Origin of the sequence: Lutimaribacter marinistellae, assembly GCF_042648365.1 — a bacterium.
Taxonomy (GTDB): Bacteria; Pseudomonadota; Alphaproteobacteria; order Rhodobacterales; family Rhodobacteraceae; genus Lutimaribacter_A; species Lutimaribacter_A marinistellae.
In genome coordinates this window covers 1-112,189 of record NZ_JBHRXI010000048.1, presented here as the reverse complement: position 1 = coordinate 112,189, position 112,189 = coordinate 1, and the positions used below count along the sequence as shown (strand labels likewise).

Annotated in this window: 106 protein-coding genes and 1 tRNA gene (1 of these 107 cut by a window edge); 54 read left to right on the top strand and 53 right to left on the bottom strand. The window is 63.6% G+C overall.

What is annotated here, in order from left to right; translation table 11 throughout:
* A protein-coding gene (locus ACFORG_RS21295) for an acetolactate synthase large subunit (protein WP_386737593.1) crosses the window boundary here: on the bottom strand, positions 1-1,119 show its 5' portion. 432 nt of this gene lie to the left of the window's left edge; 1,119 of the gene's 1,551 nt are visible here — the first part of the coding sequence; the start codon lies at positions 1,117-1,119; its stop codon lies off the left edge, out of view.
* 308 nt (positions 1,120-1,427) lie between these two features.
* Between ACFORG_RS21295 and ACFORG_RS21290 the strand changes: the two genes are divergently transcribed.
* From ACFORG_RS21290 to selD, 7 genes are read left to right on the top strand one after another with little or no spacing between them, the layout of a single operon-like run.
* The gene (locus ACFORG_RS21290; RefSeq protein WP_386737592.1) at positions 1,428-4,304 is read left to right on the top strand and encodes a monovalent cation/H+ antiporter subunit A; all 2,877 of its coding nucleotides are present in this window, start codon (positions 1,428-1,430) and stop codon (positions 4,302-4,304) included.
* A 1-nt stretch (position 4,305) separates the two neighbouring features.
* Positions 4,306-4,656: a Na+/H+ antiporter subunit C gene (locus tag ACFORG_RS21285; protein ID WP_386737591.1), complete on the top strand. Its 351-nt coding sequence runs from the start codon at positions 4,306-4,308 to the stop codon at positions 4,654-4,656.
* Positions 4,653-6,200: a monovalent cation/H+ antiporter subunit D gene (locus tag ACFORG_RS21280; RefSeq protein ID WP_386737590.1), complete on the top strand. Its 1,548-nt coding sequence runs from the start codon at positions 4,653-4,655 to the stop codon at positions 6,198-6,200. The genes ACFORG_RS21285 and ACFORG_RS21280 overlap by 4 nt, the downstream gene beginning before the upstream one ends.
* Positions 6,197-6,694, top strand: a complete 498-nt coding sequence (locus tag ACFORG_RS21275; RefSeq protein WP_386737589.1) for a Na+/H+ antiporter subunit E — start codon at positions 6,197-6,199, stop codon at positions 6,692-6,694. Before ACFORG_RS21280 ends, ACFORG_RS21275 begins: the two co-directional genes overlap by 4 nt.
* Positions 6,691-6,960 carry a K+/H+ antiporter subunit F gene (locus ACFORG_RS21270; RefSeq protein ID WP_386737588.1) on the top strand — a complete coding sequence of 90 codons (270 nt, stop codon included), beginning with the start codon at positions 6,691-6,693 and terminating at the stop codon, positions 6,958-6,960. Before ACFORG_RS21275 ends, ACFORG_RS21270 begins: the two co-directional genes overlap by 4 nt.
* Before the next feature lie 7 nt (positions 6,961-6,967).
* Entirely contained in the window at positions 6,968-7,354 is a 387-nt protein-coding gene (locus ACFORG_RS21265) for a Na+/H+ antiporter subunit G (RefSeq protein ID WP_386737587.1), read from the top strand.
* 8 nt (positions 7,355-7,362) lie between these two features.
* Complete coding sequence (selD, locus tag ACFORG_RS21260; RefSeq protein WP_386737586.1) at positions 7,363-9,519, top strand: selenide, water dikinase SelD; 2,157 nt, start codon at positions 7,363-7,365, stop codon at positions 9,517-9,519.
* Here the strand turns inward: selD and mnmH are convergent.
* From mnmH to ACFORG_RS21245, 3 genes are read right to left on the bottom strand one after another with little or no spacing between them, the layout of a single operon-like run.
* A complete protein-coding gene (gene mnmH / locus ACFORG_RS21255) occupies positions 9,516-10,568 on the bottom strand; it encodes a tRNA 2-selenouridine(34) synthase MnmH (protein WP_386737585.1) in 1,053 nt (350 codons plus the stop codon). The two genes, selD and mnmH, sit on opposite strands and share 4 nt — an antisense overlap.
* A 47-nt stretch (positions 10,569-10,615) precedes the next feature.
* Entirely contained in the window at positions 10,616-11,281 is a 666-nt protein-coding gene (locus tag ACFORG_RS21250) for an SOS response-associated peptidase (protein WP_386737584.1), read from the bottom strand.
* A gap of 52 nt (positions 11,282-11,333) precedes the next feature.
* Positions 11,334-12,911: a bifunctional metallophosphatase/5'-nucleotidase gene (locus ACFORG_RS21245; protein WP_386737583.1), complete on the bottom strand. Its 1,578-nt coding sequence runs from the start codon at positions 12,909-12,911 to the stop codon at positions 11,334-11,336.
* A gap of 116 nt (positions 12,912-13,027) precedes the next feature.
* Here ACFORG_RS21245 and ACFORG_RS21240 point away from each other — a divergent pair, with 116 nt between their 5' ends.
* The 3 genes from ACFORG_RS21240 to ACFORG_RS21230 are packed head-to-tail and all read left to right on the top strand — an operon-like array spanning position 13,028 to position 14,849.
* Positions 13,028-13,366 (top strand): DUF952 domain-containing protein, encoded by a 339-nt coding sequence (locus ACFORG_RS21240; protein ID WP_386737582.1) that lies wholly within the window; start codon positions 13,028-13,030, stop codon positions 13,364-13,366.
* On the top strand, positions 13,363-13,794 hold the full coding sequence (locus tag ACFORG_RS21235; RefSeq protein ID WP_386737580.1) for a DUF1330 domain-containing protein: 432 nt from the start codon (positions 13,363-13,365) through the stop codon (positions 13,792-13,794). Before ACFORG_RS21240 ends, ACFORG_RS21235 begins: the two co-directional genes overlap by 4 nt.
* On the top strand, positions 13,791-14,849 hold the full coding sequence (locus ACFORG_RS21230; RefSeq protein WP_386737579.1) for a quinone-dependent dihydroorotate dehydrogenase: 1,059 nt from the start codon (positions 13,791-13,793) through the stop codon (positions 14,847-14,849). Before ACFORG_RS21235 ends, ACFORG_RS21230 begins: the two co-directional genes overlap by 4 nt.
* Here the strand turns inward: ACFORG_RS21230 and ACFORG_RS21225 are convergent.
* Genes ACFORG_RS21225 through ACFORG_RS21215 form a run of 3 tightly spaced genes read right to left on the bottom strand, consistent with a single transcriptional unit; the run spans position 14,846 to position 17,108 of the window.
* The gene (locus ACFORG_RS21225; protein WP_386737578.1) at positions 14,846-16,168 is read right to left on the bottom strand and encodes an MATE family efflux transporter; all 1,323 of its coding nucleotides are present in this window, start codon (positions 16,166-16,168) and stop codon (positions 14,846-14,848) included. The two genes, ACFORG_RS21230 and ACFORG_RS21225, sit on opposite strands and share 4 nt — an antisense overlap.
* Positions 16,165-16,689 (bottom strand): PaaI family thioesterase, encoded by a 525-nt coding sequence (locus ACFORG_RS21220; RefSeq protein ID WP_386737577.1) that lies wholly within the window; start codon positions 16,687-16,689, stop codon positions 16,165-16,167. Before ACFORG_RS21220 ends, ACFORG_RS21225 begins: the two co-directional genes overlap by 4 nt.
* Positions 16,689-17,108 (bottom strand): PaaI family thioesterase, encoded by a 420-nt coding sequence (locus ACFORG_RS21215; RefSeq protein WP_386737576.1) that lies wholly within the window; start codon positions 17,106-17,108, stop codon positions 16,689-16,691. The genes ACFORG_RS21220 and ACFORG_RS21215 overlap by 1 nt, the downstream gene beginning before the upstream one ends.
* Positions 17,109-17,227: 119 nt before the next feature.
* On the opposite strand from ACFORG_RS21215, the gene ACFORG_RS21210 reads away from it, so the two are divergent.
* The 8 genes from ACFORG_RS21210 (at position 17,228) to ACFORG_RS21175 (ending at position 24,920) form a co-directional block, all read left to right on the top strand.
* The gene (locus ACFORG_RS21210; RefSeq protein ID WP_386737575.1) at positions 17,228-17,596 is read left to right on the top strand and encodes a MerR family transcriptional regulator; all 369 of its coding nucleotides are present in this window, start codon (positions 17,228-17,230) and stop codon (positions 17,594-17,596) included.
* A gap of 87 nt (positions 17,597-17,683) precedes the next feature.
* Entirely contained in the window at positions 17,684-17,875 is a 192-nt protein-coding gene (locus tag ACFORG_RS21205; protein WP_386737574.1) for a hypothetical protein, read from the top strand.
* Between the two features lie 162 nt (positions 17,876-18,037).
* Positions 18,038-18,439 carry a MerR family transcriptional regulator gene (locus ACFORG_RS21200; RefSeq protein WP_386737573.1) on the top strand — a complete coding sequence of 134 codons (402 nt, stop codon included), beginning with the start codon at positions 18,038-18,040 and terminating at the stop codon, positions 18,437-18,439.
* A 48-nt stretch (positions 18,440-18,487) separates the two neighbouring features.
* Positions 18,488-20,269 carry an acyl-CoA dehydrogenase C-terminal domain-containing protein gene (locus tag ACFORG_RS21195; protein WP_386737572.1) on the top strand — a complete coding sequence of 594 codons (1,782 nt, stop codon included), beginning with the start codon at positions 18,488-18,490 and terminating at the stop codon, positions 20,267-20,269.
* Positions 20,270-20,322: 53 nt separating this feature from the next.
* On the top strand, positions 20,323-20,535 hold the full coding sequence (locus ACFORG_RS21190; protein ID WP_386737571.1) for a hypothetical protein: 213 nt from the start codon (positions 20,323-20,325) through the stop codon (positions 20,533-20,535).
* A gap of 302 nt (positions 20,536-20,837) precedes the next feature.
* Complete coding sequence (locus ACFORG_RS21185; protein ID WP_386737570.1) at positions 20,838-21,473, top strand: glutathione S-transferase family protein; 636 nt, start codon at positions 20,838-20,840, stop codon at positions 21,471-21,473.
* A 10-nt stretch (positions 21,474-21,483) separates the two neighbouring features.
* Positions 21,484-22,695, top strand: coding sequence for an acetyl-CoA C-acetyltransferase (locus ACFORG_RS21180; RefSeq protein ID WP_386737569.1), 1,212 nt, complete (start codon positions 21,484-21,486; stop codon positions 22,693-22,695).
* 23 nt (positions 22,696-22,718) lie between these two features.
* Complete coding sequence (locus ACFORG_RS21175; RefSeq protein ID WP_386737568.1) at positions 22,719-24,920, top strand: 3-hydroxyacyl-CoA dehydrogenase NAD-binding domain-containing protein; 2,202 nt, start codon at positions 22,719-22,721, stop codon at positions 24,918-24,920.
* A 51-nt stretch (positions 24,921-24,971) separates the two neighbouring features.
* Here ACFORG_RS21175 and ACFORG_RS21170 read toward each other — a convergent pair whose 3' ends face one another.
* Together ACFORG_RS21170 and ACFORG_RS21165 are read right to left on the bottom strand one after the other, a co-directional pair.
* Positions 24,972-25,535, bottom strand: a complete 564-nt coding sequence (locus tag ACFORG_RS21170; protein WP_386737567.1) for a tetratricopeptide repeat protein — start codon at positions 25,533-25,535, stop codon at positions 24,972-24,974.
* Between the two features lie 42 nt (positions 25,536-25,577).
* The gene (locus ACFORG_RS21165; protein ID WP_386737566.1) at positions 25,578-26,066 is read right to left on the bottom strand and encodes an Lrp/AsnC family transcriptional regulator; all 489 of its coding nucleotides are present in this window, start codon (positions 26,064-26,066) and stop codon (positions 25,578-25,580) included.
* A 110-nt stretch (positions 26,067-26,176) separates the two neighbouring features.
* On the opposite strand from ACFORG_RS21165, the gene putA reads away from it, so the two are divergent.
* Positions 26,177-29,590, top strand: a complete 3,414-nt coding sequence (gene putA, locus ACFORG_RS21160) for a bifunctional proline dehydrogenase/L-glutamate gamma-semialdehyde dehydrogenase PutA (RefSeq protein ID WP_386737565.1) — start codon at positions 26,177-26,179, stop codon at positions 29,588-29,590.
* 136 nt (positions 29,591-29,726) lie between these two features.
* Positions 29,727-30,488 carry a rhomboid family intramembrane serine protease gene (locus ACFORG_RS21155; RefSeq protein WP_386737605.1) on the top strand — a complete coding sequence of 254 codons (762 nt, stop codon included), beginning with the start codon at positions 29,727-29,729 and terminating at the stop codon, positions 30,486-30,488.
* Between the two features lies 1 nt (position 30,489).
* Here the strand turns inward: ACFORG_RS21155 and ACFORG_RS21150 are convergent, their stop codons facing one another.
* A complete protein-coding gene (locus tag ACFORG_RS21150; protein WP_386737604.1) occupies positions 30,490-31,275 on the bottom strand; it encodes an inositol monophosphatase family protein in 786 nt (261 codons plus the stop codon).
* A 169-nt stretch (positions 31,276-31,444) separates the two neighbouring features.
* Between ACFORG_RS21150 and ACFORG_RS21145 the strand changes: the two genes are divergently transcribed.
* Positions 31,445-32,485 carry an NADP-dependent oxidoreductase gene (locus ACFORG_RS21145; RefSeq protein ID WP_386737564.1) on the top strand — a complete coding sequence of 347 codons (1,041 nt, stop codon included), beginning with the start codon at positions 31,445-31,447 and terminating at the stop codon, positions 32,483-32,485.
* A gap of 77 nt (positions 32,486-32,562) precedes the next feature.
* On the opposite strand, the gene ACFORG_RS21140 is transcribed toward ACFORG_RS21145, so the two are convergent.
* Entirely contained in the window at positions 32,563-33,468 is a 906-nt protein-coding gene (locus tag ACFORG_RS21140) for a LysR family transcriptional regulator (RefSeq protein ID WP_386737563.1), read from the bottom strand.
* Between the two features lie 96 nt (positions 33,469-33,564).
* Between ACFORG_RS21140 and metF the strand changes: the two genes are divergently transcribed.
* Positions 33,565-34,431, top strand: coding sequence for a methylenetetrahydrofolate reductase [NAD(P)H] (gene metF / locus ACFORG_RS21135; RefSeq protein WP_386737562.1), 867 nt, complete (start codon positions 33,565-33,567; stop codon positions 34,429-34,431).
* Positions 34,432-34,486: 55 nt separating this feature from the next.
* Entirely contained in the window at positions 34,487-34,960 is a 474-nt protein-coding gene (locus tag ACFORG_RS21130) for a PaaI family thioesterase (protein WP_386737561.1), read from the top strand.
* A gap of 7 nt (positions 34,961-34,967) precedes the next feature.
* Here ACFORG_RS21130 and ACFORG_RS21125 read toward each other — a convergent pair whose 3' ends face one another.
* From ACFORG_RS21125 to ACFORG_RS21110, 4 genes are all read right to left on the bottom strand, one after another.
* A complete protein-coding gene (locus ACFORG_RS21125) occupies positions 34,968-36,059 on the bottom strand; it encodes a DUF2235 domain-containing protein (RefSeq protein WP_386737560.1) in 1,092 nt (363 codons plus the stop codon).
* Positions 36,037-38,334, bottom strand: a complete 2,298-nt coding sequence (locus ACFORG_RS21120; RefSeq protein WP_386737559.1) for a xanthine dehydrogenase family protein molybdopterin-binding subunit — start codon at positions 38,332-38,334, stop codon at positions 36,037-36,039. The genes ACFORG_RS21125 and ACFORG_RS21120 overlap by 23 nt, the downstream gene beginning before the upstream one ends.
* Before the next feature lie 81 nt (positions 38,335-38,415).
* Positions 38,416-38,742, bottom strand: a complete 327-nt coding sequence (locus tag ACFORG_RS21115) for a DnaJ family domain-containing protein (RefSeq protein WP_386737558.1) — start codon at positions 38,740-38,742, stop codon at positions 38,416-38,418.
* 80 nt (positions 38,743-38,822) lie between these two features.
* Positions 38,823-41,984 (bottom strand): valine--tRNA ligase, encoded by a 3,162-nt coding sequence (locus ACFORG_RS21110; RefSeq protein WP_386737557.1) that lies wholly within the window; start codon positions 41,982-41,984, stop codon positions 38,823-38,825.
* Positions 41,985-42,097: 113 nt separating this feature from the next.
* On the opposite strand from ACFORG_RS21110, the gene ACFORG_RS21105 reads away from it, so the two are divergent.
* Both ACFORG_RS21105 and ACFORG_RS21100 read left to right on the top strand, forming a co-directional pair.
* Positions 42,098-43,333 (top strand): putative DNA modification/repair radical SAM protein, encoded by a 1,236-nt coding sequence (locus ACFORG_RS21105; protein ID WP_386737556.1) that lies wholly within the window; start codon positions 42,098-42,100, stop codon positions 43,331-43,333.
* Entirely contained in the window at positions 43,333-44,763 is a 1,431-nt protein-coding gene (locus ACFORG_RS21100) for a UdgX family uracil-DNA binding protein (RefSeq protein ID WP_386737555.1), read from the top strand. The genes ACFORG_RS21105 and ACFORG_RS21100 overlap by 1 nt, the downstream gene beginning before the upstream one ends.
* Here ACFORG_RS21100 and ACFORG_RS21095 read toward each other — a convergent pair.
* Both ACFORG_RS21095 and ACFORG_RS21090 read right to left on the bottom strand, forming a co-directional pair.
* Entirely contained in the window at positions 44,748-45,506 is a 759-nt protein-coding gene (locus tag ACFORG_RS21095) for a dienelactone hydrolase family protein (protein ID WP_386737553.1), read from the bottom strand. The two genes, ACFORG_RS21100 and ACFORG_RS21095, sit on opposite strands and share 16 nt — an antisense overlap.
* A gap of 82 nt (positions 45,507-45,588) precedes the next feature.
* Positions 45,589-46,371 carry a crotonase/enoyl-CoA hydratase family protein gene (locus ACFORG_RS21090; RefSeq protein ID WP_386737552.1) on the bottom strand — a complete coding sequence of 261 codons (783 nt, stop codon included), beginning with the start codon at positions 46,369-46,371 and terminating at the stop codon, positions 45,589-45,591.
* A 133-nt stretch (positions 46,372-46,504) separates the two neighbouring features.
* On the opposite strand from ACFORG_RS21090, the gene ACFORG_RS21085 reads away from it, so the two are divergent.
* Both ACFORG_RS21085 and ACFORG_RS21080 read left to right on the top strand, forming a co-directional pair.
* Positions 46,505-47,623, top strand: coding sequence for a pyridoxal phosphate-dependent aminotransferase (locus ACFORG_RS21085; protein ID WP_386737551.1), 1,119 nt, complete (start codon positions 46,505-46,507; stop codon positions 47,621-47,623).
* A 75-nt stretch (positions 47,624-47,698) separates the two neighbouring features.
* Positions 47,699-47,881, top strand: coding sequence for a histidinol phosphate aminotransferase (locus ACFORG_RS21080; RefSeq protein ID WP_386737550.1), 183 nt, complete (start codon positions 47,699-47,701; stop codon positions 47,879-47,881).
* Here ACFORG_RS21080 and ACFORG_RS21075 read toward each other — a convergent pair.
* Entirely contained in the window at positions 47,869-49,089 is a 1,221-nt protein-coding gene (locus ACFORG_RS21075; RefSeq protein WP_386737549.1) for a pyridoxal-phosphate-dependent aminotransferase family protein, read from the bottom strand. The two genes, ACFORG_RS21080 and ACFORG_RS21075, sit on opposite strands and share 13 nt — an antisense overlap.
* A gap of 152 nt (positions 49,090-49,241) precedes the next feature.
* Between ACFORG_RS21075 and ACFORG_RS21070 the strand changes: the two genes are divergently transcribed.
* Positions 49,242-51,107 carry an ABC transporter ATP-binding protein gene (locus ACFORG_RS21070; protein WP_386737548.1) on the top strand — a complete coding sequence of 622 codons (1,866 nt, stop codon included), beginning with the start codon at positions 49,242-49,244 and terminating at the stop codon, positions 51,105-51,107.
* Between the two features lie 82 nt (positions 51,108-51,189).
* Here ACFORG_RS21070 and eda read toward each other — a convergent pair whose 3' ends face one another.
* From eda to ACFORG_RS21045, 5 genes are all read right to left on the bottom strand, one after another.
* On the bottom strand, positions 51,190-51,822 hold the full coding sequence (eda, locus tag ACFORG_RS21065; protein WP_386737547.1) for a bifunctional 4-hydroxy-2-oxoglutarate aldolase/2-dehydro-3-deoxy-phosphogluconate aldolase: 633 nt from the start codon (positions 51,820-51,822) through the stop codon (positions 51,190-51,192).
* Positions 51,819-53,630 (bottom strand): phosphogluconate dehydratase, encoded by a 1,812-nt coding sequence (gene edd / locus ACFORG_RS21060; RefSeq protein ID WP_386737546.1) that lies wholly within the window; start codon positions 53,628-53,630, stop codon positions 51,819-51,821. Before edd ends, eda begins: the two co-directional genes overlap by 4 nt.
* Before the next feature lies 1 nt (position 53,631).
* Positions 53,632-55,083: a glucose-6-phosphate dehydrogenase gene (gene zwf / locus ACFORG_RS21055; protein WP_386737545.1), complete on the bottom strand. Its 1,452-nt coding sequence runs from the start codon at positions 55,081-55,083 to the stop codon at positions 53,632-53,634.
* A gap of 434 nt (positions 55,084-55,517) precedes the next feature.
* The gene (ptsP, locus tag ACFORG_RS21050) at positions 55,518-57,761 is read right to left on the bottom strand and encodes a phosphoenolpyruvate--protein phosphotransferase (protein WP_386737544.1); all 2,244 of its coding nucleotides are present in this window, start codon (positions 57,759-57,761) and stop codon (positions 55,518-55,520) included.
* Between the two features lie 45 nt (positions 57,762-57,806).
* A complete protein-coding gene (locus ACFORG_RS21045) occupies positions 57,807-59,045 on the bottom strand; it encodes an aspartate kinase (RefSeq protein ID WP_386737543.1) in 1,239 nt (412 codons plus the stop codon).
* Positions 59,046-59,198: 153 nt separating this feature from the next.
* Here ACFORG_RS21045 and ACFORG_RS21040 point away from each other — a divergent pair, with 153 nt between their 5' ends.
* Entirely contained in the window at positions 59,199-59,552 is a 354-nt protein-coding gene (locus ACFORG_RS21040; RefSeq protein ID WP_386737542.1) for a hypothetical protein, read from the top strand.
* On the opposite strand, the gene ACFORG_RS21035 is transcribed toward ACFORG_RS21040, so the two are convergent.
* The 4 genes from ACFORG_RS21035 to ACFORG_RS21020 all read right to left on the bottom strand — a co-directional run bounded on the left by ACFORG_RS21035 (position 59,549) and on the right by ACFORG_RS21020 (position 62,031).
* Positions 59,549-60,187: an SDR family NAD(P)-dependent oxidoreductase gene (locus tag ACFORG_RS21035; protein ID WP_386737541.1), complete on the bottom strand. Its 639-nt coding sequence runs from the start codon at positions 60,185-60,187 to the stop codon at positions 59,549-59,551. The two genes, ACFORG_RS21040 and ACFORG_RS21035, sit on opposite strands and share 4 nt — an antisense overlap.
* On the bottom strand, positions 60,187-60,636 hold the full coding sequence (locus ACFORG_RS21030) for a DUF1178 family protein (protein WP_386737540.1): 450 nt from the start codon (positions 60,634-60,636) through the stop codon (positions 60,187-60,189). The genes ACFORG_RS21035 and ACFORG_RS21030 overlap by 1 nt, the downstream gene beginning before the upstream one ends.
* A 63-nt stretch (positions 60,637-60,699) precedes the next feature.
* The gene (locus ACFORG_RS21025) at positions 60,700-61,476 is read right to left on the bottom strand and encodes an EcsC family protein (RefSeq protein ID WP_386737539.1); all 777 of its coding nucleotides are present in this window, start codon (positions 61,474-61,476) and stop codon (positions 60,700-60,702) included.
* 63 nt (positions 61,477-61,539) lie between these two features.
* Positions 61,540-62,031: a GNAT family N-acetyltransferase gene (locus ACFORG_RS21020; protein ID WP_386737538.1), complete on the bottom strand. Its 492-nt coding sequence runs from the start codon at positions 62,029-62,031 to the stop codon at positions 61,540-61,542.
* A gap of 94 nt (positions 62,032-62,125) precedes the next feature.
* Here ACFORG_RS21020 and ACFORG_RS21015 point away from each other — a divergent pair, with 94 nt between their 5' ends.
* Together ACFORG_RS21015 and ACFORG_RS21010 are read left to right on the top strand one after the other, a co-directional pair.
* The gene (locus ACFORG_RS21015) at positions 62,126-62,731 is read left to right on the top strand and encodes a flavin reductase family protein (RefSeq protein ID WP_386737537.1); all 606 of its coding nucleotides are present in this window, start codon (positions 62,126-62,128) and stop codon (positions 62,729-62,731) included.
* Entirely contained in the window at positions 62,731-63,351 is a 621-nt protein-coding gene (locus tag ACFORG_RS21010; RefSeq protein ID WP_386737536.1) for a CatB-related O-acetyltransferase, read from the top strand. The genes ACFORG_RS21015 and ACFORG_RS21010 overlap by 1 nt, the downstream gene beginning before the upstream one ends.
* Before the next feature lie 3 nt (positions 63,352-63,354).
* On the opposite strand, the gene ACFORG_RS21005 is transcribed toward ACFORG_RS21010, so the two are convergent.
* Positions 63,355-64,167, bottom strand: coding sequence for an alpha/beta fold hydrolase (locus ACFORG_RS21005; protein ID WP_386737535.1), 813 nt, complete (start codon positions 64,165-64,167; stop codon positions 63,355-63,357).
* Positions 64,164-64,766, bottom strand: coding sequence for a 2-hydroxychromene-2-carboxylate isomerase (locus ACFORG_RS21000; RefSeq protein WP_386737533.1), 603 nt, complete (start codon positions 64,764-64,766; stop codon positions 64,164-64,166). Before ACFORG_RS21000 ends, ACFORG_RS21005 begins: the two co-directional genes overlap by 4 nt.
* Before the next feature lie 104 nt (positions 64,767-64,870).
* On the opposite strand from ACFORG_RS21000, the gene ACFORG_RS20995 reads away from it, so the two are divergent.
* On the top strand, positions 64,871-65,890 hold the full coding sequence (locus ACFORG_RS20995; RefSeq protein WP_386737532.1) for a ribose-phosphate pyrophosphokinase: 1,020 nt from the start codon (positions 64,871-64,873) through the stop codon (positions 65,888-65,890).
* Here the strand turns inward: ACFORG_RS20995 and ACFORG_RS20990 are convergent.
* On the bottom strand, positions 65,878-66,441 hold the full coding sequence (locus ACFORG_RS20990) for a TetR/AcrR family transcriptional regulator (protein WP_386737531.1): 564 nt from the start codon (positions 66,439-66,441) through the stop codon (positions 65,878-65,880). The two genes, ACFORG_RS20995 and ACFORG_RS20990, sit on opposite strands and share 13 nt — an antisense overlap.
* 198 nt (positions 66,442-66,639) lie before the next feature.
* Here ACFORG_RS20990 and ACFORG_RS20985 point away from each other — a divergent pair, with 198 nt between their 5' ends.
* The gene (locus tag ACFORG_RS20985; RefSeq protein ID WP_386737530.1) at positions 66,640-67,203 is read left to right on the top strand and encodes a carboxymuconolactone decarboxylase family protein; all 564 of its coding nucleotides are present in this window, start codon (positions 66,640-66,642) and stop codon (positions 67,201-67,203) included.
* An 81-nt stretch (positions 67,204-67,284) separates the two neighbouring features.
* Here ACFORG_RS20985 and ACFORG_RS20980 read toward each other — a convergent pair whose 3' ends face one another.
* Positions 67,285-67,635, bottom strand: coding sequence for an H-type lectin domain-containing protein (locus tag ACFORG_RS20980; RefSeq protein WP_386737529.1), 351 nt, complete (start codon positions 67,633-67,635; stop codon positions 67,285-67,287).
* A gap of 916 nt (positions 67,636-68,551) precedes the next feature.
* Here ACFORG_RS20980 and ACFORG_RS20975 point away from each other — a divergent pair.
* A complete protein-coding gene (locus ACFORG_RS20975; protein ID WP_386737528.1) occupies positions 68,552-70,630 on the top strand; it encodes a hypothetical protein in 2,079 nt (692 codons plus the stop codon).
* Between the two features lie 372 nt (positions 70,631-71,002).
* Here the strand turns inward: ACFORG_RS20975 and ACFORG_RS20970 are convergent, their stop codons facing one another.
* The gene (locus ACFORG_RS20970) at positions 71,003-71,992 is read right to left on the bottom strand and encodes a helix-turn-helix domain-containing protein (protein WP_386737527.1); all 990 of its coding nucleotides are present in this window, start codon (positions 71,990-71,992) and stop codon (positions 71,003-71,005) included.
* 259 nt (positions 71,993-72,251) lie between these two features.
* Between ACFORG_RS20970 and ACFORG_RS20965 the strand changes: the two genes are divergently transcribed.
* The 3 genes from ACFORG_RS20965 to ACFORG_RS20955 all read left to right on the top strand — a co-directional run bounded on the left by ACFORG_RS20965 (position 72,252) and on the right by ACFORG_RS20955 (position 76,199).
* Positions 72,252-73,964, top strand: coding sequence for a sulfatase-like hydrolase/transferase (locus ACFORG_RS20965; RefSeq protein WP_386737526.1), 1,713 nt, complete (start codon positions 72,252-72,254; stop codon positions 73,962-73,964).
* Positions 73,965-74,114: 150 nt separating this feature from the next.
* The gene (locus tag ACFORG_RS20960) at positions 74,115-75,197 is read left to right on the top strand and encodes an HlyD family secretion protein (protein ID WP_386737525.1); all 1,083 of its coding nucleotides are present in this window, start codon (positions 74,115-74,117) and stop codon (positions 75,195-75,197) included.
* A gap of 264 nt (positions 75,198-75,461) precedes the next feature.
* Positions 75,462-76,199, top strand: coding sequence for an outer membrane beta-barrel protein (locus ACFORG_RS20955; protein WP_386737524.1), 738 nt, complete (start codon positions 75,462-75,464; stop codon positions 76,197-76,199).
* 472 nt (positions 76,200-76,671) lie between these two features.
* On the opposite strand, the gene ACFORG_RS20950 is transcribed toward ACFORG_RS20955, so the two are convergent.
* The 7 genes from ACFORG_RS20950 to ACFORG_RS20920 all read right to left on the bottom strand — a co-directional run bounded on the left by ACFORG_RS20950 (position 76,672) and on the right by ACFORG_RS20920 (position 83,470).
* Positions 76,672-77,109 (bottom strand): F0F1 ATP synthase subunit epsilon, encoded by a 438-nt coding sequence (locus ACFORG_RS20950; protein ID WP_386737523.1) that lies wholly within the window; start codon positions 77,107-77,109, stop codon positions 76,672-76,674.
* Between the two features lie 12 nt (positions 77,110-77,121).
* The gene (gene atpD / locus ACFORG_RS20945) at positions 77,122-78,546 is read right to left on the bottom strand and encodes a F0F1 ATP synthase subunit beta (protein ID WP_386737522.1); all 1,425 of its coding nucleotides are present in this window, start codon (positions 78,544-78,546) and stop codon (positions 77,122-77,124) included.
* 54 nt (positions 78,547-78,600) lie between these two features.
* Positions 78,601-79,413 (bottom strand): hypothetical protein, encoded by an 813-nt coding sequence (locus ACFORG_RS20940; RefSeq protein WP_386737521.1) that lies wholly within the window; start codon positions 79,411-79,413, stop codon positions 78,601-78,603.
* Positions 79,414-79,440: 27 nt separating this feature from the next.
* On the bottom strand, positions 79,441-80,322 hold the full coding sequence (locus ACFORG_RS20935) for a F0F1 ATP synthase subunit gamma (protein ID WP_386737520.1): 882 nt from the start codon (positions 80,320-80,322) through the stop codon (positions 79,441-79,443).
* Between the two features lie 12 nt (positions 80,323-80,334).
* The gene (gene atpA / locus ACFORG_RS20930) at positions 80,335-81,873 is read right to left on the bottom strand and encodes a F0F1 ATP synthase subunit alpha (protein WP_386737519.1); all 1,539 of its coding nucleotides are present in this window, start codon (positions 81,871-81,873) and stop codon (positions 80,335-80,337) included.
* Positions 81,874-82,434 carry a F0F1 ATP synthase subunit delta gene (locus ACFORG_RS20925; protein WP_386737518.1) on the bottom strand — a complete coding sequence of 187 codons (561 nt, stop codon included), beginning with the start codon at positions 82,432-82,434 and terminating at the stop codon, positions 81,874-81,876. It lies immediately after the preceding gene.
* Positions 82,435-82,723: 289 nt separating this feature from the next.
* Positions 82,724-83,470: a class I SAM-dependent methyltransferase gene (locus ACFORG_RS20920; RefSeq protein ID WP_386737517.1), complete on the bottom strand. Its 747-nt coding sequence runs from the start codon at positions 83,468-83,470 to the stop codon at positions 82,724-82,726.
* Positions 83,471-83,533: 63 nt separating this feature from the next.
* Between ACFORG_RS20920 and gloB the strand changes: the two genes are divergently transcribed.
* From gloB to ACFORG_RS20905, 3 genes are all read left to right on the top strand, one after another.
* Positions 83,534-84,301, top strand: coding sequence for a hydroxyacylglutathione hydrolase (gene gloB / locus ACFORG_RS20915; RefSeq protein WP_386737516.1), 768 nt, complete (start codon positions 83,534-83,536; stop codon positions 84,299-84,301).
* Between the two features lie 177 nt (positions 84,302-84,478).
* Entirely contained in the window at positions 84,479-86,809 is a 2,331-nt protein-coding gene (gene clpA / locus ACFORG_RS20910) for an ATP-dependent Clp protease ATP-binding subunit ClpA (protein ID WP_386737515.1), read from the top strand.
* Positions 86,809-87,768, top strand: a complete 960-nt coding sequence (locus ACFORG_RS20905) for a M23 family metallopeptidase (RefSeq protein ID WP_386737514.1) — start codon at positions 86,809-86,811, stop codon at positions 87,766-87,768. The genes clpA and ACFORG_RS20905 overlap by 1 nt, the downstream gene beginning before the upstream one ends.
* Positions 87,769-87,770: 2 nt before the next feature.
* Here the strand turns inward: ACFORG_RS20905 and ACFORG_RS20900 are convergent, their stop codons facing one another.
* The 3 genes from ACFORG_RS20900 to ACFORG_RS20890 all read right to left on the bottom strand — a co-directional run bounded on the left by ACFORG_RS20900 (position 87,771) and on the right by ACFORG_RS20890 (position 91,912).
* Positions 87,771-90,125, bottom strand: coding sequence for a peptidoglycan -binding protein (locus ACFORG_RS20900; protein ID WP_386737513.1), 2,355 nt, complete (start codon positions 90,123-90,125; stop codon positions 87,771-87,773).
* A gap of 3 nt (positions 90,126-90,128) precedes the next feature.
* Positions 90,129-91,313: a biopolymer transporter ExbB gene (locus ACFORG_RS20895; RefSeq protein WP_386737512.1), complete on the bottom strand. Its 1,185-nt coding sequence runs from the start codon at positions 91,311-91,313 to the stop codon at positions 90,129-90,131.
* A gap of 68 nt (positions 91,314-91,381) precedes the next feature.
* Positions 91,382-91,912, bottom strand: coding sequence for a gamma-glutamylcyclotransferase (locus ACFORG_RS20890; RefSeq protein ID WP_386737511.1), 531 nt, complete (start codon positions 91,910-91,912; stop codon positions 91,382-91,384).
* Positions 91,913-91,979: 67 nt separating this feature from the next.
* On the opposite strand from ACFORG_RS20890, the gene ACFORG_RS20885 reads away from it, so the two are divergent.
* Positions 91,980-92,981, top strand: a complete 1,002-nt coding sequence (locus tag ACFORG_RS20885) for a DUF2125 domain-containing protein (RefSeq protein ID WP_386737510.1) — start codon at positions 91,980-91,982, stop codon at positions 92,979-92,981.
* Between the two features lie 3 nt (positions 92,982-92,984).
* Here ACFORG_RS20885 and ACFORG_RS20880 read toward each other — a convergent pair whose 3' ends face one another.
* The 4 genes from ACFORG_RS20880 to ACFORG_RS20865 form a co-directional block, all read right to left on the bottom strand.
* Positions 92,985-93,842 carry an extensin-like domain-containing protein gene (locus ACFORG_RS20880; protein ID WP_386737509.1) on the bottom strand — a complete coding sequence of 286 codons (858 nt, stop codon included), beginning with the start codon at positions 93,840-93,842 and terminating at the stop codon, positions 92,985-92,987.
* A complete protein-coding gene (locus tag ACFORG_RS20875) occupies positions 93,839-94,759 on the bottom strand; it encodes a prephenate/arogenate dehydrogenase family protein (RefSeq protein ID WP_386737508.1) in 921 nt (306 codons plus the stop codon). Before ACFORG_RS20875 ends, ACFORG_RS20880 begins: the two co-directional genes overlap by 4 nt.
* A complete protein-coding gene (gene hisC / locus ACFORG_RS20870) occupies positions 94,756-95,841 on the bottom strand; it encodes a histidinol-phosphate transaminase (RefSeq protein ID WP_386737507.1) in 1,086 nt (361 codons plus the stop codon). Before hisC ends, ACFORG_RS20875 begins: the two co-directional genes overlap by 4 nt.
* A gap of 63 nt (positions 95,842-95,904) precedes the next feature.
* The gene (locus ACFORG_RS20865; protein ID WP_386737506.1) at positions 95,905-97,320 is read right to left on the bottom strand and encodes an aminotransferase class V-fold PLP-dependent enzyme; all 1,416 of its coding nucleotides are present in this window, start codon (positions 97,318-97,320) and stop codon (positions 95,905-95,907) included.
* Between the two features lie 117 nt (positions 97,321-97,437).
* On the opposite strand from ACFORG_RS20865, the gene ACFORG_RS20860 reads away from it, so the two are divergent.
* Positions 97,438-97,887 carry an Lrp/AsnC family transcriptional regulator gene (locus ACFORG_RS20860; RefSeq protein WP_386737505.1) on the top strand — a complete coding sequence of 150 codons (450 nt, stop codon included), beginning with the start codon at positions 97,438-97,440 and terminating at the stop codon, positions 97,885-97,887.
* 77 nt (positions 97,888-97,964) lie between these two features.
* On the opposite strand, the gene rpsD is transcribed toward ACFORG_RS20860, so the two are convergent.
* Positions 97,965-98,585, bottom strand: coding sequence for a 30S ribosomal protein S4 (gene rpsD, locus ACFORG_RS20855; RefSeq protein ID WP_386737504.1), 621 nt, complete (start codon positions 98,583-98,585; stop codon positions 97,965-97,967).
* A 150-nt stretch (positions 98,586-98,735) separates the two neighbouring features.
* Positions 98,736-99,803, bottom strand: a complete 1,068-nt coding sequence (locus ACFORG_RS20850) for a Hint domain-containing protein (RefSeq protein WP_386737503.1) — start codon at positions 99,801-99,803, stop codon at positions 98,736-98,738.
* Between the two features lie 522 nt (positions 99,804-100,325).
* Between ACFORG_RS20850 and ACFORG_RS20845 the strand changes: the two genes are divergently transcribed.
* From ACFORG_RS20845 to ureG, 11 genes are all read left to right on the top strand, one after another.
* Positions 100,326-101,024, top strand: coding sequence for an urease accessory protein UreD (locus tag ACFORG_RS20845; RefSeq protein WP_386737502.1), 699 nt, complete (start codon positions 100,326-100,328; stop codon positions 101,022-101,024).
* Between the two features lies 1 nt (position 101,025).
* Entirely contained in the window at positions 101,026-101,328 is a 303-nt protein-coding gene (locus ACFORG_RS20840; RefSeq protein ID WP_386737501.1) for an urease subunit gamma, read from the top strand.
* A 93-nt stretch (positions 101,329-101,421) separates the two neighbouring features.
* On the top strand, positions 101,422-101,580 hold the full coding sequence (locus ACFORG_RS20835; protein ID WP_386737500.1) for a hypothetical protein: 159 nt from the start codon (positions 101,422-101,424) through the stop codon (positions 101,578-101,580).
* Positions 101,577-101,885: an urease subunit beta gene (locus ACFORG_RS20830; protein ID WP_386737499.1), complete on the top strand. Its 309-nt coding sequence runs from the start codon at positions 101,577-101,579 to the stop codon at positions 101,883-101,885. The genes ACFORG_RS20835 and ACFORG_RS20830 overlap by 4 nt, the downstream gene beginning before the upstream one ends.
* A complete protein-coding gene (locus ACFORG_RS20825; protein WP_386737498.1) occupies positions 101,882-102,205 on the top strand; it encodes an antifreeze protein in 324 nt (107 codons plus the stop codon). Before ACFORG_RS20830 ends, ACFORG_RS20825 begins: the two co-directional genes overlap by 4 nt.
* Positions 102,206-102,287: 82 nt before the next feature.
* Positions 102,288-102,686 carry a lysozyme inhibitor LprI family protein gene (locus ACFORG_RS20820; RefSeq protein WP_386737497.1) on the top strand — a complete coding sequence of 133 codons (399 nt, stop codon included), beginning with the start codon at positions 102,288-102,290 and terminating at the stop codon, positions 102,684-102,686.
* A 145-nt stretch (positions 102,687-102,831) separates the two neighbouring features.
* Positions 102,832-104,544: an urease subunit alpha gene (ureC, locus tag ACFORG_RS20815; RefSeq protein WP_386737496.1), complete on the top strand. Its 1,713-nt coding sequence runs from the start codon at positions 102,832-102,834 to the stop codon at positions 104,542-104,544.
* 141 nt (positions 104,545-104,685) lie between these two features.
* Complete coding sequence (locus ACFORG_RS20810; RefSeq protein WP_386737495.1) at positions 104,686-104,910, top strand: DUF1127 domain-containing protein; 225 nt, start codon at positions 104,686-104,688, stop codon at positions 104,908-104,910.
* Positions 104,911-104,929: 19 nt separating this feature from the next.
* Positions 104,930-105,385 (top strand): urease accessory protein UreE, encoded by a 456-nt coding sequence (locus tag ACFORG_RS20805; RefSeq protein ID WP_386737603.1) that lies wholly within the window; start codon positions 104,930-104,932, stop codon positions 105,383-105,385.
* A complete protein-coding gene (locus ACFORG_RS20800) occupies positions 105,369-106,016 on the top strand; it encodes an urease accessory protein UreF (RefSeq protein ID WP_386737494.1) in 648 nt (215 codons plus the stop codon). The genes ACFORG_RS20805 and ACFORG_RS20800 overlap by 17 nt, the downstream gene beginning before the upstream one ends.
* On the top strand, positions 106,013-106,648 hold the full coding sequence (gene ureG, locus ACFORG_RS20795; protein WP_386737493.1) for an urease accessory protein UreG: 636 nt from the start codon (positions 106,013-106,015) through the stop codon (positions 106,646-106,648). Before ACFORG_RS20800 ends, ureG begins: the two co-directional genes overlap by 4 nt.
* Before the next feature lie 33 nt (positions 106,649-106,681).
* On the opposite strand, the gene ACFORG_RS20790 is transcribed toward ureG, so the two are convergent.
* Positions 106,682-108,322: an ABC transporter substrate-binding protein gene (locus ACFORG_RS20790; protein WP_386737492.1), complete on the bottom strand. Its 1,641-nt coding sequence runs from the start codon at positions 108,320-108,322 to the stop codon at positions 106,682-106,684.
* Positions 108,323-108,538: 216 nt separating this feature from the next.
* Positions 108,539-108,614, bottom strand: a tRNA-Trp gene (locus ACFORG_RS20785).
* Positions 108,615-108,748: 134 nt separating this feature from the next.
* Here ACFORG_RS20785 and ACFORG_RS20780 point away from each other — a divergent pair.
* A complete protein-coding gene (locus tag ACFORG_RS20780) occupies positions 108,749-109,450 on the top strand; it encodes a lysophospholipid acyltransferase family protein (RefSeq protein WP_386737491.1) in 702 nt (233 codons plus the stop codon).
* On the opposite strand, the gene ACFORG_RS20775 is transcribed toward ACFORG_RS20780, so the two are convergent.
* From ACFORG_RS20775 to ACFORG_RS20765, 3 genes are all read right to left on the bottom strand, one after another.
* Positions 109,451-110,689 carry a CoA transferase gene (locus tag ACFORG_RS20775; RefSeq protein ID WP_386737490.1) on the bottom strand — a complete coding sequence of 413 codons (1,239 nt, stop codon included), beginning with the start codon at positions 110,687-110,689 and terminating at the stop codon, positions 109,451-109,453.
* Positions 110,686-111,519, bottom strand: a complete 834-nt coding sequence (locus ACFORG_RS20770; protein WP_386737489.1) for an FAS1-like dehydratase domain-containing protein — start codon at positions 111,517-111,519, stop codon at positions 110,686-110,688. Before ACFORG_RS20770 ends, ACFORG_RS20775 begins: the two co-directional genes overlap by 4 nt.
* Positions 111,520-111,982: 463 nt before the next feature.
* Positions 111,983-112,189: EF-Tu C-terminal domain-related protein (locus ACFORG_RS20765; RefSeq protein WP_449284305.1), on the bottom strand; the 207-nt coding region annotated here is incomplete at its 5' end.

Sequence of the window (112,189 nt, the reverse complement as noted above, 5' to 3'; positions counted from 1 at the left end):
CGTGGCGGGATGAAAACCGCGCCCCGTGGTGATGGATTCGTCAACGACGATCGCGCCTTCGGGGATGGATTGCCCAAGTACCGCGGCAAGCGTCTCCGGCGTCGCGGGGCCCGACACCGTTTCGGCCGCAAGCGGGGGCGCCAACGATGGTTGCTCACCGCTCGCCCCGAGCGCATCGACCAGCGCGGAAAGTGCTCCATCGAGGTCCGCGCAGGCATCGGCGAGAGTGATTATCTCGGCCCCTTCGCGCGTCAGGATGGCGGGTTTGCCGGGATAGGCGAAAAAGCCGATCGGCGGTTTCGACCCGACCAGAACCACGTTCCGGAATGGTGCGAGCGTTTCGAGCGCCTGATCGATCGGATAAGGAACCCGCGCGACCGGCACGCGCCCCGCCCCACGCTCAACCCGCGCGTTGGACCATTCGGACAAAAGCGCACATCCCGTCCGCGCAGCAATACGGCTGGCTTTTTCAAGGTTCTCCGCCGTCAGCGCCTCCCCTCCCAGCAACAAGAGGCTCTCCGGCCCGTCAAGCGCGCGCGCAGCCTGTTCCAGCAGGTCGTCTGAGATCTGCGTCCGCGCCGGAAAGGCGACAGGTTCGGCAACTCGCCCGCCGGACGTCCACGCCGTATCGGACGGCAGGATGAGGGTCGCAACCTGTCCGGGCGCGGCTTGCGCGGCGGCCACCGCCTCGGCCCCGTCGCGGCCCAGATCGGCTGCATGTTCCGATGTCCTGACCCAATGGGAAACCGGGCGCGCGAGCCCCTCGATATCTGCGGCAAGCGGAGCATCCAGCGCGCGGTGCGTCGCGGCGTGTTCGCCGACAATGTTCACCACGCCAGAGCCCGCCTTCTTGGCATTGTGCAGGTTGGAGATGCCGTTCGCGAGGCCCGGCCCCAGGTGCAGCAATGTCGAGGCCGGTCGTCGTGCCATGCGATAATACCCGTCGGCCGCGCCTGTCGCCACGCCTTCGAACAGGGCGAGCACCGGGCGCATTCCGGCGATGCGGTCGAGCGCGGCGACGAAATGCATCTCGGACGTGCCGGGATTGGTGAAACAGACCTCCACCTCGCTTGCGATCAAGGTTTCCACCAGGCTTTCGGCGCCGTTCATTTCGTTCATCCGCGACACTCCTTCCGCATAACGCTTTGGCGGCGACGTTAGAGCGACGACGCCGCAGGGTAAACCTTTGCCATTCGAAGTGTCGTGACGCACCATGAACGCCATTCGCCAGACGTTACTTGGCCCGTTCCCAGCCGGTTTTTTGTCAAACACGAGCCGCTTGATGCCTTACCAGGGCGCCGTTTTGACGGTTTCGCGGCCGGGGCGTTCGATTCCGGCCGGTCGACCCTTGCAATGGAGGAACGGGTCCTAAAATACTTATTGCCAATGCGTTTTGGATTAATCCCACCAACGGACGGAGTTCGCCGGTGTCCTTGTTTCTGATTGCGGCCCTGCCTTTCCTCGGGGCCGTATTCCCTGCCTTGCTGGTTCGGGCAGGCCGCGACGCGGCCGCCTCGGCAGCGGGGCTGACGACTCTCCTCGCTCTTGTCGGCCTTCTGATCAACGCTCCAGCAGTCATGCGGGGCGAAGTGGTTACAGCCCGGTTCGACTGGATTCCTGCCCTTGGGCTGAATGCTAATTTCTTCCTCGACGGGCTGGGCCTGCTTTTTGCGGGCCTGATCCTGGGGATCGGATTGCTGATCATTCTCTACGCCCGGTTCTACCTGTCGCGCGAGGATCCTGTCGGCCAGTTCTACACCTACCTGCTGCTGTTCCAAGGCGCGATGGTCGGCATCGTTCTAAGCGATAACATATTACTTTTGCTCATTTTCTGGGAACTGACCTCGCTGTCTTCCTTCCTGCTGATCGGCTATTGGAAGCATTTGCCCGAAGGTCGCCAAGGCGCGCGAATGGCATTGGCTGTGACCGGGTCGGGCGGGCTGGCGATGATTGCCGGGATGCTGATCCTCGGAAACATCGCGGGCTCCTACGATCTGAGCGTGATCCTGACGCAGAAAGAGGTGATCCAGGCCTCGCCTTATTACCTGCCCGCGCTGATCCTGATCCTATTGGGATGCTTCACCAAATCGGCGCAATTCCCCTTCCATTTCTGGCTTCCGCACGCGATGGCGGCCCCCACGCCCGTCTCCGCATACCTGCATTCGGCAACGATGGTGAAGGCCGGGCTGTTCCTGATGGCGCGGATGTGGCCGGTTCTGGCGGGGACGCAGGAATGGTTCTACATCGTTGCGACCACTGGTCTTGTGACAATGCTGCTGGGCGCGGTGATCGCGCTGTTCAAGGACGACCTCAAGGCGCTACTTGCCTTTTCGACAGTTTCGCATCTGGGCCTGATCACGATGCTTCTGGGCTTTGGCACGAAATTCGCGGCGGTCGTCGCGGTGTTCCACATCATCAACCACGCCACGTTCAAGGCCGCCCTGTTCATGAGCGCGGGCATCGTCGACCACGAGGCGGGCACCCGCGATATCAAGCGGCTGGGCGGTTTGCGGCACCTCATGCCGCTGACCTTCACCATCGCAACGGTAGCGGCGCTTTCCATGGCGGGAATTCCACCGTTCAACGGTTTCATCTCGAAGGAAATGATGCTGGATGCAGCGGTTCAAACGTCTTGGTTCAACTCCGATCTGATCGTACCTGTCTTGGTAACGGTGGCGGCGCTGTTCTCGGCGGCCTATTCGTTCCGCTTCGTCGCGCATGTCTTTATGGGCGACCAGCGCGACGATTATCCCCACCCGCCGCATGATCCGGGTCCGGGCCTGTGGCTGGCACCCGCCTTCCTTGTGCTGCTTGTCGTTTTGATCGGCCTGTTTTCCAAAGCCGTGGCCGGTCCCCTCGTTGCGGTGGCTGCATCGGCGGTGATTGGCGGGGCGGAACTGCCCTATTACTCGCTGAAACTGTGGCACGGGTTCACGCCTGCGCTTTACATGTCGATCGTTGCGGTTCTTGGTGGGATCATCCTTCTGGCGTTGCACCGCCACCTCGAGCGCGGTTGGAACGCGATGCGCAGGCCCGAAGCCAAGGAGATCTTCGACGCCCTGATCGGCGGCTTCACACGGTTCAGCCGATGGGTGACCGACGGGGTCCATAACGGTGTCCTCAGCCGTTATGCAGCGATCTTTGTCGTCTTCACCGTCGGTCTTGCCTGGTATGCCTATGCGACTGGTACGACAAGCATGCCGACACGCTTGCCGCTCGAGGCACCGCTGGTTCCGATCATCGGCTGGATCTGTCTGGTCGCCGCGACGCTGGCCATCATGTGGTTCCATCGCAACCGGCTGCTGGCACTGGTTCTGATCGGTGTCGTGGGCCTGATGGTTTCGATGGCTTTCAACTATCTGTCCGCACCGGATCTGGCACTGACGCAGATATCGGTCGAGGTGGTGACGATGATCCTGCTTCTGCTGTCGCTGAACTTTCTGCCAACCGAAACCCCGGTCGACAGTTCGCGGCGGCGCAAGATCCGCGACGCGCTGATCTCGATCGTCGCCGGCATCGGCAGCGGCGGGCTGATCTACGCGTTGATGACGCGCGATTTCGCCTTTCCGTCGATTTCGGACTACCATCTCGCCAACTCCTACAGTGGCGGTGGCGGCACGAATGTCGTCAACGTGATCCTCGTGGATTTCCGCGGGTTCGACACATTTGGCGAAATCATCGTTCTGGGCATCGCCGCGTTGATCATCTTTGCGCTGACGGAAAGCGTTCTGGCAACGAACGTCCGTGCCTACCTGCTCAATCGCAAACCGCATTGGCCGCAATCAGGTGACGCGCACCCGTTGATGATGGTGGTTGTCACCCGCGTGATGATGCCGATCGCCTTGATGGTCGGCGTCTACATCTTCCTTCGCGGTCACAACCAGCCGGGTGGCGGGTTCATCGCGGGTCTGGTCGTGGCTATTGCCGTGTTGATGCAGTACATGGCCAGCGGCTTTGCCTGGGCGACCGAACGTCAGCGCTTGCCCTATCACGGGATGATCGGCTGGGGCGTTCTTATCGCGGCGGCGACGGGATTGGGCGCGTGGTTCAACAACGTGCCATTCCTGACCAGCGACTTCACCTACGTGAACATAAATCCATTCGAAGAATTCGAGCTGGCGACGGCAATGCTGTTCGACCTTGGCGTATTCCTTGCCGTTCTGGGTGCGGTGATGCTCGCGCTGGAGAGCCTGTCGCGCTTTGCGTGGCAGCCGGGAATGGTCAGCGAGCACGCGATGGACATCAACCCGATGCGCGACGACCCGCCCGAGGCGGCCAGCAAAGACAGTGAGGGACAAGCCTGACATGGAGTTTCTACTTGCCTCCGCGGTGGGCGTCATGACCGCTGCGGGTATCTTCCTCATCCTTCGCCGCCGGACCTTCCCGGTGATCCTGGGCCTGTCGCTTGTGACCTACGCGGTCAATGCCTTTCTCTTTGCCACGGGGCGGCTGGCTTTGAACGCACCGGCCGTGCTCAACAAGTACGAGGACGTGGCCTATACCGATCCGCTGCCGCAGGCGCTGGTGCTGACGGCAATCGTGATCTCTTTCGGGATGACGGCAGTGATCGTGATGATTGCATTGAGCGCCTATCTCTCTGCCCGCAATGACCGGATCGACCTGCCGGTGTCCGAGGAAGCGGGGGAAGAGCGATGAATCACTGGATCATCGCGCCGGTCGTGTTGCCCGCGATCGTTGCGCCCTTCATTATCATGGTGCTGCGTCACCACCTCGACCTGCAGCGCATCTTCTCGGTTGCTGGCTGTCTGGGCCTGTTCGGCATTGCCGCCACGCTGGTCGTGCAGGCATCGACCGGCGAAATCCAGACCTATGAGCTGGGCAACTGGCCCGCGCCGTTCGGCATCGTTCTGGTTCTCGACCGGCTGTCCGCGCTCATGGTGGGGCTTACGGCACTGCTGGCGCTGCCTATCGTGCTATACGCAATAGGCTCGGGCTGGGATCAGAGAGGCGAGCATTTCCATGCCCTCTTCCAGTTCCAGCTGATGGGTGTGTGCGGGGCTTTCCTGACTGGTGACGCATTTAACCTGTTCGTGTTTTTCGAGGTTCTGCTGATCGCCTCTTATGGTCTGATGACCCATGGTGGAGGGGCTGTCCGGCTCAAGGCAGGTGTCCAGTACGTGACTTACAACCTGCTGGGTTCAACGCTGTTCCTGTTTGCACTTGGAACGCTCTACGCGGTCACCGGGACGCTGAACATGGCGGATCTGGCTGTGCGCGTCGCCGAGATGCCCGCCGAGGATACGGCCCTGCTGCGTGTGGGCGCGGTGTTGCTGCTGCTGGTTTTCTCGATCAAGGCGGCGGTCCTGCCGCTGCATTTCTGGCTGCCCGCCAGTTACGCCAACGCCCCCTTCGTGGTTGCGGCATTGTTCGCCATCATGACCAAGGTGGGCGCCTACTCGATCCTGCGGGTCTATACGCTGGTCTTTGGCCCGGAGGTCGAGGCAACGTCCGGCCTGATCGCTGCGTGGATGCTGCCGGCCGCGTTGGTAACGCTGGCAGTGGGTGCCATCGGCGTTCTGGGCGCACAACAGATCGGGCGGCTGATGGCGTTCGGGGTCATCACGTCGATGGGGACGCTGCTGATCGCCATCGCGCTTTTCACGCCAGAGGCCACGGCGGCGGGTCTTTACTATATCATGCATTCGACGCTGGCGGCCGCGCTGCTCTTTCTCGTGGCGGACATGGTGAACAACCGCCGGGGTGGAGCGGTCGCACCCACACATCCGATGCAGCAGTCGGGGCTGATCGCATCGCTGTTCTTCGTCGGCGCGATCGCCCTGGCGGGCATGCCACCGCTTTCGGGGTTCATCGGCAAGCTGCTGGTGATGGATGCGGCCCGCGAATCGCCCAATTACCAGATCGTCTGGGCGGTGATCCTTGTCAGTTCGCTGATCACGATCATCGGCATGGCGCGGGCGGGCTCGCAGATCTTCTGGAAAAGCCACGATGCCTCGGTCGCGCCTACGCCGGTTGACGATGGTGAAGATGTCATGCCGCTTCCCGCGCCGCCCGAACCGCAACCGGGGCTGGCCTTTGCTTCGGTGTTCGCACTGGTTGCGGGTCTCGGGGCGCTGACACTGTTCGCCGGTCCGGCCACGACATATACCGGCGGCATCGCATCCCAGCTCTTTGCGCCGCAGACCTATATCGACGCCGTGCTCAAGGGAGAGGGCGAATGAAACTGCTTCGACGGATTTTCCCGCACCCCCAACTTACGATCCTGTTGACGGGCGTATGGATGCTTATGGCGAACCAGGCCTCCTTGAACTCTTTGGTCTTCGGGCTTTTCCTGGGGATCGTCATCCCCTTCGTTGCACAGCCTTGGTGGCCTGACCGGCCACGCCTGCGAAACTGGCCCATGATCGTGGAATACATGCTGGTCGTGTTGTGGGATATCGTGGTGGCAAATGTCACCGTCGCCTACATCATTCTTTTCAAACGGGACGACGCGCGCGAGCCTAACTGGGTCGCCATCCCTCTGGACCTGCGCTCGCCCGAGGCGATCACGGTTCTGGCGGGCACGATCACCATGACGCCCGGCACGGTCAGCTGCGATCTCTCGGCGCAGGGACACAACCTGCTGGTTCACTGCCTCGATGCGCCCGATCCCGGTGCCGTTCGCGACAGTATCAAATCCCGCTACGAGCGCCGCCTGAAGGAGATTTTCGAATGATCCTCTACGCACTCTATTTCACGTTCTTCTGCTTCGGCGCGGCGGTCCTGATGTGCCTGTGGCGCATCATCACGGCCGACGGCGTCGGCACACGGGTTCTGGCGCTGGACACGATGGTCATCAACACGATCGCCCTGATGATCCTCTATGGCATCTCGGCAGGTACCGAGATGTTCTTTGAGGCCGCGATGATCATCGCGATGCTCGGCTTCGTGTCGACCGTGGCCTATGCGCGCTTCATGCTGCGCGGCAACATCATCGAGTGAGGCCGTAATGGACACAGCTTTGGAATTTCTGATCGCCTTGTTCCTGATCGTGTCGGGGATCTTCGGTTTCGTCGGCTCATATGGGATGATCAAGCTCAAGGACCCGATGTCGCGCCTGCATGCTCCGACCAAGGCAACGACGCTTGGCGTGGGCGGCGTTCTGATCGCGTCGATCCTGCATTCGGTGTTTTCCGAGGGGCGGCTTTCGCTGCACGAGTTGCTGATCACGCTCTTTCTCTTCCTCACCGCCCCGATCACTGCGCTGTTCATCGCCAAGTGGCACATTCACCGACATGAAAAGCCCGGGAACCTTCCCGGATGCGGAAGTGACGAGGTCTGGGCCACGCATGCCGTCGAGCAGGACGAGGATGTGCCCGGGCACAAGACGCGCTGAACGCCGCTATGCGCCACGCCCCGCTTCCCCTGACCCGCGACCTCGTGTTGGTAGGTGGCGGCCATACGCATGCGCTTGTGCTGCGAAAATGGGGCATGAACCCCTTGCCCGGCGTTCGGGTGACAGTGGTAACGCCGGGTCCAACGGCCCCCTATTCCGGGATGCTGCCAGGCTTCGTGGCAGGACATTATGCGCGCGAGGCGCTTGATATCGACCTTGTCCGCCTCGCCCGTTTTGCGGGCGCGCGCGTTGTGCTGGCCGAAGCCGATGGGATCGACCTTGCGCAGCGCCAGATCTGCGTTTCCGGGCGTCCCCCCATCGGTTTCGACGTGGTCTCGATCAACGTGGGCATCACCAGCGACATGCCTCGCCTGCCCGGTTTTGCAGAACACGCCGTTCCCGCGAAACCGTTGGGGCCGTTTGCATCCGCGTGGGAAAACTACCTGTCCGGCAGCGGCCCCGCCAAGGTCGCGATCATCGGTGGTGGGGTGGCAGGAGTCGAGCTCTCTATGGCGATGGCCCACGCCCTTCGTGAACGCGGAAGAGAGGCCATAGTCACGATTGTCGATGCGGGAACCGCCCTGCCCGGACTGGGCCAGAGCGCTGAAAAGCGTATGCGTGCGGCACTCGACAGATTGGGAGTTGTCCTTCTTGAAAACCGCAAGGTCACGTCGGTTTCCACCAAGGGCGTCGAAACCGATCAGGGCCTTATCGAGGCAGATTTCATCACCGGCGCAGCAGGTGCGCGCCCATACCCATGGATCACGAACAGCGCGCTCGAGCTTGAGCAGGGCTTCATCACGGTCGGGCCAACACTGCAATCGAGCGATACACACGTGTTCGCCGCGGGGGATTGCGCCTATCTGTCTCACGAACCCCGACCGAAGGCGGGTGTCTACGCCGTGCGCGAGGCGCCAATCCTGTTCGAGAACCTTCGTGCCGCGTTGGGTGGCAGTTCATTGCGCAGCTATCGGCCGCAGAAGGATTACCTCAAGCTGATTTCGCTGGGCCGAAAATCCGCGCTGGCCGAAAGGTTCGGGCTGACCCTCTCGGGCCCGCACATGTGGCAATGGAAGGACCGGATCGACCGCAAGTTCATGGACCAGTTCCGGGACCTTCCCCGGATGGAACCACCGCCCCTGCCCCGCCACCATGCGGCTGGCATGGCCGAAGCGCTGGGCGAAAAGCCGATGTGCGGCGGTTGCGGTGCCAAGGTGGGCCGGAACGCCTTGCAAGCGGCCCTTGCATCGCGTCCACCACCTGCGCGCGACGATATCTCCGCACTTCCGGGAGACGATGCGGCGCTGCTGCGCACAGGTGGTGCCCGGCAAGTGATCAGCACGGACCACTTGCGCAGCGTCTGCGAAGACCCTTTCGTCATGACCCGGATCGCGGCGGTGCACGCCCTCGGCGATATCTGGGCAATGGGGGCCGATCCTCAGGCCGCGACCGTGTCGATCATTCTGCCGCGCATGACGCCCGAACTGCAGGAGAGAACCATGGCGGAGATCATGGCCGCGGCCGACGAGACGCTGCGCGGCGCGGGCGCCGAGATCGTTGGTGGCCACAGCTCGATGGGCGACGAGATGACGATCGGATTTACCGTGACCGGGTTGCTTCAACGTGACCCGATTACACTGTCCGGCGCGCAGGCGGGTGATACGCTGATCCTGACCAAGCCACTGGGCAGCGGTGTGCTGATGGCTGCCGAGATGGCGGGCGCGGCGCAGGGCGCCGATGTTACGGCGGCCTACGCCCTGATGACACAGGCGCAGGCAAAGGCCGCTCGCATCCTAAAGGACGCGCATGCGATGACCGATGTGACGGGGTTCGGGTTGGCCGGGCATCTGGACGGGATATGCAAGGCCTCGGGCTGCGGCTCGACATTGGACCTCGATGCCATCCCGCTGATGCAGGGGGCCGAGGCGCTTGCCGAAGCAGGCACACGCTCCACCATTTTCGGCGAGAACCGGATGCTTGCCCCGGACCTGCCCCAGGGTGGCAAGGCGGACCTGCTGTTCGACCCGCAAACCGCCGGCGGCCTGCTTGCAGCCATTGCGCCCGAAAGTGTGGAGGATGTGCTGCAGGGTTTGACCGAAGCAGGCTATGCCGCTGCAAGGATCGGCGAGATCACGACAGGATCAGGGGTGCGCCTGAAGCGTTAGAAACGGTCGACCAGTTGCCCGATGCTTTCGGCCGCTTTCTGCAGGTCGTGTGACGATAGCGCCCTTGCGTCCACGCGCCCCAGAACACTGTGGCGGTGCACCTTGCGCGACGTGTCATAGGCTGGGTCATAATGCTCTTCCATCAACGCGCGCGTAAGCGCGTGCTTGTCATCCGACGCGATCAAAGCCAGCCAGCCGTCGACGATTGCATGACCCCGATGATGCCGCAGGGGTTCCAACCGCGCGCGCAGACGCTGCGGATCGGACAGGATGTCGTCATAGGCGCGGACAAGGTAATGCGTCCGCGCGTCTATCGGTGCCGTCACTTCGATGCGCGGCGCAGCACAAAGCGCTGACCACAGGCTCGGCGGCAGCAAACGTTCGCCGATCTTGGAGGATTCAGCCTCGACCACCACGGGGCTTGAGGGGTCGAGTGCGACCAGTCGTGCGGCGAGCCGCGACTCGAAGGCTTTCTGACTGGGCTGACCGCCCGGCATGCCCCCCAGAAGAGAGCCGCGATGATTGGCCAACCCTTCGAGGTCGAGCACCTGAACGCCCTGCCGATCCAGTTCGGCCAGAAGTTCGGTCTTGGCGGTTCCCGTGTAACCATCCAACGCCACCAGCCGATGCGGCAGCGAATCCTTGTACAGGTACCGGTTCACCAGCCGACGATAGGTTCGGTATCCGCCTTCGATCACCTCGGCACGCCAGCCGATTTGTTGCAATAGCCAGGTGAACGAACCCGATCTTTGACCACCGCGCCAGCAATAGACCAGTGGCCGCCAGCCACCTTCATGATGGCTCAACCTTTGTTCGACGTGATCGGCTGCGTTGCGAAACACCAGCGCAGCCCCCAGTTTCCGTGCCAGGAACGGGCTTTGCTGTTTGTAGATCGTACCGACGCGGGCGCGCTCTTCGTTGTCGAGAACGGGCAGGTTGATTGCCCCGGGCAGATGATCCTCGGCGTGTTCGGCCGGGCTGCGCACGTCGATCACGGTGTCGAACCCATGCGCGTAAAGCTCGGGCAGTGTTTTGAATGTCAAAGCCATGGCAGCGATCTAGCGCGCCCGGCGCGCGAGGGAAAGCCGCCCAACCGTCAGGCCTCCAGCGGTTCGATCAGGTCCGGCCCGCTGGCGCGGTTCGAATTCACTGCGGGATCGACGCGATGGAAGTCGAGAACCTCCTCCCCTCCCGGCTGCATAAGGGTGGCGGCACCTTTTCCGGCTTCACCCAGCCAAAGCGCCCAGTCATCCGCTTCGAGGATCAGCGGCATCCGGTGGTGGATCTGTCCCATGTGTTTATTCGCCTGGGTGGTGACGATCGCGCAGGTCCGCTGGCGGGCATCCTCGGGGCCCCAGTCCTGCCAGATCCCGGCAAAGGCAATGGGCGCCCCGTCGCTGCGCCGGATGTACCAGGGCACGCGTTTGCCATCGGCGTCCTTGGTCCATTCATAAAACCCCGTGGCCACCAGCAGGCAACGGCGATGGCGACAGGCATCGCGAAACGCGGGTTTCTCGGCAATGGTTTCGGCACGCGCGTTGATCAGCAGGGGACCGTCGGTTTCGGACTTGTACCAATGCGGGAGGAACCCCCAGCGCATCGACTGAAGCTGCCTGCCGCCTTCCCCGGCGCGGATCGCGTGAATCCGGTTCGTGGGGCAGACGTTGAAGTTCGGCACAGGCGGCAGGTCGTTCGCGGGCTGCGCCTCGAACAGTTGCGCCATGGCGTCGGGTGGCAGGGTTATCGCGAAACGTCCGCACATGGTCAGAGCCTAGGCAGAAACCGGGGGGAGAGCCAGACCCGGTGCAATCTGCTCAATCGCGCTGAATCCGGCCATCGGTGTAGGGTTGGTAGCGCCCTTGTTCGGCAAGATACTCGGCCACGACATCGGCAAGATCGGGGCCGTAGTCATAGGCGTTCTTGTCGTCGCCTGCGAACATCGCGTAGCCATCCCCGCCCCTGCGGACGAAGTTGTTGGTCACAACGAGGTAGATCTTGTCGGGAACGATCGGCTCATACCCGTCGCCGTTTGCCACCATGACCCCCGTCACGCGTCCGTCCCCCTCAGGTACCGAAGGGGTCCAGCGAAAAGTCATTCCGGCGACTTGCGGAAAACGGCCAGCCCCGTTTTCGACATCGCTGACGCCGTTCTCCAATGCCTCCAGCAGCGTCGCGCCCGTCACCTCGAAGGTCGACAGGGTATTCTGGAAGGGCAGAACCGTCATAACCTCGCCCATGGTGACCTCGCCCTCTTCGAAAGAGGCGCGCAAGCCGCCGGCATTGGTGATCGCGATCGTCACGCCCTGATCCGCGACGCGGGCCAGCATGGCATCGGCCACGAGGTTGCCCATCTCGCATTCCTGCTGGCGGCAGACATCGCGGTTGCCCTCGACCGGGGCCGCAACCTCTGCCACCCTGCGCGCGCGGATCTCGTCTAGCGGTATCGACAGATCGCCGATCCGGGCGAGGATTTCTTTGTCTTCGGCAACCGCCGCGTCCATGGTCAGCGGCTCGCCCTCGGCGCGGATCACGTTTCCAGCGTCGTCGAAGGTGACGACAAGTTCGCCAAGGAATTTGCCGTAGGCATAGGCCTGAACGATGGGCACCCCGTTGACCACCGTGGGATAGGGACCGACGGCATCGGGCGCCACGTTGGACAGGTAGGTGTTGGTATGCCCGCCGACGATCACGTCGACACCATGCGTTTCTGCGGCGATCCTTTGGTCCAGCCCATAGCCGGAGTGGCTTAGCACGACGATCTTGTCGATCCCGCGCGCCGTCAGCAAATCGACCTCACCCTGCAGGGCCGCAACGGGATCGGTGAACAGGACGTTCGGTCCGGGTGACGCAAGATCGTGCGTGTTGGCGGGCGTCAGCCCGACAAGGCCGATCTGGTGTCCGCCTATCTCGATCACGGTGGACCCTTGGATAGCGTCGGCAAGGAACGGCTCTTGCGTCACATCTGCATTTGACATGAGCACGGGAAAATCGACCGCGTCCATGAAGGCGCGCAGAACCTCCGGCCCGTCGTCGAATTCGTGATTCCCGACCGTCATCGCGTCATATCCCAGCCGGTTCATCATTTCGGCCGCCATCCTGCCCTTGTAATGGGTGTAGAACAGCGTGCCCTGGAACTGGTCGCCGCCATCGACAAGGATGGAATGGTCGGCCCGGGCCCTTGCATCCCGGATCGCCGTGATTAGGCGCGCGGTCCCGCCAAAGCACACGCCTTCGTCATTGTCTGCTGCGCTGCAGGTGCTGTCGAAGCGCGAGATCGGCTCGAACCGGGCATGGAAATCGTTCGTGTGCAGGATGGTCAATGTGAAATCCGCCGCCGCGCTGCCTGCTCCGATGCAGACTGCGACCGCCGCGCCCAAGAATGCCTGTTTCATGCCGACCTCCCGCTTTCTGCTCCGATGGTGCTGCGCGCGGGGCATCGTGTCAAACGGCTTGCGCCGGATACGGCATCAGGCTTGATTCCCCGCCCTCAGCGAGGCATCACCGACGCATGTTGATCTACAAGATTTTCCGGGCCGAAGAGTTGGCCCAATTCGAAGCCGATGGAGAAACGGCCGGGGCACCGGTCGATCTGGCCGATGGGTACGTGCATTTCTCGACCGCCGCACAGGCGCGCGAGACGGCGGCGAAACACTTCGCCGGAGAAGACGGGCTGTCCCTGCTTGCCTGCGAGACCGCAGCGATGGGCGATGCGCTGAAATGGGAGACCTCGCGCGGCGGGGCGCTTTTTCCGCATCTTTACCGTCGCCTGCGGCGCGACGATGTCCTCTGGACGCGCCCTCTGCCACTCGTCGACGGCACGCACCAGTTTCCACAGGAGATGACATGACCGGATTCATCGACCCGGACCGCGCCCAGTTCGAGGCGTTCAAATCGCTCGACCGGGACCACCCGATCGAGATGCTGAACCTCGTGAAATTCCGCGATCTGGCGCTTTATCCCGAAGACCACCGCCTTGCCGGGAAGGGTCTGACCGGGGCCGAGGCATATCGCAACTACGGAAGCGAAACGGCACCGATCATTGCACGGCTCGGCGCGAGCATTGTCTGGCGCGGCAGTTTCCAGTCGACCCTGATCGGACCGAGTGGCGAGCACTGGGACGAGATGTTCGTCGCCCGATACCCTACCGCGCATGCCTTCCTCGAAATGGTGACCGACCCGATCTATCGCCAGGCCGTCGTGCACCGGCAGGCTGCTGTCGAAACGTCACGCCTGATCCGGACCAAACCTGCCGAAACAGGGGCGCAATTCGGATGAATTTCGCCGAGCGCGCGGCCCTTGCCGTCATGCATCGCATCGATCCTGAAACCGCCCACGGGCTGGCCCTGCGCAGCCTGCGGATGGGACTGGCCCCGGCACCCGGCCCGGTGTCGTCAGAGCGGCTGCGTACGCGGCTGGCGGGTTTGGATCTGCCCAACCCGGTCGGTCTGGCGGCAGGGTTCGACAAGAACGCCGAGGCTGTCACGCCCCTGACCCGCGCTGGGTTCGGATTCGTCGAAATCGGGGCGGCCACGCCCCGCCCGCAACCCGGCAACCCCAAGCCGCGCCTGTTTCGACTGTCAGAGGACCGCGCTGCGATCAACCGGTTCGGGTTCAACAATGACGGAATGGAAATAATCGCCCGGCGGCTCGCGGACCGTCCGCGCGACGCAGTGATCGGGCTGAATCTGGGCGCGAACAAGGACAGCGACGATCGACCCGGCGATTTCGCGCGCGTGCTGTCTCATTGCGCGGCCCATCTCGATTTCGCGACGGTCAACGTCTCCTCCCCCAACACCGAAAAGCTGCGCGATCTGCAAGGCAAGGAGGCGCTGTCGGCGCTCCTCGCCGGTGTGATGACAGCGCGGGATGCGTTGGAACGGCGACTGCCCGTCTTCCTCAAGATTGCGCCCGATCTGTCCGAGGACGAACTGGCCGATATTGCCGAAATCGCCCGGACCAGTGGTGTCGATGCCGTCATCGCGACAAACACGACCCTGTCGCGAGACGGGTTGAAAAGTGCTCATCGCGAGGAGAAAGGCGGGCTTTCCGGGGCGCCCTTGTTCGAAAGGTCCACCCGTGTGCTGGCGCGTCTCAGCCAGTTGACCGATGGGGCAATACCCCTGATCGGCGTGGGCGGGATTGCGACCGCAGAGGACGCCTATGCCAAGATCCGCGCCGGTGCCTCGGCGGTGCAGCTATACACGGCACTCGTCTATGGCGGCATCAGCCTCGCGCAGGAGATTCCGCAAGGACTCGAGGCACTTTTGGCGCGCGATGGCTTTGCAACGGTCGCCGATGCGGTGGGGACCGATCGTGCACGCTGGCTCTAGTCCTCGGCGCGGGCCTCCAGAGCCGGGTAGCGCAGTCCCAGGGTCACGCCGCGCGCAGCAAAGGAAATGAGCAGTGCGATCCACAGGCCGTGGTTTTCGAACACGGGCATCAACAGGGCTGCCGCGCCTGCGTAGATCAAGAAACTGAGCAGCATCATGTTGCGCATGTCACGTGTCGCGGTTGCGCCGATGAAAATCCCGTCCAGCATGAAGGGTGCCCAGCCGAGAACCGGCGCGAGTACCATGTAGGGAAGGAAGTCTCGAGCCGCGGCGCGAACCTCGGGAGAGGTGGTCATCAGGTCGATGATTGTCCCACCGGCCAGCGCGAAAAATGCCGCAAGGCCGATGGCGATCACACCGCCCCAGAAGCTTGAAAGTACGGCAGAGCGGCGCAGTACCATCCGCTGCCGTGCGCCCATCGCTCGGCCCACAAGCGCCTCGGCGGCAAACGCGAACCCATCCATGGCATAGGCAGTGATCTCGAGGAATTGGAGCAGTACCTGGTTGGCCGCGAGGCGCACATCCCCGAAACGGGCACCAAGCAGAAGAAACGACACGAAAATCCCCTGCAGCAGGAGAGAGCGAAGCAGGATATCGGTATTGACGGCCATCATGTGCCTCAGGCGTGCCGCGTCGAATACCTGATCCCAGTTCCGCCAATCCGGCACCCGGAACGCGGCCCGGCAGAACCAGAGACCAAGCGCAAGGCCGCTCCATTCAGCCATCAACGTCGCAACGGCCACCCCCTGCACACCCCAGCCCAACCCGAGGACGAACCAGAAGTCGAGCGCGATGTTCAACCCGTTCATCCAAAGTTGCAGCACCAGCACCGCGCGCGTCCGTTCCTGTGCGATCAGCCAACCGGTGATCCCAAAGATGGCAATCGCAGCAGGGGCACCCCAGATACGGATCGCCATGTAGTCACGCGCCAGGCTCTCGACCTCGTCCGAGGCGGGCGAGATGCGGAACGCGCCCCAGAACAGGGGCAGCTGCAGGGCAATCAGAACGCATCCGCCAACAGTTCCGATCAGCAAGGCACGGGTCAGAAGCGCCGCAACCTCGCCCCGGTCGCCCGCGCCCAGCGCCTGTCCGGCAAGGCCGGTCGTCCCCATCCTGAGGAAGCCGAAAATCCAATAGACCGCCGACAGGATGACCGCACCGATCCCCACCGCGCCGATCGGCGCCGCCTCGCCCATCTGGCCAACGACGCCGGTATCGACCGCACCCAGAATGGGTACGGTCGCATTCGACAGCACGATTGGCAGCGCGATATGGAGAACGCGACGATGCGTGATCTCCGCTGCCGGGATTGCGCTCACCCGGTGGTCTCCGCCTCGCGCGGCTGCGGCATCAGGAAATGCCCGGACCCCTGTGCAAAGAGTTTTGCATGATTGTCTTGCCACGCTTCGACCCGGACCGAGGCATAGCGGCGTCCGGCGCGGCTTACAGTTGCGCGCGCGTATGCATCGCGCGGCAGGCCAGAGCGCAGGTAGTCGACCGTGAAATCGATGGTTTTGGGGAAACCGGGGAACTCCGGTTTCGCGAAATCTTCGGGGTCGATTTCACCCCGTTCGATTGCCGGAAACATATGCTCCCAACTCAGGGTGATGATCGCCGTCACTTCGAGAAACGCAGCCGTGACCCCGCCATGTATCGCCGGGAGAAACGGGTTGCCGATCAGCTTCTCGTCGAAATTGAGAACACCAGTCAGCTCATCCCCCCGGCGGTCGAAGGTAATACCCAGAAATTGAATGTAAGGAACACCCTCGACCAGCGCCTTGAGCGCGGCATCGCGGCGTTGCTTTACAACCTGCATCGGCTCGGGACGGGATCTCGGCATCACTTGCCCTCCACGGTAAAAGAACCCGAGGCCGTGGCCACCGGCCTGTCGGCATCATCGTCATAGGCCGTGGCGCGCACAAAGGCGACGTTTCGGGTGATGTGATAACAGGTCGCGCGCGTCCGGATGGCCTGCCCCGGCGTGGCGGCGCGCATGTAATCGATGCGCAGGTCGATCGTCGCCGTACCGCCCGGCGCATGCGGATGGCTCATCACGGCCGCGCCGGAACAGGTGTCCAGCATCGCGGAAACCGCACCGCCATGGATCACGCCCCGGCGTGGATCACCGATCAGATCTTCGTTGTACGGCATCGATATCTCGGCCTCGCCATTGCCGATATATGTCAATTCCAGTTTCAGGGCCCGTGCATGGGGGATCGCCTCGATGAACTGGCGGGCAAGCTTCGTTCTGTCGGTCATGGGTCCTGTATTCCGCTGTTCTGACGGCCCTTTATGGTCCGGGGGTCAAGCAAAGGGCAAGGGAGCCTGTTGCGCTTCGCGTCGACCGGGCCTAGTTTGCGCACCGGAGGAGAGCTGGTATGTCCGACACACGCCTGTCATTCAAGGAAATGTGCGCGGAATTCGACGTGACGCCGCGCACGTTGCGTTATTACGAGTATATCGAGCTGCTCCAGCCCGATCGCGAAGGGCGATCGCGGTTCTACGGGCCGCGCGAACGTGCCCGAATGAAGCTGATCATGCGCGGTCGCAGATTCGGGTTTCCTCTCGAAGAGATTCGGCAATGGCTGATGATCTACGAAAACGAGGGGAATCAGGCGCAGATGCAGGCCTTTGTCGAGATGGCCGACCGTCAGACCGCCGAGTTGGAGCAACAGCGACAGCAACTAGACGAGGCACTGTCGGAGCTCAAACAGCTGCGCGAGCATACTTTGGGCCTGATCAAGTAACGTACTCTTGTCCTTGGATGGACCGTCTTGTCCCTTAGATTGGATGGCGTGCGGGTTTGATCCGCACTTGCCCCAGAAGGAGTGGAGATGGTGCACCCGAAATCCGTTCTGGCCGTTCTGGCATGCCTTACCCTGATGGCGTGTGACGTTGGCCCCACCGGTCACGGTACCGCGCCGCCGGGCGTGTCACAAACCGAGTGGGATGCCGAGGTACAAGCCCGGCGCGACGCACGGCGCAAGACCTATATGGGCCCCCGCGGCGGCGCCACCGGGCGCTGACAGGCACGTCTGAATCCAGCCGGCCTGTCACATTCCAAGTGATCCCACGTCACGAAAACTCGTGACGCAGCGTTCGGATTACGTCAACGTCAAGTTCATGTTGTAACCGGCGTCGGAATTGCCCACCTCAGGCACATGACGCCTGCGATGAGAGATTGAGATATGACCGAAGATCTGATGACGATCCGCGAGATGTGCGACGCCTATGACGTCACCCCGCGCACGTTGCGGTTCTACGAATCCAAGGAACTGCTGTTCCCCATCCGTGAAGGCCAGAAACGGCTCTTTACCAAGCGCGACCGCGCCCGGCTGAAACTTATCCTGCGCGGCAAGCGCTTCGGCTTCAGCCTCGAAGAGATCCGGCAGCTTCTGGACCTCTACCACGCCGGGGACCAGCAACTGACCCAGGTGACGCGAACCTACGACATAGCCTGCGATCGCCTTGCCGACATGGAAGCGCGCCGCAACGAGCTGACCGAGGCGATCGACGACCTCAAGAAGCAGCTGGAATGGGGCGAACAAGTCATCGCCTCGATGAAGGAAGAAAAGGACGCAGCGGAGTGACAAGCCCCGCCGTCCAACTGCAAAACGCTTGATATCAGGGAGCGAGCCATGCCCATCTACAATGCACCGACAAAGGACAGCCAGTTCATCCTTCACGATGTGCTGAGCGTGTCCGCCTCTGACATCCCCGGTTACACCGAACTTGAGCGCGACTTCACCGGCGCCGTTCTGGAAGAGGCGGGCAAGGTTGCCAGCAACGTGCTGCATCCGCTGAACACTGTCGGCGACACTGAAGGTTGTCGTCTGGAGAACGGTGTGGTGTACACGCCAACCGGCTTCAAGGACGCTTTCGAGCAGGTCAAGGAAGGCGGATGGCCCGGCCTCGACATGCCCGAGGAATACGGCGGGCAAAACATGCCCTACGTGCTGGGCACGGCAGTGGGTGAGATGTTCTCGGCCGCGAACCAGGCGTTTACCATGTACCAAGGCCTGACCCACGGTGCGGCCTCGGCGATCCTGGCACATGGCTCCGACGAGCAGAAGAATACCTATCTGCCCAAGATGGTGTCCTGCGACTGGACCGGTACGATGAACCTGACCGAACCGCATTGCGGCACCGATCTGGGCCTGATGCGCACCAAGGCCGAACCTCAGGAAGACGGCAGCTACAAGATCACCGGCCAGAAGATCTTCATCTCGGCTGGCGAGCATGACATGGCTGACAACATCGTCCACCTGGTGCTGGCCAAGATCACCGGCGGCCCCGAGGGCATCAAGGGCGTGTCGCTCTTCATCGTGCCCAAGTTCCTTGTGAACGAAGACGGCAGCCTTGGCGCGCGCAATGGCGTCAGCTGCGGCAAGATCGAAGAAAAGATGGGCATCCACGGCAACTCCACCTGCGTCATGAACTATGACGAAGCGACCGGCTACCTGCTGGGCGAGGAGCACAAGGGCATGCGCGCCATGTTCACCATGATGAACGAGGCCCGCCTGGGCGTTGGCATGCAGGGTCTTGCTCAGGCCGATGCGGCCTATCAGAACGCCTTGGAATATGCCAAAGACCGGCTGCAGGGCCGTGACGTGACCGGCGCCAAGAATCCCGATGGTCCGGCCGACCCGCTGATCGTTCATCCCGATATCCGCCGTTCGCTGATGGATCAGAAGAGCTTTGCCGAGGGCGCCCGCGCCTTCATCCTCTGGGGCGCTACGCTGATCGACCAGGCCCATCGCTCGAAAGACAAAGACGCCGATGGCCTGATTTCGCTGCTCACGCCGGTCATCAAGGGTTTCCTGACCGACGAGGGGTATGACATGACCGTGCGTGCTCAGCAGGTCTATGGTGGCCACGGCTACATCGAGGAATGGGGCATGTCGCAATACACCCGCGACGCCCGGATCGCGATGATCTACGAGGGGGCGAACGGCGTTCAGGCGCTGGACCTCGTAGGTCGGAAACTGGCGCAGGACGGCGGCAAGCACGTCATGGCCTTCTTCGACATGGTCAAGGAGTTCTGCAAGACCAGCGCCGGACAAAGCGAAAGCCTTGACCGCGACTTCATCGAGCCGCTCAAGAAGGCGTCGAAGGATCTGCAGCAGGCCGGCATGTATTTCATGCAGAACGGCATGAAGAACCCCAACAATGCCCTCGCCGGGTCCTATGACTTCATGCACATGTTCGGGCATGTCTGCCTGGGCCTGATGTGGGCACGGATGGCCAAGGCCGCGCAGGCGGCCCTTGACGGCGGCGCCTCGGATCGTGACTTCTACGAAACGAAGATAGCCACCGGCCGCTACTACATGAGCCGTCGCCTGCCCGCGACTGCGATGCACCTTGCCCGCATCGAATCCGGCGCAGAACCCGTGATGGCGCTGGAAGCTGCCAACTTCTGATCGGTACGGCGGGGGTGAACCCCGCCCTACCCCTACGACCCGAGGGAGGACAGATGCCCAAACGGTTCCGCCTGACCCGCCGCTTCAACGCCGCAATGACCGAAGACGGCTATCGCCGGCTCAAGAGCTTCGCGCGCGAGGCCGGTCTGGACGAAGGCGAGGCGCTGTCCTTTCTCTTCGAGAACTTCAACAGTGTCATCAACGACGAGAACCTGACCCACCGGTTGCGCCTCTTCAATGCCGAGCTTGAAGACCGCAAACGTTAGGGCGCACGTCCAGCTACTCCATTTGCCCGGCGCATGACGACCTTTAGCGGGAGTATTTGAAAAGAGATGAAAGGCGAGAATGCCGCGGACTGCACCACCTCATGGCAATTGCTTTCGCTGGGAGGGAGCAAGAGCGTTTCCGGCGAGGCGATGCAGGTCTGTCAGAGCCGCCCTCTGATCCGACGCTACTGACGTCAGGTTACGAACGTGGGGTCATAGCGCGCGCCCCGTTTCACGATCATCTCTTTCCAAATACTCAATCGACGAAACGTCGTTACCTGCACCACGGGAGGGGTGTCTGCATGACCATAAAGCTTCATTGCTTCGGGGAGAGTGGCAATTCCTACAAGGCCGCCTTGGCCCTTCAGTTGTCTGGCCTCGACTGGGAACCCATTTTCGTGGATTTCTTCGGTGGCCAGACCCGCCTGCCCGAGTTTCGCGCCGAGAACCCCATGGGCGAGGCTCCGGTCATGATCGACGGCGATTTCCGCCTTTCACAATCTGGTGCGATTCAGGCCTATGTCACCGAGAAAACCGGCAAGTTCGGCGGTGCCGACCGCCAGGAGCGGTACGATGTGTTGCGCTGGGTTCTGTGGGACAACCACAAGCTCTCGTCCATGGCTGGCGTCACGCGGTTCCTGATGAACTTCCTGCCCGAGGACAAACGGCCCGCCGAGGTGATCGGTTTCAACCAGGGCCGGCTGAAGACCGCATATCAGACGCTCAACGCACATCTCGAAGGCCGCGACTGGATCGTGGGTAGCGGCGTGACCAATGCCGACCTGTCCTGCTGCGGGTATCTCTACTATCCCGAACCGTTCGGCTTTGACCGTGCCGAATGGCCGAACATCGACGCCTGGCTGACGCGGCTTTCCGAGCAGCCCGGCTGGAAACACCCCTATGACCTGATGCCCGGCAAACCGTCGGATCGAGCTTGAGGAGACAATCATGACCGAAGCCTATATCTATGACGCGCTGCGCACCCCGCGCGGCAAGGGCCGCAAGGAAGGCAGCCTGCACGAGGTGACCTCGGTGCGCCTGTCGGCCCTGACGCTGAACGCGGTGAAAGAGCGCAACAACCTCGAGGGGCACGCAGTCGAGGACGTGATCTGGGGCAATGTCACGCAGGTGATGGAACAGGGCGGCTGCCTTGCACGCTCGGCCGTGCTGGCCTCGGACCTCGATGAATCCATCCCCGGCCTTGCCATCAACCGGTTCTGCGCAAGCGGTATGGAGGCGGTGAACCTTGCCGCCAACCAGGTCAAGGGCGGCGCGGGCGATGCCTATATCGCCGGTGGCGTCGAGATGATGGGCCGCGTTGCGATGGGCAGCGATGGCGCGGCAATCGCGGTCGATCCAAGCTTGGCCATGGAAACCTATTTCGTGCCACAGGGCATCTCGGCAGATATCATCGCGACCGAATACGGCTTCTCGCGCGATCAGGCCGATGCGCTGGCCGTGGAATCGCAGAAACGTGCCGCGAAGGCATGGGAAGAGAACCGTTTCGAGAAATCGGTCATCACCGTGCGCGATCAGAACGGCCTCGCCATCCTTGATCGTGACGAATACATGCGCCCGCAGACCGACATGCAGAGCTTGGGCTCGCTCAACCCGTCCTTCCAGATGATGGGAGAGCAGATGCCCGGCTTCGACAAGGTGGCGATGCTGAAGTATCCGCACCTTGAGCGGATCAACCACATCCACCACGCGGGCAACTCGTCTGGCATCGTGGACGGCGCTGCCGCAGTCCTGATCGGCAACAAGGAGTTCGGCGAGAAGCACGGACTCAAGCCCCGCGCCCGCATCCGCCAGACCGCCAAGATCGGCACCGATCCGACCATCATGCTGACCGGCCCGGTTCCCGTGACCGAAAAGATCCTGGCCGAAAGCGGCATGAGTTTCTCGGATATCGACCTGTTCGAGGTCAACGAGGCCTTTGCCTCGGTCGTGCTGCGCTTCATGCAGGCCTTCGACGCCGACCCCGACAAGGTGAACGTGAATGGCGGCTCCATCGCGATGGGCCACCCGCTGGGCGCGACCGGCGCGATCATCATCGGCACCCTGCTGGACGAGTTGGAGCGGCAGGACAAGGAAGTGGGTCTCGCCACGCTTTGCATCGCGTCCGGCATGGGCGCGGCCACCATCATCGAGCGCGTGTGAACCGCGGGACCGGGAGAAAGAAAATGGCTGAATTCACGTTGAGCAAAGACGCAGACGGCGTCGCAATCATCACCTGGGACGTTCCCGGCAAGACGATGAACGTCATGTCCTTTACCGGGCTCGAAGAACTGGACGCCTGCATCGACGAAGCACTGGCCGATGACACGGTCAAGGGCATCGTGATCACCTCTGGCAAGGACGGGTCGTTCGCAGGCGGCATGGACCTGAACCTGCTGGCCGTGATGAAGGAACAGGCGGGCGACGACCCGGCCAAGGGTCTTTTCGAAGGCACGATGAAAATGCACGGCCTGCTGCGCAAGATCGAACTGGCCGGCATGGACCCCAAGAGCAAAAAGGGTGGCAAGCCTATCGCGGCTGCCCTGCCCGGCACCGCCGCCGGTATCGGGCTGGAACTGCCACTGGCCACGCACCGCATTTTTGTCTCGGACAACCCCAAGGCAAAGTACGGCCTGCCCGAAATCCTCGTCGGCATCTTCCCCGGCGCGGGCGGCACCACGCGCCTGGCCAAGAAGCTGGGCGCGGTGGCCGCGGCCCCATTGCTGCTCGAAGGCAAGATGCTGGACGCGAAGAAGGCCAAGGGCGTGGGCATCATTGATGAGGTTGCGGCCGATCCGGTCGCCGCGGCCAAGGAATGGGTCCTCAACGCCAAGGACGCCGATATCGTCAAGCCGTGGGACGCCAAGGGATACAAGATGCCCGGCGGCGCGCCCTATCATCCGGCGGGCTTCATGAACTTCGTCGGGGCCTCGGCGATGGTACATGGCAAGACCCAAGGCGCGTTTCCCGCCGCCAAGGCGCTGCTGAGCGCGGTTTACGAAGGCGCGCTGGTCGATTTCGACACGGCGCTGAAGATCGAGGCGCGCTGGTTCACCAACGTGCTGATGAACCCCTCCTCCGGCGCGATGATCCGGTCGCTCTTCCTCAACAAGGAAGCGCTGGAAAAAGGTGCGGTTCGGCCCAAGGACGTGCCCGACCAGCGGGTGAAGAAGCTGGGCGTTCTCGGAGCGGGCATGATGGGCGCGGGCATTGCGCTGGTTTCGGCGCAGGCCGGCATGGAAGTCGTGCTGATCGACCGCGACCAGGAAAGCGCGGACCGCGGCAAGGCTTATACCGAAGCCTATCTCGACAAGGGGATAAAGCGCGGCAAGGTCACGCAGGACAAGAAGGATGCGATGCTGGGCCTGATCACGGCAACGCCCAATCTGGATCAGCTCAAAGGCTGCGATCTGATTATTGAGGCGGTGTTCGAAGACCCCAAGGTCAAGGCCGAGATGACCCAGAAAGTCGAGGCGATCATCCCCGAGGATTGCATCTTTGCCTCCAACACCTCGACCCTGCCGATCACCGGGCTGGCCAAGGCCAGCAAGCGTCCCGAGCAGTTCATCGGCATCCACTTCTTCTCGCCCGTCGAGAAGATGCTGCTGGTCGAGATCATCAAGGGCAAGGAGACCGGCGACCGCGCGGTGGCCAAGGCGCTCGACTATGTACGCCAGATCCGCAAGACGCCCATCGTCGTCAATGACGCGCGGTTCTTCTACTGCAACCGTTGCATCATTCCTTATGGCAACGAGGCGACGCGGATGGTGACCGAAGGTGTCGCACCGGTTCTGATCGACAATGCCGCGCGTCAGCTGGGCTTCCCCGTCGGACCTATCCAGCTGGGCGACGAAACCTCGATCGACCTGGCCGCCAAGATCACCCGCGCCACGAAGGAGGCGATGGGCAACGAGTACCCGGCCTCGGAAGCGGATGACCTGGTCTTCTGGATGGAGGCCGAGGGCCGACTGGGCCGCAAGGCAAAGGCCGGCTATTTCGATTACGACGAAAAAGGCAAGCGCGTCGGCTATTGGAAAGGCATCCACGACAAGTACCCGCTGGCGGATGAGCAACCCGACCTGATCGAGGTTCAGGAACGGCTGATGTTCGTGCAGGCGCTCGAAGCGGTACGCGCCCTTGAGGAAGGGGTGATCGAGGACATCCGCGAGGCCGATGTCGGCGCGATCCTTGCCTGGGGCTTTGCCCCGTGGTCGGGCGGGCCGCTCTCTTGGCTGGACATCATCGGTGCCCCCTACGCCGCGCAGCGCTGTGACGAACTGACCGAGAAGTTCGGACCCCGGTTCACCTGTCCGCCGCTCCTGCGCGAGATGGCGGAGAAGGGCCAGACGTTCTACGGTCGCTTCGCACCAGAGAAAAAGGCGGCCTGATCCGCCTCGTCCCAAGAAATCGGCCCGGAGTTCGCTCCGGGCCTTTTTCGTTCAGATATCATCGCCTGGGGGTTCCAGTGGACCGCCGGGCGCGGCCAATCCGCGTTCGGGCAACCACGGGTTCAGCGCCAACGCCTCTTGCAACACGTCACGTGCCTCGCCGACACGTCCCAATGCGAGCAGAGAAAGTGCCTTGCCGCTCATCGCAGCCACGTGACGGGGCGAGCGCTCCAATGCCAGGTCGAGATCGACCAGCGCGGCCGCGTAGTTCTGCGCGAGAAAATTCACGAAAGCGCGTTGATTATACCCTTCGGCATAGTCCGGGCAGTATTCCACGAGGCGGTCGAACTCCGCTCGGGCGCCGAGCAGATCCCACCCGGCCCGCTTCGACATGCCCCGATCAAGGATGGCTTGCGCAGCGGCGTCGGGCGCGTCGGCCCACAACTCCCACATCTGGTTGGAAATCTGCTGCGCGGCGCCTTCATCCTCGGCAACCGCAATATCTTCGATCAACCTGTCGAGCTGTGCGGCGTGATCGGGCGGCGGCGGACATGACTGCGCGGCAGCGCTGCCAGCTGCAAACATGACCAGAACGAGGATAAGAGGCATCTTCATGCAATAAAGCATGGGCCGCTTGGCCCCAAGGTCAAGCACGCCTTAGCCGGGCACCTCCAGCGGCCCCATCAACCCTGTTTCCTTCACGGCCTCCATCGCCATGAAGGTCGATGTGCTGGCCACATGCGGTAGGGTCGAGATCTTTTCCGCAAGAACTGCACGGTAATCCGACATCGACCGAGTGCGGATCTTGAGCAAGTAGTCAAAATTGCTTGCGATCATATGGGCTTGCTCGATCTCGGCGATCCGGCGCACGGCGGCATTGAACTCCGACAGCGCCTTTTCCCGCGTGTCGGTCAACCGCACCTCGACGAATGCCACGTGGTCAAGGCCCAGCCGGATCGGGTCGACCAGCGCCCGGTACCCGGTGATGTAGCCCTCGGCCTCCAGACGTTTTACGCGCGCCTGCGTCGGCGATTTCGACAGCCCGATCCTGCGTGCAAGGTCGGCAATCGACATTCGGCCATCCTCGGCCAACGCCATCAGAATCGCACGGTCGAAGCGGTCAAGGCCCGGGAAGTCCGTTTGCATCGCCAAATCCATCAAATTCAGGCCACTGTCCTGTTTCACAGATACATTCAGCCGATCGTTCCGTCAAATCCGGGATATTCTGAACGATATAGAGAAGGAGCCCCTTGCCGATGTCCACTGACCTGCGACATGCCATCGACAGCCAGGCCTATGCCGACCAGTCCGAAGTCTTGGATCGTTTGAAAGCCCAGGCAGATCTCTCGTCCGAGGATCGCCGCCGCATCTGCGAAAAAGGCGCGCAGCTTGTACGTGACATCCGCTCCAGCAGCATGCCGGGATTGATGGAAGTATTCCTTGCCGAATACGGCCTTTCGACCGACGAGGGCGTGGCGCTCATGTGCCTGGCCGAGGCGCTGTTGCGGGTGCCCGATGCTGACACGATCGACGCTCTGATCGAGGACAAGATCGCGCCATCGGATTGGGGCAAGCATCTGGGGCATTCGTCTTCCTCGCTGGTCAACGCGTCGACCTGGGCGCTCATGCTGACAGGGCGCGTTCTCGACGACGACCGTCCCTCGCCCGTGCGTGCGCTGCGCAGCGCGGTCAAGCGTCTGGGAGAGCCTGTCATCCGAACTGCTGTCGGCCGAGCCATGCGCGAAATGGGACGGCAATTCGTGCTGGGCGAGACCATCCAATCCGCCATGAAACGTGCCGAAGGGATGGAGGCCAAGGGGTACACCTACTCCTACGACATGCTTGGCGAGGCCGCCCGGACCGAGGCCGACGCAGCGCGTTATCACTTGTCCTATTCGCGTGCGATCACCGCAATTGCGCAGGCCTGTACCTCGGATGACATCCGGGACAATCCGGGGATCTCGGTGAAACTCTCGGCGCTGCATCCGCGCTACGAAGTAGCTCAGGAAGAGCGGGTGATGGACGAACTCGTTCCGCGCCTGCGCGCACTCTGCCTGCTCGCGAAATCGGCGCGGATGGGCTTGAACATCGACGCAGAAGAGGCAGACCGCCTTTCCCTGTCGCTGCAGGTGATCGAAACCGTGATGGCCGAACCCGCGCTCAAGGGCTGGGATGGCTTCGGCATCGTCGTGCAGGCCTATGGTCCGCGCGCCGGCACGGCGCTGGATTCGCTCTACGACATGGCCAATCGGTTCGACCGCAAGCTCATGATCCGACTGGTCAAAGGGGCGTATTGGGATACCGAGATCAAGCGCGCGCAGGTCGAAGGCGTCGACGGCTTTCCCGTCTTCACGCAAAAGGCCGCAACGGACGTGTCCTATATCGCCAATGCGCGCAAACTGCTTGGGATGACCGACCGGATCTATCCGCAATTCGCCACGCACAACGCCCACACCGTCAGCGCCATTCTGCACATGGCCGACAATGTCGAAGCGTTCGAGTTCCAGCGCCTGCATGGAATGGGCGAGACACTGCATCAGCTCGTCAAGGCCCGGAACGGAACGCGCTGCCGGATCTATGCCCCGGTCGGGGCGCATCGCGACCTGCTAGCCTATCTCGTGCGCCGCCTGCTCGAAAACGGCGCGAACAGCTCTTTCGTGAACCAGATCGTGGACGAGGATGTGCCGCCTGAGGTGGTGGCATCGGACCCGTTCGAGGCGCTCAGCACGCCCGCACCCGATTTGGCTAAGGGTCCCGATCTGTTCCAACCAGAGCGCGATAATTCCAAGGGCTTCGACCTTGCCCACATCCCGACGCTCGAGATGATCGAACGAGCACGAATGCCTCATGCCGATGCGCAATGGCAGGCCGGGCCACTTCTGGCCGATGCGGCACCACAGGACACAAAGGCAACAGCAGAGCCGGTCGCCAATCCGGCCCGGCCCGCAGGTGGCCCCGGCACGGTCATCCCGGCCAGCGCTGCCGATGTCGAACGCGCCCTGTCCTCGGCCCGTCCGTGGCAAGCCGATGCTGCCGAGCGTGCAAGGGTGCTGCGTGTCGCCGCCGATCTATACGAGAAGCATTTCGGCGAGATCTTCGCGCTTGTGGCCCGCGAGGCGGGCAAGTCGCTGCCTGACGCCGTGGGCGAACTGCGCGAAGCGGTCGATTTCCTGCGCTATTATGCTGCCAACATCCCCGATGGCCCGCCCGCCGGCGTTTTCACCTGCATCAGCCCGTGGAACTTTCCCCTTGCCATTTTCACCGGCCAGGTCTCCGCGGCGCTTGCAACCGGCAACGCGGTGCTGGCGAAACCCGCACCGCAGACCCCGCTGATCGCCTTTCGCGCCGTGCAATTGCTGCACGAGGCCGGGGTGCCGCGCACGGCGCTGCAACTCCTCCCCGGAGGTCCGCAGGTCGGTGCCACGCTGACCTCGGACCCGCGCGTCGATGGTGTCGCCTTTACCGGCTCGACGGCGACGGCGCTGAAAATTCGCGCAGCCATGGCGGGAAACCTGACCCCCGGCGCACCGCTCATCGCCGAAACCGGGGGGCTCAACGCCATGATCGTGGACTCGACAGCGCTTCCGGAACAAGCCGTGCAGGCCATCGTCGAGTCCGCCTTTCAATCGGCGGGTCAGCGATGCTCGGCCCTGCGGTGCCTTTATGTGCAGGAGGACATCGCCGACGATCTGCTGACCATGCTGAAAGGCGCAATGGACGCTCTGCAAATGGGCGACCCATGGCATCTCTCGACTGATGTCGGGCCCGTGATCGACGAGAATGCGCGCAGCGGGATTCTCGAGCACGTCGCCAAGGCCCGCGCCGAGGGCCGCGTGCTCAAGGAAGTGTCCGTTCCGCCCGACGGGCTTTTCGTGTCACCAACCCTGATCTCGGTCGGTGGCATCAGGGAACTGGAGACAGAAGTCTTTGGCCCAGTGCTTCATGTTGCACGCTTCCGTGCCGCCGATCTGGACAAGGTGATCGAGGACATCAATGCCACGGGATACGGTCTGACCTTCGGCTTGCAGACCCGCATCGACGACCGCGTGCAACACGTGACCGAAGCGATCCATGCGGGCAACATTTACGTGAACCGTAACCAGATTGGCGCCATTGTCGGCTCTCAGCCTTTTGGCGGCGAAGGGTTGTCGGGCACCGGACCGAAGGCTGGCGGACCGAACTACATGACCCGGTTCCTGGCGCCCGATCGCCGAGAAACTGATGCGGTCTGGAATGGCGAAGCCTCGGCGACGCTGGAACGACATGGAACCGCGGCGGTACCGGTAACTCGCAGCCTGCCGGGCCCGACGGGCGAATCGAACCGCCTGAGCGAAAGCCCCAGAGAGGCGTTGCTGTGCATGGGGCCCGGAAAGGAAACCGTTCAGGCACAGGTCGAAGCGGTGCGGGAGCTGGGGGGCGTCGCCATCGCTGCTAACGGTCCCGTGTCCGATGAACAACTGGAATCGGTTTCCGGGATTTCGGGGGTCTTGTGGTGGGGCGATGCAGGCGAGGCGCGCAGGATCGAACAGGCACTCGCCCGCCGCGACGGGCCGATCCTGCCGCTGATCCCGGGCCGTCCCGACCGCGCGCGGGTGCTGGGAGAACGCCATGTCTGCGTCGATACGACCGCTGCGGGGGGCAACGCGGCGCTTCTGGGAGGAATGGCCTGAACCGCAAGCCCTCCCGCCCGCCGGGGCCGCATCAAGGATGCGACTCCGGCCGTTGGGCCGGGCAGCGCGCGAAAGCGCGCTGCGGGTGCACCAAGCACGCTTGACCCGCCTGTGCTTTCGCACCAGCTTTGCCCAGATGTTCCCGATCCGTGATCATAACCCCTCGGGGCGCACGCCCTATGTCGTCTACCTGCTCATGGCAGCCAATATCCTGATCTTTCTCAGCTATTGGGGGATCATGGATGACGCACGGCTGATCAATCGCTTCTTCTTCGACTGGGCGATCATCCCGGCCCGGATCGAGGACGGATTCCGTTATGATACCCTGCTAACCTCGATGTTCCTGCATGGCGGGTTCATGCACCTGGCCGGTAACATGCTGTTTCTGTGGATTTTCGGCGACAATCTCGAGGATGAGATGGGCCATGTACCCTTCCTGCTCTTCTATATTGCAAGCGGGCTTGGAGCGGGACTGATCCACGTGTTTTCGGCGCCAGACTCGGTGGTGCCCACGGTTGGGGCATCCGGGGCCATTGCGGGGGTCATGGGCGGCTACCTGCTGATGTTTCCCAAGGCGAGGGTCGATATCCTGCTGATCCTGATCGTGTATTTCAGGGTCTTCTCGATTCCTGCCTTCGTGATGCTGGGCGTTTGGCTGGGGATGCAGTTTCTTGGCAGCCTGAGCAGCGATCCCGACGCAGGCGGTGTCGCCTACTGGGCCCACACCGGCGGGTTTGCCGTTGGTTTCGTGCTGTGCCTGCCCTTGTGGCTGCGACGTGGCGGAGCGGCCTATTGGAACCGGACACATGGCCACCCGCCCCACCCCGAACGGTCGGTCGAAATCGCCTATACCCGTATTCCGCGCACGCGGCGCGGGCCAAAGGGACCCTGGGGCTGATCTAGCCCCGGATCACCTTGGAAAAACTGTCGAAAATCGGTTCGTTCGCGCAGATGACTTCGCCGCTGTCGAGGATCGACCCCGAGGGTTCCAGCGCGTCGACCATTCCGCCAGCCTCGCGCACGATTATGATACCTGCCGCAAGGTCCCAGGCGTTCAGGCGACGCTCCCAGAACCCTTCGTACCGTCCGGCCGCAACATAGGCCATGTCGAGCGCGGCGGAGCCCCAGCGCCGGACGCCTGCGCAGACCGGCATCAGCCGTGCAAGGTCCTGCAGGGTGGCCGGAAGGTCCGAACGACCGCCATAGGGCAGACCGGTGGCAAAGATCGACTCGATCATCCGATGCCGGGCGGAGACGCGGATGCGGCTTTCGTTCATCCACGCGCCCTCGCCCTTTTCGGCAAAGAACATCTCGTCCTTGGCGGCATCAAAGATGACACCGGCGACGATCTTGCCCTTATGCTCCAACGCGATGGAAATGCACCAATGCGGCAGACCGTGCAGGAAATTCGTGGTTCCGTCCAGGGGATCGACGATCCAGCGGCGCGTGGGATCTTCGCCATCCTGGCCGCCACCTTCCTCGGCCAGCCAGCCATAGGTGGGGCGCGCGCCGAGCAACTCGTCCTTGAGGATTTTCTCGGCAGCGATATCGGCGCGGCTAACGAAATCGCCCGCCCCCTTCATCGAGACCTGCAGGTTCTCGACCTCGCGGAAATCCTTCACCAGCGAGCGGCCCGCCTTGCGCGCGGCCTTGATCATGATGTTGAGATTCGCACTGCCAACCATCGAAACGGGCTCCTCATCGGTCAAACCGCGCGTATATCGATGCGCCTCCGGATTGCCAAGGGCCATGTTCTGCAATGCCGCTGCCATACTGCCATAATCCGTGGCGTCACTGGTTGTAGGTCGACCGCGCTGCCCTCACCTTGGCAGCAACGTGACAAAGGAGATTGCAATGTCCGACCAGATGAAACGCATCGTTCTTGCCAGCCGCCCCGAAGGCGCGCCAACGCCCGAGAACTTCCGGCTCGAAACCGGCGAACTGCCCGAACCGGGCGAAGGCGAGGTATTGGTTCGCACCCATTACATGTCGCTCGACCCGTATATGCGCGGGCGGATGGACGACGCGAAATCCTACGCGGCACCGGTGCCGATCGGTGGCACGATGGAAGCCGGTGGCGTGGGCGAGGTCATTGCCTCGAACGATCCGTCGTTCAAACCGGGCGATTTCGCATTCGGCATGCTGGGCTGGGCCACCCACGGCGTGCAGCCCGCGAAGATGCTGCGCAAGATCGACCCCGACCAGATGCCGATTTCGGCCACGCTTGGTGTGCTGGGCATGCCCGGCTTTACCGGGTGGTATGGGCTTACGGAACTCGGACGACCCCAAAAGGGCGAAACGCTGGTCGTGGCGGCGGCAACCGGCCCCGTCGGCTCGATGGTCGGCCAGCTCGCCCGGCTTGCCGGGCTTCGTGTGATCGGCATTGCCGGCGGCTCGGAAAAATGCAAGCTGGCGACCGATACCTTCGGTTTTGACGCATGCATCGACCACCGTGCCTATGAAGCCGCAAAGGATCTTCGCAAGGCGATTTCCGACGCCGCGCCCGATGGCGTCGACATCTATTTCGAGAATGTCGGCGGCAAGGTGCTCGAAGCTGTGCTGCCACTGATGAACCCGCATGGACGCATCCCGATCTGCGGCATGATAGCTTGGTACAATGCCGGTGGCCTCGGGGCGGGCGCAAACAGCGACACCCTGACCGGGCCAGACCTATGGCGGAACATCCTCGTCAAGTTCCTCAGCGTGAATGGCTTCATCATCGCCAACCACTGGGACCGGTTCGGCGAATTCCTGAAAGAGGTCGCTCCACGGGTCGCCAGCGGCGAGATCAAGTATCTCGAAGACGTGGCCGAGGGGCTGGAAGCCGCACCCGAAGCCTTCATTGCCATGCTCGAGGGCGGCAATACCGGCAAACAGGTCGTCAAGCTGGTCTGACACCTGCACCGTTTGCCCAGACCGAACCTGGGGTGAAACGGGACACACCGTAAAGGGGGCACAAAGCCCCCTCGCAATCAGGCGGCCTGCAACTTGCGGGCCTCCTTGCGGGCCAGGCTCACAAGCTCCTGGACGTAGGGTTTCTCCAGATCCTCTTCACGCACCGCAGCATAAAGGCGACGCGTGATACCTGCCTCGGTCAAAGGGCGCGTGACGTAGTCCGAGTTGTACTTGACCTCTCGGACAACCCAGTCCGGAAGAACAGAAACGCCCCGGTTCGAAGCCACGAGCAGCAGGATCACCGCCGTCAGTTCCACCTGCCGGATACTCGCGGGTTCCACGCGCGCCGGCGTCAACAGTTGGCTGAACACATCCAGCCGTGAACGTTCGACGGGATAGGTTATCAGCGTCTGGCCACGAAAATCCTCGGCTTCGACAAAGGGTTTCGCCGCCAGCGGATGCGATGAGGCCGCGACGAAGACCGGGTTGTAGTCGAACAGTTCCACGAATTCGATGCCGGGAAGGTTTTCCGGGTCCGAGGAGACGACCAGATCCACCTCCTCCTTCTGCAACGCCGGCAAAGCATCGAAGGCAAGCCCCGGCTTGATGTCCACATCAACGTCGGGCCAGCTTTTGCGGAACGCTTCCAGCACTGGAAACAACCATTCGAAACAGGCGTGGCACTCGATCGCGATATGCATCCGCCCGGTTCGCCCGTCCCGCAGTGACGAGAACTCCTCTTGCATGGCCTCGATCTGCGGCAGGATCTGTTCGGCAAGGCGCAACAGGCGCAGTCCGGCGGGCGACAGTTTCATAGGCTTGGACCGCCGGATAAACAGCTCGACCCCTGCCTGGTCCTCCAACCCCTTGATCTGGTGGGACAGCGCCGATTGCGTGATGTTCAACTGATCCGCAGCACGGGCCAAGCCTCCGCAATCATGGATCGCCTTTATCGTCCGAAGATGACGGAACTCGATATGCATCCTTGGGTTCGCCTCATGTTGTTCTTGAGAAATATGAAGTTGCCTCACCATGCTGCACCTGCCACAAAAGCTCAACCTCAATGGAACGGAACCGTCATGACCACGCCGCAGATCTCATTCGAATTCTTTCCGCCGCAAACGCTGGAAGCGTCGTTTCGGCTGTGGGACACGGTTCACACCCTGTCGCCGCTTGGTCCGCGTTTCGTCTCGGTTACTTACGGCGCGGGCGGCACGACACGGGAACTGACTCGCGAAGCCGTCGCAACCCTGCACAAGACATCCGGCCTGAACGTCGCGGCTCACCTCACCTGCGTGCGGGCGACCCGCGACGAAACCCTGGGCATCGCGGATACATTCGCGCAGGCTGGCGTGACGGATATCGTGGCCCTTCGTGGCGATCCGCCAAAAGGAGAGGGTGAATTTCGTCCGCATCCCGGCGGCTTTTCCAATTCGGTAGAGCTGATCGAGGCGCTGGCCGACACCGGCAAATTCACCATTCGCGTCGGCGCCTACCCGGATATTCACCCCGAGGCACCGCACGCGGCAGCCGATGTGGACTGGCTCAAGCGCAAGCTAGATGCCGGCGCTGACGAAGCATTGACGCAGTTCTTTTTCGAGGCCGAAACGTTCTTTCGGTTCCGGGACGCCTGCGAAAAGGCCGGTATCGACAAGCCGATCACGCCGGGCATCCTGCCGATCGAAAACTGGAAGGGCGCGCGGCGCTTCGCACAGATGTGTGGAACAAAGATACCCGCATGGGTCGAAAACGCCTTTGAAAAAGCGACCCGCGACGGGCGCGAAGATCTGCTGGCAACGGCCATCTGCACCGAGCTGTGTTCGGACCTGATCGAGGGCGGCGTGGACAAGCTGCATTTCTACACGCTTAACCGCCCCGAATTGACCCGCGATGTTTGCCACGCCCTGGGGATTGTGCCCAAGGTCACGCTGCAGAACGTGGCGTAAGTCTTGTCCACCCCTGCCCGGCTGGTAGCGTTCCGGTCATCAGGGAGGACATTCCATGCACGCAGCGCAGGACCTGCTGACACCCGCCGACATGGCCACCATGTCCGGTTTGGAATTCATGCAAGGCATACTCGATGGCAGGCTGCCTGCCCCGCCGATTGCTGAAACGCTCGGCTACGATCTTCACGCGGTCGAAGAAGGGCGTGTAACCTTTCGCGGCACGCCCACGCGCGCCGTTTGCAACCCTCTTAGCCAGGTTCACGGCGGCTGGTACGGTACGCTTCTCGACAGCGCGATGGCCTGCGCGGTGCAGACGCGCGTTCCTGCCGGTGCCGCCTACACGACGCTGGAGTACAAGATAAACATCATCCGCTCGATCCCGCTGGGCACCCAGATCGACTGCGTCGGGATCGCCGATCATGTGGGTCGTTCCACCGGTGTCGCGCATGGAGAAATTCGCGGAACGGCTGATGGCCGGCTCTATGCCACCGGTTCCACGACTTGTATCGTTCTCAATGTCGTTGGTTAAAGTGCGCTCAGTGGATCTGCGGGGCGCGAAAACCGGGAATGAAACGCCATAGGCTCGGTGCCGGGTCGCCTTGCATCTCGGGCGGGACTGTTTCGTGATACCGCTCGCTGCGGTCCACGCCCATTACCCGTGCCCGCCGCAGCAGGAACAGCTTTCCCCAGCCGCGCCACGTACCGACCGAGGGCGCCTCGGGATCCGTTGGAAAGCGCAGGCGCCAATTCTCCGGCAATGGCAGGTCATGTGCCTGCGCGCGCTCCATCATCCACACAAGCGAGATGTTGGAGAGCGGACGCGCCTCTTCGAAGCCACCCAGTTGCCCGCCGACATCGCCATGCGCCCCGCGAAACCAGACCTGTTCAAGATGGCCGCTATAGGCAGGCGAACTTTGCCACAGGACAGGAGCGAACACCTCGCGTGTTTCGTTTAGGGCAAGCGCCTGGTAGCCCGACCGCACGCTCGGGCCCAACTCATGGTTGTGAAAGGCATGCCGCGCCTCGGCAAAACGCCACAAAAGCGGCAGGCGTAGGCCCAGCGCCTTGACGGAGTCCCATACGCCGATCATTTCGATTTCGACGTGCGCGTGGCAATAGGCGCGTCCGAAGTCTGCGGCATGGGTGCCGCGCGGATTGCGTTCGTAATGGCGATAGGCCTGTCTGATGTTTCGCTCGGTCGCATGTTCCGATTTCAGCAGGCCCACCATGTCGATAACACCGGCAAGGCTGCGGACGCCATAGGCACCGCGCGAATAGCCGAACAGAAAGACGCGGTCGCCGGGCTTGTACCGCGAGGCAAGATAGCCATAGGCGCGCCGGATCTGTCGATTGATACCCCGGCCGACGACCACGTCGCCTGTCTTTTTCCAGCTCTTCCATTGCACACCAGCCTCGTAAAAAACCGATATGCCCGGCCCCATTTCGCACATCATGCGATAAAGCTGACCGGCATGCGTTTCGTTGCCCGGCTCAAGGGTCGACATGGTACCGTCAAGGATGATCACGTGGGTGAGTGCCTCGCGATGCCGCGCTTCTGCCGAATGGCCCGAGGACAGCGGACGCCCGAGCCATCCCAGAAGTTTCCTACTCAGCCGCGACAGATTCATCTCTCAACAATTCCCATACTTTGAGCGGCGTGAACGGCATGTCAGCCTGGCGCACCCCCCGATCCCAGAGCGCATCCTGAACCGCGTTCGCCACTGCAGCCAGCGCACCCACGGTGCCTGCCTCGCCGCAGCCTTTCATGCCCATGAGGTTCGCGGTCGAAGGCACCGGCTCGGAAGAGAACTCAATCATGGGCACGTCAGCGGCACGTGGCAAGGCGTAGTCCATGAACGTCGCCGTGAGCAGTTGCCCATCTGCGTCATGCACAACATGCTCGGTAATGGCCTGCCCTATGCCTTGCACAACCCCGCCATGCACCTGCCCTTCGGCCAGCATGGGATTGATAAGATTACCGAAATCGTCGACCACAGTGTAGCGATCCACGCGTGTTTCTCCGGTTTCAGGGTCAATCACGACTTCGGCAACATGCGCGCCGTTGGGATAGCTGCGTCCGGGCAGCTTTGCGCGGGCCTCATGACTCAGCAACTCCATCCGGCCATCTGCACGGGCCATTTCAGCCGTTTCCAGCATGGTCGGTGTCAGGTTTGACCCCGGTGCGCGAAAGGTTTCGTCGTCGAACACAACGGCGCCCTCATCGACTCCCATCTTTTCAGCCAGGTAAGGCGTGAAGGCCTCGACCATGACGTCAACCGTCGCCAGTGTTGCCGTGGTTTGCACGGTGACAGAGCGTGACCCACCGGTACCGCCACCTTGTGCAATCAGGTCGCTGTCACCCTGCACGACCCGGATCCGATCGGCGGGAATTCCGGTCTGGTCGGCAAGGAACTGGGCGAACACGGTTTCGTGCCCCTGCCCGTTCGACTGCGTTCCGACGTAGAGGTTCACCGTGCCATCCTCGCAAAACTCGACCTTCGCGCCTTCGGAAGGATCGCCGAGAATGCTTTCGATATAGTAACACAGGCCCTGGCCCCGAAGCAGGCCGCGCGCGGCGTCGGCACTCTTGCGCGCGCCGTAACCGTCGGCTTCGGCCTCGGCGGCAGCGCGTTTCAGGACTTTGTCGAAATCGCCCACGTCATAGGTCTCGCCCGTTGCAGTGCCATACGGGAACGCCTCTGGCCGGATGAAGTTCCGACGTCGAAGCTCCCAGGGATCCACGCCCAATTCGCGCGCAGCGCGGTCCATGACACGTTCCAGCACGTAGATCGCCTCGGGGCGCCCCGCACCGCGATAAGCATCAACCTGCGTGGTGTTGGTGTAATAGCCCTCAACCTGCAGCCAGGTCGTCTGGATGTCGTACACCCCCGTCAATACGCGCGAGAAAAGCTGCGTCTGGATCGGCTGACCGAATTGCGAGTTGTACGCCCCGAGGTTGCAGCGCGTGCGCACCCGGTAGGCGGTGATCCTGAGGTCGGCGTCAAACGCCAGTTCCGCCAGCGAAGTCAGATCGCGGCCGTGATTGTCGCTCAACATCGCCTCGGTCCGGTCCGACATCCATCGTACGGGGCGCCCGAGTACTCGGGCTGCATGGGCAACGGCGAAGTACTCCGGATAGGCCATCGCCTTCATCCCGAAGCCGCCCCCGACATCGGGATTGGTCACGCGCACGTTCTCCGGTTCAAGACCCAGTTTTTCCGAAAGCTGGGTCTTCACACCCCAAACGCCCTGCCCGCCATAGCTCAGATGCAGGCGCGTCCCATCCCACTCGGCGTAGCAACCACGCGGCTCCATCGAGTTGGCGATGATCCGGTTGTCTACGACATCAAGTGCAACCGTATGCGCGGCGGTTTCGAACGCCTCCCGGGTCGCTTCCTCGTCGCCCATGTCCCAGTCGAACGCCCTGTTTTCAGGGGCTTCGTCATGAATGAGCTGTCCACCGGGGCCCAGGTCGGTCTTGGCAGGAAGATCATCTATATCCAGTTCGATCAGTTCCAGCGCGTCGCGCGCCTGCTCTCGCGTGTCCGCCACGATTACCGCGATCGGTTCACCGACAAAACGAACGCGCTTGCCCGCAAGCATGGTTCGGACCGGGGCCGCCCCCTTGCTGCCGTCACGATTCGTCACGACGGTGGCATTCATGGCGGTATCGATTCCGGCGTCCTTCAGATCATCCAGCGTCAGCACGAGATGCACCCCATCGGCGGATCGCGCGCCATCGAGGTCAAGAGCGGTTATGGTTCCATGCGCAACAGGGCTGCGAAGCACCGCGACATGCAATGCGTTTTCCGGCGCGATATCATCGACATATCGCCCCGCCCCGGTAAGGAAGCGGACGTCCTCGACCCGTTTGACAGGCTGGCTTTTCCCGAATTTTTCCATTGCGCAGGCTCCCTTTGGCTGACGAGGCGACACTAGCCTGCGACCGGCCATTGTCCAGACCCGCGCAGGGATCAGTCAGCATTACCGAAAGAAGCTGCGCCGGGCATCGCGCGCCATGTTCCAACGCATTTCCAGATCGGCGATCCGGGCCATCGCAGCCTTGCGTTTTGCCGGGTCGGAGAGCTGGGGATAGGCCTTCCGTGCGGCGTCCAACTCTTTCTTGAGGCGAAACTCTTCCGGGATCACCCCCGCTTCGGCCATGATCCTGTGACCGGCGGCAAGTGCCGCGTCGCCTTCACCCGATCGGTCGGGAAGCGGTTTGCCTTCGCCTTCCAGGTGATCGAGCTGCCCCTCGGCGCGGGCCTTGAGGATCTGGCGTTCGATCAGGTTTCGGAAACTGCGGATCATCCGGTGAGTATAAGAAATAAACCCGCCACTTGCGAGAGTGGCGGGTTCGGATTGTCACGCGCTGGAAAGACGAAGAGAGGTCACGCGATCTCGGCCAGCCGGGCGAGTGCCTCGTTGATACGCGCCTCTTCCTCTTCTCGGGCGGCTAGGTTTTCGCGGGCTTCCTCGACAACCTCGTCGGGAGCGGACGCAACGAATTTCGGGTTGTTCAGCCGCCCCCGAAGGCCGCCCAACTCCTTGGAAAGCTTGGTCTTTGCCTTCTCAAGGCGCTCTTTCTCGGCCCCGATGTCGATGATGTCCGCAAGCGGCAGACCAAAGGACGCGCCGGGAGCGGAGATCGAGATGGTGCCCTTGGGCGGGGCGTCCATCCTCGTCAGGCTGTCGATGCGGGCGAGACGCTTGATCAGTGTCTCGTTCCGGTCCCACGCGGCCTGGCCGTCGGCGTCTATCTCGGTCACGATCATCGGCACGTAGAGGCCAGCGGGAACGCGCATCTGTTGGCGGGCCGATCGCGTGTTCTCGATCACCGAGATGACCCAGTTCATCTCGTTATCCGCTTTGGAATCAATGAGTTCCACTGAAGCGTAGCTGGGCCATTCGGTCGTTACCAGCATCTGGTCGCGCTGCGCGGTCAGGCCCCAGAGCTCTTCGGTGACGAAGGGCATGATCGGGTGCAAAAGGATCATGCACTGATCCAGCACCCAGGCCATGGTGGCGCGGGTTTCTTCTTTGGCATCAATGTCTTCGCCCTGAAGAAGCGGTTTGGACAGTTCCACGTACCAGTCGCAGACCTTGCCCCAGACAAAGGCGTAAAGCGCGTTGGCCGCGTCGTTGAACCGATAGCTGGCCAATGCGGCATCGACCTCTTCACGGACGCGGGCCGTTTCGCCGACGATCCAGCGGTTCACCGCGAATTGTGCGTTTTGTACATCCTCCACACGGCCAATTGACCGTTTTGTACCATCGTAAACCCCGTTCATCTCGGCAAAGCGGACGGCGTTCCAGAGCTTTGTGCCGAAATTGCGATAACCCGCGATCCGGTCGCGCGACAGTTTCAGCACGCCACCGATGGCCGCCATCGAGGCGTTGGTGAAGCGCAGCGCGTCGGCACCGTATTCGTCGACGATTTCCAGCGGGTCGATGACGTTGCCGGTGGTCTTGGACATCTTCTTGCCCTTCTCGTCGCGGACGAGCTGGTGCAGGTAGACGGTGTGGAAGGGGATCTGATCGACCACGGCCAGTTGCATCATCATCATCCGGGCGACCCAGAAGAACAGGATGTCAAAGCCTGTGACCAGAACATCGGTCGGGAAGTAGCGGCGCATCTCGTCCGTATCCTCGGGCCAGCCCAGCGTGCCGATGGGCCAGAGGCCGGAGGAGAACCAGGTGTCCAGAACGTCGGGGTCGCGCCAGACCGGGTAGACCAGCCGGGTCGGATCCTGGCTGATCTCGTATTCCGCAAGCGAGGTGGCCAGGGCGTGCAGCGCGGCGTTGCGGTCTTCGACCTCGACCACGCGGGCGTGGTTGAGCGGCGTCGGCAGCGAGGCCTCGGCATCCTGAACCCGCGTGACGACGCTGTCGAAATCGGGCGCGCAGAAATGGTGCTCGTCACCGAGCAGCAGTTTCTGTTCGGACAGCAGCCTGCCCATTTCCACGAGGTCGAGCGTGCCGTCGCCCTCGTCATCCTTGAAACTGCCGCAAGACAGGTCGAACCCGTACCAGACCGGGATCTGGTGACCCCACCACAGCTGGCGCGAGATGCACCAGGGCTCGATGTTTTCCAACCAGTGATAATAGGTCTTTTCGCCCGACTCGGGGATGATCTTGACGGTGCCGTCGCGGACCGCGTCCAGTGCGGGGCCGACGACCTTTTCGGCATCGACGAACCACTGGTCGGTCAACATCGGCTCGATCACGACCTTGGAGCGGTCGCCAAAGGGCTGCATGATCGGCTTGGCCTCGACCAGGGGCATCAGCGCGGCCGGATCGTCATCCTCGGCCAGCTTCTTGCCCAGAACCGGGTTGTCAGCGCGGGTCATGACGGCGAGGCCTTCGGCCGTGATTTCCTCGACCACGCGCTTGCGGGCCTCGAACCGGTCAAGCCCGCGCAGGTGGTCGGGGACAAGGTTGATGATGTCGATCTCGGATTCGGTGAAGGCCGCACCGCGCGCATACCCCTGCGCCTTGGCGGCCTCTTCAGAATAAGGCGCGCCGTCGTCGCGCATATGCCCCCGTGTGTCCATCAGACGGTAGAGCGGGATGCCGCCGCGCTTGGCGACCTGGTAGTCGTTAAAATCATGCGCGCCGGTGATCTTGACCGCCCCGGACCCGAAATCGGGATCGGGATACTCGTCGGTGATGATCGGGATTTGGCGGCGATGCTCTTTCGGGCCAACCGGTATTTCGCAGAGTTTTCCGACAATTGGAGCGTAACGCTCATCCGACGGATGAACCGCGACCGCGCCGTCGCCCAGCATGGTTTCGGGGCGGGTCGTTGCGATCGAGATATAGTCGCGCTCTTCTTCGAGGATGACGTTTCCGTCTTCGTCCTTCTCGACATAGGTATAGGTCTCGCCGCCGGCGAGCGGGTACTTGAAGTGCCACATGTGGCCGGCGACCTCGATATTCTCGACCTCGAGATCGGAAATCGCGGTTTCGAAATGCGGGTCCCAGTTGACCAGCCGCTTGCCGCGATAGATCAGGCCCTTGTTGTACATCTCCACGAAGACCTTGATGACGGCGTCGTGGAAATTGGGCGAGTTCTCATGGCCGGTGCGCGGATCGCCTGCGGCGCCTGCCATGGTGAAGGCGTTGCGCGACCAGTCGCAGGACGCGCCGAGGCGCTTGAGCTGTTCCACAATGGTGCCGCCATACTGGCCCTTCCATTCCCAGACCTTTTCCAGGAATTTCTCGCGCCCGAGTTCAGTGCGCGAGGGCTGCTGCGTGGCGGTCAGCATCTTTTCGACCTGCATCTGCGTGGCGATGCCGGCATGGTCCTGCCCCGGCTGCCAGAGCGTGTCGAAGCCGCGCATCCGGTGCCAGCGGATCAGGATGTCCTGCAGCGTGTTGTTGAAGGCATGGCCCACATGCAGCGCACCCGTGACGTTGGGCGGCGGGATCATGATGGTGAAGCTTTCGTCGCGCGAACGGTTCGCGCCCGCCTTGAAAGCGCCGGCCTGTTCCCAGGCCGCGTAGAGGCGGGGTTCGGCCTGGGCCGCGTCAAAGGTCTTGTCCATCGCCATGGGGCACTCGCAGATGTCTGTTTCCGGGTTGCGACCTGCAATACCGAAAGGGGAAGCCGAGGGAAAGAGGCGCGGGGCTTGATGTTTTCCGGATCGGAACATATCAAGAACGCATGGGAAAGCTGAATCTGGATCAGAAGCTGGCGATCCTGTCGGACGCCGCGAAATACGATGCCTCCTGCGCCTCGTCGGGTGGTCAGAGGCGGGGTTCCCGCGATGGCAAGGGCATCGGTTCGACCACCGGGTCGGGAATCTGCCACGCCTATGCGCCGGACGGGCGCTGCATCAGCCTGCTCAAGATCCTGATGACGAATTTCTGCATCTACGACTGCGCCTATTGCGTGAACCGGGTCAGCTCCAACGTCCGGCGCGCGCGGTTCTCGCCCGAAGAGGTGGTGCAGCTGACGCTGGAATTCTATCGGCGGAACTATATCGAGGGGCTTTTCTTGTCGTCGGGCATCATCCGCTCGCCCGACGATACGATGGCCGACATGGTACGCATCGCGCGGATGCTGAGGGTGGAGCACAACTTTCGTGGGTATATCCATCTGAAGACCATTCCCGATGCCGACCCTGCGCTGATCGAGGAGGCCGGGCTTTACGCAGACCGGCTGTCGATCAACGTGGAGCTGCCGACGGATGCGGCGGTCAAAAACTATGCGCCCGAGAAATCGCCCGACCAGATCCGCCGCGCGATGGCCGATGTCCGGGTCAGGCGCGAGTCGCGAAAGGAGCGGAGTTTCACCGGGAAGCGGCCGCCGAAATTTGCGCCTGCCGGGCAGTCCACGCAGATGATCGTCGGTGCGGATGGGGCCAAGGACGCGACGATATTGCAAAGCTCGACGCGGCTCTATTCCTCGTACCGGCTGAAACGGGTGTATTACTCGGCCTTCTCGCCGATCCCCGACGCATCGGCCGCGCTGCCGCTGATCAAGCCGCCGCTGATGCGGGAGCACAGGTTGTACCAGGCGGACTGGCTGCTGCGGTTTTACGGGTTCGACGTGGATGAGATCACCGGGGCGACCGAGGACGGCAACCTTGACCTGAACATCGATCCGAAACTGGCCTGGGCGCTGGCAAACCGCCACCTGTTCCCGGTGGACGTGAACCGCGCGGATCGCGAGACCTTGCTGCGCGTGCCGGGTATCGGGGCCAAGACGGTGGGCCGCATCCTGACCACGCGGCGGCACCGTACGCTGCGCTACGAGGATCTGCGGCGCATGGGCGCCAACCTGAAACAGGCGCGCCCGTTTATCACCTTGCTCGACTGGCGGCCCGGTGCGGCGCTGGACGCGGCCGACCTGAGGGCGCGGTTCGCACCGCCGCCAGAGCAGTTGCAACTGATCTGATGCGGCGGGTCGTCCTGCCCCAGATCGGGACCTTCGAGGCCTGGCGCAACGAGGCGCGCGCACTGCTGGGCGCCGGCGTTCCGCCCGAAGAGGTGTTGTGGTTCCGGGGCGAGGCCGAGCCGGACCTGTTTGCAGAGCCGCTGCCCCCCGCGCGCGGCGATGCCGTGACGGTGCCCAAGGGCTTTGTCGAGCTGGCGCGGCAGGTGATCTGGCATTCCGACCCGGAACGGTTCGCGCGGCTCTACACTCTGCTCTGGGCATTGCGGGGCAATCGCCACCTGCTGTCAGACCGTGGCGATGCGCGGATCGACCGACTGAACCGGATGGCCAAGGAGGTCGGGCGCGACAAGCACAAGATGACCGCCTTTGTCCGGTTTCGCGAGGTTGCCGAGCCGCGCGGCGGACGGCGGCAATTCGCTGCGTGGTTCGAACCGTCGCATTTCATCATGGAGGCCACCGCGCCTTTTTTTGCGAAACGCTTCGGCGACATGGACTGGTCGATCTTTACCCCGGACCTGTCGGCGCATTTCGACGGGCGCGGGGTCAGGTTCGAGGCGGGCGCACCCCGCCCCGACCTGCCCGAGGATGCCGCTGAAGATCTCTGGCGGACCTATTTCCGCAACATCTTCAACCCGGCGCGGCTGAAGCTGGATGCGATGCACGCGGAGATGCCCAAGAAGTACTGGAAGAACATGCCCGAGACGCAGCTGATCCCCGAGATGGTGGCGACCGCGCAGGCCCGCGCGCGGGAGATGGCGGAGGCCGCGCCGACGCTTGCCCCAGCGCGCGCGGCGCGCATCACCGACCGCCTTGCGGCAGAGCGCGCCGAACCGCCGCCCATGGGCGACCGGGCCGCGCTGCTGGCCGGATTGACCGGGTGCCGCCGCTGCCCGCTGTGGCGCAACGCGACCCAGCCCGTACCGGGCGAAGGGCCGCCGGACGCGCCGCTGATGGTGGTCGGAGAACAGCCGGGCGACCGCGAGGATCTGGAGGGGCGGCCCTTTGTCGGACCGGCGGGCCGGTTGTTCGACGAGGTGGCCCGGCGCGCCGGGCTGGATCGCGGACGCGCTTATGTCACCAATGCGGTCAAGCATTTCAAATTCGTCCCGCGCGGCAAGCGGCGCATCCACCAGGCACCCGACCGGGGCGAAGTGCAGCAGTGCAAATGGTGGCTGGACCAGGAACGCGCGCTGGTTCGCCCGCGGCTGATCCTTGCCATGGGCGCCACGGCGGTCGAAAGCCTGACGGGCAAGCGTGCCGGACTATTGTCGCGGCGCGGCACGATCGAGGAAACGACCGACGGCACCCCGGTTCTGATTACCGTCCACCCGTCATACCTGCTGCGCCTGCCGGATGGCGAGCGGGCCGAGGCGACGCACCTGTTCGAGGCGGACCTGCGACAGGCGGCCGAGGTTCAATCGCGACCCTGACGCGGATTGCCGGTTTCAAGGCCGAAGCGCGACCGGAAGTAGCGCTCTACCCGCGCATAGGCCGGGGCGTGGAAATCCAGCGTCAGCAGAGAGTGGCCACGGCCGGGATACTCGACCACCTGAACGGCATCGCCAAAGGCGGCCTCGACCGCGCGCATATGTGCTCGGGTCGACAGCCGGTCGTCGCGGAAGCGGATGGCAAGGGCCGGCCCCTTGCGGTCCATCGCGTGTTTCGCCGCCGTGATCTCGGCCGCCGACATGTGCAGATGGGAGCCGCCCAGAAGCGGCAGCGAGGGCTGGCTGGCCACGGCGGCCTGCACCGCGTCCTCGGCCATGAGCGGGAGCGCGAAACTACCGGTTAAGCACATGCCGATGACCCCGACCCCCTGCCCGCCCGCGCGGCTGTCGATCTCGGCCACCAGCGCCGCGATCCATGCGGCGACGGGACTTTGCCCGCCGCGGCGGAACAGGTGGAACTCGCGCCGGACACAGAACAGGCGCAGCGCGTTGGCCGCGATCGCCTCGCGCCCGAACGGTCCGAAGAGATGCGGCAGGTAAGTGGAAAAGCCGGCCCGGTTCAGGCGGGCCGCAAGCTCCAACGTCTGCGGGCCGATGCCCGGCAATTCCTGCAGGATGAGGATTGGCGGACCAGAGCCCGAGAAATGGACCTCGTGACTTGCCTGCGCGCCGGTCGAGAGCGGCGCGGAAAATCTGAACGAGGAATGCGCAGGCCTGTCCGACATGCGCGCAGTCTACGCGAAACGGCGCGCCCTATCCACGACGGGGCCAGGAGCGCGGCCTGCGGCGCGCCGGTCTGCCTATTGCCTAGTCGAAATTCGGTTCGCGGCCCTGCATGTTCGCGGCCACCGCCTCCAACTGGTGCTTGCGCCCGATCAAGCCGACGGATTCCCGCGATTCGGTCAGAAGCACGGTGGCCCGGTCCGCCTGTTCGGCAACACCAATGAGGCGTTTCGCGGCGCGGATGGCAGAGGGGCTCTTGCCTGCGATCTCGGTCGCGAGGTCCTGCGCGGCGCCAAGCGGGTCGTCGTGGATCTCGGTCACCAGCCCCCAGTCGAGCGCCTGCCGCGCAGCGAAGGGACGCGCGGTATAGGTCATCAGCCGCAGCACGTCCGAGCGGACCAGTTGCGGCAGAAGCGCCATGCCGCCGAGATCGGGAACAAGGCCCCATTTCATCTCCATCAGGGAAAGCTTGGCATCGGGTGCGGCGATACGCACATCCGCGCCCAGCGCCAGTTGCAGCCCGCCGCCGTAGACGTGGCCCTGCACCGCGGCGATCACCGGGACCGGAACGCGGCGCCAGACCATCGCGATTTCCTGCATCTCGTTGGCATCTTCGTGGCTGCGGGTCATCAGCCATTCCTCGGGGTTCATGTTCCCCATCTGCATGAACGATGCGAAATCCAGTCCCGCGCAGAAACTGCGCCCCTCGCCCGCAAGCACGACGGCGCGCGCGTCCGAGGCGGCCACCTCCTGCCCGGCGGCGACGATGGCCTTGACCATCGCATCATCGAGCGCGTTCATCTTGTCGCCGCGTGTCAGCGTGACATGGGCGACGTGATCCTGGTAATCGACGGAAACGCGGGCCATGGGACCTCCCTGTGCATTCGTGTCGGGGCTCAGTCTGCACGGCTGACAGGCCGGAGGCCAGCGGGACGTGGGGGCAAAAGCGCCGCGGCCTTGGGGCTTGCCGCGGCAAGCGCGCTGCGGTTATCTGCGCGCCATGACACAGCCCCGCTATACCCAGATCGTCCAGTCGCTGCCTGCGACCGTCCCCTTTGTCGGCCCCGAAACGCAGATCCGTGCGCGGGGCGAGCCGTTCAAGGCGCGTATCGGCGCAAACGAGAGCGTGTTCGGCCCCTCGCCGCGCGCGATCGAGGCAATGCGCGACGCCGCATCCGAGGTCTGGATGTATGGCGATGCCGAGAGCTATGACCTCAAGCAGGAGCTTTCCGCCCGGCACGGCGTCACGCCCGCCCATATCGTCGTGGGCAGCGGGATCGATGGACTATTGGGGTCGCTCGTGCGGCTGGTAGTTGAGCCGGGCGATACGGTCGTGACCTCTGACGGGGCCTATCCGACCTTCAACTATCACGTCGCGGGGTTCGGCGGGGTGCTGCACAAGGTGCCTTATGTCGAGGATCGCGAAGATCCGGCAACCCTGTTCGCCAAGGCCGCCGAGGTGGGTGCCAAGCTGGTCTACCTTGCCAATCCCGACAACCCGATGGGCAGCTGGCACCGGGGCGAGGAGATCGTCGCGGCGCTGGACAAGCTGCCGGACGGGGCGCTTCTGGTGCTTGACGAGGCCTATGTCGAATGTGCGCCCGAAGGAACGGCGGCGCCGGTCGACGTGGACGACCCGCGCGTGATCCGCATGCGCACCTTCTCGAAGGTCTACGGCATGGCGGGCGCCCGGATCGGGTATGCGCTGGCCGCGCCCGAGCTGATCTCGTCCTTCAACAAGGTGCGCGACCATTTCGGCGTCAACCGCATCGCGCAGGCCGGCGCGCTGGCGGCGCTGCGGGACACGGCGTATCTTGACGAGGTGCGGGGCAAGATCGCGGCCTCGCGCGAGCGGCTAGCCGCCATTGCGCGCGAGAACGGTTTGGAGCCGCTGCCATCGGCCACGAATTTCGTCGCCATCGATTGCGGGCGCGACGGCGCCTTTGCCAAGGCGGTCCTGGACGGGCTGATCGCTCGCAGCATTTTCGTACGAATGCCGTTTGCAGCGCCGCAGAACCGCTGTATCCGCGTCAGCTGCGGTACCGAGGCCGACATGGCGGCCTTTGCTGCCGCTTTTCCGGGCGCACTGGACGATGCACGCACCGATCAGCCCGAGTAACGACGAATTGACCCCTGACTTCTGGAACCTGCGCGCTATCGTCGCAGTTAGCTCCATACCGATCAGGAGGCAGTCATGGACAACAATAGGCTTCGGTCCGCACCCGATTACACCCGCGCCGCGCTGACCATGCTGGGGGTGAACCTCATGTGGATCTTCTTCGTGCTCTGGGTGATCTTCGGGTTCCTGCCCGTCTTGCTGCTGGCGGCCTTCATCAACCAGGTGATCAACCGGCTTGAGGCGCGTTACAGCGCCTGACGCGCGCCGGCGATGACCTTTGCCGCCGCCGCGACGCCGCCCGACCCGTGCGGGATGTCGAGCGCGGCCAGCCCGGCCTCGATCCCGCCGAGCATTCCCAGCACCATATGCGCGTTGACATGCCCCATGTGCCCAATGCGAAAGAATCCGTGCCATGCCGGATCGCCCGGCGGCGCCATGCCCAACCCGATGCCGAGTGTCAGCCCGACATGCGACGTCACCCAGTCGCGCAGTGCCGTGCCGTGCGGTGAGCCGATGCGCAGTGCGGTGACCGCATGCGACCGCAGCGTGCGATCCGCCACGTTGAGGTGCAGCGGCCCCTCATCCGACCAGGCCTCGCAGGCGGCCCAGATGGCCTCGGCCAGGCGCTGGTGGCGCGCCCAGACATGTTCGACCCCCTCGGCATGGATGAGGTCCAGCGCGGCGCGCAGACCGTAGAGGTGATGCGTCGGCGCGGTGCCGCCGAAATACTGGTAGAATTCCTGTGGGTCGCCGCGCGGCACCCAGTCCCAATACATGCTGACGCGCTTCATCCGGGCGCGCACCTCGGCCGCACGGTCGTTGAAGAAGACGAAGGACACGCCCGGCGGCGTCATCAGCCCCTTCTGGCTGGCCGCGACCATGACATCGACACCCCAGTCGTCCATCTCGAACCGGTCGCAACCCAGCGAGGCGATGCAATCGGCCATGAGAAGCGCCGGGTGGCCCTCGGCATCCAGCAGCGCGCGCAGGGCCGCGACGTCGTTTCGTACAGAGCTTGACGTATCGACATGGGTGGCCAGCACCGCCTTGATCGCGTGTCCGGTATCGGCACGCAGCGCAGCGGCCACCTGTTCCATGTCCCAGGTGGCTTGTTTGCCGAAATCGAGCACGTCGACCTCGGCGCCCAGTCCGCGCGCCATCTCTCCCCAGCCGATGCCGAACCGTCCGGTGGCCAGCACGAGAACACGCTCGCCCTCGGCCACCGTGTTCGCCAGTGCCGCCTCCCACGCGCCGTGACCGTTGGCGATGTAGATGGCGACCTGTCCGCTGGTCCGCGCGACGCGCTGCAGGTCGGGCACGAGAGAGCGCGTGATCTCGATCAGCTCGCCGGCATAGATATTGGGCGCGGCGCGATGCATGGCGCGCAGCACCGCGTCGGGAACCACCGAAGGGCCTGGGATGGCAAGGTATTCCCGCCCCTGCGAAAGAGTGATTTCCTGTGTCATGCGCGCACTGCCCCCGTCTGAATTGCGGCCACGATAGCGCCGGGGACGGCAGGGTCAATCGGCCGAAATGACCGGTCTGCTTGCGTGGCCCTGCCCGGCTGCTTAAATGGGCGCGTCATGACGCATTTCACAGACCCTGCACAGGCCCGGCCATGAGCGCGAAACCAAAATCCTCGGCCGAACTTGTAGGCTGGCTCTGGCGGCACTACCTGCGCCAGCACATGGGCCTTCTGGGCATCGCGGTGATCTTCATGCTGATCGAAGGCTCGATGGTGGGCGCGGTCAGCTACATGATGCAGCCAATGTTCGACGAGATCTTCGTCGAGGGCAATTCCGGCGCCCTGGGCTGGGTGAGCATCACCTTTTTCGCCATCTTCGCCATCCGCGGGCTGGCAGGCGTGGTGCAGAAGGTCACGCTTGCCAACATCTCGCAGAAAACGGCGGCGCATCTGCGGCTCGACCTTTTGAACCGTCTGATCCGACAGGACACGTCGTTCCACAAGGACCACCCGCCCGGCTTCCTGATCCAGCGGGTGCAAAGCGATGTCACCGCCGTGAACCAAGTCTGGCAGGTCATCATCACCGGCGCCGGGCGCGACCTGATTTCGCTTGTTGCGCTGATCGGCGTGGCGATCAGCGTCGACCTCGTCTGGACGGCGATCATGCTGATCGGCGTTCCGCTGGCCTTTCTGCCCATCGGCATGGCGCAGCGCTATGTCCGCAAGAAGGCAAGTTCGGCCCGCGATCTTGGCGCGACTCTGGCGACCCGACTTGACGAGATCTTTCACGGGATCGTTCCAATCAAGCTCAACAGCCTCGAGCGGTACCAGTCGGACCGCTTCAAGGGCCATATGGATTTCTTTGTCCGGTCCGAAGTGCGCGCCTCGTTCGGGACGGCCTCGATCACCGGCCTGATCGACGTGATGGCGGGGCTGGGCTTCATGGGCGTGCTGCTCTACGGCGGGGCCGAGATCATCTCGGGCGAAAAGACAGTGGGCCAGTTCATGAGCTTCTTCACCGCCATCGGCCTCGCTTTCGACCCGATGCGGCGGCTCGCCTCGATCTCGGGCACGTGGCAGGTGGCCGCGGCCGCGCTGGAACGCATCAAGGAGCTCCTCGACGCGCCCATCCTGCTCTTGTCACCCACCGATCCGGTCCCCGCCCCCGAGGGCAAGCCCGATATCGACCTGCGCGACGTGCGCCTTGATTATGGCGATGCCAAGGTCCTTCGCGGGCTGACGCTGCATGCCGAGGCGGGCAAGACCACCGCCCTCGTTGGCGCGTCGGGCGCCGGGAAATCCACGGTCTTCAACCTCTTGACGCGCCTTGTCGATCCGCAGGATGGCGCGGTGGAACTGTCGGGCGTACCGGTGAACCGGATCGCGCTGGACGAGCTGCGCGATCTGTACTCGGTGGTCACGCAGGATGCGCTGCTCTTCGACGAAACGCTGCGCGAGAACATCCTGCTGGGGCGCGACGACGTCTCGGACGCGGAGCTTCAAACGGTACTGGACGCGGCCCATGTCAGCGATTTCCTCCCCAAGCTCGAGCATGGCATCGAGACACGGGTCGGCCCACGCGGCTCGGCCCTGTCAGGCGGGCAACGGCAACGCGTGGTGATCGCGCGGGCGCTTTTGCGTGACACGCCGATCCTGCTGCTGGACGAGGCGACCTCGGCACTCGACGCGCAGTCGGAAAAGGTGGTTCAAGCCGCGCTCGACCGGCTGTCGGGCGGACGCACGACCCTCGTGATCGCGCACCGTCTGTCGACCATTCGCAGCGCCGACAAGATCGTCGTGATGGATCGCGGCGCCGTTGTCGATGAAGGCACCCATGAAGAGCTTCTGGCCCGAGGCGGAATCTACGCCGATCTCTACCGGCTGCAGTTCCAGGACGGGCTCGAGGTCGTCGACCGCTCGGGCATCGCGGCGATGGCGTCGAAGGGCAAGACACCGCTGAACGGCGCTGGCACGACCCTTGGCTGGCTGGGCCGGCTGCGCGCACGGCTCTTGGGCTAGGCGCCGCCGCCCCCCTTCCTCTTGCCGAAAATATCCTCGGGGGGGCGCCGAAGGCGCGGGGGGCAGACAGCCCCCCTCGGCGTCAACCGGTCAGCGCCGCGGCCTCCCGGGCCAGCGCCTCGATCCCGTGCCAGTCGCCCGCCTCGACCATCGAAGAGGGTGCGACCCAACTGCCACCGGCGCAAATCACGTTGGACAGCGACAGGTAACCGGCCGCATTGGCGACCGACACGCCGCCGGTAGGGCAGAACCCGATCTGCGGCAAGGGCGCACCGATGGCCTTGAGTGCTGGCGCGCCGCCGGCTGCCTCGGCGGGAAAGAATTTCAGCATGTCATATCCGCGCGCCAACAGGCGCATCGCCTCGCTCGCCGTGGCCGCCCCGGGCAAGAGCGGCAAGCCCTCGGCCTCGCATGCGTCAAGCAACGCGTCCGTCGCACCCGGGGACACGCCGAACCGGGCTCCTGCCTCCTTGGCGGCGCGTACGTCGTCCGGCGTGACGAGGGTACCCGCGCCGACGACCCCGCCCGGCACCCCAGCCATCGCGCGGATGGCGTCGAGCGCCGCAGGCGTGCGGAGCGTAACCTCGAGCACGGGCAGACCGCCCGCGACCAGCGCCTCGGCCAACGGGCGCGCCTGTACGGCGTTCCGGACGGTCAGGACCGGGATGATGGGCGCGCGCGCGCAGAGTTCTCGCGTATACGCAGACCGGCTCATAAAGCACCCCCGAACAGGCTGGCGCCGCTGTCCGCCCCGCCGACGGCGGCCCGGAACGGCGCAAAAAGCTCGCGCCCCAGGCCATACCCGTTCGCGGCGAGGTCGGGATGGCAAATTGCCCGCTCGGCCACGCCCTCGGTGACGATCTCGAGCAGGCCCGCCTCGGCATCGACGCGCAGGATGTCGCCGTCGCGCAACTGCGCGATCGGCCCCCCTTCCAGAGCCTCAGGGCAGACATGGATCGCGGCCGGAACCTTGCCCGACGCGCCGGACATGCGGCCATCGGTGACCAGCGCGACCTTCTGCCCGCGCCCCTGCAGGATCGACAGGACGGGTGTCAGGCTGTGCAGTTCGGGCATCCCGTTGGCCTTTGGCCCCTGGTAGCGGACCACAACGATGACGTCGCCGGTCAGCTCGCCGGCCTTGAAGGCGGCTTTTACGGCCTGCTGATCCTCGAACACGCGAACGGGTGCCTCGATCACGCGGTGTTCGGGAGCGACGGCCGAGATCTTCATCACGCCATGACCCAGGGAACCGGTGAGCCGCGACAGCCCGCCGGTGGGCTGGAACGGATCGCTTGCAGGGCGCAGGATCCTTTCGTTCAGACTGCGTTCGGTTCCATCGTGCCACTCCAGCCGGCCATCGATCAGTTTGGGCTCTTGCGTGTAGGCGTCGAGCCCGCCGCCCGCGACAGTACAGGTATCGGCATGCAACAAGCCAGCCTCGAGCAGCGTGCGGATCGTGTAGCCCAGCCCGCCGGCGGCATGGAAATGGTTCACGTCGGCCAACCCGTTGGGATAGACCCGCGCCACCAGCGGCACCACTGCGGAGAGGTCCGAGAAATCCTGCCAGTCCAGCAGGATGCCCCCTGCCCGGGCCATGGCAACAAGGTGGATCAGCAGGTTGGTCGAACCGCCCGTCGCCATCAGCCCGACGATGCCGTTGGCATAGGCTTTCTCGTCCAGCACATGGGCGACGGGTGTGTAGTCCTCCCCCAGAGCGCAAAGCTCCAGCGCGCGGCGGGCGCCGTGAACCGTCAGCGCATCGCGTAGTCCGGTATTGGGCGTTACGAAGGAGGCGCCGGGCAGGTGCAGGCCCATGAACTCCATCAGCATCTGGTTGGTATTGGCCGTGCCGTAGAAGGTGCAGGTGCCCGGGCCGTGATAGGCGGCCATCTCGGCCGCCATCAACTTGTCCCGACCCACTTCTCCGGCGGCGAATTGCTGGCGGACCTTGGCCTTTTCATCGTTCGACAGCCCGCTGGTCATCGGCCCCGCGGGCAGGAAGACCGCCGGCAGATGGCCAAACACCTGCGCCGCGATCACGAGGCCCGGCACGATCTTGTCGCACACGCCGAGGAACACGGCGGCATCGAATGTGTTGTGCGACAGGGCCACCCCGGCGGCCAGCGCGATCACGTCCCGCGAGAAGAGCGACAGTTCCATTCCCGGCTCACCCTGTGTGACCCCGTCGCACATGGCGGGCACGCCGCCCGCGACCTGCGCCGAACCGCCAGAAGCGCGCACGGCCTCGCGGATGAGGTGGGGGAACCGCTCGAAGGGCTGATGCGCCGAAAGCATGTCGTTATACGCCGTCACGATCCCAAGATGCCCGTGCGCGCCTGCGGCAAGGCGCGACTGGTCCTCTCCGGCACCGGCATAGGCATGTGCCTGCCCCGAGCAGGAAAGATGCGCCCGCGCGGGCCCCTGCCCGGCGGCGCGGTCCATCCGGTCAAGATAGGCGCGGCGCGAAGGGGCGCTGCGGTCGATGATGCGCGCGGTGACCTGTTCAAGTGTCGGGTGTACCATCCTATCCTCCGATCTGGCGCCAGCGGCGGTGGTCGCGATGCATGAGCATCAGCGCCTCTTCGGGCCCCGAGCTGCCCTGGTCGTAGGGCGCCGGTCGGTCGCGGCTGTCGTCGAAACGGGCGATGATCGGGTCGATCCAGGCCCAGGCGGCTTCGACCTCGTCGCCACGCATGAACAGGGTCTGATCGCCCCGGATCACGTCCATCAGCAGGCGCTCATAGGCGTCGGGCGCTTGCGCCTCTTCTCCCAGCGCGTCGGCAAAGCTCATGTCGAGCGAAACGCCGGCAAGGCGGAACCCGCCGGGGCCGGGATCCTTGATCGTCGTTTGCAGGCGTATCCCCTCGTCCGGTTGCAGCCGGATCGCCAGCACGTTGCCCTTGAGTGGGCCGGTACCCGGAAAGATCGTGTGCGGCGGATCCCGAAAGAACACCGCGATCTCGGATTCGCGCGCTCGCAGGCGTTTGCCCGTGCGCAGATAAAAGGGGGTGCCCGCCCAGCGCCAGTTCGCGACATGGACCTTCATTGCGACGAAGCTTTCGGTGCGGCTGTCGGGGTTGCCGACATGGTCGAGATAACCATCGCCGCCCGCCTTGGCCGCGTATTGACCTCGGGCGATATCCTCGGGCGGGACAGGATCGAGCGCTTCGATCACCTTGACCTTTTCATCGCGCACCGAGTTGGGAGTGAATTTCGCGGGCGGCTCCATCGCGGTCAGGCAAAGCAGCTGCATCAGGTGGTTCTGGACCATGTCGCGCATCGCTCCGGCGCGATCATAATAAGCTTCGCGCCCCTCGATCCCGAGGCTTTCGGCCACGGTGATTTGCACATGGTCGATATGGGTGGCGTTCCAGAGCGGTTCGAACAGCGAGTTGGCAAAGCGCAGCGCCATGAGGTTCTGTACCGTCTCTTTACCGAGATAGTGGTCGATCCGGTAAATCTGGTGCTCGGCAAAGGACGCGCGCAGCCCGGCATTGAGATCGCGCGCCGTGTCGAGATTTCGGCCAAAGGGTTTTTCGACCACGATACGGCTGTCCCGAGTGGCGAGGCCGTGGGCGTCGAGCTGTCGCGCGATACCGGCGAACAGGCTGGGCGCGACGGAGAGGTAGAAGGCGCGGACCACGTCGTTGCGCAGACAGCGCGTCAGATCGCTCCAGCCTGCCTCGCCTCCGACATCGATCGCCACGTAATCGAGCCGTTCGAGGAAGGCGGCGAGAGTTTCCTCGCGCTCGGGCGTGTCGGGGGCCACTTCGCGGATCGCTCTCGCCACATCGGCCCGGAACGCCTCGGCGCTCATCTCGCTGCGGGCCGATCCGATGATGCGTGCCGAGCCGGGCATCTGGCCGACAGCGAACCTGTGGAACAGACCCGGAAGGATCTTGCGCCGCGCAAGATCGCCGGTCGCACCGAACAGCACGAGATCGAAGGGTTCGACCGGAATGACGCGGGATACCATGGCAATCCCCCCTGTTTGATCGGAAACGCGGCGTTAGCGGTAACGCCGTTTTGGCGTTCTGTGTCTGATCCGTGCCGGGATTTCAACCCGATGGTGGACCGCTGGTGTCCGCTCCGTCAACGTCAGTGCGGTCTGTCGGGCCGCATTCCGTGCCGGGATCCGGTCGAACGGTGAATTTTCGGGCATGTCCTCCAGCTACGGGATATCTGAGGCGCAATGCGTGGTTTTCGCAATTATTGTGTAACTTATCCCCCGCCACGGAAAATAAATGTTCCAAAAATGAAAGTAGTTATGCTCAAGGAGTTCGGCCAACTACCTCGAACACCCTGTGGGTAAGGCTGGGGATATCTCTGGGAAGACTTCGAGCACTGTTCAAGACAGCGCCGGAACGCGTTGAATCCGGTCGGAAAACGGCATGCCGGGTCAAGGCGCGATCACGCCTGCTGACGCAGCCATTCCATCACGCTTGGGCGCACACTTTGGGCACCCCGGTGTCGCGCGTTCAGGATGATCTTGCGCAATTCGCCCAGATCCGCGCGCAGTAGCAGGCTCTTGACCGGCCCGATGGATGCAGGGCGCATCGACAGTGTCCGCATGCCCATTGCGGCGAGGCACATCGCCTCGACCGGGCGGCCGGCATCCTCGCCGCAGAAACTCAGCGGGGTGTCCGATATCGCGCAGCGTTCGACGATGCGCTCGATGAAGCTCAGGAAACTGACGTTCAGAGTATCATAGCGGCGGCGGACCAGTTCATTTTCCCTGTCAGCTGCAAAGAAGAACTGTTTGAGATCATTGCCGCCGATCGAGATGAAATCCACCTCTTCAAAGAACTTCTGCGGCGCGAATGCAAGCGATGGCGTTTCGAGCATCGCGCCCACCTTGAGCGTTTCGGGCAGCGGATGGCCCAGGCGCGTTTCGCGGGCGATGGCCTTGTCGACCTCGGCGCGGGCCGCCCTGTACTCTTCGAACTGGGCAACGAAGGGAAACATGATCGTCAGCGGCCGCCCGTTCGAGGCCCGGATCAGTGCCTGCAACTGCATCCGGAGAACGCCCGGCTTGTCGAGCCCGACGCGGATCGCCCGCCAGCCAAGTGCCGGGTTCGGTTCAGCGAGATGCTTCATGTAGGGCAGAACCTTGTCCGACCCGATATCGAGCGTGCGAAACACGACGGGCTTGCCCTTGGCCGCATCCATGACACGCGTGTATTGCGCGACCAGCTCGGATCGTTTCGGCATCTGGCTGCGGATCAGGAACTGCAACTCGGTCCTGAACAGTCCCACGCCTTCGGCCCCGGAATGTTCGAGCGAAGGCAGATCGGCCATCAGCCCGGCATTCATGACCAGTGAAATCGTATGACCATCGACAGTTACAGCGGGTTTCTCACGTATCGAGGCATAACGCTCCTGCGCCTTGGCCTGCATCGCGATCTTGTCGCGGAAGGCGGAGACGACGGTTTCCTCGGGGCGCAGGTGCACGATGCCCTGATCCCCATCTACAAGGATATGATCGCCGTTCAGCGCCTCGGTCGTGATGCGCGGGGCATGCACCACCAGCGGAATGGCCAGCGCCCGCGCCACGATGGCCGCGTGACTGCCGACCGACCCCTCTTCGAGCACGATACCCTTGAGAGACCGGCCATATTCGAGGAGGTCGCCGGGACCGATATTGCGCGCAACAAGGATGGGATCGGCCGGAAGTTCGGCGCCGGTACCGTTGCCCTGGCCGGTAAGGATGCGCAGAAGCCGGTTCGAAAGGTCGTCAAGGTCCGCGAGCCTTTCGCGCAGATATTGATCGGTGACCTGGCTCATGCGCGCGCGCGCGATGGATTGTTCTTTTTCCACGGCAGCCTCGGCGCTTAGACCGCGGGAAATGTCTTCCTCCATCCGGCGCATCCAGCCCTTGGAATTGGCGAACATCCGGTACGCTTCCAGCACCTGAAGCTGTTCATTGTCGCCACTGCGCGACATTTCCAGCATCCGGTCCACGCCCACACGCAATTCTTCGACCGCTTCCTGCAGGCGCTGAAGCTCGGCATGGGGATCGTCCGCGATCGGGTTCGTCACCACGACGCGCGGCTCGTGCAGCCAAACGTGACCTTCGGCCGAGCCTTCCTGTGCCGGCCCGCCGCGGATCAGGACCGATTGCTGGTGCAGCGGAGACAGCGCGGCCCCCTCGCCCACGAAAGCACCCAGTTCCGCCATTTCAGCAAGCACCATTGCCACGACTTCGAGTGCGTATACCTCGTCGGGCGAGTATTCCCGCGCAACGCGCGACTGTACGACCAGCACGCCAAGATTCTCGCCAAGGCGCTGGATCGGAATGCCGAGGAAAGAGGAGTAAATCTCCTCCCCCGTTTCGGGCATGTAACGAAACCCCTTGGCCTTGGGCGCATCGGGGGCGTTGATGACGTTGCCGTATTTCGCCACGCGGCCGACAAGCCCTTCGCCCATGCGCATACGGGTCTGGTGGACCGCTTCGGGATTCAGCCCCTCGGTCGCGCACAGCTCCAGCGTATCGGCGTCGCGGAACAGGTAGACCGAGCAGACCTCGGTCCCCATGCTGTCGGCGATCAGATGCGTGATGCGGTCAAGACGGGTCTGGCCGGCTTCTTCTCCGGCCATCACCTCGCGCAGCCGCATCAGCAGCTTTCGTGATTCCGTTTCGGTGCCGTCGGCCATTTATCCTGCCTGCGTGTGGTATCAGGCGCCTTGCGGGTGTTCCGATCAGGACGCCTTGTCCAGTTCAAAGGCATCATGCAGCGCCTGAACCGCAAGTTCCATGTATTTCCGGTCGATGAGAACGGAAATTTTTATCTCGGAGGTTGTGATGACCTTGATGTTGATACCCTCTTGCGAGAGCACCTGGAACATTCTGGCGGCAACGCCGGACTGCGACCGCATGCCGATGCCCACGACCGAAACCTTGCAGACATCGTAATCGATCAGCACGTCCTCGAATTCCAGCTCGCCTTTTTCGGCGGCGTCGCGCATCGCCCGTTCGGCCCGCGTTACCTGATCGGTCGGGCAGGAGAAGGTCATGTCGGTGATCCCCTCCTCGGACACGTTCTGCACGATCATGTCGACATTGACGCCCGCATCGCTGAGGCCGGTAAAGATCGTGGCGGCCACGCCGGGGCGGTCAAGTACCGACACGACGGTCATCTTGGCCTCGTCGCGCGAAAAGGCCACACCCGAGACAACGTTCGATTCCATGATTTCCTCCTCGTCGACGACCAGCGTACCTGCCGTGTCGGACTGTTCCTCGAAGCTCGACAGCACGCGCAGCTTCACCTTGTATCGCATGGCCAGCTCGACCGAGCGGGTCTGGAGCACCTTGGCCCCGAGCGAGGCAAGTTCCAGCATTTCCTCGAAAGAGATATTTTCGAGCTTGCGGGCCTTTTCACACACGCGCGGGTCGGTCGTGTAGACACCATCGACATCCGTATAGATGTCGCAGCGTTCAGCCTGAAACGCGGCTGCAAAAGCCACGGCGGTCGTGTCCGAGCCCCCCCTGCCCAGCGTTGTGATCCGTCCCTCGGGGCTGAGCCCCTGGAAGCCCGCGACCACGGCCACGCGCATGCCCTCGCCGAATTTCTGGCTGATATTGGTGGTCGGAATATCCTCGATCCGGGCGGCGGAATGGGCCGATGTCGTCAGAAGCGGCACCTGCCAGCCCTGCCAACTGCGCGCGGGCACGCCCATTTCCTGAAGCGTCAGCGCCATCAGGCCGGCGGTCACGTTCTCGCCCGAAGAGACGACGGCGTCATATTCGCGCGCATCGAAGAAGGGCGAGGTTTCGTTCACCCAGCCGACGAGTTCATTGGTCTTGCCCGCCATGGCCGAGACGATGACGATCACGTCATAGCCCTTGGCCACTTCGACGCCGATGCGCTTGGCCGCGCGGCGGATGCGGTCGAGATTGGCGACCGAGGTGCCGCCGAATTTCATCACGAGTACGGGCATGGGCCAGGGGTCTCCGTGCCATGGTCTTTGGTCCACGGCGTCTTATGCGTTGGGTTTGCATCGCGCAAGTGGACAAAAGGGGCCGCTTGACGCTTAACTGGCCCCGACACGGGCGATTTCGCCTGCCCGGTCTTTCAGGAAGGGTTCATTTCGATGTTGCGCATTGCCTTACTCATGGTTCTGACCGCCGGCCCCGCACTGGCGCAGACGGCAACCGTCTCCGGCACGGATGGGCGGAATGCCTTGGGCACAGTGCCCTGTACCGCGATAGCCGGAGCGGCGTTGCGGGATTGCCCGGCGGAACTGGTGCACAAGGACAATGGCGACGCGACGCTGTCGGTGGCGCTGCCGGGCGGCGAGATACGCCGCATCTATTTCTCGGATGGCAAGGCCACCTCTTCCAGCGCGACCGCAGCGATGACCAGCGAAGTGCAGGGCGACATGATGGTGATCTTCATCGATCCCGGCGAAACCTATCGCGTGCCTGCTGCCGCCGTCGCGCCCTAGAAAGGGTGCGGGCGGCCGTCCCATGTCTCGAAACAGCCTGTCGTATCCAACGACAAGGCTGCAAAGCGTTCTATCAGCCCTGCGGCGGCCTCGCCCTCTGCGATCTCGGCGGTCTGACCGCCCATGTCGGTGCGTACCCATCCCGGATGGTAAATACCCACAGCGATCCCCTCGCCCGCAAGATCACTGGCGAGGTTCCGGCCGAAGTTGAGCGCGGCGGCCTTGGACGCGCGGTAGACATAGCTGCCGCCCGGAGCCCGCGTATCCGAGCCCATCTGCGACGAGATGATAGCGATCTTGCCGCCCGCGGCCCGTACATTCGGCAACAGGGACTGCACCGTCAGGAACACACCCGTGACGTTCACGGCAAAGGTGTCGGCCCAGACCTGCGGCGTGTAACCCTCGATCGTCTGCGCCTTGTCGAGGTAAACGCCCGCATTGCACACCAGAAGGTCGATTGCCTGGCCGGAAAGCGCATCGGCCAGATGGCGGTGCTGATCGGGATCGGTCACGTCCAGCACCGCGTCGGCGCTTTTGTCGCGCGCGGTTGCGATCACGTCATGGCCAGCCTGCCGGTAGCGATCCGCCAGCGCCTTGCCGATTCCGCGATTCGCGCCGGTAATCAGAACGCGCATCAGTTCGACTTGCGATTTGGCATGAAGGGCAAGGGCGCGACGGGCACACCTTCGTCCAGCAGCGCCTTGGCCTCTTCGGCGCGCGCCTCGCCATAAATCGACCGTTCGGGCGCCTCACCCAGGTGCATGCGCCGCGCTTCGGCCGCGAAATCGCCACCCACGTAATCCGCATTCTTCTCGACATGGCGGCGCATCCGCGCAATCGCCTGCTCAAGAGGGGTTTCCGTGCGGGACAGGCTCCCCTTTTCAGGCAGGTCCCCTTTGCCCTCTCCCTGCGACCGGGTCGCAGAGCTGACCCGCGGGGTCATGATGGCTTTTTCCACGTCGGTCCCACCGCAAATCGCACAAGACACCATGTCCGCGCGCAACAGCTTGTCGAACGCCTCGGCAGACTGAAACCAGCTGTCGAACGTGTGACCTTCACTGCATTTGAGCGCGTATTGAATCATGTCCAGTCAACTTTAAGGCAACTAGGCGGTATTCGGAAATACATATCGGTCAGGACGTTAATATCAAGTGGCCTTCGACTTGGCCGCCTCGAGTCTTTGCATCCTTTGCGCAAGGTCACGCACCAGCCTGTCGCGCGGGATGTCGGCATCCATCGACAGCCGCCGCAAGCCGAAATGCACATGCGCAACCTGCTGGTAGTAGCGGGCATAGAGGAAATTCGTTCCCGCACCCGTCACCGCCCCCATCACCGGAACCGCCTGCGCCGCAAGTTTCTGGCCCAGAACACGAGCAAGTCGTGGTGTCACGAAGGAGATCAGCCGCTGCATCGAGTTTCCGGTCAGCGCCACCCGTGCCGAGAGAAAACCCAGATCCGCGCCATCATCCTCCTCGAGCGGGCCGGCGGAGGAGAACACGCGCACGCTGTCGAACTGCACGTTACGCTCGGACGGGTCAAAGCCGTTCTCGGCCGCAACGCCCTGGATCGCGCGCAGCAGTAGCGTGGTCGTGGCCGGAAGTTCCCACAGGGCGGTGGACAATCCACCGAAACCGCCAGCCGCGCCCATCGCGGTGGACAGCGCGGTATTAACCCATTCCCTTTGATCCGGGACGGCCCGGCGTGATCCTTGCGCCGCGCGGACAGCCACGTGCAGCGCCTGTTCGGTTCCCATTTCCAGCCCTGCGCGAACCGGATCGGGCAGCCTTTCCAGCAAGCCTTCAGCCTGCCCGCCGATCCGGTTCAACAGCTTGATGCCCTCGCCATTCGCGCGGTGGTAATGCGCGGCAAGGCGGTCAAGCTCGACCTCGGGATCAAGATCGTGGATCAGCTGAATGTCCTGCATGGCGACGCTCCTTTGTCCAAGGAAAAGATCGGCATGCAGGGGGCCCGTTTCAATGGGGCGTGCTCATCCCACGCGATTCCAGCGGGTCACTGGCCCGGTGATGCCCTGCCACGCGCCGGGAACAAGGTCGAGCCCGAGGATCCGGTCGGGGTTGGTGGGTGGCGGCATCTCGACCCCCTCCAGCCGGGTAAAACCGAACCGCTGGTAATAAGGCGCATCCCCAACCAGCATCACCCTGTTCCACCCCTTTTCGCGGCCAGCTTCCAGCCCCGCGCGGATTAGGTAGCCGCCCAGCCCCTCGCCCTGGTGGGTCGGGTGAACGGCAATCGGCCCCAGCAACAGGGCATCGGCGGTGCCGACATGGACCGGCCAGAACCGGATCGCGCCCGCGACGATCCCGTCCTCGCGCACGATCTGGCTCAACCCCCTTACGGGCGGGATGTGGTCGCGCAGGCGATAGGAGCTGAGCGCCTCGCGCCCCGGCGCGAAACACAGGTCGTAAAGCGCCTCCACTTCCCACCAATCGGCGGCCTCTTCGGGCCTGATCTCGAACACCTGCGCGCCTGCCTCGTTGATTAAACGGTGGAATTCGCCCTAGCACTTCGCTACGCCATGGGCAAACGTGCAAAACGACCAACCGGAGAGAGTGATGTTCTACCGCCCCGAGGACGGCCACGGATTGCCGCATAACCCGTTCAACGCGCTGATCACGCCGCGGCCCATCGGCTGGATCTCGACCCGCGGGGCGGATGGCGTGAACAACCTTGCGCCATATTCCTTTTTCAACGGGGTCGCGTATGTCCCGCCGCAGGTCATGTTCGCCTCGACCGGGGCCAAGCCGGACCAGGACAACACCAAGGACAGCATGGCCAATGTCGAGGCCAGCGGCGTGTTCTGCGTCAACATCGTGGAATACGCGATGCGCGACGCCATGAATGCATCCTGCGAGACGCTGCCCAAGGGGGTGGACGAGTTCGAACATGCGGGCCTGACCGCCGTGGAGTGCGAAACCATCCCCTGCCCCCGGATCGCGGGCGTCCCCGCTGCATTGGAATGCAAGCTGACGAAGATCGTCGATCTGCCCGGCGAAGCGAACCGCGCGGCATTTGGCGAGGTGATCGGCATTCACCTGCGCGATGATTGCCTGAGAGACGGGATTTTCGACGTCACCACGTTCCAGCCGCTCGCGCGGCTCGGCTATCGCGATTACAGCCGGGTGACCGACCTCTTCTCGCTGGCGCGGCCCGACGACTGATGCCGTTGCCCGATCCGTCCCGCGCGTATCCCGTCACGCTTCCCGATGGCAGCACGCACAAAGGGACCGCGTTTCTGAACCGGGTCATCGACCATCCGCGTTTCTTGGCGGGCGATTACAGCTATGCCTCGGATTTCGATCCGCCGCAGGACTGGGCGAACCGTTTGGCACCCTATCTATTTCCGTTTTCCAAGGAGCGGCTGGTGCTCGGCAAGTTCTGCCAGATCGCGCATGGCGTGCGGTTCATCACCTCGTCGGCCAATCACGCGATGGACGGGGTCAGCTGTTTCCCCTTTCCGGTGTTCGACCCCGAGCGGATGGACGGGTACCAGCCCGACACGCGTGACACGGTCGTGGGCCATGACGTCTGGTTCGGATATGGCGCGATGGTCTTGCCCGGTGCACGGATCGGCACAGGCGCCATCATCGGCGCAGGCGCCGTGGTCAGGGGCGAGGTTCCGCCTTATGCCATCGTCACCGGCAATCCGGGACATGTGGCCCGGTTCCGGTTCGACCCCGACCGGATCGCAGCGCTGCTGGAGGCCGCGTGGTGGGATTGGCCGGTCGAGCGCCTGTCAGACGCGTTGCCGGCGCTGATGAAGGGCGATCTGCCCGGCTGACCCCTAATGCGACCGGGACCACAGCGCGCGGATATGTGCCGCGACCGGCTCGGGATGCGTGATCGGCACCATGTGTCCTGCGCCCTCGATCACCTCGGATCGGGCATCGGGCAGTCGGCGGGCCAGACCTTCGTTGATCGTCTTGATAACCGGATGGGTCAGATCGCCGCGCAGCAACAGGACAGGCATCGTCACACGGTCGAGGACACCGGGCGCAAGCAACCCGGCAGAATCCTCGAATAGCGGTCTGTCGCAGGCCGGTACGACCGGGATCGAGCGGATCATCGCGTCGCGCGTCGCCTCGGGCAGTTGCGGCCAGCGCGGGCTGTCATCCGTGCTCCACATCCGGTTGAAAAGGCGGGCGGCCAGCGCGAAATCGCCCTGCTCCCACGCCTCGAAAAACGGGCTGGCATCGCGGCCATGCTGGGCCAGAACCTCGGGCGCGTCCAGCTCGGCCACCTTGAAGAAGACCGGCTCCGCCAGTGTCAGGCTGCGCACCAGTTCCGGATGCCTCACCGCAAGCCGAAGGGCGACCGTCGCGCCAAAGGAATGACCGACGACATCCATCGGCCCGGTCAACAGGGTTTCGGCGGCCTCTAGGTTGCGTTCCTGGAATTCGCCCTGCCCGTCCCAATCGGGACTGCGGCCATGATGCAGCATGTCAAACGCGGTGAATTGCGCCTCGGGCAACTGTCCGGCCAGACCGCGCCACGCACCGCCATGGGCCAGCGTGCAATGGATTGCCAGCACCTTGCGCGGACCGTCGCCCATGTGCCGGACATGGACGGGTTGCGGCAGCGACACGATATCCTTCACCCGCGCATCCCCGCGAGATGTGCGTCGAGGTCTTCCAGCCGGTCCTGCCCCCAGAAACGCTGGTCGTCGGGCGTGATGTAGAAGGGCGCGCCGAAGACCCCGCGCTCGACCGCCTCTTCGAGGTTCGCGGCGTAGGTTTCGGCACCGACGAGCAGCCCGCTATCGACAAGGCCGGGATCGAAGCCCGCGCCCTGCAGACAGTCACGGATGACCGCGTCGTCGGCCACGTCCTTCTCCTCGGCCCAGCAGGCACGCAGGATCGAATGGCAGAGTTTGCCCAGATCGCCGCCGCCTGCCTTTTGCGCGGCAATGATCGCGTAAGAGGACGGCGCCATGTTGGTCGGGAAATGCGCAGGCTTCAGGTTGAATTCCATGCCCAGCTTGCGCGCCTGCCGCGTCAGCTCCTGCGCGCGGTATTCCTGCCGCGACACGTGGCGCTGCGCCGGCGGAATCCCGCCCGTGCGGCCAAACAGCGCCAGCAGATCGACCGGCTTGTAGGTGATGGTGGCACCGTGTTTGGCCGCGATCTCCTCCAGCCGGGTGCCGGCAAGATAGGCATAAGGTGAAATCGTTCCGAAATAATAGTCGATAGCAACCATGTGCCTTTTCCCCGTGCTTGTCTTTGCGCGACGGTAGTCGCGTGCTAAGCGGTGTCAACATCACGAATCTGTCACAGACGCCTTCGCTGCCGGGGAAACAGCCTATGCCGACACTTACCGAGCCCAAGCTTATCGCTGGGAACGCCAACCAACCGCTGGCCAATGCCATCTCGCGCCGGATGAGCCTGTATCGCGGGGTAGACCAGCAATTGGTCGATGCGCGGGTCGAACGTTTCAACGACGGCGAAATCTTTGTCGAGGTGTTCGAAAACGTCCGCGGCGAGGACATGTTCATCATCCAGCCGACCTCGAACCCGGCCAATGACAACCTGATGGAGCTGCTGATCATCGCCGACGCGCTGCGCCGGTCCTCGGCCGCGCGCATCACCGCGGTGATCCCCTATTTCGGCTATGCCCGCCAGGACCGCCGGACCAAGGCGCGCACGCCGATCAGCGCCAAGCTGGTCGCCAACATGCTGGTAGAGGCCGGCGTCGAGCGGGTTTTGACGATGGACCTGCATGCCGCGCAGATCCAGGGCTTTTTCGACATCCCGGTCGACAACCTCTATGCCAGCCCGATCTTCGCACTGGACGTCCGCACGCAGTTCAAGGGGCAGATGGACGAGCTGATGGTCGTGTCCCCGGACGTGGGCGGCGTGGCCCGTGCCCGCGAGCTTGCCAAGCGGATCAACGCCCCGCTTTCGATCGTCGACAAGCGCCGCGAAAAAGCCGGCGAAGTGGCCGAGATGACGGTGATCGGGGACGTTCAGGACAAGATCTGCCTGATCGTCGACGACATCTGCGACACTGCCGGAACGCTTTGCAAGGCGGCGCAGGTGCTGTTGGACAAGGGCGCGAAAGAGGTCCACGCCTACATCTCGCACGGCGTGCTCAGCGGCCCGGCCGTGGAACGGATCACCAACTCCGTGATGAAATCGCTGGTGGTCACGGATTCGATCCAGCCCACGCAACCCGTGCTGAACGCGCCCAATATCCGGATCGTGCCGACCGCGCCGATCTTCACGCAGGCGATCCTCAACATCTGGAACGGCACCAGCGTGTCATCCCTGTTCGAGGACAAGACGCTTACGCCGATCTACGAGTCGCTCTATCACATGGATTGAGCCTGGGCGGGCCGCGAGATGCGGCCCAGCTCTTCGGCTAGATCGGCGCATAGCGCGCGCATCGGTGCCGGATCCGTCTGGCGCTGAGCCTGAACCTTGAGGCCAAAAATATAGGTCTGCACCCGCCGGGCGAGGCGTTCCGTATCGCACTCGGCCGGCAACTCTCCCATCTGGCGGGCTTTCTGCAGGGCCTTGGTGATTGCGTCTTCGATGCGGTCCAGATGCCCCGTTATGAAGCTGCGCAACGCGCCCTCCTCCGGCACTTCGAGCAGCGACTTCACCAGCATGCAGGCCGTCGAGGGCCGTTCGGACGGGGCAAGCTCCGCTAGGTTCAAAAGGTGCTGCTGCAAGGCCGCCAGCGGCGAGGGGCTTTGATCGATAAGGTCGGCCAGCTCGGCCCCCATCCGCTCGGAATATCGATCGAGCGTTGCCCGAAACAGCGCCTCCTTGCTTTGGAACGCCGCGTAGATCGAGCCGGGCCGCATGGCCAGCTCCGTCTCGAGATCCTTCAGCGAGGTGGCATGATAACCCTTCCTCCAGAAAAGGTTCATCGCGGCGTCAAGCGCCCGCTCCCGGTCATATGTCGCAACTCTTGGCATAAGGGTGAGTCTAATACGACCAACGGCGCGCGAACAGGTCTTCACGAAATGTTGTTGAGCGATTGCTCAAATACGATCTTGAGTGATCGCTCAAGAATGGTCAGGTTGTCGGCATCCGATTCACGGCAACCCAGAAAAAGGAGCCTGACCATGAGCAAGTTCGAAAAACTCGACGAAACCACCGCCTCCGAGGCGGCCCTGCCCCTGATCGAGAAATCCAAGGCAGCGTTCGGTCGCCTGCCCGGTCTGCATGCGGTAATGGCGCGCGCGCCTGCCCTGCTCGACGGCTACCAGGTCCTGCATCGCCTGTTCGCCGAGGAGACCTCCTTCGACGCCGAAGAGAAAACCGTTGTCTGGCAGACGATCAACGTCGCCCATGAATGTCACTATTGTGTTCCGGCCCATACCGGGATTGCGAAGGCCATGAAGGTCAGCGACGAAATCTCGAACGCCCTGCGCGACGAGACCCCGCTGCCCACCGCAAAGCTCGAGGCGCTGCGCACCTTCACCCTCGCCATGCTGGAAAGCCGTGGCAACCCGACCGAGGCGCAGCTCGAGGCGTTCTATGCTGCGGGCTACGGCGAGCAGCAGGTGCTCGAAGTCATCCTTGGCCTCGCACAGAAGGTGATGAGCAACTACACCAACCACGTGGCCGACACACCTGTCGATGAGCCGATGAAGAAATTCGCCTGGACGCCGAAATCTCAGCGCTGATGGCAATACATGGGGTCGCCGGATCGGCGGCCCCATTGCGGATCCATGCGGCCGTATGGGACCAGTCCGTTTGATGGCGGGTCAGGGAATATCCCAGTCATCCTCGCCGCTGACGTCACCGATGGCCATCCACGTGGCCCGCGCACGGGCGACGCGGGTGTCGTGCCAGGTTCGGAACACGATCTCGAACCCTTCGCGGGTGATGCTTTCGGCGGTGATCTCTGCCCGGACCGCAGCAGTATTGTCGATATCCCAAAGCGAGATCGTGACATGCACGGCAGGGACGGATCGGAACGGCTCGGCGAAGGTCACTGGCGTTCTGCGCTCCCGGTCGCCTGAACCGGTCCACATTTCCCCGTCATCCTCAAAATCCGAGAAGAGCGGGACATCGCCTTGATCTATGCCTATCGGATGCGTTCGGAAATATTTCATTCGGGCGTCTTTACACGGGATTTCAACAGCCTAGCCCGGGTTCATTTCAAATGCGAGCATGAAAAGACCCGCCCGACCGGTTGCGCGACGCTCATCAACGCTGCGCACGGGCACCAATGTCGGACTTGCGGCCGAGCGCGTTCGGTCCAATCTCCCACTCCGCCCGCAGCGGACAGCAACACGCCCGAGATCAGGCAGCACCAAAGAAAAAGGGCCCGGTCGAGCGTGACGCATTCCGTACGGTGGGAGCCTTGAAAACAAGGACCTGTCGCGTGAAGCGCGGCAGGTCTTTGCTATTTATTGATGAATCGCGGCAGCCACGCCAAGGAAATCTGCAGGAAATCCGAAACTTTTTCTCGGGGATTTAGACCCTGACCGCTTGAACGAAAAAATACCTGGCATCCCAGACGTTTCTTCTTCTGGTTCTAGAAAAATAGCCAATATCCTTTGATCACAAGCTTGTCCTTCGCACGAGGCGGAGATCCAGGACGACTGTCCGTATCGACCTAAAGCCATGTGGATTTTCTGGTTCTTGGTCGTAAAACGACTAAAGCAAACCGCGGATGTCCGAGGTTCTGATGACCAGCTTGGCAACGTTCAACTTCAAGCTCTCGCAGCTCTGTCCGGGCGCTGGACAGCATCGCATCAAAACATGCGGGAACCCCGGCTGTTCGAACTTCGGACAGCCGTTGACCAATCGTGGCACACGCAGGTCCACATGGCAGAAAACGAGACCGGACCTGACGCCAGAGCAGATGAAGTTCGTTGAGAAGCATGGGCCGGGTGCCTACAAGCTTGCCGGCGCTGACAGGAAGCATCTTCGGGTCTCTCGGGTGTTTGGATACGAAAATGATCCGCATGTCTGGTCCGACCAACGCACAGTCCGATGCCTTGGGCGAACCCACGACGGGCGCACGTGCGACTCCGGTTTCTCCATCCTGTCTCGGATCACCTGGATGAGGAGATCGACAGGCTCAGGAACTACAACGGCGTACTCGACGGGCCATCGTGCGGAGCCTGTGGAAAGCGCTTCCTGGATGATCCTGACGAATTCGCCCTCGACGGTGTCCATGAGCGGTCGAAAGACAGCAATGGTAAGCCAATCCGCAAGAGAAAGACGCCTTCGTCTCTTCGCGTGCTTCACAAGCCGTGCCGGGGGCAGAAGGGTGCGCGATTCTCCGTTTCGCTGCCCCACGCCGGGCAGAAAACGACGGCCGACAACCTCAGGACTCTCGGCGCGGTGCTAAACAGCGCGGGGATCGTCGACATACAGCGGATGATCGGGACCGCCGCAACCGGCAAGAAGATCGGCATGTCCCGGATCTACGACCGGATCGAATGGCTGGAAGGGGTCTTTCTGGCCTACGAGCGCGAGATGCTGCGCCGATGGAAGAACAAGGTTGATCGATGCGGTGAAGCCGTCGAGCACCTTTTCAGCCACGACGACATGGTCCTCACGGTGAACTGGGAGACGTCGACGGATCGGCGGAACACGCAGCTCAACTGTGCGATCACTGCGGACGCTCGCAGTGGATATGTCTATCGGCTCGACGTCGATTTCGACCCTCGCGCCACGCCTCTGGACATGTTCAACGCCAAATACCTCGGCAAGGACGGCTTGCCGCAGAATCTCGAGCATCTCTATCCGGACAGCAAGGTGAAGGCGGCCCCGAAGTTCTCGTGGCAACGGCCGACTGGCCGGTGTCACGAGCCGCAGTTCTTCGCGGCCTGCGTGAACGAGCTCAAGACATTCCAGAGCCGAGCAAAGCGCCGCATGCCGAGGAAGGGCGATGCCCAGAAGGCTGCTCGAGACAATGTGATCGAGCGTACGAACAGCATGATCGAAAATATCCGGACGATCTCGGAGGGGTGGTTCGGGTTCCCGATCGACACCTCCGAAGAGCGTGGCTCGTTCAAGGGCGTCACGACCAGGGATATTTACACGAAGGGCGCTCATTTCGCGCTCCTGAAGGAGATGCTCCCGCGAGGGTCGATCGTTCTGACCACCGAGCAAGAGGCCACCTTGCCGCCCCTGCTTCCACATATCTTCGACGAGGAGATCCGGGAGGACCGGTTCGCTTGGCTGGCCATGACCTTCAACAAGAAAGCCACGAAACCGGAAAAGCTCGGCAAGGTGAAGGAGTATCGCAAGGCGCGTAAGCAGTTCCATAACGAGGGTATGTATGCTGGCCGCTTCGACTTCGAAACGGACCCGCAGACAGTGAGCGAGGCATTCATCGCCGACCGCATGAAGACGGCGCTTCGAGGAACCGCTACGGCGTTCCAGATCTCTAACTATCAGTCCGTGCTCTTTCCTTCGCTCTGGGTTCGGTCCTCGACCCAGGCGAGTGGAGAGATCGACAAGGTCGTCGGGTTTCCCATCCTGCCCCGCCACCTTCGACGGAAGCTGAAGCAAGTTCCTTTCGACCAGGAAGAGCTCAGCCAGGACCTGCGCGAAGAGATCGCGCCATGGGTCTACAAGGCGACGCTTCAACCGGTCAGCTCCTTCATGAACTCTTTGCGCGAGAGGATGAGCGTCGCTGCCCGAGCCGGAAGTGGAGGCGCCCGCGTCGGCGGCTCCTTCATTCAGGGCGCGATTTTCAACCCCAGGACGTTGATCGCACTCCTGAACATCTATCGCGTTCACTACAACTTCTTCGAGCCGCGGCCATACGCATGCCCGTACGAGGAGATCGACGACCTGGTCGATCCTCCGAAACTGTCACCGCGCGCATTGCGAATACCGGGGACGGATGAGTTTGTGGATGTCCCACCGCGTGCGCGGCGCTCACGCGCGCGAATGACGCCGGCCATGCGCCATGGCATGGATGCTTTCACAAAGCGGAAAGATGGCACACAAGACCCACCGGACATCTACCGAATACTATATCGCCCATGGCTCTACATGGGGACCAAACTCGGCGCACGGTTTGAGAGATCCCGAGGGAGCAACAGAACGAAAGCTACCAGTCCTCGACAGGGGCAGGCCGTTTGAACTGAGTCTGCTCCGAGCCCAACCTGAACGCGTGCCGGGCAGCATTCTTTGCGTTTTCGCCATGGGCGCACCTGTAGTCACTCACGGCCCAGAGCGGCGATATATGATCTTTACCGGCGCTGCTGCACAGCTTCACCAGACGGACCATCCGTCCAAAGTGCAACATTTACGGTGTCTGCAGGTCCTTAGAGTGGACCGATCCGCCCTCAATGCCTGTAATCGCCTAAATCCTTTGCCGATAGCCAATCTTCGTTAAGGCGGCAACGCCTCCACTGCCGATCATCACGAGACTTCGGACCTCCCGGCGCAGTCTCCCAACGGTGTCATGCCACGCCGGGAACGCACCACCCAGAATTCGGCGATCTTCTTCGCTCAGATCTTCCGGTTCAGGTCCTCTGACGGGAGGCAATTGAAGATTTTTCGATAGTCCTTCGCAAACTGGCCCATATGCCAAAACCCCCAGCGGTTCGCCGCATCGGCGACCCTGTTGCCATGCCTTCCGGACAGCAGATCCTGCCGCACCCTGTTCAGGCGCAGATGGACCTGATAAGCTTTAGGACCCATCCCGAACCGTTCAATGAAGGCGCGCTGCAGCGTCGGAAGGGATGAATCGCAGAGCACGCAAAGCTCGCGTATGCCCGGTGGGGTATCGGCCCGAGCATCCATGATTTCGAGGGCACGTTGCAGCACCCTGTCTCGCATGCGCGATGTGCCCTCATCGCGCGCTCCATCGGCTTGCAACGTCGCGAGAAGGAGCGCCAGGGCGAGCTCTTCTTCAAGTTCCGTCTGGGGGCCGCATGCCATTTCGCTGGAGAAATCGGTCAGTTTGCGCCGAAGATGCAGGGCGGCCCTGGGCCTTGATTCCAAATCCAGAACGGTCGGCTGTCTCGCCTCTGGCGATGGCTCGAAGCCAAAGTCGCCCGCAATCCGATCGAACGCCGCCTGGCCGATGCTGATCGTAAACGCAGCAAATCCTGACTCACTGACACCGTCGAACTCGTGGCCCGCTCCAAAGCAAACAAGGGGCAGCCGTGGAGCGGGTCTTCGCCGCCAGCTCGAAAGCCCCCGCGGTTCCGGAAATCCGAACGTCAGCGTATCTCGAGGGGCCGAGCCGACCTGATGGACGCGGCTGCCCATCCGGAGCCACAGCGTCGACACCAACTGTCCGCTATTCACCGATACATGTGTTGCCCCGGAGCCCGGAGAGATCTGACGGAAATCCAAATCCCAAGAGGTGAACTCGCCGATCTCGTTGGGGTGCTGCAGGGCGGCAGTGGCGGGATGCAAGACGGTCATGACGTCCCGAAAATCGACGTTTTCTTGATGTGGCACTTGGCAACGATAGGCGATGTTTGCCTGCAAAGTCTATCTTGGATGTCGCAATGGCAAATCAGCACTCCCCGAGCAGCCAGGGACGCCCCTGCCTGCCTGGGTCACAGCGCAGAACGTCCCGCATCGTCATGATGGTCACGGAGCAGGAGCGCGCGGCACTGGAGGCCCATGCGGCGCGCGCGGGCTGCTCGGTCTCCACCGCGTGCCGGGAAATCGTCCTCGCCTCGATGGCGCGCGACTATCGGCACCGATTCCACACTAAATGAAACGATCTCAGGAAACGATCCCAATGTTACGATCTCTCTCTTGCTTGACGGCCTGCCTGTTCGCGGGCTCCCTGATGGCCCAGGATGGCCAGATCATCCACGACGCAGAATTCTTCGTATTGCAAAGTCAGAATGGCGAGCGATGGGCCGAAGAGGACGCGGCACTGGACGCACGCCTGGCCGAACTGGAAGCCGAACACGGTCGACCGCCCAACATCATCTACCTTCTGTGGGACGACCAACCTTTCGGGATCGTGGGGTTTCCCGGTATCCAAAAGAACCTCGGTTTCGAAACGCCCAATCTAAACGCAATGGCCGCCGAGGGCATCAACTTCACCCGCATGTATTCGGAACCTGCCTGCACACCGACACGGGCGGCCTTTCTGACCGGGCGGCTTCCCGTTCGTCACGGCATGGGCGTCGTCGGCATGCCGCACGAGTTCGCGGGCCTGCGGGGCGACGAGGTAACGCTGGCAGAAGTGCTGTCCGAGGCCGGCTATGCTACCGCGCATTATGGCAAGGGCCATCTGGGCGACGTTGAAGAAAGCTACCTGCACAACCAGGGCTTCGACGAGGCACTGTTCACGCCGATGAACCAGATTACCTCGCTCTATGATCCCCTTGGCACGGGAACCAATGCGGTCCTCGGCTTCGCCCCCGAACTGTCTCCGCCAGACCCCTACAAGCTGGATGATCCCGGTCTTGTTCCGGAAGGCTGGGTGCAGATCATCGACGGCAGGAAGGGCGAGTTGGGGGAGGAATGGGGCCTGCCCAACAATGAATGGTATGACAAGCTTGACGCTGAAAGCGAGAAACGGATGATCGATTTCATTCGCCGTAACGCCGACGCCGACCGTCCGTTCTTTGCCCAGTACTGGCCCAACTGGTTGAATTTCCTGAAACCGGATCTGGAAAAAACCACCCAGAACGGTGGCAAGGTCGCCGAGGCCTACCAACGTCTCGACGCCTTTGTGGGTGTGGTGATGGAGGAGCTCGAAACCCTCGGCATCGCCGAAAACACGATCTTTGTTGCAATGGCCGACAATGGCCCGATGGTGCACAACCCGCCACCAGGCTGGGGCATGACTCAGGTCATGTTCTCCGGCGGCAAGGGCGATTTCACCGAAGGCGGGGTCCGCGTGCCGGCCTTCGCCTGGTGGCCGGGCACAATCGAAAGCGGCCAGCTGGTTGGCGACATCGTCCACGTGACGGACCTGTTCACCACCTTCGCGCGGATTGGCAAGGCAACCGATTTTATCCCTCGCGATCGGGTGATCGACGGGATTGACCAGACATCTCTCTTGCTGAACGGAGATACGTTCTCGCGGCGCGACTTTGTTCACATCTACCAGGGACACACCCTCGCAGCGACCATCAAGGGGCGCTACAAGCAGCACTGGATCAGCTCTGACCCCGGCGCCGCGACCGGCATCGGCGCATCGTTCTTCGACCTGTACCAGGATCCGCAAGAGCACAATCCGCATCTTGTGCCGCTCATCCATACCTTGGGCCAGTTCAAGATGATGCGGGCGCGCCACGAACTGATGAAGGAGCAGTTTCCAGACAAACCGAATGCACGGGGGCTGCCGCTCACGGGGCTTTCGAATGCGCGCCCGGAAACGCTGGGCATCAGCGAGAAACTCGAGCGCAACTTCAGCCAGTTGCCATTCTCTGTGCAGGACTTTCTCGCGAAGGAACCGACATTCGAGATGATGGAGTTTGACTGGGGCAACTGACGCAGCAACCAGCGCCCGCAGGCGAGGTCCGAGCGACATCGCCTGCGGGCAAGGCATTACTCGCGTCTCGCGCCGCCGTTCCGGCAATCCAATTCGCGGCAAGCCCCGAGACCTGTTTACCCCACTTAAAGTAGCGAGATAAACCTGCTCATGTTGATTGTTCTCGGTCTCTATTTCGGCCTTGTCTGGCTCTTGTTCGCGAAGCTCAAGATCTTGCCCTGGAACGGTTTCTGGAAAGGCACGGTTTACACGATTGCAGTGATGATCGCGCTCGTCGTGATCGGTGCGCTCAATCACACGACGCCATCGGGGCCGATTTCGGTGCAGGGTACGGTCACAAGCATTGCTCCGAATGTTGCCGGACGCGTGATCGACGTGCCCGTGGAGGCAAATACCGTTGTCGCAGAAGGAGACGTTCTGTTTCGGCTCGACGATACTACGCAGGCCGCAGAAGTCGCGCGCCTGAGAGCGACGCTTGTGACCGCTGAAGCCTCAGCGGATCAGTTGAAGACAGACCTTGAAGCCGCAGAATCCGAAATCGCCGCCCTTGAGGCGCAGCTCAGTTTTGGCGTCGCTCGTCGCGATGATATCATTGAGCTCAACGAACGCGGTGCCTCGACGGAGTTCCAACTCCAGGAAGCCGTTTCCACAATCGATCAGCTTGAAGCCAACATGCGGGCGGCAGAAGCTCGCAAGCGTAGCCTCGAACTCAGAATCGCCGCAGAGATCGACGGAGTCGATGCCGGCGTCGCGGAAGTCCAGCAAGCCCTTGCTCAAGCGGAATGGGCGCTCTCTGAAACGGTCGTTCGGGCCCCGGCCGATGGCATCGTCACAGGCGTCTCGCTCCGACCCGGCAACCGCGCAACCACCATGCACGGAGCGATCAACTTCCTGATCCCGGGCGACCGCCAACTCGTTGCAACCCTACCTCAATCCAGCCTGACAAACGTCTTCGTTGGTGACACGATCCGAGTCGCCCTGGGCACCTTGCCCGGCACATCTTTCGAGGTGCCGATAGCTGCCTTGCCGCCAAGCACAGGCGAAGGCGTAATCGATGCACGAAGCGGGCTGCCCAGCTTGCGCGAGCTTGCCGGCACGGATCGGTATGTCGTGCTAATGGATCTGCCAAACGACCTCCCGGAGCAAGCCCTGCGCCTCGGGGCGTCGGGGACAGCCCTCGTAATCACCGAAGAAGCCGGCGCTATAGCTGTCCTCGCGGAGGTCCTCTTCTGAGTGTCCAAGATGCTCAATTACATCTGAGGTTTGTCGCATGCCGAACGTCAAGCCCGTGTGGACTGCCAAGTACCCAAGGCGAGCCTGCGTCCGGCATTCTCGAAGACCTACAGGTTCCGGGTCGGATGTCTTTGTGACTTCGCAACCCAAAACCACGCACCGAGCCTGTCTCATTCCATTTGAACAAGAAAGAAAGGGCCAAGACATGAAGCATTCCGCGCTTTCCGGTCGCCGGACGAAGCTCTCAGAAAGGAGACATCCATCGTGACCCATCATCGCCGCGGCCTGTCGGGGGCCGTTTTCGCTGCCTGCATCGCCGCAGGCGCCACGCCATCGACCGCGCAGGAAGGGTGGGACTTCAATGGGTACATCTACCTTTGGGGCGCCGGTATCGGCGGAGAGACCGTAACCGGACAGGACATCGAGGTCAGCTTTGGCGATATCGTCGACAATCTCGATTTCGGCCTTATGGGCAGCCTTGAGGCCAATAACGGGCCGTGGTCGATTTTTGGCGATGCGCTCTATCTCAGCGTGTCCAAGAACCAGGGCGCGGCTGTCGGCCCCGGTATTCCGGCCAACGCCGACGTGGATGTGTCCGGCCTCGTCCTGACGATGGGCGTGGGCTACGACCTGCTTGCCGAGTACACCCACCGGTTGAACGGGTTCGGCGGTTTCCGCGTCCTCGACATGGACACCACTGCCAATGTGGCGGTAGCAGGCGGCTCGCAGCGCCTTACCGACACGATCAACAATTGGGATGCCGTGGTCGGTCTGCGCGGCCAGGTCGCCTTGAACGAGCGATGGGATCTGCTCTATTACGCCGACTTGGGCACCGGCGACAGCGATTTGACCTGGCAAGCGGCCCTGGCGGCCGAATACAAGTTCACGAACTGGTCGTTGGGTGTGGGCTACCGGCACCTGTCATGGGAAATCGACAAGTCCAGAACGCTGAGCGATCTGGCGTTCTCGGGGCCGTACGTCGGCGCGAAGTGGTCCTTCTGACCGGCATTGCGACGCGCAGGCGAAGCATCGGTGAAGACGATACCGGATCCCGGCGGGTAAGGGCTCAAAGCCGTCTTGCGACGGTGCTCCAAAAGATCCCGGATTTGACCCTGCCTGAATGTCAGCTGTTTCTTCAGTGGCACGAAAGGTTCGCTGGTGCAGAGAATGGCTGCTCTCCGCCCTTCCTTCCGCGGGACTTCACATATGCGGCGCAAAGCGAGATTCTAAGGCGAATGGCGGGGAGGTTTCGCACAGCCCGTGTGGCATACAACAGCGCCCCGTAAGTTTCTACGGGGCGCCGCTCAATCAATGATTAAGTGAGCGATAGGTTTATCCAGCGCTTCCCCAGAAAGTGCCTTGCCCAAGGGGTGGCGGCCCTTACCCCTTCGCTACGGAGCGTCTTGCCTGACCTCCCACCACACGGAATGCGTCAGGTCGCGCGGGCCCTTTCATTCTCTCTCTGTCGTCGCGGTCAGGGCGCCGGAACGCGCGAGTCCACGGGCAGGCCGATATGATCACCGATCGCGACCATGTCGGCGAGCAGCTTGGCCGCCTCGTCAACCGCGTTCGGGTGGTCTTCCGTCTTGGCCTTTTCATGGGCCTGGCGGGCTTCGGCGACCATCTCGTCCATGTGCTCGCGGGTCATCTCGCCGCGCGGCACCGCACGTTCGGCCAGCACCGAAAGCGAGTCGGCGCTGATCTGGGCGAACCCGCCCGAGACAACGTATTCCTGCGTGCCATCGGGTCCTTCGACCGTCAGGACACCCGGACGCAGCGTGGTGATGGTTGGCGAGTGATCGGGCATTGCCGTCATGTCGCCATCCGCACCGGGGATCTGGACCGAGCTGACCTGGAGCGAGGCAAGCCTGCGCTCCGGGCTGACAAGGTCGAATTGCATCGTATTAGCCATCAGGGAAACTCCTTAGGCGGCTTCTGCGGCCATCTTCTCCGCTTTGGCTTTCACCTCGTCGATGCCGCCAACCATGAGGAAGGCCGCTTCGGGCAGGTGGTCGTACTCGCCGGCCACAACCGCCTTGAAGGACGAGATGGTGACGTCGAGCGGAACCTGAACGCCGGGAGAGCCGGTGAAGACCTGCGCAACGTCGAACGGCTGGCTGAGGAAGCGCTCGATCTTGCGGGCGCGGGCCACCGTCAACTTGTCCTCTTCCGACAGTTCGTCCATGCCGAGGATGGCGATGATGTCCTGCAGCGACTTGTAGCGCTGAAGAATCTGCTGAACGTCTGTCGCGACCTTGTAGTGCTCTTCGCCCACGATCGCCGGGTCAAGCAGACGCGAGGTCGAGTCGAGCGGGTCCACCGCCGGGTAGATACCCTTTTCCGAGATCGCACGGTTGAGAACCGTGGTCGCGTCGAGGTGCGCAAACGAGGTTGCCGGAGCGGGGTCGGTAAGGTCGTCCGCGGGAACGTAGATCGCCTGCACCGAGGTGATCGAGCCCTTCTTGGTCGAGGTGATGCGTTCCTGCAGCGCGCCCATGTCGGTCGCCAGCGTCGGCTGGTAGCCCACCGCCGAGGGGATACGGCCCAGAAGCGCCGACACCTCGGAACCCGCCTGCGTAAAGCGGAAGATGTTGTCGACGAAGAACAGAACGTCGGTACCGGACTGGTCGCGGAACTGCTCGGCCAGGGTCAGGCCGGTCAGAGCAACACGTGCACGCGCCCCCGGAGGCTCGTTCATCTGTCCGTATACAAGCGCCACCTGGCTTTCCGACAGGTTGTCGGGCTTGATGACGTTGGATTCGATCATCTCGTGGTAGAGGTCGTTACCCTCACGGGTCCGCTCACCCACACCGGCGAAAACGGAATAGCCCGAGTGCACCTTGGCGATGTTGTTGATCAGTTCCATGATGAGAACCGTCTTGCCCACGCCGGCGCCGCCGAACAGGCCGATCTTGCCGCCTTTCGCGTAGGGGGCCAGCAGGTCAACGACCTTGATGCCGGTGACCAGAACTTCGCTTTCGGTCGATTGCTCGTCGAAGGTCGGGGCGGGCTGGTGGATGGCACGGGATTCGTCCGCCTCAACCGGGCCCTTCTCGTCGATGGGCTCGCCCACGACGTTCATGATGCGGCCAAGGGTGGCGTTCCCGACCGGAACCGAGATCGGCGCGCCGGTATCGGTCACGGCAGCGCCGCGGACCAGGCCCTCGGTCGCGTCCATCGCGATGGTACGCACGGTGTTTTCGCCCAGGTGCTGCGCGACTTCGAGAACGAGGCGCTTGCCGTTGTTCTCGGTTTCCAGAGCGTTCAGGATCTCGGGCAGGGTATCATCGAACTGCACGTCGACGACGGCCCCGATGACCTGCGTGATTTTGCCTTTGCTATTCGCCATCGTTCGTCTTGACCTCTCAGGCTAGTAATTCGGTTTCTCGCCGTTGCCGGCGGTTCATTTCTGGTTTTGGACGCCCGCGCGCGACGCGATCATCCGGGTTTTGTGTCTCAGGCGTGCGCCCGTTTCATCCAGCCAGCGACGCATTCCCCCCATGGCGCCGAAGTAGACGGTGACCGCCGGGGCGCGCAGCCGCGTTCCGAGGTCGAGCGCCTCGTATTTGCGAGTGAAGGCGTCGCGGCTCGCTTCCAGGTCCGGGCCGTGGGTTCCGCCGCTGTGATGATGGACGAAGAACGGCAGGACATAGGTCCGTCCCCCCGCCATCCGCGCCTGCACGCACATGTCCGTCGCGTAGAGGTGAAACCCCTCCAGGTCGAGAGACGGCAGAACCGCCCGCGCCCGCGGCAGCACGAGAAAGCACTCGTCAAGCGACTGCGCCTCGCGCGGGGCGGTCAGCGGCCGCGAACTGCCATGCGGGTCGCGCAGATGGCGCAGCAGCTCGGTGCCGTCAGCCGACCAGCCCGCGCATCCCGCCAGCGTCCACTGCGGATCCTGACGGTCGAGCAGTTCCAGAAGGGTCTGCAACTCCTCGGCGCCGTCATCGACCAGCTCCACATCGTCATGAACCATCACGATGTAGCGGCCACGGAACTCGGGGAACATCCGGCGCAGGGCCGAATACCCGTCGAACCGGTTCTGTCCCCGGTTGTCGAGCGCGATGAACTCGGTCGTTTCGGAGGTGAACCCGAACCGCTCGAAGCTCTCCAGCAGGCGCTTGTACCGGTCGTCGGACGCGACAAGCGTGCAGACGGAGAACAGCAGCTCGGGCTGCCGCTCCTCTGTCACGTATCGCGCCTGAACGCCGGTCATCTGCGGTCCCGTCCCTTTCTCAGCCGATCACAGCGCTTCCGCGCCCGAGATGATCTCGATCAGCTCGTTGGTAATCACGGCCTGACGCGAACGGTTGTACTGGATGGTCAGCTTCTCGATCATCTCGCCGGCGTTGCGCGTCGCGTTGTCCATTGCAGACATCCGCGCGCCCTGTTCCGACGCTCCGTTCTCGAGCAGCGCCGAGAAGATCGCGGTCGCCACGCCCTTGGGCAGGAGATCGGCCAGGATCGCCTCTTCGCTGGGTTCGTAATCGTAGAGCGCAACGCCGCTGTCGCCGTCCTCTCCCGCATCCTCGTAGGTGGCGGGAATGATCTGCTGGGCCGTCGGGATCTGCGTCACGACGTTCTGGAACTTCGAGTAGAAGATCGTTGCAACGTCGAACTCGCCCTCGTCGAACCGCGACATGACGTCCTTTGCGACGGACTGCGCGTCGGCATAGCCGATCCGCTTGACCTCGCTCAGGTCGACATGGCCAGCAAAGTACTGGCCGTAGTCACGCTTCAGGGCGTCGCGCCCCTTCTTGCCGACGGTCAGGATCTTGACCGTCTTGCCCTTTGCGATCAGCTCGTCCGCCTTGGTGCGGGCGAGCTTGGCGATATTGGCATTGAAACCACCGCAGAGACCGCGTTCGGCCGTCATGACAACGAGCAGGTGCACGTCGTCCTTGCCGGTGCCGCGCAGAAGCTTGGGCGCGCTGTCGCTGCCGCCCACCGAGGCCGCCAGCCCCGCCATCACGGAATTGAACCGCTCGGCATAGGGGCGCGCGTTCTCGGCCGCTTCCTGTGCCCGCCGCAGTTTCGCGGCGGCCACCATCTGCATGGCCTTGGTGATCTTCCGGGTCGATTTGACCGAGTCGATCCTGAGTTTCAGGTCCTTGAGACTGGGCATTACCGCGTCTCCTTAAGCGAAGGTTGCGGCGTATTCGTCCAGCACAGCCTTGATCCGGTCGGCGGCGTCGCCCTTGATCTTGGGATCTTCGTCCGTGATCCACTGAAGCAGATCGGCATGCTTGCCGCGCAGATGCGCAAGCAGACCCTCTTCATAGCGGCCCACGTCCTTGACGGCGATCTTGTCGAGGTAGCCGTTGGTGCCGGCGAAGATGACACAGACGATTTCCGCGTTGGTTAGCGGCGAGTACTGCGGCTGCTTCATCAACTCGGTCAGGCGCGCACCACGGTTCAGCAGGCGCTGGGTCGCGGCGTCGAGGTCGGAACCGAACTGGGCAAAGGCCGCCATCTCACGATACTGCGCCAGTTCCAGCTTGACCGGGCCGGCAACCGATTTCATCGCATCGGTCTGGGCCGAGGAGCCCACGCGCGAGACTGACAGACCGGTGTTCACGGCAGGACGGATGCCCTGGTAGAACAGTTCGGTTTCAAGGAAGATCTGGCCGTCGGTGATCGAGATCACGTTGGTCGGGATAAAGGCCGACACGTCGCCGCCCTGGGTTTCGATAACGGGCAGCGCGGTCAGCGAGCCTGCGCCGAAATCCTCGTTCAGCTTCGCCGAACGCTCCAGCAGGCGCGAGTGGAGGTAGAACACGTCGCCGGGATAGGCTTCGCGTCCGGGCGGACGGCGCAGCAGCAGCGACATCTGGCGATAGGCGACGGCCTGCTTGGACAGGTCATCATAGATGATCAGCGCGTGGCGGCCATTGTCGCGGTAGAACTCGGCCATAGCGGTCGCGGCATAAGGTGCCAGGAACTGCATCGGCGCGGGGTCCGAGGCGGTGGCGGCCACGACGATCGAGTAGTCGATGGCGCCGGACTCTTCGAGACGCTTCACCAGCTGCGCAACGGTCGAACGCTTCTGGCCAACGGCGACGTAGATGCAGTAGAGCTTCTTGCTCTCGTCGTCGCCAGCGGCTTCGTTATACGATTTCTGGTTCAGGATCGTGTCGAGCGCCACGGCAGTCTTGCCGGTCTGACGGTCGCCAATGATCAGTTCGCGCTGACCGCGGCCGATCGGGATCATGGCGTCAATGGCCTTGAGGCCGGTCGCCATCGGCTCGTGCACCGATTTACGAGGGATGATGCCCGGCGCCTTGACGTCGGCCACGCCGGTCTTGTCGGTTTCGATGGGGCCCTTGCCGTCCAGCGGGTTGCCCAGGCCGTCCACGACCCGGCCCAGAAGAGCGTCGCCGACCGGCACGGACACGATCGAGTTGGTCCGCTTGACGGTGTCGCCTTCCTTGATGTCCCGGTCCGAGCCGAAGATCACGACGCCGACGTTGTCGGCTTCGAGGTTCAGCGCCATGCCCATGATGCCGCCGGGAAACTCGACCATCTCACCGGCCTGCACGTTGTCGAGACCGTACACACGGGCAATACCGTCGCCGACGCTCAGCACGCGGCCGATCTCGGCCACTTCGGCTTCCTGACCAAAATTCTTTATCTGGTCCTTCAGGATCGCAGAAATCTCTGCTGCTTGGATACCCATTTATCCGACCTCTTTCATTGCATTCTGGAGGGAATTGAGCTTGGAGCGGATCGAACTGTCGACCATCTTCGAGCCCACCTTGACGACAAGACCGCCGATGAGGCTTTCATCCACGGTCGCATTTATGTTGACGGATTTGCCCACGCTGTCGGCCAGCGTCTTGCTGAGCTTGTCCATCTGGGCCTTGGTCAGTGCCTTGGCCGACGTAACGTCTGCGGTAACCTCGCCGCGCGCTTCGGCCAGCATCTCGCGCAGGACGCGGACCAGCTGGGGCACGACGAACAGGCGGCGTTTCTGCGCCATCAGGCCCAGCGAGTTCCGCAGGACGGGAACAAGGCCCATCTTGTCTGCGATCGCGGTTATCGCCGCTTCCTGCTCGGCGCGGGACACGAGCGGCGAACTGATCAGGCTGCGCAGATCGGCGCTGTCATCCAGTGCCGCGGCCATATCGCTGACGCCGGTTTCGAGACTTGCAAGGTCATCGTTTTCTTTCGCGATCTCGAAGATCGCCGTGGCATAGCGCTCGGCGATGCCTGCGGAAATCGAAGCTGGTTCGGACACGTCCACCCTTCCGATATCTTGGCCCCGGTAAGGCGCGGCCGCGCTGTCCGGGGGCGTGACGAGACCCCACCAGAACTGGCGGGGCACTTAAATCACGGGGGATGTAGCAGAGCGGTCCCGGCCTCGCAATACAGTATAGCGGTAACGGAAATATCCCCAAATTCAGCGTTTTCAATCACTTGCCACGAGTGCGACCCTTTGCACCCGGCAAGTCACGTGAAAAATGTTACCGTGTTGCAGGTTTTTTCGATTCCGCAGCTTGCAACCCTGCCCGGCCGACCCCAACGGATCAGACCGGTTTCGCCACCGGCTTGCGCATGCCCTCGAACGCTTCCAGCGCCCGGGGCGCGCCGTCGCGCACGGCCGAGCCACGTGGCGGATGCACCCGCTTGGATACTTCGACCAGAAAGACGCCGCCGGCCATGATCCGTGGCAGGCGCGCGCCCGTGCGTTCCATGAGGCTCCCCGATTTCAGCCAGAAGCGCCGGAACGACGGCGGCTGGTAAAGGGCCGAGCAATGGTATTCAGGCAGGAAGTGGTGCTTGCGCAATTGCGTCTCGAGCTGGCCCAGCGTGTAGGGCCGGCCATGACCAAAGGGCGTGTTGTCTGACCGCGACCAAAGGCCAGCGCGGTTCGGCACGACAAAGATCGCCTTGCCGCCGGGTCCGAGAACACGCCAGCACTCATCAAGCAGCTCCGTTGGCCGCTCCGACGTCTCGAGCCCGTGCATCACCACCAGCTTGTCCACGCGCCCTGTTTCCAGCGGCCACGCTGTTTCCTCGGTCAGGACCGACACGTTCGGCATGCCCGACGGCCAGGGCATCACGCCCTGCGGCCCAGGCATCAGGCCGACCACCCGCCGCGCCTCGGCCAGGTAGGGACGCAACAGCGGTACGGCAAAGCCAAAGCCCGCAACCGTCTGCCCCTTTGCTTCGGGCCAGATCTCGGTCAGCCGACCCCGGACCGCCGCCTGCGCGGCCCGTCCCAACGTGCTGCGATAATAGAAGTTCTTCAGATCCTGCACGTCGAGATGCATTGCGGACACCTGCTCGATGGGCCAAGCTGACGATAGTCTAACAACTTGAAAGGGCAAAAGGCCATGCCTCTCGACATCGTCACGATCCCCTGCCTCAGCGACAATTACGCCTTCCTCGCGCATGATGCCGCATCGGGCCAGACGGCGCTGGTGGACGCGCCCGAGGCGGGGCCGATCCTTGACGAGCTGAACCGCCGCGGCTGGTCGTTGAGCCATGTGCTCCTGACCCATCACCACCCCGACCACGTGCAAGGCCTCGCCACGATCCTCGACCGCCATTCAGCGCAGGTGATCGGCGCGGCGAGCGACGCGCACCGCCTGCCCCCGCTCGACATGCAGGTGTCGGATGGCGACAGTTTCGAATTCGGTGGCGAAACGGTCCATGTGCATGACGTGTCCGGCCACACGGTCGGACATATCGCCTTCCATATCCCCGAAAGCCATGCAGCCTTTACCGCCGACAGCCTGATGGCGCTGGGATGCGGTCGCGTCTTCGAAGGCACGATGGACCAGATGTGGGCCTCGCTGCAAAAACTTGCCGCCCTGCCCGACGACACCGTGATCTATTCGGGCCACGAATACACCCAGGCCAATGGCCGCTTCGCACAGACGATCGAACCGGGCAACGCAGCGCTGCAAAAGCGTATCGCCGAGATCGCCGCTGCGCGAGAAAAGGGGCAGCCGACCGTGCCGTCGACCCTCGCCGAGGAAAAAGCCACCAACCCGTTCCTGCGCGCGGCGGAATCCTCGGTTCAGGCCGAATTGGGTATGAAAGGCGCCGATCCGGCCGCCGTTTTCGCCGAAATCCGCACGCGAAAGGATAATTTCTGACGCCCGAAAATCGCGCGGTGCAATCACGGTCTGGGGAAATGTGACCGGCAAATGAAAGAAAACCCTTGAAGCCGGGCAATGATCAACCAAACTCTAATACCATGAGGACATGGTTGGCCAAGGGGGTCCAGCCGATACTCGACCCCCCACCGACCCAAGATTAAGAGGAGCACCGGCGTGCCTTCATTCTCGAGCACACTTGAACAAGCCATCCACGCGGCCCTGGCGGCCGCGAACGAACGGCGTCACGAATTCGCGACCCTCGAGCATCTGCTGCTTGCCCTGCTGGACGAGCCCGATGCCGTGCGCGTGATGAAGGCCTGCACCGTCGATCTCGATGAACTGCGCGGAACCCTCGTCGAATTCATCGACGAGGATCTGTCGAACCTCGTCACCGATATCGACGGCTCCGAGGCGGTGCCGACCGCGGCCTTCCAGCGCGTGATCCAGCGCGCCGCTATCCACGTGCAAAGCTCCGGTCGCACCGAGGTGACCGGAGCCAACGTGCTTGTCGCGATCTTTGCCGAACGCGAAAGCAACGCGGCCTATTTCCTGCAGGAGCAGGACATGACCCGCTATGACGCGGTGAACTTCATCGCGCACGGGGTTGCCAAGGATCCTGCATTTGGCGAAAGCCGCCCGGTCAGTGGGTCGGACCAGCCCGAAAGCGAAAACACAACGGCCAGCAACGCCCCCGAGGGCGACGGCAAGGAAAGCGCGCTCGCAAAGTACTGCGTCGACCTGAACGCCAAGGCTCGCGATGGCGATGTCGATCCGTTGATCGGCCGCGACCTCGAAGTGGAACGCTGCATTCAGGTTCTGTGCCGCCGGCGCAAGAACAACCCGCTTCTGGTTGGCGATCCCGGCGTCGGCAAGACCGCCATCGCCGAGGGGCTGGCGCGCAAGATCGTGGCCGGCGAAACGCCCGAAGTGCTGCGCAACACGACGATCTATTCGCTCGACATGGGCGCCCTGCTTGCAGGCACCCGCTATCGTGGCGATTTCGAAGAGCGGCTCAAGGCCGTGGTGACCGAGCTGGAAGAACACCCCGACGCGGTGCTGTTCATCGACGAGATCCACACCGTCATCGGCGCCGGCGCCACCTCGGGTGGGGCAATGGACGCATCGAATCTGCTGAAGCCCGCATTGCAGGGCGGCAAGCTGCGCACCATGGGCTCCACTACCTACAAGGAGTTCCGCCAGCATTTCGAAAAGGATCGCGCCCTTTCCCGCCGGTTCCAGAAGATCGACGTGAACGAACCCACGGTTGAGGACAGCGTGAAGATCCTCAAGGGTCTCAAGCCGTATTTCGAGCAGCATCACGAGATCAAGTACACGGCCGACGCCATCAAGTCGGCGGTGGAGCTCAGCGCACGCTACATCAATGACCGCAAACTGCCCGACAAGGCCATCGACGTCATCGACGAGGCTGGTGCCGCGCAGCATCTCGTGGCCGAAAGCAAGCGCCGCAAGACGATCGGCGTCAAGGAGATCGAGGCCGTGGTCGCCAAGATCGCCCGCATCCCGCCCAAGAACGTCACCAAGGACGATGCCGAGGTTCTCAAGGATCTCGAACAGAGCCTCAAGCGCGTTGTATTCGGCCAGGACAAGGCGATCGAGGCGTTGTCCTCGGCGATCAAGCTGGCCCGCGCCGGCCTGCGCGAACCGGAAAAGCCCATCGGCAACTACCTGTTCGCGGGCCCGACCGGCGTCGGCAAGACCGAGGTGGCAAAACAGCTTGCCGATACGCTCGGCGTGGAACTGCTCCGTTTCGACATGTCGGAATACATGGAGAAACACGCGGTATCCCGGCTGATCGGCGCGCCTCCGGGTTATGTCGGGTTCGACCAGGGCGGCCTGCTGACCGATGGCGTCGACCAGCACCCGCATTGCGTGCTCCTGCTTGACGAGATCGAAAAGGCGCACCCGGATGTCTACAACATCCTGTTGCAGGTGATGGATCATGGCCAGCTGACCGACCATAATGGCCGGACGGTGAACTTCCGCAACGTGGTCCTCATCATGACCTCGAACGCGGGCGCGACCGAACAGGCCAAGGCGGCCATCGGCTTTGGACGCGACCGGCGCGAGGGCGAGGATACCGCCGCGATCGAGCGGACCTTCACGCCCGAGTTCCGCAACCGTCTGGACGCGGTGATCTCTTTCGCGCCGCTGCCCAAGAAGACGATCCTGCAGGTGGTCGAAAAGTTCGTCCTACAGCTCGAGGCGCAGCTGATGGACCGCAACGTGTCCATCGAACTGACCCGTCCGGCGGCCGAATGGCTGGCCGAGAAGGGTTACGACGACAAGATGGGCGCCCGCCCGCTGGGACGGGTCATCCAGGAGCACATCAAGAAACCGCTGGCCGAGGAACTGCTCTTCGGCAAGCTGGCCAAGGGCGGCGTGGTCCGTGTTTCGGTCAAGGACGGCGAGTTGAAGCTCGACATCCTCGGGCCCGACACGCCACGCATCTCGGGCGACAAGCCGCCGCTCCTGACCGCCGATTGATGCGCAAGACGCTTCTGGCGCTTTTCTCGCTCGCCGCGGCCCCCGCGGCGAGCGATCCCGTTCTGAGCCTGCCGGTCGACTGCGACCTGGGCGAGAGCTGTTACATTCAGCAATATACCGACCGCGACCTCGACGCGGGTTTTCGCGACTATACCTGCGGCCCGCTCGCCTATGATGGCCACAAGGGTACCGATTTCGCGCTCGCCACACTTGCCCAGATGCAGGCGGGCGTGGATGTCCTCGCGGCCGCTCCCGGCCTTGTCACAGGACGCCGTGACGGGATGGCGGACCAGATTTACAGGGGCGACGCCGACACCGCCGTCAAGGGTCGCGAATGCGGCAACGGCGTGGTGCTGCGCCACGACGATGGCTGGGAAACCCAGTACTGCCATCTGAAGCTGGGTTCGGTCCGGGTCGGGGTCGGCGAGCGCGTCGAACGCGGCGCGGTGCTTGGCCAGATCGGCCTCAGCGGCAAGACACAATTCCCCCACCTGCACATGTCCGTACGGCATAACGGGATGGTGGTCGACCCGTTCGACACCGCCGATCAGGCGCTGTGCGGTGAAGGAGACGGAACGCTTTGGCAAGAGCCCCCCGCCTATACGCCCGGTGCGGTGATCGACGCGGGCTTTGCACCGAACATGCCCGATTATGCCACGATACAGGCCGGAACCGCCGCGCGTCCGAACATGCCCGCCGAGAGCGAGGCGCTGGTGCTGTTCGGCTTTCTCTTCGGTGGCCAGCAAGGTGACGAGATCGACATTTCCATCGATGGGCCGAACGGCCCGTTCGCCTCGAACCGTACGACCCTCGACCGCGATCAGGCGCGCTTCTTTCGCGCCTTCGGCAAGCGCCTGCGGGCCGATGCCTGGCCCACTGGCCGCTACACCGGCACGGTGCGCCTGTTGCGTGACGGGAATGAGCTGGACAGCTTCACCACCACGGTCGATCTGCGCTAGGTTTACTTCTCGGTCAGCTTCAGCTCGATGCGACGGTTCTGCGCGCGGGCCTCTGCCGTATCTGCGGGATTGACAGGCTGGAACTCGCCGAACCCGTTGGCCGACAGTCGCTCTGGCGGGATGGCGAGCGCATCGACCATGTAGCGCACCACAGAAAGCGCCCGCCCCTGGCTCAACTCCCAGTTATCGGCGAACCGCCCCGTGCCCGCCAGCGGCGTGTCGTCGGTATGCCCATCCACCCGGATGATCCAGTTGATCTCGGGCGGGATTTCGGCGGCGACGTTGCGCAGGATCGACGCGACCTTGGCAATCTCGGCACGTCCGGCGGGCGACAGGTCGGCCGACCCCGGCGGGAACAGCACCTCCGAGGAGAACACGAACCGGTCCCCCTCGATCCGCACGCCTTCCTGCTGGCCAAGGACGTCCCGCAACCGACCAAAGAAGTCCGAGCGGTATTTTTCGAGGTCCTCGGCCTGCGCGGCAAGTCGCTCCGCCTCCTCCTCCAGCCGCCTGCGCTCCGCCTCTTCCAGCAGGCGGCGCCTGCGCTCCTCGGACGCCGCGCGCGCCAGCGCCGCGTTCAGGTCCTGCCCCAGCGTCTGCAATTGGATATTGTCCGCCGCCGCGCGCTCCTTGTAATCGTCCAACAGCGATTGCAGGCTGCCAAGCTGATCGCGCAACGCCGCGACCTGCTGGTTCAACAACGCCGTCTGCCGCTGCGCCTCTTCCGAGATCGCCTGTTCCACCGCCAGCGTCTCGCGCGCCTTGGCCAACAGCGCCGCGCGCTCCTCGGCCAGCGACCGTTGCGCTTCGGCGCTTGTTTCGGCCTCTTCCTGCGCGTTCAATGCTGCCAGCAGCCGCGATTGCAGGACATCGCTGTCACTGGCTGCCGCCTGTGCGCGCTCCAGTGATTCCAACGCCTGCAGCAGCCGCGCCTCGACCGAGGCGCGGTCTTCCTCGGTCGATTCCGCCGCGCCGCGAGCAGCCGCCAGATCGGCCCGCAACCCAGACAGTTCCGCCTGAAGCGCCGCTTGCGTGCTGTCCGCCTCGGCCTGAACGGCCGCCAGCCGCGCCTCCAGCCCGCGCCGCGTGTCCTCGGCAGCACTGCGCGCGGCCTCCAGCTCTGCGGTCAACGCTGTGCGGATATCCCGGTTCTCGGCTTCCAGTCGTTCAAGCTCGGCCTGATACTCCGACACGGTCTCGACATTGGCCGCGCGCTGGCGAGCCAGTTCCGCCTCCAGCTGCTCACGTGTATTGGCTGCATCGGCACGGGCGGCGGCCAGTTGCGCCGACAGGGTCTCGCGGCTCTCCTGTGCCTCGGTGCGGATACGGGCCAGCTCGGCCTCCAGCGCGTTGACCTGCGTATCGGCTTCGGCCCGCGTTACCTCCATTTGCGCCAGCACGCGGGTCAGCCGTTCGGCCAGCTCGTCACGCTCCCGCGCCTGCGCGCGGGCCGCCTCGATCTGGCTCAGCGCCTCTTCCAACCGTTCGGCCAGACGCTCTTCGGCGGCCTCGGCAGCGGCCAGCAGGGTCAGGGTGTCCTCCGCCTCCTGCCGTTGAGCCTCCAGCGCCATCGTCATCGCGGTCAGTTCGGCATCCGCGTTTTCCAACCGTTCGCGCAAGGCCTCTGCCGCCGCGGCCTCGGCCAGGCGACCCGCCTCCTCCTCGGAAAGCTGCTCTTCGAGCACGGTGATGCGGTCGGCCCGTGCGTCGCCCGCGCGCTCGAGATCGGCGATCATCGCCTCCAGCGCCTCACGCCGGGCGGCAGCAAGGCGGGCGGCCTCGGATTGGGCGTCAATCTCGTCGCGGCTTTGTGCCAGCGCCAGGTTCAGCCGCTCCTGCTCGGACATCAGCTCGGCCCGGTTGGCGATCATCTCGTCCAACTCGACCTCCAGCGCCGCGACACTGTCCAGTGCGCTTTCGCGGTCCGCCATCAGCGTCGCCACCTGCGCCTCGAACGAGGTGATCTGCGCCTCGGCCGCGCTCAAGGCCTCGGCCTGCTGGTCGCGTTCGGCCGACAAGGACGCGATCAACGATTGCGCCTGCGTCAGCTCTGCCTGCGTGTCGTCCAGATCGCCTCGTGTCTCGTTGAGCGTCGCGTTCAACTCGCCCATCCGCGCCTCGAGCCGCCGGTTCTGCGCCTCTTCCAGCCCCAGCGCCTGCGCCAGCGCGGCCACCTCGCCGGTCAGCGCGTCAAGCTCGCTTTCCTGCCCGGTGATCGTCTCGCGCAGCACGAATTGCACGACCATGAAAATGGTCAGCACAAAGGTCAGCACCATCAGCAGACCGGTCATCGCATCGACGAACCCGGGCCAGACCGAACCCTGGAAACGGTGACCGGTGCGGCGGGACAGCGCCATGGCTTACTCCCGGTCCGTTCCGGCCCGCACCCGCGCCGCGCCGCGCGGCTGCGACAGGGCCTTGCCCAGCAACTCGATATCCTTGCGCAGTTCCGACAGGCTCTCCTGCCGCCCGGCCGAGATCTCTTCGAGAATGCGCAGCATCTGCACATCGATCGAGCGCAGGCGCATCCGGCTTTCGGCGTCGATCCCCTCGCTCGGCCCCTGCGCGCGCATGTGATCCAGCAGCGCGTCCTGGCTGTTCGCCATCCGGTCCAGCGCGGCGATCACGCCCTCGGTCTCGGTCTGGCGCTGGTTCATGTCGCCGATCGCCTCGACCAGCTGTGTCAGCTTTTCGGTCACCTCGGCCTGCCCTGCCTCGGACGCCGCGAACATGGTCTGCAACGCATCCATCTGCTCGCCCATCGTGTCCAGCACGCCATGCATAACGGCCGCTTCGCCGCTCGTGCCCTCATCGCTGCTTGCAAATCCCAGACGGGTGATGGTCGACAGCCATTCCTCGAGCTCGCGATAGAACCGGTTCTGCCCGTGACCGGCGAACAGTTCCAGCAGACCCACGATCAGTGACCCCGCCAGGCCCAGCAGCGAAGAACCAAAGGCCACGCCCATGCCGCCCAGCTGCGCCTCCAGCCCGGTCATCAGCCGGTTGAACACCTCGACGCCAGCCTCGTCGCCCTGCGGCGCAAGACTGCGGATCGTGTCGACCACCGCCGGGACCGTCGTGGCAAGGCCAAAGAACGTCCCCAGAAGGCCAAGGTAGATCAGCAAATTGGTGATATAGCGCGTGATCTCACGCTCTTCCTCGATCCGTTCGGCCACCGAGTCGAGGATCGACCGGGTCGAGGTAGAGCTGATCTGCATCCGCGCGCCCCGCGACCGCAGCAGCGATGCCAGGGGCGCCAGCAGTTGCGGCGGACGCGTATCGCTTTCCTGCCCGCTTGCGAAATCCTCGATCCAGCGGACCGACCCCATCAACTGGAACACCTGCCAGAAACAGGCCATTACGCCGACAATGAAAACCAGCAGGATGAAACCGTTGAGATAGGGGTTCGCCTCGAACACCGGCATCACCCGCGGCAGCGCCACGAACACGCCGAATGCCGACAGGCCGATGGCCACCAGCATCAACACGATCTGCCGGATCGGCTGCGAGAATTGCGGTCTCGCCTCTCGGTCTGCCTGCGCCATGCGCGTGGTTCCTGACATTGACTGCCCTGCGCCAAGCCTATCGAAGAAAGGCAGGCAGGGCCAAGGGTTTATGCGACAAGGCTGCGCACGCGTGCGGACAACCAATCGAGTTCCGGGTCGTGCAGACCGATTTCGGCCAGATGCTGGGCAGTATTGAACAAATACTCGGAATTCGGCCCCCGCCCGCCCGTGGCCCGGGCGATGATCTGCGCCTGGTCCTCCAGCGGCATACCGCCGCAATATTGCACGTGGTCGGGGTCGATCACATAGGTCACGGCCTCGACCTGCTGGCCACCGTCCAGTTCGACATGCAGCATCCGCTCCACATAGGCAGACGAGATCAGCTCGCGCTCGCGCAGCGCCTCCAGCGTCGGTTCCTCGTGGCCCTGCTCAACCGCCAAGGCCAGCCCCCGGCAATGCGCGCCCTCAACCGCGTCGAGCGCCAGAACCAGCCCCGGCTCGGTCTCTATCCCGCGGTGATGGATCGAACTCATGCAGAACGACCGCGCATAGCCGTGCAACATGGCCAGCTCGCGCCGGGCCACCGGAAAGCCCGGGTTCCACAAAAGCGATCCATATCCGAACACCCACATCGTCATTGCGCTGGTCCTTCGCAGTTTGCGCCTGTAAACACCAAATCAGAGGCAGGAAAAAGGGGCGACCGGAATGCTCCGCTTGGTGCGTGTTCTTCTTATCCTTGCGGCGCTGTGGTCGCTATACTGGTTCGCGGCCGCCTATGGCCTGCGCTCATCGGTCAGCAACTGGTTCGCCGCGCGCGAGGCCGAGGGCTGGCAGGCCGATTATGCCGATCTTGCGACCTCGGGCTTCCCGCTTCGCCACCTCACAACGCTCACCGCACCAGCCCTTGCCGACCCGGCCACCGGCACAGCCTGGCGCGCGGACTGGCTGACCTTCGACAGTCCGGCGATCTGGCCCGGCCGGCAGACCCTGCGCTTTGCCGACACGCCGCAGCGGCTGTCCTATTTCGACCAGACCGCGGTGATCGAGGCACAAGGCATGAGCGCCGAGCTGCACCTTGCCCCCGGCGTCGCGCTGGAACTGGAACGCATGGCGCTGACCTCCGGCCCTTGGGCGCTGCGGCAAGAGGGCGGCCCGCTGGCCGAGGCGCAAAGCCTGACGCTGGAAATGGTACAAACGGATGACGCGCCGACCTATCGTATCGCTGCCAGCGCCGAGGCGTTCACCCCCGGCGACGGGCTGCGCCGGATGCTGCGCCCCACCTCTGCCCTGCCCCGCAGCTTCGAGACCGCGCAGGCCGAGATGACCGTCACCTTCGACAAGCCGTGGGACCGGACCGCGCTGGAAGAGCGCCGCCCACAACCACAGGCCGTCGATCTGCGGCTGGCCGAGTTGCACTGGGGCGAACTCAGGCTCTTTGCCACCGGATCGCTCAGTATCGACGAACAGGGCATCCCAACGGGCGAGGTCGCCATCAAGGCCGAGAACTGGCGCGAGATGCTGGCCATGGCGCAGGCTGCCGGTGCGCTGCCTCCGCAAGCCGTCGAACCCGCGGCCCGCGTGCTGGGCATGTTGGCAGGTCTCGGCGGCAACCCCAAGGCGCTCGATGCCCAGCTGAACTTCCGCGAAGGGTTCGTTGCGCTTGGCCCGATCCCCCTCGGGCCTGCGCCCCGTTTCATACTGCGCTGACGGTCAGCGGCAATAGGGTCCGCTGCGATGGCGGGCGGTGTCGAAATGAAAATGGTCGCGGTGGTAACGGTCCGCATTGGGGCCCAGCACCGTCCCAAAAGGCCCGCAGGCGCCTTTCCAAGCGCTTTGCAACAGGCGCCGCGAGCTTCCGCGCCGCCAGCCTTCCAGCACGGTAATCACCTCGCCATCCATCATGGTAAAGGCCGACAGGTCGATCGCGTTGCCCTTGGCGTGTTCGGACAGGCGCGCGCCTTTTCGGTTGTTGCGCGTGCGGCAGGCATAATGGGCGGCAACCCGCATCTCGACCACCGGCCCACGCCGGCGAAAGGTCGGCTTGAGGGTCCGCGTCGTCCATGTGTGCAGCGCATGGGCGGTGGCGCAGTTCATCAAGGCGGGTCGGCTCAGCTTCACGCCAGCAACCGACGTCACGCGCACCGCGTCCGTGATCCCGCACGCGCCCGAGCCAGGCACGTTGCCGACCTTCTCGCCCTGGATCTCTATATTGTCGCAAACGGAACCCTTGCGCTGCTTGCGTTTCCTGAACAGGAACGCCTTTTCGGCCTCCTCGGTTCGTGGCGGCGGACGCAGAGAGGTGTCAGGCCCCTGACCGCTTCCTGGCGCCGGCGCCCGCAGGGCGGCCTGGGTGACCTGCGGCGAGGGCGGGCGCACTTTGGGCCGCATCCCGTTCGTTACTTCGCTGATCGCAACTGCCACGGCCGCCTCGGCCACCGCCGCATCCGCATTCGTCATGGACGAGGGCGCAGGCCGTTCCACCGGGCGCAACGAACGCTCGGGCGCGGTCGCCGCACTCGCCCCGCCGATCAGGCAAAGCGTCAACGCGGTGACCAGGGCACGCCTCATGCCTTGACCTTTGCGCGGCCGAAATCGGGCGCGTCGGTATCCTGCCCCGCCTCGATGATCCCGCGCCGGATAGCGCGCGTATGGGTGAAATAGTCGTGCAAATGCGCCCCATCGCCGGTTCGTATGGCGCGTTGTAGCGCGAAAAGCTCCTCGGTAAAGCGCCCGAGGATCTCCAGCGTCGCGTCCTTGTTGGTCAGGAACACGTCGCGCCACATGGTCGGATCGCTCGCCGCGATGCGGGTGAAGTCGCGGAAACCGGCTGCCGAATACTTGATGACCTCGCTATCGGTGACCCGGCGCAGGTCGTCCGCGACGCCCACCATCGTATATGCGATCAGGTGCGGTGTGTGGCTGGTGACGGCAAGCACCAGGTCGTGGTGCTCGGCATCCATTTCCTCGACATTGGCGCCCATCCCCTCCCACAGCGCGCGCAGCTGCGCCACGGGTTCGGGCGGGGTGCCATCGACGGGAACCAGCAGCGTCCAGCGGTTGTCGAACAACTCGGCAAACCCCGATTCCGGCCCCGAATGCTCGGTTCCGGCCAGCGGGTGGGCGGGTACGAAATGCACACCTTCGGGAATATGCGGCGCCACCGCGTCAATGACGTGGCGCTTGACCGATCCCACGTCGGAAACCGTCGCACCCGGCTTGAGCACCGGCGCGATTTCTTCGGCGACCGCGCCCATGGCACCGACCGGCACGCACAATACGACAAGGTCCGCACCCTCGGCCGCCTCGGACGCGCTGTCGCAGACCCGGTCGCACAGGCCGATCCGCCGCGCCGTCTCGCGCGTGGCCTCCGACCGGGCATATCCCGTGACCTCACCTGCAAGCCCGGCGCGCTTGATCGCCCAAAACATCGACGAGGCGATAAGGCCCAGCCCGATCAGGGCGACACGATCATAGACATGGCTCATCCTGCGTCCTCCCGGAACGCGCGCACCGCTTCGACGACGCGTGTACAGCCATCGGCATCACCCACCGTGATCCGCAGCGCCTCGGGGAAGCCATAGCCGGCGACGCGTCGCACGATCACGCCGCGCGACTGAAGGAACAGGTCGCAGGCCTCGGCTTCCTCGCGGCTGCCGAACCGGGCAAGGATGAAATTCGTGTTCGACGGGTCCGAATAGACGCCCGCCGCCTCCAGCCCGCCCGCCAGCCAGCTGCGCAGCCGTGCGTTCTCGGCCCGGCAGAACTCGACGAACTCACGGTCCAGCACCGCCGCCTTTGCCGCTGCCAGAGCGGTCGATGACAGGTTGAAGGGCTGGCGCACCCGGTTCAGCACGTCGATGATCGCGCGCGGCCCGTATCCCCAGCCGACACGCATCCCGCCCAGACCGTAGATCTTGCTGAAGGTGCGCGTCATCACAACGTTCTCGCGTCCGTCGACGATGCCCGCGCCACCATCGAACCCGTCGACATATTCGGCATAGGCAGCATCCAGCACCAGGATCACATGCCCGGGCACGCCATCGGCCAGCCGCGCCACCTCGGCCTCGGGCAACATGGTCGAGGTCGGGTTGCCCGGATTGGTCAGGAAGACAACGCGCGTCCGCTCCCCACAGGCGGCAAGGATCGCGTCCACGTCCACACGCCGCTCACGCTCGGGCACCGATACCGGGATCGCGCCTGCCGCGCGTGCAAGGATCGGGTACATCGAGAATCCATGTTCGGTGTGAATCACCTCGTCGCCCGGCCCCGCGAAACACTGCACGATGAATTGCAGAACTTCGTCCGAGCCCACGCCGCAGATGATCCGCTCGGGATCGAGCCCATGCACCTCTCCGATGGCCGCACGCAGGCTGGCATGGTCGGTCGACGGATAGCGGTGCAGCGTCGCCGCACTGTCGCGCACGGCCTCGATCGCCTTGGGGCTGGGGCCAAAAGGGTTCTCGTTCGAACTCAGCTTGATGACATTCTGCACGCCCTGCACATGGCTCGCGCCCCCCTGGTAGAGGGCGATGTCCATGATACCGGGCTGCGGCGTGATCTTGTTCATTGGGGGCTCCTTGGATGCCCCGTCATACCGATCCCAACCCCTTGTGAAAAGCGGCAATCCCGCTCATGCGGCCTTGAAGCGCGCGGTCGCCGGGTCGGCGCGGTAATGCGCCGCAAATGCATCGCTGCGCCGCGACAGGTCGTTCACCGCGTCGATGATGAAGCGCACCGTCTCCTCGCGCATGAGGTACGAGAAATTCAGCCGCACCCAGCCCGGCTTTTCCATCTCGCGCCCCGCCGCCAGATCCGCCCGCAACGCCTCTGACGCTGCCCGGTCGATCCCCAGCAGGCGATGCGCATAGGGTCCGGCACAGGCACAACCGCCCCGCGCCTGGATGCCATGCACGTCGCTCAGCATCCGGGTGAACAGCTGCTGATGCACGGGCGCGCCCGCCCCGTCGCTGACCCGGAAGGAGAAGATCGGCAACCGGTGCGGATGATCGACCCCCAGCAGCATAAGGTGCGGATTGTCCCGCCAACCCTCCAGCGCCATGGCGTTGTAGCGCGCCTCGCGCACCGCGATCTCGCTCACGCCCACCGCATCCTTGACCATGAAAGCCAGCGCCGCGCGGATATCCCCGATCACGTTGGGCGTGCCCGCTTCTTCGCGCGCCTCCAGCGAGGCGCTGTAATCCTGCCCCCAGGGCGAAACAAAGCTGACCGTGCCGCCGCCCGGCCAGCTTGGCCGATCCAGCCGCACCGCGTCGCGTCGGACAATCAGCACGCCCGAGGCGCCCGGCCCGCCCGGAAACTTGTGCGGCGAGACGACGACCGCATCCTTGGCCGTTTCCCCCTGCCCCATCTCGATCGGCAGGTAAGGCCCACCCCCGGCGTAATCCCACACCGCCAGCGCCCCATGCGCCTTGAGCATCCGCGTCACCGGGTCCGGGTCCGTGACGATCCCGGTCACGTTCGAGGCGGCCGAAAACGCACCCACGACCACGTCTGCGCCTCGCGCCGCGATCAGCGCAGCCTCAAGCGCGGCAATGTCGGGGCCACCCTGCGGTCCTTCGGGGATCTCGACAACCTCGGCTCCGCTTTCACGCCAAGGCAGGATGTTGGAGTGATGCTCGTAGGGGCCGATCAGAACAACCGCACGACCCGCCTGCCGCAGCCCGAACAGGCTGACCAGCCGGTTCAGCCCGGCCGTCGCGCCCGATCCGGCAAAGATCACCGCGTGGTCCGGCCCCGCTCCGACCGCGCGCCCGATCTCCGCCCGCGCCTCGGCCCGCATCCGCGTGACGTAGCCACCGCAAAAGGACGCCTCGGTATGGCTGTTGGCATAGAACGGCAGAACCTGTTCCGCGACAAAGCTTTCGACCTGCCGCAGCGCCCGCCCCGAGGCCACGTAATCGGCATAGACCAGCGGCACATCGCCCTGCAGTCCCGGGATCATCATCCCCTCACCGATCAACCCGTCCGACAGGCGACCGGCGGCAACGTCTTCTCTTATCTGCTCACGGAAACGGGACAGGGACATCGGCGCACCTCACTCTCAAGATGCTTGCACTCTGACCCAAAGGATTGCAGTATTCTCACCAATTCCTGAAACATATTGACAAATTATTAGGTCAATTGATCTGCATTTAGGAGCACTATGGACCAATTTGACCACAAGATCATTCGCGCCCTGCAACAGGATGCCTCGCTCTCGCAGCGTGACCTCGCCGACCGCGTCGGCCTGTCACAGAATGCCTGCTGGCGCCGGCTGAAAAACCTGACCGACAAGGGCATCCTGCAAGGGTCCACCGCACGCGTCAGCCGTGAGAAACTCGGCCTCGATCTCGTGGTTTTCGTCATGCTGCGCACCCGGCACCATTCGGCCGAATGGTTGCAGGTCTTCCGCCGGCACGTCCTCACCATCCCCGAGGTCGTGGATTTCCACCGCATCGGCGGCGATTACGACTACCAGCTCAAGGTCGTGACCGAGGACATGGCGAGCTATGACAAGGTTTATCAACGCCTGATCGAGAAGGTCGAGCTGGACAGCGTCACCTCCTATTTCGCGATGGAGGCCATCGCCGAAAACCGCCCCCTGCCGATCTGAAACCGCAAAACGAATCGAACAACGAAAAAGACCGCGCCAAATGGCGCGGTCTTCTGAATTCCGACAGGTCCCAGACCTTAGTTCTGAGCGTAGTATTCGATGACGAGGTTCGGTTCCATCATCACCGGGTAAGGCACATCGCCCAGCGCCGGGGTGCGAACGAAGGTCGCGCTCATCTTCGAGTGGTCGACATCCAGGTAATCGGGAACGTCACGCTCGGGCAGCTGGGCGGCTTCGAGAACCAGCGCCATCTGCTTGGACTTGTCGCGGACCTCGATCACGTCGCCTTCCTTCACGCGGTAGGAGGGGATGTTCACCCGCTTACCGTTCACAAGGACATGGCCGTGGTTCACGAACTGACGCGCGGCAAAGATGGTCGGCACGAACTTGGCGCGGTAGACGACCGCGTCCAGACGGCGCTCCAGCAGGCCGATGAGGATCTCACCGGTGTCACCGCGGCGACGCTCGGCCTCGGCATAGATGCGGCGGAACTGCTTTTCGGTCAGGTCGCCGTAATAACCCTTCAGCTTCTGCTTGGCGCGCAGCTGCAGGCCAAAGTCGGACATCTTGCCCTTGCGGCGCTGGCCGTGCTGGCCGGGGCCGTACTCGCGGCGGTTGACCGGGGATTTCGCGCGACCCCAGATGTTTTCGCCCATCCGGCGGTCGATCTTGTACTTGGCAGACGTGCGTTTGGTCACGGCTGATCTCCTTCGTTTCAGTTTCGAAGGGCGTTGTCCTCTCGCCGGATTTGGCCGACGTGACAGGCATCCCCTTGCGGGGGCCACCAACACCAATGAAGCCGCGCTTATATCCGCGCAGTTTCCCAAGTCAACAGCGAATCTGTCCGCTTACGCCGCTTCGTAGCGCAGCAGGGCCGACTCGGTATCGCTCAGGCTGCGCCGCGCGAACCCGCCATAGCTCAACGGGTCGGAATCAATGCCCGGCAAATGCCGCAGCAACCGGTCGCGATCCGGGTCGGTCAGGGTCTCGAAGGCCGCGTTCGCCGGGTGGAAACTTTCCGTCTCGATTCCGTTGGCCCACAGGATCTGGTGGGTCGGAAGCAACATGTGGATATAAGTCACCTGCCGCACCGTCAGATCGACGCCGATCGTGCTGTCGTTGACCAGTTCGCGCGCCGGGACCAGCACCTCCGAGGTGTTGAACAGCGCCTGCGCCACCGGGCCGCGCACCAGCATCCGATGCTCGGGCGACACCAGCAGTTCGTCATCGGGCCGGTCGATGCCCAGCGCACCCGCACGAATCCGCACCGGCCGCAGCTTGGGCATGACGAACAGCCTCGCGCCCGTCATCTGCCGGCGGCCGATCCATTGTATCTCCTGCGGGCCGCTGTCGCGGGTCTGAACCTTGTCGCCCTCGCGCAGCAATTCCACCGGCACCGGCCCCGTCGGCGTGGTGATCCGCGTGCCCGGCGTGAAACAGATGACACCCGTATCGGGCTGGTGCGGGCGCGTGACCGTGTTGCCGCCCCCCAGCGTGTGATGCACGACCCACAGATCGGTGTCGCGCGGCGGCATCTCGTCGAGGAACATCAACAAGGGCGGCGCCTGCGTGCCGCTCTCGATCACCGTGACCGTGAAACTCTTGGCGCCATTCGTCACGACAAAGCTCTGATCCATCAGCGGATCGTCCACCTCGATCGCGTCGATATCGGTGCGGTGCTGGACCGCTGCCCCGACCAACCGGCGCACCTTGCGCGCCGCACGCCGTCTAAGTGCATCTGCACCATCCGCCCGATCCAACCGCAAAAGCCCGTTGGGCCCATCCACCTGAACGGGTTCCCCCTGCCACGACCAGACCGCGCCCACCGCGAGGGCGTCGATCGGGGCGGCCTGAAGACCGTCGATATCTGTTTGCGACCAGGAAATGACGAACGTGCCACGAAAGCCCGTTTTCATCTGCCTGTATGCCTGCCACTGCTCTTCTTTTTATGGGGAGAGGTTAACAAAACCCGAGTGGGCCAAAAAGAATAGTTGAATATCACTGGCTTGGATGGTGACTTTAATGTCTCACCACTCACAACCCGCCCTTGTTGAGACTTGACCAGTCCCATTTTGAGACAAGTGTGACACAACTATGGCCGCAATTTGTGGATGTTGCGACGCTCTGCGCACACCGAATTCGCGCATCGCCCGATTTTTGAGCACTCGCCCCAAATGCGCCCGCGAAATGCGCAAACAGGCGTCCAGGGGTGGATCTGCTGGCCTCTCCTCCTGACAGATCCGCGCGCTTCGGGTCTCTGCTCGGGTCAAGCATTCCTCAATCCGGGGCGTACCCGCATCACGCAGTCTCTTCCAATATCCCGGCGAACCGCCGCCCCGGTACAACCTCGCGCCAGGGGCAGCGCCCGGCTGACCGCACGCCCGGTTGAGGGGCGCAGCAACATATCCGCGCTGCGTCAGCAGGGCTCTCTCAAGCTGTTGTTTCCCCGTCGCGATACCGACGCGCTGCAGGCGGTCACGGTCAATACCGCGGGCGGAATAACTGCGGGCGACCGCTTCACGCTCGACTCCCGCGCCGAGCAGGGCGCCGCCCTGACCCTCACCACGCAGGCCGCCGAACGGGCCTATCGCGCGACGGGGACAGAGGCCGGACGGCTCGACACACAGCTTTCCGCCGGCCCGAATGCCCGGCTGACATGGCTGCCGCAGGAAACGATCCTGTTCGAAGGATGCAACCTGCGCCGCCGCCTGCATGTCGATCTTGCGGAAACCGCGCAGCTCCTGCTGTGCGAACCGCTGGTCTTTGGTCGCGCAGCCATGGGTGAATCCCTGCGCGCGGCGCGGTTTGACGATCGCATAACCGTCACCCGCGCGGGCGCCCCCCTGTTCCTCGACGCGATGCGCCTCGATGGCGACATCGCCGCGCATCTGGCACGCCCCTTCACCGGGGCCGGTGCTGGCGCCCTTGCCACGTTGTTGCTGGTCCGCCCCGATGCCGAAGGGCAGCTTGCCCCGATACGCGCCATGTTGCCGGATACCGGTGGCGCCAGCCTGCTGGCCCCTGACGTGCTGCTGCTGCGCCTGCTCGCCTATGACGGGTTCGACCTGCGCCGCAGCCTCGTGCCCGTACTGCGCCGCCTTCTCGACAGCGACCTTCCCCGACCATGGATGATCTGACATGAACCTGACCCCCCGCGAAAAAGACAAGCTCCTCGTCGCCATGGCCGCCGAAGTGGCGCGCAAACGCCTGGCCCGAGGCGTCAAGCTGAACCACCCCGAGGCGATTGCGCTGATCACCGACGCCGTCGTCGAGGGCGCGCGCGACGGTCGCTCGGTCGCCGACATGATGGAGGCCGGCGCACAGGTGGTCACCCGCGATCAATGCATGGAGGGCGTGCCCGAGATGATCCACGAGATCCAGGTCGAGGCCACCTTTCCCGACGGAACCAAGCTGGTCACCGTCCACGACCCCATCCGTTGAGGGAACCCATCTCCGCCGTCACGCGTTTGCAGGTGCCGCATGGCCAAGAACCAATCGAGCAGAAACCAATAAACAACCCCCTGAGGACAGTTCATGACACGTTACATCCTTCCCGCTCTCATCGTCACCGCCGGCCCCGCCCTTGCGCATCCCGGCGTCCACCTGCACCCGCATGGCGCGGGCGACTGGATGACCGTGGCCATCGGCCTCGCCTTTACCGCGCTCGCAGTCTTTCTCGTGGTGCGCAGATGATCCCGGGCGAGGTCCTGCCCGCCGATGGCAGCCTGACCCTCAACGCCGACCGCGAGGCCTTCACCCTGATGGTCGCCAATACCGGCGACCGCCCGGTGCAGGTCGGCTCGCACTACCATTTCGCCGAGGCCAACCCGGCGCTGGACTTCGACCGCGCCGCGGCGCGCGGCTGCCGCCTCGACATCGCGGCAGGCACCGCCGTCCGGTTCGAGCCGGGCCAGCGGCGCGAGGTCGCGCTCATCCCGATTGCCGGGGCGCGCCGCGTCTATGGTTTCAACGGGCAGATCATGGGTCAGCTGGAATGAAGCCCACGGCCTTTCCCGATCCCGTCGCGCTCTTTCGTGCACAGCTCTTCGTCGGGCTGATGGCGATGGAGGCCAGCGCGGTAATCTGGATGCGCGTGCTTGGTATGGGCGGCCTCTGGGCCGTTCCAAAAAGTGAAAACAGCCGCATGGTGGCCGAGAAACAGCTTGCCTTCACCCTCGCCGGGCAAAAGGCCCTGACCGCGATGGCACATGGCAAGCCCGCCGACGCCGTGCTGATGGCCGCCGCCCGGCCTCTGCGCCGCAAAACCCGCGCCAATCGCAAACGGCTGACCGGGCTGGGACCGCGCCGGATCGGCTGACAGACCAAACTGCTCACCATGCTGGCAAGACCGGCCCGGACCGCCTAGGATCAGGCGCATCGCACCCCGTGGGAGGATCCCGATGCGCCTGACAGCCGCCTTTTCTACCCTGGCAGCGATCTTCGCCACCGCCCTGCCCGCAGAACAGCTCGACTGCAACAACCCCAAGACACAGCTGGAAATGACCGGCTGCGCCTCACAGGCATACGAGGCCGCCGACCGCGACCTGAACGCAAGCTGGCCGGGCGCGATGGACATGGCCCGCCGCCTCGATCAGAGCCTGCAACCCGGCCAGACACCCGCGGCCGAGATCCTGCGCGACGCCCAGCGCAAATGGATCGCCTTCCGCGACGCCGCCTGCACGGCCGAAAGCCTCGTGGCCCGGGGCGGGTCGATGCAGAACCAGCTGTTCTTCATCTGCATGGAGCGGCTGACCCGCCAAAGGACACGGGAGCTGCGCGAATTTGGCAGGATGAACTGACCGCCTAAAAATCGGGCAATGCACCTAAAAATGCGCCAAATCGGCCCGCTCACCGCACCTGCCCTGCCTGCCAAAGTGGCGGCATCTTTTCGCGATCCGCCCCGCGCCCGACAAAGGGGGCGGACAGAAAACGGAACATGCCCCCATGCCAGCACAGATCAAACGCGCCGATTATGCCGCCATGTTCGGCCCCACCACCGGCGACCGGGTCCGGCTGGCCGATACCGACCTCGTGATCGAAGTCGAACGCGACCTCACCGGCCCTTATGGCGAAGAGGTCAAGTTCGGCGGCGGCAAGGTCATCCGCGACGGCATGGGCCAATCGCAAACCACCCGCGCCGAGGGCGCGATGGATACCGTCATCACCAACGCCCTGATCGTCGACTGGACCGGCATCGTGAAGGCTGATGTCGGCCTCAGGGACGGGCGGATCGCCCGCATCGGCAAGGCCGGCAACCCCGACACGCAGCCCGGTGTCGACATCATCGTCGGACCGGGGACCGAGGTGATCGCCGGCGAGGGCCGCATCCTGACAGCAGGCGGGTTCGACAGCCACATCCACTTCATCTGCCCGCAACAGATCGAGGATGCGCTGCATTCCGGCCTGACCACCATGCTGGGCGGCGGCACCGGTCCCGCGCATGGCACGCTGGCCACCACCTGCACACCCGGGCCGTGGCATATCGGGCGGATGCTTCAGGCCGCCGACGCCTTCCCGATGAACCTGGCCTTCGCGGGCAAGGGCAACGCCTCGCTGCCCGCCGCGCTTCGGGAACAGGTGCGCGCCGGGGCCTGCGCGCTGAAACTGCACGAGGATTGGGGCACCACGCCCTCTGCCATCGACTGCTGCCTATCGGTCGCCGATGACATGGACGTGCAGGTGATGATCCACACCGACACGCTCAACGAATCCGGCTTTGTCGAAAACACGGTGGCCGCCATGAAGGGCCGCACCATCCACGCCTTCCATACCGAGGGCGCGGGCGGCGGCCACGCCCCCGATATCATCAAGATCTGTGGGGAGGAGCATGTGCTGCCGTCCTCGACCAACCCCACCCGCCCCTTCACCGTGAACACCCTCGAGGAACATCTCGACATGCTCATGGTCTGCCACCACCTCGACAAATCGATCCCCGAGGATGTGGCCTTTGCCGAAAGCCGCATCCGGCGCGAAACCATCGCCGCCGAGGACATCCTGCACGACATGGGCGCGTTTTCGATCATCGCCTCCGACAGCCAGGCCATGGGCCGCGTCGGCGAGGTGCTGATCCGCACATGGCAGACCGCCGACAAGATGAAGAAACAGCGCGGTCGTCTGGCCGAGGAAACCGGCGACAACGACAACATGCGCGTGCGCCGCTACATCGCGAAATACACGATCAACCCCGCCATCGCCCACGGAATAGGGCACGAGATCGGGTCGGTCGAAGAAGGCAAACGCGCCGATCTCGTTCTCTGGAACCCCGCCTTCTTCGGCGTGAAGCCGGAAATGGTGCTTCTGGGCGGCACCATCGCGATGGCGCAGATGGGCGATCCCAACGCCTCGATCCCCACGCCGCAGCCTGTGTATTCTCGGCCGATGTTCGGGGCCTACGGCCGTTCGGTCGAAAACTCGGCCGTCACCTTCGTCTCGGCCGCGGCCCAGGCCGAAGGCATCGGCGACGCGCTTGGCCTCGCCAAGCAGACGCTCGCCGTCAACAACACGCGCCAGATCGGCAAGCGAGATCTCAAGCTCAACACCGCCACACCGCACATGGAGGTGAACCCCGAAACCTACGAGGTGCGCGCCGATGGCGAGCTTCTCACCTGCCAGCCCGCCGAGGTTCTGCCAATGGCGCAGCGCTATTTCCTGTTCTGAAACCGAAGGCCGTTGTCATGACCTTACGCGATTTGCACCACGTGCACGGCGGGTATTCCCCTGCCGCACTGGCAAATGCTGCACCTGCAGCATATCTTCGATGCCAATGGGAGGAGTTGTACGAAAGAGGATACATCTCCGATGGCAAACATCACCACGAACAACCCGGCCAGCACCGGATTTCTCAGCGGCATCTCGGGCTTCTTCGCCGCGATTGGCAACGGCCTTGTGAAGATCGCCGAGAACGACTCGCGCGTGCAACGCGCACAGACGCTGAACGCGCTCAGCGATGCCGAACTCGCCCAGCGCGGGCTCAAGCGCGACGAGATCGTCGCACATGTCTTCCGGTCCAGCTACTACGTCTGACCGTGCCGGGGGCGCAGGCATGACCGCCCCCGCCCTGACCGCGCTGAGTTATCACGCGCACGCGCACCGGCCCGAGCGGGCCGGACGTGTCTCGCTTGACTACGAGGGCCGCTTCCTGCGCCGCAAGGTTCTGACGCTAGACGATGGCCGCCCCCTGCTCGTCAACCTGCCCAAGACCACATCCCTGGACCATGGCGGCGTTCTCGTGCTGGATGGCGGCGGAGAGATCGAGATCATCGCCGCGCCCGAACCGCTGCTCGAGGTGACGGGCTCCGACCTCATCCGCCTCGCCTGGCATATCGGCAACCGCCACACGCCCTGCCAGATCGGCGCCGACCGGCTGCTGATCCAGCGCGACCACGTGCTGCACGACATGCTCACCCGGCTGGGCGCGACCCTGCGCGAGGTGACCGAACCCTTCACCCCCGAAGGCGGCGCTTACGGCCACGGACGCACCCATGGCCACAGCCACTGACACGCTGACGCTCGCCCAATGGCTGTCGCCCGCCTACCCCGTCGGCGCATTCGCTTATTCGCACGGGCTGGAACGCGCGGTGCATGATGGCTGGGTGCACGACACGGGCAGCCTCGCCGCATGGCTGCGCGACGTGCTGCGCCACGGCGCCGGCCGGTCCGATGTGCAGTTTCTGGCCGCCGCCTACCGCGCCGACACGGAACAGGACCTTGCCGGAGTCGACGCCACCTGCCGCGCCTATGCCGGCAGCGCCGAGCGTCTGGCCGAGACCACGCGGCTCGGCACCGCCTTCACCCGCATCACCGCCCCGGTCTGGGGTCTCGACCTCTCACCCTCGACCTATCCCGTGGCGCTGGGGCGCGCGGCGCGGTTGCGCGGTCTGCCTCTCTCTCTGACCGCGCAGATGTACCTCCACGCCATGCTGGGCAGCCTGCTTTCGGCCGCGCAGCGCCTGATGCCGCTGGGCCAGACCGCGGCGCAATCGCTGCTGCACGACCTGACACAAGAAGCCATCGAAACCGCGGACGAGTCCATCGAACACGGTCTCGATCGCCTCTCCACCACGTCGCTCATGGCCGAGATCGCCGCCATGCGCCACGAAACACAAAGCCCAAGGATATTCGCGACATGACCCAGGCAAACGGCCCCCTACGCGTCGGCATCGGCGGTCCCGTCGGCGCTGGCAAGACCAGCCTCACCGCGGCGCTTGTCCGCGCCCTGTCGGGGCGCTGCTCGCTCGGCGTCATCACCAACGACATCTACACGCAAGAGGATGCCGAGGCGCTGATGCGGCTGCAACTGCTCCCGCAGGACCGTATCATCGGTGTCGAAACCGGCGGCTGCCCGCATACCGCGATCCGCGAGGATGCCTCGATCAACCTCGCCGCCGTGGCCGAGCTGACCGACCGTCACCCCGACCTCGACCTCGTGCTGATCGAATCGGGCGGCGACAACCTGTCGGCCACCTTCAGCCCGGAACTTGCCGATCTCACGCTCTACGTGATCGACGTCGCCGCCGGAGAAGAGATCCCCCGCAAGGGTGGGCCTGCCATCACCCGGTCGGACCTGCTGGTCATCAACAAGATCGACCTTGCCCCCCATGTCGGCGCCGACCTTTCGGTCATGGAGCGTGACGCCACCCGCGTACGCGAAGGGCGCCCCTTTGTCTTCACCGCCGTGCGGCTGGGCGAAAACATCGACCCGGTGGCCGATTTCATCTTGGAAATGGGCGGGCTTGACGCCCGCCCAAAACGCCGCGCCTGATCCGGACCGAGGGGAACCGGGCCAGGCGCACCGTCACGCTGCAAAGCCCAGCTTGGCCACGTGTATCTCGAAGGTAGGGTGCATCTGTGCACCCACCACGTTTTCCCTGTGATGCCGATAGATCGACCGCCAGTATGGCTGGATGATCACACCCTCGTCCTGCATGATCTTCTGCAGCTTCGCCATGACCTCGCGTCGTTGCTCGGCATCCGCGATCGACAACGCCTCTTTCAGAAGCGTGTCAAACTCCTCGTTGGCGAAACCGGTCTCGTTCCACGGCTCACCCGACCGATAGGCCAGCGCCAGCACCTGCACCCCCAGGGGCCGCTGCGCCCAATCGGTCGTCGAGAACGGGTATTTCGCCCAATCGTTCCAGAAGGTCGAGCCGGGCAGAACCGTCCGCTTCACGCCTATCCCCGCATCGCGCAGCATCGCCGCCGCCGCGTCCGAGGTGTTCTTGCGCCAGGTATCGTCGATCGAGATCAACTCATGTTCGAAATCGGCCATGCCGGCCTCTTCCATCAACGCCACGGCGCCCTCGGGGTCGAATACCGGCGCCGGAATCTCGGCATATTCGGGATGGATGGGCGAGACATGGTGGTTCTCGGCGACACGGCCATTGTTCGAGAATCCCAGTTCCAGCAGAACCGAATTGTCCACCGCCATCGCCAGCGCACGGCGCACCCGCGCATCGGCATAGGGTTTCATCCCGTCCACCTCTGCCTGCTGGTTGGTGCGGATCACGACGGTGTTGGCGGTCACAGCCTCGGACTTGGTCCAGCCGATCCCGTCCAGCACGAGGATGAAGTCGCCCAGCGATTCATAGATCATGTCCACCTCGCCCGAATCCACCGCGGCCACGATCCCGGCCTGCTCGGTCCCGAAATCGAGGTATTCGATCCGGTCCAGCCAGGCGCCCTCGCCCCACCATTCATGGTTCTCGTTCCGCACCAGCACGGCCCGCTCTCCCACGCTGAACTCTTCCGGCATGTACGGGCCCGTCCCGATCGGGTTGTCCAGCGGATCGCCGTTGAAGCTCGGGTGCACGATCGCGGCTGGGTAGTCCGAGAACCCCGCGATCAGCGTGATATCGGGCTGGACCAGCGTCAGCTTGACGGTGCCGTCGTCAACCACGGCAATCGCCCCTTCGCGCGCCTGTCCCGTTTCGGGATCGACCAGCGAGCCCATGCGCGATGCCATCGAGTTGCCTTCGACCCCCGTCTCGCACCAGCGGGCGATGTTGAACGCCACATCCCCGGCGGTGAACGGATCGCCATTGCTCCACTTGACGCCGGGCCGCACCTTGAGCAGGTACTCGGTCGCGTCGTCATTCACCTCCCACGCTTCCAGCAGCATCGGCTCAAAGCTTCCGTCGATCTGGTACTCGACGAGGTACTCCAGGTAGCCGCGGGTAAAATTCGACATCTGCGGCCAGTCATAGGCGCGCGGATCCTTCAGCGCCTTGACCGAGGATTCGATGCGCATTGTGCCGCCCTGTTGCACGGCACCCGCGGCGCGCGCGGGCTTCGCCTGACCCAGCAGCCCATAGGCAAGCGCGGCGCTGACACCAAGCGATGTGGCACGGGTCAGGAACTCCCGTCGCGACAGGGTCCCGGCGCGGACCTCCTCGGCATAGGCACGGGCGGCGGGGTGGATGCGATTTGTGTGGGGCATGTATCTCACTCTGAAGAGTTGCGTGCACCCGCCGCCCTGACGGCACCGGGTTACTGGCGCAGACCATAGCCCGAATGCGACATCGTCAACGAAAAACGACATTTTTCCGCCACCCCAGTCTCCCCCGCCGGGGCACCCGTGCGTTAACGGAAAATTATGTACAAAACGGTCATTCCACCCTCGGAACGATGTACAAAACGGTCAATTTCAGGGAAATGGCAGGGGCAGCAGGGTTCGAACCCGCGACCTACGGTTTTGGAGACCGTCGCTCTACCAACTGAGCTATACCCCTAGAGTGGGGGTCAAATATGCCAGAGACAGGCGGGACTCAAGAGGGTTTTTTCACTTTTCCTGCCCTGTCGCAAAGTTGGCCTTGCCCCCGTCATCCGTTATCAAGGCGCGCAGCCAGACAGGAGAGAACCGCACGTGAGCCTGCGCAAGAAACTCGCCGACAGCGAAGCCGTCCTGAACTGGGCCGCCCGCCGCATCGCCGCCTATATCCGGCGCGTTCACCGCAACACGCGCTGGCAGCGGATCGGCTACGAAGAGCTTGACCAACTGGCCGAGGCAGGCGAACCGGTCATAGTTGTGCTTTGGCATCAGAGACTTGCGCAGTCGCCATACTTCTTTCCGCTCGACAAGGGGCGTATCTGTTCGATCACTTCGGCTGCGCGCGCAGGCAGCATGGTGGGGCGCGTGCAAAAGCTCTTCGGCATGGATACGATCGCGATGTCGAGCCACAAACGCCATGTCGCGCTCTCGCGCGAGGTGCTGGGCAAGATGAAACAGGGCATTTCCATCGGAATCGCCGCCGACGGCCCGCGCGGCCCCGAGCGTGTCAGCTCCACAGTTCCGCTGGTTTGGGCGCGCAGCTCGGGTAAGCGGGTCTTTGGTATCACCTATTCCGTCCGTCACGGCCGCGAGGCCGCCACCTGGGACCGCCTCCTCCTGCCCCGCCCCTGGCGCAACGAGGGCGTATTCCTTTGTTCTGAATGGACAAAACCGGTACCGCGCAAGGCAAACGAAGAAGAAATCGAAGCGCTGCGCCTCGACCTCGAAGAGCACATGAACCGCATCACCGCCGAGGCTGATCGCATGGTCGGGCGCGAACCTTGGCAGCCGAAATGATCAGGCTGCGGGCCGCGCCTGACGTCTCGGCCCGTCTACCACACCGCGGTCGAACAGGCCCGCGATCTCGCGATCATCAAGACGCGCCACATCGGCAAGAATCTCTTCGGTATCCGCACCAAGGGCTGGCGCTGCCTCGGGCCGCTGCCGACGATGAGAGCCGAACTCGACAGGCGATCCCGGAACAGGAAAACGCCCCAGACCCGGTTGATCGAGCACACTGAACATCGGGTTCGCGTCACTCAGGTCGGGATCCTCGACAACGGCCTGTTTCATAGTCCGGAACACCGACCAAGTGATCCCCTTTCGGTCAAATTCCGACGCAAAATCAGTCAATTCTCGCGCCGCGAACCACGGTGCAAGGATGGCGGAGATCACATCGCGCAGTTTCCAGCGGTTCCCCTCCTCCGCAAGGTCCAGCCCACTCGCGGCCGCAATTGCATCCATTGCATCTCCAGTGCCGGTCACCTTGACCAACCCGTCCCATTGGCGCCGGGTGAGACCGATCACCATCACACGGTTCCCGCAGGCACAGACGAAATCCTGGCCATATGCACCGTAGAGCGCATTGCCGCTTTTTTCCCGCGCAACCGGGTTCAGGACTGCATCGCCAATCATTCCCAGATGACCGACCATTGCAGCTGCAACATCCTTCAACGTGAGATCAACCGCCTGCCCTATGCCCGACCGCAAACGATGGCGCTCCGCTGCCAAAAGCGCCGAAACTACCACGTTCCCTGCGATAAGGTCCCACGCCGGCAAAGCGTTGGCCACCGGCGCGTCGTAACCCTCGGGGCCTGTAATGTCCGGGATGCCCAAGCCGGGGTTGACCGTGTAATCGACCGCGGGACGCCCATGCCGGTCGCCGGACAATGTCACCATGATTAGGTCTTTCCGGTATTGCGACAGAGTCTCGTGATCCATCCAGCCGCGCACACGCAGGTTCGTGATGAAAAGCCCTGCATCCGGCCCCGGAGCGGTCACGATGCGCGTGATCAGCTCCCTCCCCTCGGGGCTGCGCATGTCAACTGCGACCGAGCGTTTCCCCTTGTTCAGCCCCGCCCAGAACAGGCTTTGGCCGGACGGGGCCAATGGCCAGCGCCCGGCATCCAGGCCGCCTTCGATCCGGTCGAAGCGGATGACCTCGGCGCCCATCTGTGCCAGCAGCAAGCCGGCCAGCGGAACGGCCACAAAGGCAGAGCCCTCGACGACCCGCATTCCGTTCAGGATCCCGTTCATACCGTGCCCTGCCAGATTGCTGTTGCCTGCATGCCCTGGTGACCGCCCTGTCCCGTACACAGCATAAGCGAGCCGTCGATGTCATCGGTTGCAGCAATGTCGAGGGGCTCGCCTGCAAACATGGGGTGAACGGCGCGGAAATGAAATTCGCATGGTGGACGACCCCGGTACTGCGTCGCCGCCTGCATCAGGAGTGTGGCCTGAAGCGGACCGTGCACGACAAGACCGGGATAGTGCTCGACCTCGCGGGCATAGGCGAGATCGTAGTGGATACGATGCGCGTTGAAGGTAATCGCGGAATAGCGGAACAGCAGCGTTTCGGTCATCGCCATCTTGCTGGCAAAATCGGGTGAGGCAGGCATTTCGCGCTTGCGGGGCGGGGTGTAGCTGTCAGGTATTGGCAGATAGACGATATCCTGCCGCTCTTCGATCGCGATGCCCCTTTCCCCGCGGATGACATGATCGACGGTCACAAGCACCATCGGCCCATCCTTCTCCTCGACTTTGCGCACTGTCGATTGTCGCGTCATCCGCTCGCCAACCCGCAAGGGCGCGTGAAACCGAAGCGCTCCCCCCGCCCACATCCGACGCTCAAGCCGAACCGGCGGAAGGAAGTCGCCGACCATCGGATGCCCGTCGCGGCCTAGCTCCTCCATCGAGGCCGCGTTCGGGAAGGCGCACCAGTGCCACAACAGGGGCAGCACGTCGCCGGGAAGGCGTGTACCGGGATCGGCAAGAACAGACGCGATCCGTTGCGCCTGCGGCTCGGACACTCCGCCGCGCTGGTCATCGACACGCCCCTGCCAGGCCTGGATATTCAACTGATCCATGATGCTATCCTCCCTTGGACATCTGCGAGCGTGTCGGGAGAGTGAAAAAAAATCAAATGATTTTAGCTACTTAGCGGAGTACCATTGTATACGGAGACCGAAATATGCAGCTGCGGCAAGACCTCGTCACCTGAAATGTAACGGAGAATTCGCCTTGCGTTTGCACCTGCGGCGCCGCGGTATTCTTTGGTCTACAATTCCAAATTGCGGCTTGGTACCCGAGCCGGATGATTCGTTTTCCACATGATAAAGCGCTACGAGACGGCGCACCGCCCGGTCCAGCGCAAAAAAGGCCGCCCTTGTTGGGGCGGCCTTCTTTGGGTTCCTGTCGGATCAGTCGATGATCTTCGACACGCTGTTCCCGGCGCGTCTCGGGATCATCGGCCGGTCCTGTCGGATCAGCCGATGATCTTCGACACGCTGTTCGTTGCGCGTCTCGGGGCCATCGGCCGATCCTGTCGGATCAGTCGATGATCTTCGACACGACGCCGGCGCCGACGGTGCGGCCGCCTTCGCGGATCGCGAAGCGCAGGCCGTTTTCCATCGCGATCGGGGCGATCAGCTCCACGGTGAAGGCAACGTTGTCGCCCGGCATCACCATCTCGGTGCCTTCGGCCAGCGTCACGGTCCCGGTCACGTCGGTCGTCCGGAAGTAGAACTGCGGACGGTA

Excerpts from the sequence above, each read along its gene's own strand:
- ACFORG_RS21285 (WP_386737591.1), top strand. The coding sequence starts at position 4,306 with ATGGAGTTTCTACTTGCCTCCGCGGTGGGCGTCATGACCGCTGCGGGT.
- ACFORG_RS21280 (WP_386737590.1), top strand. The coding sequence starts at position 4,653 with ATGAATCACTGGATCATCGCGCCGGTCGTGTTGCCCGCGATCGTTGCG.
- ACFORG_RS21275 (WP_386737589.1), top strand. The coding sequence starts at position 6,197 with ATGAAACTGCTTCGACGGATTTTCCCGCACCCCCAACTTACGATCCTG.
- ACFORG_RS21270 (WP_386737588.1), top strand. The coding sequence starts at position 6,691 with ATGATCCTCTACGCACTCTATTTCACGTTCTTCTGCTTCGGCGCGGCG.
- ACFORG_RS21265 (WP_386737587.1), top strand. The coding sequence starts at position 6,968 with ATGGACACAGCTTTGGAATTTCTGATCGCCTTGTTCCTGATCGTGTCG.
- selD (WP_386737586.1), top strand. The coding sequence starts at position 7,363 with ATGCGCCACGCCCCGCTTCCCCTGACCCGCGACCTCGTGTTGGTAGGT.
- mnmH (WP_386737585.1), bottom strand. The coding sequence starts at position 10,568 with ATGGCTTTGACATTCAAAACACTGCCCGAGCTTTACGCGCATGGGTTC.
- ACFORG_RS21250 (WP_386737584.1), bottom strand. The coding sequence starts at position 11,281 with ATGTGCGGACGTTTCGCGATAACCCTGCCACCCGACGCCATGGCGCAA.
- ACFORG_RS21245 (WP_386737583.1), bottom strand. The coding sequence starts at position 12,911 with ATGAAACAGGCATTCTTGGGCGCGGCGGTCGCAGTCTGCATCGGAGCA.
- ACFORG_RS21240 (WP_386737582.1), top strand. The coding sequence starts at position 13,028 with ATGTTGATCTACAAGATTTTCCGGGCCGAAGAGTTGGCCCAATTCGAA.
- ACFORG_RS21235 (WP_386737580.1), top strand. The coding sequence starts at position 13,363 with ATGACCGGATTCATCGACCCGGACCGCGCCCAGTTCGAGGCGTTCAAA.
- ACFORG_RS21230 (WP_386737579.1), top strand. The coding sequence starts at position 13,791 with ATGAATTTCGCCGAGCGCGCGGCCCTTGCCGTCATGCATCGCATCGAT.
- ACFORG_RS21220 (WP_386737577.1), bottom strand. The coding sequence starts at position 16,689 with ATGCCGAGATCCCGTCCCGAGCCGATGCAGGTTGTAAAGCAACGCCGC.
- ACFORG_RS21215 (WP_386737576.1), bottom strand. The coding sequence starts at position 17,108 with ATGACCGACAGAACGAAGCTTGCCCGCCAGTTCATCGAGGCGATCCCC.
- ACFORG_RS21210 (WP_386737575.1), top strand. The coding sequence starts at position 17,228 with ATGTCCGACACACGCCTGTCATTCAAGGAAATGTGCGCGGAATTCGAC.
- ACFORG_RS21205 (WP_386737574.1), top strand. The coding sequence starts at position 17,684 with ATGGTGCACCCGAAATCCGTTCTGGCCGTTCTGGCATGCCTTACCCTG.
- ACFORG_RS21200 (WP_386737573.1), top strand. The coding sequence starts at position 18,038 with ATGACCGAAGATCTGATGACGATCCGCGAGATGTGCGACGCCTATGAC.
- ACFORG_RS21195 (WP_386737572.1), top strand. The coding sequence starts at position 18,488 with ATGCCCATCTACAATGCACCGACAAAGGACAGCCAGTTCATCCTTCAC.
- ACFORG_RS21190 (WP_386737571.1), top strand. The coding sequence starts at position 20,323 with ATGCCCAAACGGTTCCGCCTGACCCGCCGCTTCAACGCCGCAATGACC.
- ACFORG_RS21185 (WP_386737570.1), top strand. The coding sequence starts at position 20,838 with ATGACCATAAAGCTTCATTGCTTCGGGGAGAGTGGCAATTCCTACAAG.
- ACFORG_RS21180 (WP_386737569.1), top strand. The coding sequence starts at position 21,484 with ATGACCGAAGCCTATATCTATGACGCGCTGCGCACCCCGCGCGGCAAG.
- ACFORG_RS21175 (WP_386737568.1), top strand. The coding sequence starts at position 22,719 with ATGGCTGAATTCACGTTGAGCAAAGACGCAGACGGCGTCGCAATCATC.
- ACFORG_RS21170 (WP_386737567.1), bottom strand. The coding sequence starts at position 25,535 with ATGAAGATGCCTCTTATCCTCGTTCTGGTCATGTTTGCAGCTGGCAGC.
- ACFORG_RS21165 (WP_386737566.1), bottom strand. The coding sequence starts at position 26,066 with ATGCAAACGGACTTCCCGGGCCTTGACCGCTTCGACCGTGCGATTCTG.
- putA (WP_386737565.1), top strand. The coding sequence starts at position 26,177 with ATGTCCACTGACCTGCGACATGCCATCGACAGCCAGGCCTATGCCGAC.
- ACFORG_RS21155 (WP_386737605.1), top strand. The coding sequence starts at position 29,727 with ATGTTCCCGATCCGTGATCATAACCCCTCGGGGCGCACGCCCTATGTC.
- ACFORG_RS21150 (WP_386737604.1), bottom strand. The coding sequence starts at position 31,275 with ATGGTTGGCAGTGCGAATCTCAACATCATGATCAAGGCCGCGCGCAAG.
- ACFORG_RS21145 (WP_386737564.1), top strand. The coding sequence starts at position 31,445 with ATGTCCGACCAGATGAAACGCATCGTTCTTGCCAGCCGCCCCGAAGGC.
- ACFORG_RS21140 (WP_386737563.1), bottom strand. The coding sequence starts at position 33,468 with ATGCATATCGAGTTCCGTCATCTTCGGACGATAAAGGCGATCCATGAT.
- metF (WP_386737562.1), top strand. The coding sequence starts at position 33,565 with ATGACCACGCCGCAGATCTCATTCGAATTCTTTCCGCCGCAAACGCTG.
- ACFORG_RS21130 (WP_386737561.1), top strand. The coding sequence starts at position 34,487 with ATGCACGCAGCGCAGGACCTGCTGACACCCGCCGACATGGCCACCATG.
- ACFORG_RS21125 (WP_386737560.1), bottom strand. The coding sequence starts at position 36,059 with ATGAATCTGTCGCGGCTGAGTAGGAAACTTCTGGGATGGCTCGGGCGT.
- ACFORG_RS21120 (WP_386737559.1), bottom strand. The coding sequence starts at position 38,334 with ATGGAAAAATTCGGGAAAAGCCAGCCTGTCAAACGGGTCGAGGACGTC.
- ACFORG_RS21115 (WP_386737558.1), bottom strand. The coding sequence starts at position 38,742 with ATGATCCGCAGTTTCCGAAACCTGATCGAACGCCAGATCCTCAAGGCC.
- ACFORG_RS21110 (WP_386737557.1), bottom strand. The coding sequence starts at position 41,984 with ATGGCGATGGACAAGACCTTTGACGCGGCCCAGGCCGAACCCCGCCTC.
- ACFORG_RS21105 (WP_386737556.1), top strand. The coding sequence starts at position 42,098 with ATGGGAAAGCTGAATCTGGATCAGAAGCTGGCGATCCTGTCGGACGCC.
- ACFORG_RS21100 (WP_386737555.1), top strand. The coding sequence starts at position 43,333 with ATGCGGCGGGTCGTCCTGCCCCAGATCGGGACCTTCGAGGCCTGGCGC.
- ACFORG_RS21095 (WP_386737553.1), bottom strand. The coding sequence starts at position 45,506 with ATGTCGGACAGGCCTGCGCATTCCTCGTTCAGATTTTCCGCGCCGCTC.
- ACFORG_RS21090 (WP_386737552.1), bottom strand. The coding sequence starts at position 46,371 with ATGGCCCGCGTTTCCGTCGATTACCAGGATCACGTCGCCCATGTCACG.
- ACFORG_RS21085 (WP_386737551.1), top strand. The coding sequence starts at position 46,505 with ATGACACAGCCCCGCTATACCCAGATCGTCCAGTCGCTGCCTGCGACC.
- ACFORG_RS21080 (WP_386737550.1), top strand. The coding sequence starts at position 47,699 with ATGGACAACAATAGGCTTCGGTCCGCACCCGATTACACCCGCGCCGCG.
- ACFORG_RS21075 (WP_386737549.1), bottom strand. The coding sequence starts at position 49,089 with ATGACACAGGAAATCACTCTTTCGCAGGGGCGGGAATACCTTGCCATC.
- ACFORG_RS21070 (WP_386737548.1), top strand. The coding sequence starts at position 49,242 with ATGAGCGCGAAACCAAAATCCTCGGCCGAACTTGTAGGCTGGCTCTGG.
- eda (WP_386737547.1), bottom strand. The coding sequence starts at position 51,822 with ATGAGCCGGTCTGCGTATACGCGAGAACTCTGCGCGCGCGCGCCCATC.
- edd (WP_386737546.1), bottom strand. The coding sequence starts at position 53,630 with ATGGTACACCCGACACTTGAACAGGTCACCGCGCGCATCATCGACCGC.
- zwf (WP_386737545.1), bottom strand. The coding sequence starts at position 55,083 with ATGGTATCCCGCGTCATTCCGGTCGAACCCTTCGATCTCGTGCTGTTC.
- ptsP (WP_386737544.1), bottom strand. The coding sequence starts at position 57,761 with ATGGCCGACGGCACCGAAACGGAATCACGAAAGCTGCTGATGCGGCTG.
- ACFORG_RS21045 (WP_386737543.1), bottom strand. The coding sequence starts at position 59,045 with ATGCCCGTACTCGTGATGAAATTCGGCGGCACCTCGGTCGCCAATCTC.
- ACFORG_RS21040 (WP_386737542.1), top strand. The coding sequence starts at position 59,199 with ATGTTGCGCATTGCCTTACTCATGGTTCTGACCGCCGGCCCCGCACTG.
- ACFORG_RS21035 (WP_386737541.1), bottom strand. The coding sequence starts at position 60,187 with ATGCGCGTTCTGATTACCGGCGCGAATCGCGGAATCGGCAAGGCGCTG.
- ACFORG_RS21030 (WP_386737540.1), bottom strand. The coding sequence starts at position 60,636 with ATGATTCAATACGCGCTCAAATGCAGTGAAGGTCACACGTTCGACAGC.
- ACFORG_RS21025 (WP_386737539.1), bottom strand. The coding sequence starts at position 61,476 with ATGCAGGACATTCAGCTGATCCACGATCTTGATCCCGAGGTCGAGCTT.
- ACFORG_RS21015 (WP_386737537.1), top strand. The coding sequence starts at position 62,126 with ATGTTCTACCGCCCCGAGGACGGCCACGGATTGCCGCATAACCCGTTC.
- ACFORG_RS21010 (WP_386737536.1), top strand. The coding sequence starts at position 62,731 with ATGCCGTTGCCCGATCCGTCCCGCGCGTATCCCGTCACGCTTCCCGAT.
- ACFORG_RS21000 (WP_386737533.1), bottom strand. The coding sequence starts at position 64,766 with ATGGTTGCTATCGACTATTATTTCGGAACGATTTCACCTTATGCCTAT.
- ACFORG_RS20995 (WP_386737532.1), top strand. The coding sequence starts at position 64,871 with ATGCCGACACTTACCGAGCCCAAGCTTATCGCTGGGAACGCCAACCAA.
- ACFORG_RS20990 (WP_386737531.1), bottom strand. The coding sequence starts at position 66,441 with ATGAACCTTTTCTGGAGGAAGGGTTATCATGCCACCTCGCTGAAGGAT.
- ACFORG_RS20985 (WP_386737530.1), top strand. The coding sequence starts at position 66,640 with ATGAGCAAGTTCGAAAAACTCGACGAAACCACCGCCTCCGAGGCGGCC.
- ACFORG_RS20980 (WP_386737529.1), bottom strand. The coding sequence starts at position 67,635 with ATGAAATATTTCCGAACGCATCCGATAGGCATAGATCAAGGCGATGTC.
- ACFORG_RS20965 (WP_386737526.1), top strand. The coding sequence starts at position 72,252 with ATGTTACGATCTCTCTCTTGCTTGACGGCCTGCCTGTTCGCGGGCTCC.
- ACFORG_RS20960 (WP_386737525.1), top strand. The coding sequence starts at position 74,115 with ATGTTGATTGTTCTCGGTCTCTATTTCGGCCTTGTCTGGCTCTTGTTC.
- ACFORG_RS20950 (WP_386737523.1), bottom strand. The coding sequence starts at position 77,109 with ATGGCTAATACGATGCAATTCGACCTTGTCAGCCCGGAGCGCAGGCTT.
- atpD (WP_386737522.1), bottom strand. The coding sequence starts at position 78,546 with ATGGCGAATAGCAAAGGCAAAATCACGCAGGTCATCGGGGCCGTCGTC.
- ACFORG_RS20940 (WP_386737521.1), bottom strand. The coding sequence starts at position 79,413 with ATGACCGGCGTTCAGGCGCGATACGTGACAGAGGAGCGGCAGCCCGAG.
- ACFORG_RS20935 (WP_386737520.1), bottom strand. The coding sequence starts at position 80,322 with ATGCCCAGTCTCAAGGACCTGAAACTCAGGATCGACTCGGTCAAATCG.
- atpA (WP_386737519.1), bottom strand. The coding sequence starts at position 81,873 with ATGGGTATCCAAGCAGCAGAGATTTCTGCGATCCTGAAGGACCAGATA.
- ACFORG_RS20920 (WP_386737517.1), bottom strand. The coding sequence starts at position 83,470 with ATGCATCTCGACGTGCAGGATCTGAAGAACTTCTATTATCGCAGCACG.
- gloB (WP_386737516.1), top strand. The coding sequence starts at position 83,534 with ATGCCTCTCGACATCGTCACGATCCCCTGCCTCAGCGACAATTACGCC.
- ACFORG_RS20905 (WP_386737514.1), top strand. The coding sequence starts at position 86,809 with ATGCGCAAGACGCTTCTGGCGCTTTTCTCGCTCGCCGCGGCCCCCGCG.
- ACFORG_RS20900 (WP_386737513.1), bottom strand. The coding sequence starts at position 90,125 with ATGGCGCTGTCCCGCCGCACCGGTCACCGTTTCCAGGGTTCGGTCTGG.
- ACFORG_RS20895 (WP_386737512.1), bottom strand. The coding sequence starts at position 91,313 with ATGGCGCAGGCAGACCGAGAGGCGAGACCGCAATTCTCGCAGCCGATC.
- ACFORG_RS20890 (WP_386737511.1), bottom strand. The coding sequence starts at position 91,912 with ATGACGATGTGGGTGTTCGGATATGGATCGCTTTTGTGGAACCCGGGC.
- ACFORG_RS20885 (WP_386737510.1), top strand. The coding sequence starts at position 91,980 with ATGCTCCGCTTGGTGCGTGTTCTTCTTATCCTTGCGGCGCTGTGGTCG.
- ACFORG_RS20880 (WP_386737509.1), bottom strand. The coding sequence starts at position 93,842 with ATGAGGCGTGCCCTGGTCACCGCGTTGACGCTTTGCCTGATCGGCGGG.
- ACFORG_RS20875 (WP_386737508.1), bottom strand. The coding sequence starts at position 94,759 with ATGAGCCATGTCTATGATCGTGTCGCCCTGATCGGGCTGGGCCTTATC.
- hisC (WP_386737507.1), bottom strand. The coding sequence starts at position 95,841 with ATGAACAAGATCACGCCGCAGCCCGGTATCATGGACATCGCCCTCTAC.
- ACFORG_RS20865 (WP_386737506.1), bottom strand. The coding sequence starts at position 97,320 with ATGTCCCTGTCCCGTTTCCGTGAGCAGATAAGAGAAGACGTTGCCGCC.
- ACFORG_RS20860 (WP_386737505.1), top strand. The coding sequence starts at position 97,438 with ATGGACCAATTTGACCACAAGATCATTCGCGCCCTGCAACAGGATGCC.
- ACFORG_RS20850 (WP_386737503.1), bottom strand. The coding sequence starts at position 99,803 with ATGAAAACGGGCTTTCGTGGCACGTTCGTCATTTCCTGGTCGCAAACA.
- ACFORG_RS20840 (WP_386737501.1), top strand. The coding sequence starts at position 101,026 with ATGAACCTGACCCCCCGCGAAAAAGACAAGCTCCTCGTCGCCATGGCC.
- ACFORG_RS20835 (WP_386737500.1), top strand. The coding sequence starts at position 101,422 with ATGACACGTTACATCCTTCCCGCTCTCATCGTCACCGCCGGCCCCGCC.
- ACFORG_RS20830 (WP_386737499.1), top strand. The coding sequence starts at position 101,577 with ATGATCCCGGGCGAGGTCCTGCCCGCCGATGGCAGCCTGACCCTCAAC.
- ACFORG_RS20825 (WP_386737498.1), top strand. The coding sequence starts at position 101,882 with ATGAAGCCCACGGCCTTTCCCGATCCCGTCGCGCTCTTTCGTGCACAG.
- ACFORG_RS20820 (WP_386737497.1), top strand. The coding sequence starts at position 102,288 with ATGCGCCTGACAGCCGCCTTTTCTACCCTGGCAGCGATCTTCGCCACC.
- ureC (WP_386737496.1), top strand. The coding sequence starts at position 102,832 with ATGCCAGCACAGATCAAACGCGCCGATTATGCCGCCATGTTCGGCCCC.
- ACFORG_RS20810 (WP_386737495.1), top strand. The coding sequence starts at position 104,686 with ATGGCAAACATCACCACGAACAACCCGGCCAGCACCGGATTTCTCAGC.
- ACFORG_RS20805 (WP_386737603.1), top strand. The coding sequence starts at position 104,930 with ATGACCGCCCCCGCCCTGACCGCGCTGAGTTATCACGCGCACGCGCAC.
- ACFORG_RS20800 (WP_386737494.1), top strand. The coding sequence starts at position 105,369 with ATGGCCACAGCCACTGACACGCTGACGCTCGCCCAATGGCTGTCGCCC.
- ureG (WP_386737493.1), top strand. The coding sequence starts at position 106,013 with ATGACCCAGGCAAACGGCCCCCTACGCGTCGGCATCGGCGGTCCCGTC.
- ACFORG_RS20790 (WP_386737492.1), bottom strand. The coding sequence starts at position 108,322 with ATGCCCCACACAAATCGCATCCACCCCGCCGCCCGTGCCTATGCCGAG.
- ACFORG_RS20775 (WP_386737490.1), bottom strand. The coding sequence starts at position 110,689 with ATGAACGGGATCCTGAACGGAATGCGGGTCGTCGAGGGCTCTGCCTTT.
- ACFORG_RS20770 (WP_386737489.1), bottom strand. The coding sequence starts at position 111,519 with ATGGATCAGTTGAATATCCAGGCCTGGCAGGGGCGTGTCGATGACCAG.